70 protein-coding genes and 1 rRNA gene are annotated in these 80,946 nt (G+C 43.1%); 60 read left to right on the top strand and 11 right to left on the bottom strand.

Annotated elements, in window-relative coordinates; genetic code table 11:
- The first annotated feature begins 543 nt into the window (after positions 1-543).
- The 12 genes from metG (at position 544) to ABE547_RS10930 (ending at position 13,142) form a co-directional block, all read left to right on the top strand.
- Positions 544-2,511: a methionine--tRNA ligase gene (metG, locus tag ABE547_RS10985; protein ID WP_347378821.1), complete on the top strand. Its 1,968-nt coding sequence runs from the start codon at positions 544-546 to the stop codon at positions 2,509-2,511.
- 166 nt (positions 2,512-2,677) lie between these two features.
- Positions 2,678-3,034, top strand: a complete 357-nt coding sequence (locus tag ABE547_RS10980) for a Uma2 family endonuclease (protein ID WP_347378819.1) — start codon at positions 2,678-2,680, stop codon at positions 3,032-3,034.
- 25 nt (positions 3,035-3,059) lie between these two features.
- The gene (locus tag ABE547_RS10975) at positions 3,060-4,559 is read left to right on the top strand and encodes an NAD(P)/FAD-dependent oxidoreductase (protein ID WP_347378818.1); all 1,500 of its coding nucleotides are present in this window, start codon (positions 3,060-3,062) and stop codon (positions 4,557-4,559) included.
- The gene (locus ABE547_RS10970) at positions 4,556-5,821 is read left to right on the top strand and encodes an FAD-dependent oxidoreductase (protein ID WP_347378817.1); all 1,266 of its coding nucleotides are present in this window, start codon (positions 4,556-4,558) and stop codon (positions 5,819-5,821) included. The genes ABE547_RS10975 and ABE547_RS10970 overlap by 4 nt, the downstream gene beginning before the upstream one ends.
- Positions 5,822-5,825: 4 nt before the next feature.
- Complete coding sequence (locus ABE547_RS10965) at positions 5,826-6,191, top strand: DUF1667 domain-containing protein (RefSeq protein ID WP_347378816.1); 366 nt, start codon at positions 5,826-5,828, stop codon at positions 6,189-6,191.
- Between the two features lie 45 nt (positions 6,192-6,236).
- Positions 6,237-7,223 carry a diaminopimelate dehydrogenase gene (locus ABE547_RS10960; RefSeq protein ID WP_347378815.1) on the top strand — a complete coding sequence of 329 codons (987 nt, stop codon included), beginning with the start codon at positions 6,237-6,239 and terminating at the stop codon, positions 7,221-7,223.
- 2 nt (positions 7,224-7,225) lie between these two features.
- Positions 7,226-7,987 (top strand): TatD family hydrolase, encoded by a 762-nt coding sequence (locus ABE547_RS10955; RefSeq protein WP_347378814.1) that lies wholly within the window; start codon positions 7,226-7,228, stop codon positions 7,985-7,987.
- Positions 7,984-8,811 carry a carbon-nitrogen hydrolase family protein gene (locus tag ABE547_RS10950; RefSeq protein ID WP_347378813.1) on the top strand — a complete coding sequence of 276 codons (828 nt, stop codon included), beginning with the start codon at positions 7,984-7,986 and terminating at the stop codon, positions 8,809-8,811. The genes ABE547_RS10955 and ABE547_RS10950 overlap by 4 nt, the downstream gene beginning before the upstream one ends.
- A 152-nt stretch (positions 8,812-8,963) precedes the next feature.
- Entirely contained in the window at positions 8,964-9,836 is an 873-nt protein-coding gene (rsmA, locus tag ABE547_RS10945; protein WP_347378812.1) for a 16S rRNA (adenine(1518)-N(6)/adenine(1519)-N(6))-dimethyltransferase RsmA, read from the top strand.
- 118 nt (positions 9,837-9,954) lie between these two features.
- Complete coding sequence (locus ABE547_RS10940; protein ID WP_347378811.1) at positions 9,955-11,334, top strand: citrate/2-methylcitrate synthase; 1,380 nt, start codon at positions 9,955-9,957, stop codon at positions 11,332-11,334.
- Positions 11,334-12,266 carry an alpha/beta hydrolase gene (locus ABE547_RS10935; RefSeq protein WP_347378810.1) on the top strand — a complete coding sequence of 311 codons (933 nt, stop codon included), beginning with the start codon at positions 11,334-11,336 and terminating at the stop codon, positions 12,264-12,266. The genes ABE547_RS10940 and ABE547_RS10935 overlap by 1 nt, the downstream gene beginning before the upstream one ends.
- Positions 12,267-12,302: 36 nt before the next feature.
- Positions 12,303-13,142: an aminotransferase class IV gene (locus ABE547_RS10930; protein ID WP_347378809.1), complete on the top strand. Its 840-nt coding sequence runs from the start codon at positions 12,303-12,305 to the stop codon at positions 13,140-13,142.
- Between the two features lie 59 nt (positions 13,143-13,201).
- Here the strand turns inward: ABE547_RS10930 and ABE547_RS10925 are convergent, their stop codons facing one another.
- Positions 13,202-13,660 (bottom strand): Lrp/AsnC family transcriptional regulator, encoded by a 459-nt coding sequence (locus ABE547_RS10925; RefSeq protein ID WP_347378808.1) that lies wholly within the window; start codon positions 13,658-13,660, stop codon positions 13,202-13,204.
- 350 nt (positions 13,661-14,010) lie between these two features.
- Complete coding sequence (locus ABE547_RS10920; protein ID WP_347378807.1) at positions 14,011-14,361, bottom strand: sporulation initiation factor Spo0A C-terminal domain-containing protein; 351 nt, start codon at positions 14,359-14,361, stop codon at positions 14,011-14,013.
- A gap of 299 nt (positions 14,362-14,660) precedes the next feature.
- Between ABE547_RS10920 and ABE547_RS10915 the strand changes: the two genes are divergently transcribed.
- The 4 genes from ABE547_RS10915 to ABE547_RS10900 all read left to right on the top strand — a co-directional run bounded on the left by ABE547_RS10915 (position 14,661) and on the right by ABE547_RS10900 (position 21,713).
- On the top strand, positions 14,661-15,356 hold the full coding sequence (locus ABE547_RS10915; protein ID WP_347378806.1) for a response regulator transcription factor: 696 nt from the start codon (positions 14,661-14,663) through the stop codon (positions 15,354-15,356).
- Between the two features lie 22 nt (positions 15,357-15,378).
- Positions 15,379-18,000: a HAMP domain-containing sensor histidine kinase gene (locus tag ABE547_RS10910; RefSeq protein ID WP_347378805.1), complete on the top strand. Its 2,622-nt coding sequence runs from the start codon at positions 15,379-15,381 to the stop codon at positions 17,998-18,000.
- 119 nt (positions 18,001-18,119) lie between these two features.
- Positions 18,120-19,271 carry an SAM-dependent methyltransferase gene (locus ABE547_RS10905; protein ID WP_347378804.1) on the top strand — a complete coding sequence of 384 codons (1,152 nt, stop codon included), beginning with the start codon at positions 18,120-18,122 and terminating at the stop codon, positions 19,269-19,271.
- Positions 19,272-21,713 carry a hypothetical protein gene (locus ABE547_RS10900; RefSeq protein ID WP_347378803.1) on the top strand — a complete coding sequence of 814 codons (2,442 nt, stop codon included), beginning with the start codon at positions 19,272-19,274 and terminating at the stop codon, positions 21,711-21,713. It begins immediately after the preceding gene.
- A gap of 58 nt (positions 21,714-21,771) precedes the next feature.
- Here the strand turns inward: ABE547_RS10900 and ABE547_RS10895 are convergent, their stop codons facing one another.
- The 3 genes from ABE547_RS10895 to ABE547_RS10885 all read right to left on the bottom strand — a co-directional run bounded on the left by ABE547_RS10895 (position 21,772) and on the right by ABE547_RS10885 (position 25,779).
- Positions 21,772-22,278 carry a QueT transporter family protein gene (locus tag ABE547_RS10895; RefSeq protein ID WP_347378802.1) on the bottom strand — a complete coding sequence of 169 codons (507 nt, stop codon included), beginning with the start codon at positions 22,276-22,278 and terminating at the stop codon, positions 21,772-21,774.
- A gap of 386 nt (positions 22,279-22,664) precedes the next feature.
- Positions 22,665-24,620: an InlB B-repeat-containing protein gene (locus tag ABE547_RS10890; protein WP_347378801.1), complete on the bottom strand. Its 1,956-nt coding sequence runs from the start codon at positions 24,618-24,620 to the stop codon at positions 22,665-22,667.
- Positions 24,621-24,726: 106 nt separating this feature from the next.
- Complete coding sequence (locus tag ABE547_RS10885; RefSeq protein ID WP_347378800.1) at positions 24,727-25,779, bottom strand: substrate-binding domain-containing protein; 1,053 nt, start codon at positions 25,777-25,779, stop codon at positions 24,727-24,729.
- A 257-nt stretch (positions 25,780-26,036) separates the two neighbouring features.
- Between ABE547_RS10885 and ABE547_RS10880 the strand changes: the two genes are divergently transcribed.
- The 15 genes from ABE547_RS10880 to ABE547_RS10810 all read left to right on the top strand — a co-directional run bounded on the left by ABE547_RS10880 (position 26,037) and on the right by ABE547_RS10810 (position 44,921).
- Positions 26,037-28,064: a TIM-barrel domain-containing protein gene (locus ABE547_RS10880; protein ID WP_347378799.1), complete on the top strand. Its 2,028-nt coding sequence runs from the start codon at positions 26,037-26,039 to the stop codon at positions 28,062-28,064.
- On the top strand, positions 28,057-29,688 hold the full coding sequence (locus ABE547_RS10875; protein ID WP_347378798.1) for a sodium:solute symporter: 1,632 nt from the start codon (positions 28,057-28,059) through the stop codon (positions 29,686-29,688). The genes ABE547_RS10880 and ABE547_RS10875 overlap by 8 nt, the downstream gene beginning before the upstream one ends.
- 22 nt (positions 29,689-29,710) lie before the next feature.
- On the top strand, positions 29,711-30,268 hold the full coding sequence (locus tag ABE547_RS10870; protein ID WP_347378797.1) for a hypothetical protein: 558 nt from the start codon (positions 29,711-29,713) through the stop codon (positions 30,266-30,268).
- A 211-nt stretch (positions 30,269-30,479) separates the two neighbouring features.
- Entirely contained in the window at positions 30,480-31,370 is an 891-nt protein-coding gene (locus ABE547_RS10865) for an aldose 1-epimerase family protein (RefSeq protein ID WP_347378796.1), read from the top strand.
- A 27-nt stretch (positions 31,371-31,397) separates the two neighbouring features.
- On the top strand, positions 31,398-32,381 hold the full coding sequence (locus ABE547_RS10860) for a LacI family DNA-binding transcriptional regulator (protein ID WP_235248403.1): 984 nt from the start codon (positions 31,398-31,400) through the stop codon (positions 32,379-32,381).
- A gap of 356 nt (positions 32,382-32,737) precedes the next feature.
- The gene (locus tag ABE547_RS10855) at positions 32,738-33,973 is read left to right on the top strand and encodes a sugar ABC transporter substrate-binding protein (RefSeq protein WP_347378795.1); all 1,236 of its coding nucleotides are present in this window, start codon (positions 32,738-32,740) and stop codon (positions 33,971-33,973) included.
- An 89-nt stretch (positions 33,974-34,062) separates the two neighbouring features.
- Positions 34,063-34,947 (top strand): sugar ABC transporter permease, encoded by an 885-nt coding sequence (locus ABE547_RS10850; RefSeq protein WP_235248406.1) that lies wholly within the window; start codon positions 34,063-34,065, stop codon positions 34,945-34,947.
- 31 nt (positions 34,948-34,978) lie between these two features.
- Positions 34,979-35,809: a carbohydrate ABC transporter permease gene (locus tag ABE547_RS10845; protein ID WP_235248408.1), complete on the top strand. Its 831-nt coding sequence runs from the start codon at positions 34,979-34,981 to the stop codon at positions 35,807-35,809.
- 24 nt (positions 35,810-35,833) lie between these two features.
- Entirely contained in the window at positions 35,834-37,318 is a 1,485-nt protein-coding gene (locus ABE547_RS10840; RefSeq protein WP_235248410.1) for a glycoside hydrolase family 32 protein, read from the top strand.
- Between the two features lie 54 nt (positions 37,319-37,372).
- On the top strand, positions 37,373-38,755 hold the full coding sequence (locus ABE547_RS10835; RefSeq protein ID WP_347378794.1) for a NosD domain-containing protein: 1,383 nt from the start codon (positions 37,373-37,375) through the stop codon (positions 38,753-38,755).
- A 223-nt stretch (positions 38,756-38,978) separates the two neighbouring features.
- Positions 38,979-40,370 (top strand): asparagine--tRNA ligase, encoded by a 1,392-nt coding sequence (gene asnS, locus ABE547_RS10830; protein WP_347378793.1) that lies wholly within the window; start codon positions 38,979-38,981, stop codon positions 40,368-40,370.
- A gap of 103 nt (positions 40,371-40,473) precedes the next feature.
- Complete coding sequence (gene vanR, locus ABE547_RS10825) at positions 40,474-41,163, top strand: VanR-ABDEGLN family response regulator transcription factor (protein WP_347378792.1); 690 nt, start codon at positions 40,474-40,476, stop codon at positions 41,161-41,163.
- On the top strand, positions 41,153-42,370 hold the full coding sequence (locus tag ABE547_RS10820) for a HAMP domain-containing sensor histidine kinase (protein WP_347378791.1): 1,218 nt from the start codon (positions 41,153-41,155) through the stop codon (positions 42,368-42,370). The genes vanR and ABE547_RS10820 overlap by 11 nt, the downstream gene beginning before the upstream one ends.
- A complete protein-coding gene (locus ABE547_RS10815) occupies positions 42,303-43,358 on the top strand; it encodes a DNA repair exonuclease (protein WP_347378790.1) in 1,056 nt (351 codons plus the stop codon). The genes ABE547_RS10820 and ABE547_RS10815 overlap by 68 nt, the downstream gene beginning before the upstream one ends.
- Positions 43,359-43,361: 3 nt before the next feature.
- Positions 43,362-44,921, top strand: a complete 1,560-nt coding sequence (locus ABE547_RS10810) for an AAA family ATPase (protein WP_347378789.1) — start codon at positions 43,362-43,364, stop codon at positions 44,919-44,921.
- Here the strand turns inward: ABE547_RS10810 and ABE547_RS10805 are convergent, their stop codons facing one another.
- The 4 genes from ABE547_RS10805 to murC all read right to left on the bottom strand — a co-directional run bounded on the left by ABE547_RS10805 (position 44,922) and on the right by murC (position 49,664).
- Positions 44,922-46,106 (bottom strand): ribose-phosphate pyrophosphokinase, encoded by a 1,185-nt coding sequence (locus tag ABE547_RS10805; protein WP_347378820.1) that lies wholly within the window; start codon positions 46,104-46,106, stop codon positions 44,922-44,924.
- Complete coding sequence (locus ABE547_RS10800; protein WP_347378788.1) at positions 46,093-47,109, bottom strand: ATP-binding protein; 1,017 nt, start codon at positions 47,107-47,109, stop codon at positions 46,093-46,095. The genes ABE547_RS10805 and ABE547_RS10800 overlap by 14 nt, the downstream gene beginning before the upstream one ends.
- A 42-nt stretch (positions 47,110-47,151) precedes the next feature.
- A complete protein-coding gene (locus ABE547_RS10795) occupies positions 47,152-48,150 on the bottom strand; it encodes a DnaD domain protein (protein WP_347378787.1) in 999 nt (332 codons plus the stop codon).
- A 134-nt stretch (positions 48,151-48,284) separates the two neighbouring features.
- Positions 48,285-49,664 (bottom strand): UDP-N-acetylmuramate--L-alanine ligase, encoded by a 1,380-nt coding sequence (gene murC / locus ABE547_RS10790; RefSeq protein ID WP_347378786.1) that lies wholly within the window; start codon positions 49,662-49,664, stop codon positions 48,285-48,287.
- A 228-nt stretch (positions 49,665-49,892) separates the two neighbouring features.
- On the opposite strand from murC, the gene ABE547_RS10785 reads away from it, so the two are divergent.
- From ABE547_RS10785 to ABE547_RS10715, 15 genes are all read left to right on the top strand, one after another.
- On the top strand, positions 49,893-51,167 hold the full coding sequence (locus tag ABE547_RS10785) for a glucose-1-phosphate adenylyltransferase (protein ID WP_347378785.1): 1,275 nt from the start codon (positions 49,893-49,895) through the stop codon (positions 51,165-51,167).
- Positions 51,164-52,282, top strand: a complete 1,119-nt coding sequence (glgD, locus tag ABE547_RS10780; protein ID WP_347378784.1) for a glucose-1-phosphate adenylyltransferase subunit GlgD — start codon at positions 51,164-51,166, stop codon at positions 52,280-52,282. The genes ABE547_RS10785 and glgD overlap by 4 nt, the downstream gene beginning before the upstream one ends.
- A 48-nt stretch (positions 52,283-52,330) precedes the next feature.
- Entirely contained in the window at positions 52,331-52,606 is a 276-nt protein-coding gene (gene spoVG / locus ABE547_RS10775) for a septation regulator SpoVG (RefSeq protein WP_347378783.1), read from the top strand.
- 129 nt (positions 52,607-52,735) lie between these two features.
- Positions 52,736-53,728: a CotS family spore coat protein gene (locus ABE547_RS10770; protein WP_347378782.1), complete on the top strand. Its 993-nt coding sequence runs from the start codon at positions 52,736-52,738 to the stop codon at positions 53,726-53,728.
- Positions 53,729-53,772: 44 nt separating this feature from the next.
- Positions 53,773-55,506 (top strand): phospho-sugar mutase, encoded by a 1,734-nt coding sequence (locus tag ABE547_RS10765; protein WP_347378781.1) that lies wholly within the window; start codon positions 53,773-53,775, stop codon positions 55,504-55,506.
- Between the two features lie 186 nt (positions 55,507-55,692).
- The gene (locus ABE547_RS10760) at positions 55,693-55,968 is read left to right on the top strand and encodes an HU family DNA-binding protein (RefSeq protein ID WP_235248428.1); all 276 of its coding nucleotides are present in this window, start codon (positions 55,693-55,695) and stop codon (positions 55,966-55,968) included.
- An 89-nt stretch (positions 55,969-56,057) separates the two neighbouring features.
- Positions 56,058-56,297 carry an RNA-binding S4 domain-containing protein gene (locus ABE547_RS10755; RefSeq protein WP_235248429.1) on the top strand — a complete coding sequence of 80 codons (240 nt, stop codon included), beginning with the start codon at positions 56,058-56,060 and terminating at the stop codon, positions 56,295-56,297.
- 49 nt (positions 56,298-56,346) lie between these two features.
- Positions 56,347-56,631, top strand: a complete 285-nt coding sequence (yabP, locus tag ABE547_RS10750) for a sporulation protein YabP (RefSeq protein ID WP_347378780.1) — start codon at positions 56,347-56,349, stop codon at positions 56,629-56,631.
- Positions 56,632-56,636: 5 nt separating this feature from the next.
- Positions 56,637-56,960 carry a spore cortex biosynthesis protein YabQ gene (gene yabQ / locus ABE547_RS10745; protein ID WP_347378779.1) on the top strand — a complete coding sequence of 108 codons (324 nt, stop codon included), beginning with the start codon at positions 56,637-56,639 and terminating at the stop codon, positions 56,958-56,960.
- Between the two features lie 91 nt (positions 56,961-57,051).
- Positions 57,052-57,378 (top strand): septum formation initiator family protein, encoded by a 327-nt coding sequence (locus tag ABE547_RS10740; protein WP_347378778.1) that lies wholly within the window; start codon positions 57,052-57,054, stop codon positions 57,376-57,378.
- Between the two features lie 73 nt (positions 57,379-57,451).
- Positions 57,452-58,858, top strand: coding sequence for a SpoIIE family protein phosphatase (locus tag ABE547_RS10735; RefSeq protein WP_347378777.1), 1,407 nt, complete (start codon positions 57,452-57,454; stop codon positions 58,856-58,858).
- A gap of 156 nt (positions 58,859-59,014) precedes the next feature.
- Positions 59,015-60,379, top strand: coding sequence for a tRNA lysidine(34) synthetase TilS (tilS, locus tag ABE547_RS10730; RefSeq protein ID WP_347378776.1), 1,365 nt, complete (start codon positions 59,015-59,017; stop codon positions 60,377-60,379).
- The gene (hpt, locus tag ABE547_RS10725) at positions 60,363-60,890 is read left to right on the top strand and encodes a hypoxanthine phosphoribosyltransferase (RefSeq protein WP_347378775.1); all 528 of its coding nucleotides are present in this window, start codon (positions 60,363-60,365) and stop codon (positions 60,888-60,890) included. Before tilS ends, hpt begins: the two co-directional genes overlap by 17 nt.
- Before the next feature lie 15 nt (positions 60,891-60,905).
- Positions 60,906-62,753: an ATP-dependent zinc metalloprotease FtsH gene (gene ftsH, locus ABE547_RS10720; protein ID WP_347378774.1), complete on the top strand. Its 1,848-nt coding sequence runs from the start codon at positions 60,906-60,908 to the stop codon at positions 62,751-62,753.
- Between the two features lie 32 nt (positions 62,754-62,785).
- Positions 62,786-64,825, top strand: coding sequence for a glycoside hydrolase family 13 protein (locus ABE547_RS10715; protein ID WP_347378773.1), 2,040 nt, complete (start codon positions 62,786-62,788; stop codon positions 64,823-64,825).
- A gap of 52 nt (positions 64,826-64,877) precedes the next feature.
- Here ABE547_RS10715 and map read toward each other — a convergent pair whose 3' ends face one another.
- On the bottom strand, positions 64,878-65,687 hold the full coding sequence (map, locus tag ABE547_RS10710) for a type I methionyl aminopeptidase (protein ID WP_347378772.1): 810 nt from the start codon (positions 65,685-65,687) through the stop codon (positions 64,878-64,880).
- 223 nt (positions 65,688-65,910) lie between these two features.
- Here map and ABE547_RS10705 point away from each other — a divergent pair, with 223 nt between their 5' ends.
- From ABE547_RS10705 to ABE547_RS10655, 11 genes are all read left to right on the top strand, one after another.
- Positions 65,911-66,987 (top strand): ATP-dependent 6-phosphofructokinase, encoded by a 1,077-nt coding sequence (locus ABE547_RS10705; RefSeq protein ID WP_235248440.1) that lies wholly within the window; start codon positions 65,911-65,913, stop codon positions 66,985-66,987.
- Positions 66,988-67,019: 32 nt separating this feature from the next.
- A complete protein-coding gene (gene dnaX / locus ABE547_RS10700) occupies positions 67,020-68,588 on the top strand; it encodes a DNA polymerase III subunit gamma/tau (RefSeq protein WP_347378771.1) in 1,569 nt (522 codons plus the stop codon).
- A gap of 34 nt (positions 68,589-68,622) precedes the next feature.
- On the top strand, positions 68,623-68,976 hold the full coding sequence (locus ABE547_RS10695) for a YbaB/EbfC family nucleoid-associated protein (RefSeq protein WP_235248443.1): 354 nt from the start codon (positions 68,623-68,625) through the stop codon (positions 68,974-68,976).
- Between the two features lie 16 nt (positions 68,977-68,992).
- Positions 68,993-69,589, top strand: a complete 597-nt coding sequence (recR, locus tag ABE547_RS10690) for a recombination mediator RecR (RefSeq protein ID WP_347378770.1) — start codon at positions 68,993-68,995, stop codon at positions 69,587-69,589.
- Between the two features lie 71 nt (positions 69,590-69,660).
- Positions 69,661-70,755, top strand: coding sequence for a LacI family DNA-binding transcriptional regulator (locus ABE547_RS10685; RefSeq protein WP_347378769.1), 1,095 nt, complete (start codon positions 69,661-69,663; stop codon positions 70,753-70,755).
- A gap of 256 nt (positions 70,756-71,011) precedes the next feature.
- The gene (fsa, locus tag ABE547_RS10680; protein WP_347378768.1) at positions 71,012-71,665 is read left to right on the top strand and encodes a fructose-6-phosphate aldolase; all 654 of its coding nucleotides are present in this window, start codon (positions 71,012-71,014) and stop codon (positions 71,663-71,665) included.
- 35 nt (positions 71,666-71,700) lie between these two features.
- The gene (locus ABE547_RS10675; RefSeq protein ID WP_347378767.1) at positions 71,701-72,537 is read left to right on the top strand and encodes a transketolase; all 837 of its coding nucleotides are present in this window, start codon (positions 71,701-71,703) and stop codon (positions 72,535-72,537) included.
- Entirely contained in the window at positions 72,525-73,466 is a 942-nt protein-coding gene (locus ABE547_RS10670; protein ID WP_347378766.1) for a transketolase family protein, read from the top strand. Before ABE547_RS10675 ends, ABE547_RS10670 begins: the two co-directional genes overlap by 13 nt.
- A gap of 273 nt (positions 73,467-73,739) precedes the next feature.
- The gene (locus ABE547_RS10665) at positions 73,740-74,819 is read left to right on the top strand and encodes a LysM peptidoglycan-binding domain-containing protein (protein WP_347378765.1); all 1,080 of its coding nucleotides are present in this window, start codon (positions 73,740-73,742) and stop codon (positions 74,817-74,819) included.
- 87 nt (positions 74,820-74,906) lie between these two features.
- The gene (locus tag ABE547_RS10660; RefSeq protein ID WP_347378764.1) at positions 74,907-76,160 is read left to right on the top strand and encodes a DUF5711 family protein; all 1,254 of its coding nucleotides are present in this window, start codon (positions 74,907-74,909) and stop codon (positions 76,158-76,160) included.
- A gap of 9 nt (positions 76,161-76,169) precedes the next feature.
- The gene (locus ABE547_RS10655) at positions 76,170-77,102 is read left to right on the top strand and encodes a CvpA family protein (RefSeq protein ID WP_347378763.1); all 933 of its coding nucleotides are present in this window, start codon (positions 76,170-76,172) and stop codon (positions 77,100-77,102) included.
- Positions 77,103-77,149: 47 nt separating this feature from the next.
- Here the strand turns inward: ABE547_RS10655 and ABE547_RS10650 are convergent, their stop codons facing one another.
- On the bottom strand, positions 77,150-78,724 hold the full coding sequence (locus tag ABE547_RS10650) for a peptidoglycan DD-metalloendopeptidase family protein (protein WP_347378762.1): 1,575 nt from the start codon (positions 78,722-78,724) through the stop codon (positions 77,150-77,152).
- A gap of 157 nt (positions 78,725-78,881) precedes the next feature.
- Here ABE547_RS10650 and ABE547_RS10645 point away from each other — a divergent pair, with 157 nt between their 5' ends.
- The 3 genes from ABE547_RS10645 to ABE547_RS10635 form a co-directional block, all read left to right on the top strand.
- Positions 78,882-79,301 carry a S26 family signal peptidase gene (locus tag ABE547_RS10645; RefSeq protein WP_347378761.1) on the top strand — a complete coding sequence of 140 codons (420 nt, stop codon included), beginning with the start codon at positions 78,882-78,884 and terminating at the stop codon, positions 79,299-79,301.
- A 27-nt stretch (positions 79,302-79,328) separates the two neighbouring features.
- Complete coding sequence (locus ABE547_RS10640; RefSeq protein WP_347378760.1) at positions 79,329-80,024, top strand: hypothetical protein; 696 nt, start codon at positions 79,329-79,331, stop codon at positions 80,022-80,024.
- Between the two features lie 401 nt (positions 80,025-80,425).
- Positions 80,426-80,946 (top strand): 16S ribosomal RNA (locus ABE547_RS10635); the annotation flags it as partial.

Raw genomic sequence — 80,946 nt, 5'->3', positions numbered from 1 at the left:
CGTGAACCAGTATATCATGAAGGATAATGTCAAGGTCAGGTAGTATTCTCTTCGAGAATCTCCACCTTTCCCTTGACATTATCTTGGGGGTGAAGTGTTACCAATCATTGACACCTATACACCCGGAATAGGGAATTTTCAGAGACGTATCTTGACATGTCCCATGAGATTATGCTACGATTCTTATTACGAATGAATATGTAAACGCAGTGACGAAGAGAGTATGTGACAGGAAGTTTTACAGAGAATTCCCGGAAGGTTCAGGAATCTGAAAAGCATAGAATTTGCAGAACCATTGCTGAGAGGGATGAATGGAATGTGACAGAAGATGGCTTCCAAGCGGCGTGGATGAGCGAAGACCAGGGTGAGCGATAATGCATTTGTACTCCGGGATTTCGTTAGTTTGCGAAGGGAACCGCCCTTTACAGCGGCGGGTGTTGATGCGACACTCGATAAGGCTTTCTGCTGTGAGGCGGAAGGTGAACAGAAGTGGTAACACGGGATAACTCGTCTTCTTTGATTTTTCCAGGTTGGAATGGGAGAATCAAAGGAGACGTTTTTTTATCATTTACAACAAAGGAGAGGGAAAACATGGAGAAACCAAAGTATTATATTACAACGGCGATTGCCTATACATCAGGAAAGCCGCACATCGGTAATACGTATGAGATCGTGCTTGCAGATGCGATCGCGAGATATAAGAGAAGTCAGGGGTATGATGTATTTTTCCAGACAGGAACTGACGAGCATGGACAGAAGATCGAATTAAAAGCTGCAGATGCAGGCGTGACGCCGAAGGAATTTGTAGATGACGTTGCAGGGGAGATTAAGAGAATATGGGATCTGATGAATACTTCTTATGATAAATTTATCCGTACTACGGATGAAGATCATGAGAAACAGGTACAGAAGATCTTTAAGAAATTATACGATCAGGGAGACATATACAAAGGATCTTATGAGGGACTTTACTGTACACCTTGTGAATCTTTCTGGACAGAATCTCAGCTGGTAGACGGCAAATGTCCGGACTGCGGACGTGAAGTAAAGCCGGCAAAGGAAGAAGCATATTTCTTCAGAATGAGCAAATATGCAGATCGTCTGATCGAGCATATCAATACACATCCGGAATTTATTCAGCCGGTATCCCGTAAAAATGAGATGATGAATAACTTCCTGCTTCCGGGACTCCAGGATCTGTGTGTATCCAGAACTTCATTCAAATGGGGAATTCCGGTAGATTTTGATCCGAAGCATGTAGTTTATGTATGGCTGGATGCGCTGACCAACTACATTACCGGAATCGGATATGACTGTGACGGAGACAGCACTGAGCAGTTTAAGAAGAACTGGCCGGCAGATCTGCACCTGATCGGAAAAGACATTATCCGTTTCCATACAATTTACTGGCCGATCTTCCTGATGGCACTGGATCTTCCGCTTCCGAAGCAGGTGTTCGGACATCCGTGGCTGCTGCAGGGTGACGGCAAGATGAGTAAATCCAAGGGCAATGTACTGTATGCTGATGAGCTGGTAGATTTCTTTGGTGTGGATGCAGTGCGTTATTTCGTGCTTCACGAGATGCCGTTTGAAAATGATGGTGTGATTTCCTGGGAACTGATGGTTGAGCGTATGAACTCTGACCTTGCAAATACATTGGGAAATCTGGTAAACAGAACGATTTCCATGACCAATAAGTATTTTGGAGGCGTGGTAACAGATAAAGGTGTTGCTGATACGGAGGAAGAGAAGGCTGTAGATGCAGATCTGAAGGCTGTTACGGAAAATATGCCGAAGAAGGCAGATGCAAAAATGGAGGATCTGCGTGTGGCAGATGCGATTACCGAGATCTTCAACCTCTTCAAACGCTGCAACAAGTACATTGATGAGACGATGCCATGGGCACTTGCAAAGGACGAGGCTAAGAGAGACCGTCTGGAGACCGTACTTTACAATCTGATTGAGAGTATCAAGGCGGGAGCAAGAATTCTGGAATCCTTCATGCCGGAGACATCTGAAAAGATCCTCGCACAGCTCGGAGATGGAAAGGTTACGGATAAGCCGGAGATCCTGTTTGCAAGACTGGATATCAATGAAGTGATGAAAAAGGTAGAGGAACTTCATCCGCCGGTAGCAGAAGAAGCAACGGAAGAGGAAGAAGAAGTGATCGACATCGAGGCAAAACCGGAGATTACATTTGAGGAGTTTGGAAAAATGCAGTTCCAGGTAGGTGAGATCATTGCCTGCGAAGCTGTGAAAAAATCCAAAAAACTTCTGTGTTCTCAGGTAAAGGTTGGAAGTCAGGTAAAACAGATTGTATCTGGTATCAAAGCACACTATACACCGGAAGAGATGGTCGGCAAGAAGGTTATGGTTCTTGTGAATCTGAAACCTGCGAAGCTGGCAGGTGTGCTGTCTGAGGGAATGCTTCTGTGTGCAGAGGATGCAGAGGGCAATCTTGCACTGATGACGCCGGAAAAAGAGATGCCGTCAGGAGCTGAGATCTGCTAGAGGATTGCGGTTCAGATAAATATCATATGAGACGAAAAAGGATTGTTGTCCATTTGTGGCGGCAATCCTTTTTCTATTTTCAATGGCATTTCAGCCGTTATGATTCATGTTTGTGAAAATGAGAACAGAAAACCAGTCATTCACAGAAAAGGGAGGAGATGCTATAATGAAAGCAGAAACAGATGAGCGGTATGTAATCGGAGGTAACATGGTGATGAAGAAAGAAGAGACGGGCCATACGATCAGGGATATAGAAGCTCTGCCGGAGAATGAGAGGGCGGAACTGATTGACGGTAAGATATATTGGATGGCGACCCCGACAACGACTCACCAGAGAATCCTGAATTTTTTAAATTTTGAATTTTACAGGTATGTAAAAGAAAAGCAGGGAGATTGTGAAGTCTTTATATCCCCGTTTGCAGTATATCTGAATGAAACCAGTACTTATGTGGATCCGGCGATGAACCGGGTGCCGGTAGGAATCTATGGAGGAGAACTGGTCATCGACTTTTCAGAGCGGTGAAATGTAAAGAGCAGGAGGGATGATGATGTATGATGTGATTATTATCGGAGCCGGCGTGACGGGGGCAGCAGTGGCAAGAGAATTATCCCGTTATCAGGCAGATATCTGTGTTCTGGAACGAGCGGAGGATGTCTGCTGTGGAACTTCCAAAGCAAACAGTGGCATTGTCCATGCCGGATACGATGCGAAACCGGGAACGATGAAGGCAAAGATGAATCTTCTGGGAAATGCATTAATGGGACCTCTTGCAGAGGAACTGGATTTTCCGTTTATGCGAAAGGGATCGCTGGTCGTCTGTACGCGGGAAGAAGAGATGCCGAAGCTTCAGGAATTATATGACCGGGGAATTGTGAATGGTGTGCCGGATATGCAGATGTTGTCCGGGAAAGAGGCTCTTGCGTTGGAGCCGAATCTTTCAGAAGAAGTGTGTGGGGCGTTGTATGCACCGACAGCCGGACTCGTGTGTCCATTTTCGATGAATATTGCGCTTGCGGAAAATGCAGACAGGAATGGAGTTCAATTCTTTTTTGATACAGAGGTGACAGGAATCCGTAAGGGAACGAATGAAGGAAGTGGCGGATATACGATTCAGACAGGTGCCGGAGAATATCAGACCAGGTGTGTGGTGAATGCAGCGGGAGTCTATGCGGATGTGCTTCATAACATGGTCAGTGAAAAGAAGCTGTCGATCACACCGAGAAAGGGAGAATACTGCCTGCTGGATAAAAGTGCAGAAGGTCATGTGTCAAGAACGATATTCTCGCTTCCGGGCAGGTATGGAAAGGGAGTACTGGTTACGCCCACGATACACGGGAATCTTCTGGTAGGTCCAACATCAGTGGATGTGGATGACAAAGAAGGAGTGGATACGACGGGAGAAGGGATTGCGGATCTTTCTGAGAAGGCCGGAAGAAATGTGCGTGATCTTCCGATGCGGGAGGTGATCACTTCCTTTGCAGGGCTGCGTGCACATGAAGCAGGCGGGGATTTTATACTGGAAGAGGCTTCGGATGCCCCGGGATTTTTCGACTGTGCAGGAATTGAATCCCCGGGACTTACCAGTGCACCGGCAATCGGTGTCCATATGGCACAGCTTGTAAAAGAGAAGCTGGGATTAAAGGAGAATCCGGAATTTGATGGCAGAAGAAAGGGGATTCTGAGTCCGGGAACATTGTCGCAGAAGGAATGGAATGCGCTGATTCAGAGAGAGCCTGCATATGGAACGATTATCTGTCGCTGTGAGATGATCACGGAAGGGGAGATTCTGGATGCGATTCACAGGCCGATTGGTGCAAAGTCTCTGGATGGGATAAAGAGAAGAACCAGAGCAGGTATGGGAAGATGTCAGTCCGGTTTTTGTGTGCCAAGAGTCATGGAAATACTTGCAAGAGAGCTTCATGTAGATCAGGAAAAGCTTACGAAATCCGGAGGGACTTCCAGGGTACTTACTGGTGACACTTGGCAGTATGAGGCAGAACATAGGGAGCCGGAAGAAGCAAAAGAGGACAAGGAGGCGGGAAGATGAAAGCATATGAGGTTGTTGTGATCGGAGGCGGTCCCGCCGGACTTGCAGCTGCGGCAGCGGCCAGAAAAAGTGGGATTCGTGACGTTCTCATTCTGGAGAGGGACAGGGAGCTGGGCGGTATTCTGAACCAGTGTATTCATAATGGGTTTGGTCTGCACACATTTAAAGAAGAGCTGACAGGACCAGAGTATGCAGAACGGTTTATCCGTCAGGTGGAAGAACTGAAGATAGAGTATAAATTAAATACGATGGTCATGCATATTCAAAGAGATAAAAGGATCATTGCCATGAATCGTCAGGATGGATTGTTTGAGATCCAGGCACAAGCTGTAATCCTCGCGATGGGATGCAGAGAGCGCTCTAGAGGGGCACTGAATATTCCGGGATATCGTCCGGCAGGTATTTTTTCGGCAGGAACAGCGCAGCGGCTGGTCAATATGGAAGGCTATATGCCGGGACGGGAGGTTGTGATTCTGGGATCCGGGGATATCGGTCTGATCATGGCGAGACGAATGACGCTTGAAGGAGCAAAAGTGAAAGTGGTGGCAGAGTTGATGCCGTATTCCGGAGGATTAAAGAGAAATATTGTTCAGTGCCTGGAGGATTATGGGATTCCGCTGAAGCTGAGTCATACGGTTGTGGATATCAGGGGAAAAGAGAGGGTGGAAGGAGTAACACTTGCCCGTGTGGATGAAAAGGGAAAACCGATTCCGGGAACAGAAGAATATATTTCCTGTGATACGCTTCTTCTGTCTGTGGGATTGATTCCGGAAAATGAGCTGTCTGCAGAAAGTGGAGTGCAGCTGGACCGGGTGACAAGGGGGCCTGTGGTTGATGACAGCCTGCAGACCAGTATTCCCGGAATCTTTGCCTGTGGAAATGTGCTGCATGTACATGATTTGGTGGATTTTGTATCGGAAGAGGCAGAGCGTGCAGGAGTGTGTGCAGCGACGTATGTGAAACGGGAACACCCAGGTACAGAAGGCAGAATGATCCGGATCGTTCCGGCGGCGGGCGTCCGTTATACGGTTCCGCAGATGCTTCATCCGGATACAATGGCGGATCAGGTTATTGTACGTTTTCGTGTGGGAAAACCTTACCGGAATTGCAGAATCAGGGTTGCTATCAACGGAGACCCCATACTCTGTAAAAAACGTCCCGTTATGGCTCCGGGAGAGATGGAAAGCATCGTTCTGGAGAAAAAGATAGTGGAAGAATATCCGGGTGTACAGGAGATTACAATCCGGATAGAGGAGGCGTAAGAAGATGACAGTACAGGAACTGATCTGCATCGGCTGTCCGATGGGGTGTCAGCTGAAAATAGAGATGGAAGCAGGAGAAGTGATTCGTGTTTCCGGAAATACGTGTAACAGAGGGGATGCATATGCAAGGAAGGAGGTTACGAATCCGACCCGGATCATAACTACAACTGTGAGAGTACATCATGGAACACAGGCGGTTGTGTCTGTGAAAACAGAAAGCGGCATTCCAAAAGACCGGATATGGGATTGTATGGAGGAGATAAAAAAGGTAACAGTGGAAGCTCCGGTAAAGATTGGGGATGTAGTTGCCACAAATATTGCGGGCACCGGAATTGATATGGTTGCGACAAAAAATGTATCTGTGTTATAATCTCTTTGATAAAATAAAGCGAAAGAGCAAGGAGAGGTTATATTTATGGGAAAAATAAGAATTGGAATTGTTGGATATGGAAATATAGGACGCGGCGTGGAGAAAGCCATTGCCCGCAATGAAGATATGGAACTGGCAGCAGTATTTACCAGAAGGGATCCTGCATCTGTTGCGATCGCTACGGATGGAGTACCGGTAAAGCATTTTGATGAGATGGCAGCCATGAAAGATGAGATCGATGTCATGGTATTGTGCGGTGGATCTGCAACAGACCTTCCGGTTATGGGGCCGAAGATTGCTGCGAATTTCAATACGATTGACAGTTTTGATACACATGCGAAGATTCCGGAGTATTTTGCTGATATGGATCAGGCAGCAGGAAACGGCGGCAATGTCAGCATTATCTCTGTGGGCTGGGATCCGGGAATGTTTTCACTGAATCGTCTGTATGCAGAGTCGATCCTGGTACAGGGAAGTACTTATACATTCTGGGGCAAGGGTGTCAGTCAGGGACATTCGGATGCAATTCGCCGTGTGGATGGCGTGAAGAACGGAATTCAGTATACGGTACCGATCGAGGAAGCAGTTGATCGTGTAAGAAGCGGAAGTGAACCGACACTTACCACAAGAGAGAAGCATCTGCGTGAATGCTATGTGGTACCGGAGGAAGGTGCGGATCTTCAGGCAATTGAGGAAGCAATCAAGACGATGCCGAATTATTTCGATGAGTATGATACAACGGTAACATTTATTACAGAAGAAGAGCTGAAGGAAAAGCACAGCAAGATGCCGCACGGAGGATTCGTAATTCGAAGCGGAGAGACAGGAACGGATGGAAATAAGCATGTCATTGAGTATTCTCTGAAGCTGGATTCTAATCCGGAGTTTACGGCCAGTGTACTGATCTGCTATGCGAGAGCTGCTTACAAGCTGTCTAAAGCAGGAGAGAGCGGAGCAAGAAGTGTCTTTGATATTGCGCCGGCAATGTTGTCAATGAAGACACCGGAACAGCTGAGAAAAGAGATGTTATAAAGATGATTTTTGATACACATGCACATTATGACAGTGAACAATTTAATGAGGATCGCGAAGAGCTGCTGTGTTCGATGGAAGAACAGGGAGTGGGAACCATTGTAAATGTGTGTGCCTCCTATGCCTCCTGTGAACGGGTGACCAATATGGTACAGAAGTATCCGTTCATGTATGCAGCTGTCGGGATACATCCGGATCATGTGGGCAGTCTGAATGAAGAGACATTTGCAAAGATGAAAGAACTCTTTTCCCGTGATAAGGTGATTGCGGTGGGAGAGATTGGTCTTGATTATTATTGGGATAATGAGTCTCATGACCTGCAGAAGAAATGGTTCATCCGTCAGCTGGAGCTTGCAAGAGAGCTGGATCTCCCGGTTCTGATTCACAGCCGGGATGCCGCAGCGGATACGATGGAGATTATGAAAGCGCATGCAGAGGGACTGAATGGAGTGATCCACTGCTATTCGTATTCCAGGGAAATGGCACAGGAATATGTAAAGATGGGGTTCTACATCGGCGTTGGCGGTGTGGTGACATTTAAAAATGGCCGGAAGTTGAAAGAGACGGTTGCAGAGATTCCATTGGAATCTATCGTTCTGGAGACGGACTGTCCGTATCTTGCACCGGAACCATACCGGGGAAAGCGCAATCATTCTGCGTATATCCGGTATGTGGCAGAAACAATTGCCGAAATCAAGGGTGTCACATATGAGGAAGTGGTGGCGCAGACCGAAGAAAATGCGAGAAAGATGTATCGTCTATGAAAAAGGTGAAGATTGCAAATATTCAGATGAATGTCAGTGAAGATAAGGAAGCGAATCTGCTGCATCTGGAAGAGCTGATGAAAAGCAGAGAAGTAGAAGAAGCAGACCTTGCAGTTGTTCCGGAGATGTTCAATTGTCCGTATGTCACAACCAGTTTCCCGGTGTATGCAGAAAAAGAAGGCGGGATATCCTGGGAAAGATGTGCGTCTCTTGCGGCCAGGCACAGGATCTATCTGTCAGCAGGGAGCATGCCGGAAGTAGATGAAGAAGGACATGTCTATAATACGGCATATGTCTTTGATCGTACCGGACAGCAGATTGCAAAACATCGGAAAATGCATCTTTTTGATATCGATGTGGAAGGACAGTATTTTAAAGAATCAGATACATTGTCACCCGGAAACCAGGTGACGGTATTCGAGACAGAATTCTGTAAAATGGGTATATGCATCTGTTATGATTTCCGTTTTCCGGAACTGTCACGGCTGATGGTGGAGCAGGGGGCGAAGATCATACTGGTGCCGGGAGCATTTAATATGACAACAGGTCCGGCACACTGGGAACTGCTGTTTCGTCAGAGGGCAGTTGATAATCAGGTATACGCAGTCGGCACCGCTCCGGCACGGGATGAACGGGCAAGTTATCACTCTTGGGGACATTCGATCGTTACAGATCCATGGGGAAACGTTGTAACGCAGATGGATGAAAAAGAACACGTAGTACTCACAGAGATAGACCTGGATAAAGTAGAAAAAATCCGTGAACAGCTGCCGCTTTTGAAGCAACTGAGGCGAGATGTATATGAGTGGAAAACACTTTCGTAAAGTAAAAAAGGGACGGAGGATTTTTAAAAATTCCCCGTCCCTTTTTTAACGTTCACACTTTCTTAATTCTTATTTTATTTTTTTTGTATATCATAATATTAGGAATTATTGTATAATGTAGAGAAATATACACATAAGCAGGGAGTGGGCGTATGGGTACACCAACATTGGGAAATCCGCAGAATACAATTGCAGTTTTGCAGAAGTATAATTTTTCATTTCAGAAGAAGTTCGGGCAGAATTTTTTGATTGATACGCATGTATTGGATAAGATTATCCGTGCTGCAGGAATTACAAAGGATGATATGGTACTGGAAATCGGACCGGGAATCGGAACGATGACACAGTATCTTGCTGAGGCAGCAGGCAAGGTGACTGCTGTTGAGATTGATAAAAATCTGATTCCGATCCTTGAGGACACTCTGAGTGAATATGATAATGTAACGATTATTAATGAAGACGTACTGAAGCTGGATATTCGAAGACTCGCAGATGATGAAAATCAGGGACGCCCGATTAAAGTGGTGGCGAATCTTCCATACTATATTACAACACCGATTATCATGGGACTTTTTGAGAATCATGTACCAATGGAGAGTATCACGGTTATGGTACAGAAAGAAGTTGCCGACCGGATGCAGACAGGTCCGGGCAGTAAAGATTATGGGGCACTGTCTCTGGCTGTACAGTATTATGCCGAACCCTATATTGTGGCAAATGTACCGCCGAATTGTTTTATGCCAAGACCCCGTGTGGGCTCGGCGGTCATCCGGCTTACCTGTCATAAGCAGCCGCCGGTGGAGGTAAAAGATGAGAAACTGATGTTTGACATTATCAGGGCATCTTTTAATCAGAGAAGAAAGACTCTGGCAAATGGTCTGAAAAATTCTGATAAATTAAAATATTCCCGAGAGGAGATCGAAGAAGCGATTCAATCACTCGGAAAGGGAGCAAGTGTCCGTGGTGAGGCACTTACGCTGGAAGAATTTGCAGCTTTGAGCAACCGCTTATGCGGGCTTTCATAGCTGTGATATATCCGGGAATGATACAATATGAGGGATTGTGAATTTCCGGATCCATATAATCTGAAAGGGATGAAGAGGTCAGGAGCAATGATATGTAGATAATATAAGAACAGAAAGGATGATGACGATGGTGAAGAAAGGTGAGCAGGCATTATTTGAGGTGACACCGGAGATTGAACATTTTGCACAGCTGTGTGAAAGTAACAATGCAATTGATAAGGATCTGTATACCAGATATGATGTAAAAAGAGGTCTTAGAGATTTAAATGGAAAGGGTGTTCTTGCAGGTCTTACCAATATCTCGGATGTGTGTGCCAAAAAGATTGTAAATGGGAAAGAAGTGCCATGCGCAGGAAATCTTTACTACCGTGGATATAACATCAAAGATCTGGTAAAGGGATTTTTGAAAGATAAGCATTATGGATTTGAAGAAATTGCATATTTGCTGTTGTTTGGAGAACTTCCGAATGCAAAAGAGCTGCAGATGTTTCATGATACTCTTGTGGAGAGGAGAACGCTTCCGCCGACCTTTGTAAGGGATGTAATTATGAAGGCGCCGAGCAAAGATATGATGAACAGTCTTTCCAGATCGATTCTGAGTCTGTATACTTATGATGCAAAGGCAGATGATACTTCTATTCCGAATGTACTGCGCCAGTGCCTGAATCTGATCAGTCAGTTCCCGATGTTGATGGTATATGGATATCATGCCTATAATTATCGAATGGGAGAGGATCTCTATATCTACGCACCGTCACCGGAATTGTCTACAGCAGAAAATATTCTTATGATGTTAAGAGAGAATAAGAAATATACGAAGCTGGAAGCAAAGATTCTGGATATGGCGCTTGTGCTCCATATGGATCATGGCGGTGGAAATAATTCAACGTTTACAACACATGTGGTTACATCCTCAGGAACGGATACGTATTCAGCGATTGTCGCAGCCATGTCATCATTAAAGGGACCAAAGCATGGTGGAGCCAACATTAAAGTAACGCAGATGTTTGACGATATGATGGAAAATGTAAAAGACTGGGAGGACGATGATGAAGTCCGCCAGTATCTGTATGACCTTCTGGACAAGAAAGCATTTGACCAGAAAGGACTGATCTATGGCATGGGACATGCTATTTATTCCATATCAGATCCAAGAGCAGATATTTTCAAGGGATTTGTGAAACAGCTGGCGAAAGAAAAGAAGTGCGAAAAGGTGTATGCTCTTTATGAGAAAGTGGAACGCATGGCTCCGGAAGTGATTGCCGAAAAACGCAAGATCTATAAAGGGGTAAATGCAAACGTTGATTTCTACAGCGGACTGGTATATCGGATGCTGGATCTGCCGCCGGCATTGTATACGCCGATTTTTGCCGCTGCCCGCATTGTCGGATGGAGCGCGCACAGACTGGAAGAGCTGAAGAATGTTGATAAGATTATTCGTCCGGCTTATAAGTCACTGGCAGAACACAAAGAATATATTAGAATGGAAGACAGATAATGAAACAGGAATTTTACTATCCTTCCCGGGATGGAAAGACACAGATCCATGCGATTGAGTGGGTTCCGGAAGGTAAGATAAAGGGTGTGCTCCAGATTTGTCATGGGATGGTGGAGTATATCGACAGATACCATGAATTTGCAGAATATATGTCTGAAAACGGATACTATGTGACCGGACACGATCATCTGGGACACGGAAAATCAATTCAAAGTGAGGAAGAACTGGGATATTTTGATGAAACCAGGGGAAATCAGTACGTGATCGGCGATATACAAAAGCTGCGTGAGATGACAATGAAAAAATATCCGGATGCACCGTACTATATGTTGGGACACAGTATGGGATCCTTCCTGTTGAGAGAGTATCTGACCATGTATGGAAAGGGGCTTGACGGTGCCGTTATTATGGGAACCGGATATCAGAGCGCATTGATTCTGAATGCCGGGCAGCTCGTGTGCAGAGTGATTGCGGCTTTTAAAGGCTGGAAACACCGCAGCCGGTTTGTAGATAATCTGAGCTTTGGAAGTTATAACAAAAGATTTGAGCCGTCAGAGACTACAAAAGACTGGATTACGTCAGACCGGGAAAAAAGACAGAAGTATGTGGAAGATCCGCTGTGCTCTTACATGTTTACGCTGGGAGCTTATTATCAGATGTTCGAGGGAATGAAAGTTCTGACGAAAAAAGAAAGTCTGGAACGAATTCCAAAGGATCTGCCGATTCTGTTTGTTTCCGGTAAGGACGATCCGGTAGGCGCGTTCGGAAAGAGCGTAACAAAGGTTTATGAAAAGTATAAGTCAGCCGGAATACATAATGTGTCCATCCATCTGTATCAGGGCGACCGGCACGAGATTCTGAATGAAGTTGACCGGGAAAAGGTATATCATGATATACTCAGATGGATCGAGACAAAGGAATATGTAGAATAATTATACAGTTTTGAAAGAGTGCAATAAGGAAAGAATATGAAAACACTGGGCTATTACAATGGAAAGTACGATGAAATTGAAAATATGGTCATTCCTATGAATGACCGCTGCTGCTGGTTTGGAGACGGAGTCTATGATGCAGGACCGGCGAGAAACTATAAGATCTTTGCTGTGGATGAACACATAGACCGGTTTTTTAACAGTGCAGCGCTTCTGGATATCCAGATGCCTGTGACAAAGGAAGAGTTAAAAGATCTGCTGCAGGAGATGGTGCAAAAAATGGATACCGGAGATCTGTTTGTGTATTATCAGGTAACCAGAGGTACGGGAATGCGTAATCATGTATACACAGAAGGACCCGGAAATCTATGGATTACTTTGAAACCTTCCGGGATAGATGAAGGACTTGAACCAATCAGGCTGATCACAACAGAAGATACCCGTTTTTTTCATTGCAATATAAAAACACTGAACCTGATCCCGTCCTGTGTTGCATCTGAGAGAGCCAGAAAAGCGGGGGCTCAGGAGTCGGTATTTTACAGACCGGGTGGGCGTGTGACAGAGTGTGCACACAGCAACATACACATTATCAGAGACGGGAAATTTGTGACAGCACCTGCCGATAATCTGATCCTTCCGGGAATCGCCAGAGCACATCTGATCAAAGCCTGTAAGAAGTTGGGGATTGCAGTGAATGAAACGCCTTATACACTGGATGATCTGTTTCAGGCAGAAGAGATCATTGTGTCCAGCTCAAGTAATCCGTGCCTGCCGGTAAAAGAGATTGATGGGAAAGCGGTAGGAGGAAGAAATCCGGAGATACTGGAAAAGATACGAAAAGAAGTGGTAACAGAACTTCTGGAAGCAACGAATTAAAAAGTTAAAAAGGGACGGAGGATTTTTAAAAATTCCCCGTCCCTTTTTTTCCACATTTTTTATTCGTTATCCACATATGGCAGGGAGGAAAATGTGTTTTTCTCTGTCCGAAGCACAAAATGTGTACGTGTCACACAGACCCCGGGCTGATTTTTCACCCACCGGTGTATACTTTCCAGATGTTTGGAAGAGCGACAGGTGATTTTTATCATGTAATCATATTCCCCGGTCAGGTAATAGCAAGAGATAACATTTGGATGCTGCTGTATGTTTTCCACAAACGCATCATTATATTTTGGATGTTCCAGTGATATTTCCATTAACGCAGTGACATCGTTTCCGATTCGGGCGTCATCGGTTATGACAGTATAGGACTGTATAATACCGGAATCTTCCATTTTATGAATCCGGTCAATTACGGTAGATACTGACAGATGTATTGCTTTGCTGATCTCGGAAGCTTTCTGTCGTGCATTATTTTTTAGATATTTTAATATCTGATAATCAAGGGAATCCATATGTAAATCTCCTTTCAAGAGGGGTATGTATAATTATGAGTTTTCCTGTTATATTCTATCATAACATGGGCATGTCGTCAAAAGACTCGTAAATTAAAATCGTTATAGAATTACAGACAGCAAAAACACCTCCGACGGAGGTGTTTTCGTTGTTGTTATAGTTATCTAAAGGAATGAGAGTAAAGTGTACACCGGCTATTCCGGCGTTTTACTTTATGAGGGGGGAGATAATTGATTGTTCATCAACTATCTGTCTATTAGTATATAAGGTAAATATGTCTAAAGTATGTTAAAACTATAAAAGAAAAAGAAAAAATCTTAAGAACCACTTAAGAAGTTAATAATAATACCTAAACAACTAATTTTGAATTATCGTTTTGTTTCAGATGTGCAGTCAGTATATCAAAAAACTCGCTGGAGGTTGGTCGGATCGGCATGGGGTGAAGGGCGATTTCCTGAAGGAGCTTCCGGTTGCCCCTTTCCCAGCAGACTTTGATGACGGTGCGTATATTTCTCTCAACACTGCAGCTGGTTGTGCAGTAATATCTTGCAATTTCGGGATATAACAATTTACTGACGAAGAGCAGATAATCCTCGTCTTTCAAACAGAGACTGATTCCATAAGCCAGATACCAATAGCCACGATAGGTTGCACCGATTCCAAGTGATCTTATCAAATGTTCGATGTCTTTTTCGTTCATATATTTTCCACTTCTTTCTAAAAGATTTTCTAGTTAATTTTTAAAAATTTGATTTATCTAATTTATATAATTTACATAATAAAAAGGTGCGCAGTATTTTTCTGTCAAAAGAAATAAAATGCTTTACAGGTTTATATTATATATAAAAAAATCAAAAGGAAAGAAACGTTGACATAATACGTAATTATTCAACATTTTTCGACAGAATTCGTCGTCTTTTCATAATATCTTAAGAATTTCAGGAAGTTGCTCTTAAAAAATGTCTGCTATTCTAGTATAGTATAAGGGAGGTGATGAAAATGTCCACAATTTTAGTATGTGATGATGATAAGGAAATTGTAGAAGCAATAGAAATATATCTGACTCAGGAAGGATATCAGGTGCTGAAGGCATATGACGGTGAAGAGGCTCTTCGGGTACTGAAAACGGAGCAGGTTGATCTTCTGGTAATTGATGTGATGATGCCAAGACTGGACGGTATCCGTGCGACTTTGAAGATTCGGGAAAGAAATAATATGCCGATTATTATTCTGTCAGCAAAATCGGAGGATGCCGATAAGATTCTGGGGCTGAATGTCGGGGCGGATGATTATGTGACGAAGCCGTTTAACCCATTGGAACTCGTTGCCAGGGTAAAGTCGCAGTTAAGAAGGTATACGCAGCTTGGAAGTACTGTGAATCAGAAAGATGAGGCGGTGTATACTGTTGGAGGACTTTCCATCAATGACGATCTTAAGGAAGTGACGGTAGATGGAGAAAAAGTAAAACTGACTCCGATTGAGTATAATATCCTGTTGTTACTGGTGAAGAATCAGGGCAAGGTATTTTCAATTGATCAGATCTACGAAAGTATCTGGAACGAGGATGCCATCGGGGTAGACAATACGGTAGCGGTACATATCAGACATATCAGGGAGAAGATTGAGATTAATCCGAAGGAACCAAGGTATCTGAAAGTAGTGTGGGGAGTTGGATATAAGATAGAAAAGATATAGAAGCATTTGGAAGGGAGTATGTATGAAACGACAATGGTATAAAACTTCTTTTGTAAAGGGAATCCTGATCGTTCTGGAGCATATATTTTTGATAACGGCGACGATCAGTGTGCTGTGGCTTGTTATCTATCCCGCATTGAGAAGTGAGATATTTACAGGAAATACCCCGGATAAATATGAGGATACGAATAGTTTTAATGAGCAACTGAGGGCGAACAGTAATCAGATCATCAATGGAATCTCCATGAAAGACCGGTTTGAAACGGACGGGGTGTATAACCCGAAAAAAATCGTTGATATTCAGGAATATTATCAAAAATCTCAGATCATGGATGAGGATATCAGTGGACTGTCATATTACCTGCAGGATCTGGAAGAATGGGGAAATCAGTGGGTTCAGAATGGCGAGAAAAGTTCTTATGATACAGGAGAGATCCTACGGGATCCGGTCATTGTATGTAAAAAGCCTGATAATACTTATCAGTATTATTATTACAGTGAGCTTCGAAACCTGGTTGACGAGGGGGAACTTCGGTTTGTCATTGCAAGTGACGAAGGAGGAATCTCCGAAGAAGATATATTGGACGGACTTCAGAACGGAAGCTTTGCAAATGGAATGGAGGAGACTCCGTTCAAGGGGCTTCAGGATGCAGAAGGAAAGATTGCGTATATTGATTGCTGGAGTTATGACGGCAATTGGCTGGAAGAGGAATATCAGACGGTGGACGGGAGAAGCGTATTGGATGTTGCCAATGAAGATCCACTCTGGAACGGACGGCTGAATGAAGCGTATGATATGCTTAGATACAGTATTTATCGGATAGATGAAGAGATGAGTATCTACAGTGATCTTTCGAATTTTTATCAGGAAGGAGATACCAATTTCGTATATCTGTATGTGGATCTGGATACGCAGCAGATATGTACGAATCGGAAAGCTTATCAGGATTATGACCGGCTGGAAAAAAGTCTGGATCAGATCCGCAGTCTTGGAAAGTATGCAGTGATCAGGCCGGAACTGTCAGAGTTTGAAACCAATCTTAAAAGAATTGATGCTGAGGAATGGCGGGATGAAGTAAAATATTCGGGAAATGAAGAGAAAAACTTCATATATGCCGTCGGAGTAGACACGACATATCCGATCAAGGACCCATTTTACACAGAGTCACAGTTGTACAGCAAATACGGAGCAAGTGCAGGTGCCGTAATGATTCTGGGACCGACTTCGCTTGTATTGTTCTTTATCGTTCTGGTGTGGCTTACGGTAGCTGCAGGAAGAAATGGAAAGGATGAAGAACTGCATCTGAACTGGTTTGATCGTTGGAAGACAGAACTGGCGGCAGTGACAGTGATCGGATGCTGGATCGTACCGGTTGTTTTATGTTTCATGAATCTGAATTACTTCAATCAGCATCTCTCGAATATGACCGGCAGTAATATGGGATATGATATGTACCAGCCGGATTACGTATACAATTCTATTCCGTATATTATCGAAGTAGGAGTGCTGGCAGGATATACATGTACGATGTTCCTGATCGGTTATATGAGTCTGATCAGAAGGATCAAAGCGCATACCATGTGGGAAAACAGTATACTGAAATGGTGTGGGAATCTTATCCGGGAGATCTTTCACCATATCCACGAAGTGTGGAAGATTATCATTATCGGTGGATTTATCTGGGTATTTTCATTATATCTGATATATGAGTGGTCTTCTGCATTTGCGATGAACTTTCTGATATTCTGGGGAATTCAGGGAGTAGAGGTGGCCTGTTTTATCTATCTGATAAAACAGGCTATTGGAAGACAGCGGATTAAGACAGGAATTAATAAGATCGCCGGAGGAGAAGTAGACTACAAGATTCCACTGAATGGTCTGGAACGCGAACAGAGAATGATCGCTGAGAAGGTGAATTCCATCGGAGAAGGACTTGACATGGCGGTTGAAAAGAGTATCAGAAGTGAACGACTGAAGACGGATCTGATCACCAATGTGTCTCATGATATTAAGACGCCGCTTACCTCTATTATCAATTATGTGGAATTACTGAAGCAGGAAAACTTTGAAGATCCGAAGATTCAGAGATATATAGAAGTATTGGAACAAAAATCGCAGCGGCTGAAAACACTGACGGAGGACGTGGTGGAAGCGTCAAAAGTAAGCTCCGGAAATATTACTCTGGAATATATGAATATCAATCTGGTTGAGATGATACAGCAGACCAGCGGTGAATTTGAAGAGAAATTCACCGCCAGAGATCTGCAGGAGGTACTATCAGTGCCTGATCAAGATGTCATCATTCGTGCAGATGGACGCAGACTGTGGAGAGTATTATCCAATATTTATAACAATGCGGCAAAATACGCGATGCGAGGAACAAGAGTCTATGCGACTCTTGAGATAAGAGAAGAAAATGCGGTATTCAGCCTGAAAAATATATCCGAGCAGTCACTCAATATATCGGCGGATGAATTGACAGAACGATTTATAAGAGGAGATGTTTCCAGAAGTACAGAGGGAAGTGGACTTGGATTATCCATTGCACAGTCACTGACAGAAATGCAGGGCGGAACTTTCGAGCTGTATCTGGATGGAGATTTGTTTAAAGTAACCATCACATTTCCACTGCAGAAAAGTTAAAAAAGGGACAGGGGATTTTCAATTTGGGACGGAGGATTTTTAAAAATCCTCCGTCCCAAATTGAAAATCCCCTGTCCCTACTTGCGTTCATCCCTAAAAAACATTACAATAATAGCGTTATGAATGAATTGAGAATTTTATTACAGGACAATCTAAATATAGAATTTATATCTGCGACGCTTAGTAATCCACGGCAGAAGGAGGGAACGGTACGGGTGAAGATTCGCCCGATGTTGAAAAAGGATAAGCTGTTTTTCCAACTGGAATCTTTTCGGAATCATCAGGCATTCCATCAGAATGTCGGGCCGGAAGAGGCAATAGAGCTTATTATGGAATATATGGAAAACATGAAGCAGATGCAGATGGAAACGAAACAAGCTTCTTTCTCGGTACTGATCAGCAAAAAAGGGAAGGTAACCATAAAAAGCCGTAAGAATCAGTGCGAAAGAAAAGAGATTGATATGAGCCATAATCGGAAGAAGAGGTATGTGCTGGAAGAAGGTGTTCCGGTTCCGTTTCTTAAGGATCTTGGTGTCATGACGGAGGAAGGAAAAGTAGTACAGTCGAAGTTTGACAAATTTCGACAGATCAATCGTTTCCTGGAGTTTATTGAGGATATTCTTCCGCAGCTTGATAAAGGGAGAGAGCTGACGATTCTGGACTTTGGCTGCGGAAAGTCATATCTTACATTTGCCATGTATTATTATCTGCATGAATTGAAGAAGTATGATATCAGGATCATAGGGCTGGATCTGAAAACGGATGTGATCCGTCACTGCAATGAACTGAGTCAGAAGTACGGATATGAAAAGCTGAAGTTTCTGGAGGGCAATATTGCAGATTATACCGGCGTTGATTCGGTAGATATGGTTGTTACTCTGCATGCATGTGATACGGCGACGGATTATGCACTTGCAAAAGCTGTCGGCTGGAATGCAAAGGTCATCTTATCTGTGCCTTGTTGCCAGCATGAATTGAACAGGCAGATGGAAAATGAAGTACTTGCGCCGATATTCAGGTATGGTCTGCTAAAGGAGCGTATGGCGGCATTGGTAACAGACGGACTTCGGGCTCAGTATCTGGAGCGAGAGGGGGATGACACACAGATTCTGGAGTTTATTGACATGGAACATACACCGAAGAATATACTGATACGGGCAGTCAGAACCGGAAAAAAGGGGGAAAATGAGGCAGCAATCCGCAGATGTGAGGAGTGCCTGCATGTGTCACCGACGCTTGGGCGTCTGTTAGATCACAAAGAGGGAGAATAGATGGAGATAAAAAGACATATAAAAAACGCAGGGATCCTGGTGGTTGTATTTGTGGTTGCAGTGATTGTCTTCAGTTATTTCACCAATCGGGGAAATGATAATATGACGGCAGACATGGGAGCGGCGACATTTCCGCAGATCACCTTTTCATGCGGGGAATATACGGTTAATACACTGTCCGGTTATGCAGAGGAGATGGAGATCACGTCGGTGCGTGATGTTATAACACCCGTGACAAAGGGGCGCCTGGAGGCCAATATTCTTGCATATGACAATAAGATTAACAGCATTCGTTACAGAGTATATACGCTGGATGGAGCGGAAGAACTGAAAAATGATAAGATCACAAAACCGGAGAAGAGTGTGATTCTGAGCCTGGAAGAGGAAGGTCTTCTGGAAGAGGAGCGGATTCTGGAGATTAAGCTGAATATAGTGGATTCTCAGCCTGTTTATTTTTATACAAGAATCGTGGACGGTACCGGAAAAAATCTTTCTGAATGTCTGAATTATATAAGTGATTTTCATGAAAATGCACTTGATAAGGCAGAAGGGACAGGAATCGGTACAGCAATTGAGCCAAACGAGGATGCCGACAATGCGACACTTCAGCATGTAACGATTTATTCAGATTATGATCATGTGACATGGGGAGACTTAGAGCCTCAGGTAGAAGGCGGAGAAAGATGGAGTATCAAGGAACTGAATGGTTCTTATGCGGCTGTGCAGCTGGAATATCGTGTGCGCGGAAAAGGCGAGGAAAATGAAACGGATCTTTATCAGGTAAAGGAATTTTTCAAAGTGCGTTATGCGCAGGATGCGCAAAAGACATATCTTCTGGGTTACGACCGCACAATGGATCAGATCTTTGATGCGACAAAAACTGTAGTCAGTGAAAAAGGGCTTCTTCTTGGAATTGCCTCCAGAGACATCCCGTATCTGGTAAATAAAGACGGAACGATCGTGTCTTTTGTGGAAGCAGATGAACTTTGGAATTACAACAAAGAATCGGATGAGTTGTCGCTGGTGTTCGGATTTGCCGATGCGGAAAATACGGATGCGAGAAGTATGGTCTCTGATCATGAGATCCGTCTGCTGAAAGTGGATGAAGAAGGAAATACTGCATTTGTTGTATCCGGATATATGAATCGTGGTGAACATGAAGGAGAAGTCGGAGTTGCCGTATACTATTATGATATTGCAAAAAACTCGGTAGAAGAGAAGGCATTTATATCCAGCAGGGAATCATATGCAAGTGTAATCCGGGAGCTTGGAAGAAGTACCTATTATGATGAAGAAAGAAATGTTCTTTATTTCGTATCTGAAGGGACTCTGTATCAGTATGATGTCAAAATGGAAGAGACAGAGATACTGGCAGAAGGACTGACGGAGAAACAGTATGTGATATCAGATGACGGAAAAGTAATCGCCTACCAGGCAGATGGAGATCTGGAAAATGCGTCTGAAGTAATTGTACTGAATTTTGATACCGGAAAACAGCGTTCTGTGACCTGTGAAAAAGGCGAAACAATTCGTCCGCTGGGATTTGTAAGGACTGATTTTGTCTATGGAATTGCCAGAACTGACGATGCGGGCACGACGATCAGCGGGGAGACAACGATTCCGATGTATAAGATTGAGATTCAGAGTCAGAAGGGAGAAGTCATAAAAGAGTATCAGTCTGACGGAATCTATATTCTGGATGCCCTGTTTGGAGAAGATATGATCACGCTTGAACGTGCATCCAAAGACGGATCGATGTATGTAAAAACCGCACCGGACTATATTACGAACAACGAAGAGAAAACCAAGAGTAATATAGTGCTTGAGACATACTCTACAGACTTGAAACAGCGTCAGATCAGGCTTACTTACAATGAGGGAATCTCAGACAAAGAACCCAAGGTACTCAAGCCCAAACAGATTCTGTTCGAACAGCCAAAGCGAGTTGTACTTGAGCAAACGAAGAATACGGAAAAATATTATGTATATGGAAATGGGGAACTGCAGGGAATCTATACAACTGCAGGAGAGGCAATAAGAGCTGCAGACAGTTTCAGTGGAGTGGTCGTTGCGTCCGATCAGTCTTATATATGGGAACGCAGCAATCGGGATATCCAATACTCCATAGAAGGAAAAACGGAGATTGTTGAGGCGATACAAAATCGTCTGAAAGCAAACGAAGCATCTGCAGATATTATGAAAGATATCAATGGCGGAACATTTCTTGATCTGACCGGATGTACGACAGAGGAACTGCTGTATATCATTAATCAGGACAGACCGATCATTGCCATGCTTGATAACAGACAGGCCGTGATTCTGGTCGGATACAGTGATACAACCGTATCTTATATTGACGTGGAAAGCGGAGAAAGAAGAAGTGCATCTTATGAGCAGATGGATCAGATGACTCAGGGAAGCGGAAATACGTTTATTGGATAAAAAATGGCTGCCTTTATGGCAGCCATTTTTATCGTCAATATCTGAAAAGAATTTAAATTTAAAATGCATTTTCTCCGTTTGCTGGTTTAAATACAATGTTTCTGTATTTTTTCAGTGCATAATAAAGGATCATACCAAGTACACCACAGGATAGAACTTCACCAACACCGACCGTCAGCATCATGAATGGAATCGGCAGTGCAACTCCGTAACCGTAGCGAAGTACGAACGGAACGATGATTGTATTGGCAAGCATCGGCGGCAGCGGTGCAAGAAACTGGTTCTTGTCGCGGAGCTGATAAGTGAAAAATGCTCCGATTAAAGTTGCAATGCTTCCGAAGATGATATCCGGAAGAATTGCACCACCTAAGATATTGCCAATCAGACATCCTACAAACAGTCCTGGAATAGCGGCCGGAGTAAATACCGGAAGAATAGTGAGTGCTTCAGAGATACGAACCTGAATCTCTCCAAAAGAAAATGGTGCAAATACGTAGGTAAGCACCACGTAGATAGCAGCGATCATGGCTGCCTGGGTCATGAAAGTAATGTTTTTGTTTTTCATATTTGTCTCCTTTAGTTTTGTTTTACGAGTGGAAGGTCTCGAACACTCGGCACATTTTACGGCGGTGACCGCCGGAAAGCCCTGTAGACCTTATTTTTATGGGCTTTGCAACGATATGGAGTATACCATAGACGGAGTGGAAATGCAAGCTGTCCTCACAATTTACCCACAATGAAAATTGAAAGATAGATTTGATGGCTTTTGGAATGTTCATTCTGGCATTGCTGACATTCGTTTTTACGTTTATCAGATAATGTTTTATAATATAGAAAAACCACCCCGAACTTTGACCGAGCCCGAGGTGGCGATTCTATAAATTTCCAATTTACTTTTGAGGTCAACCACTTTTTTCCCTATACTGGCAAACCCCGCTGCATAATCAATTCTCAGTTATTTCTTCGTCTGTAAACGATCATACCCGTCAGGACAGTTCCGCTTAATAATATCAAAGCAATCCATACTTCCATCATAAAATTACTGCCTGTCTCCGGAGCTTTTTTAACAGCAGACTGGTTAGATATATTAATTTGCATATCCTTACCTGATGTCTGACTGTCACCTTTATTTTCCGGCTCAATAACCTTTTCCGTCCATTTTGCCTGTAATGTAATATCACTGGTAATAAGAGTGTTAAAATCAAACGGGTTTTCTCCCAGATACCATCCTGCAAAAACATATCCTTCTTTCGTAGGATCTGCCGGCCTATCTATGGAAGAATTATAAGGTATCATTATCTGCTCAACTGCAGTTCCTCCATCAGAATCAAAAGAAACGGTAAAATATCCCAGCAGTTCTTTAAAAGTCTGGCTGAGAAACGGTTCCATATCCGGAACTTCTGCAACCTTGGTGTAAAGATATTGCAAAGCCTCTGCTCTTGCCGCCTGTACATTTTTGGATTGCAAATTGGTAATATTTACACCCAATTGCTTAAGGATATCCATAAAATAATCTTTCTGATCCGGAGTCTTCGCTAATGCTTCAATTATTTTACCGCATGGCGTTGTCATAGCCGCCTGCACCATTTCGGAATCCGGATTGTTAATATCCGGGCTAAACTGCTCTTCCAGATTCATCAATGTATTCCTTCCATCCGAATTCATTGAAATAGCTTCGATCAATGCTCCCAAACTCTTAACGGCTGCCGCCTGCACACGTTCGGAAGGAGTTACCGGTTTCTCGCCAAGATAACTTTCAAACAATTCGCACAACTGTGATCCCATTTCCGGCTGTTTCCCTACACACAGGTAAAGATCAGCCAATGCTTCTGCTCGTGCCACCTGTACCATTTCGGAATCCGGATTGTTCATATCCGGGCTAAGTTGCTCTTCCAAATCCAACAACTTGTTCCTGGCCTCCGGATTCATTGAAATCGCTTCCATCAATGCTCCCAGACTCTTTACTGCTGCTGCCTGCACGCGTTCGGAAGGATTTACCGGTTTAGCGCCAAGAAAACCTTCAAACAACTCACACAACCAAGGTCCCATTTCCGGCTGTTTCGCTACACCCAGGTAAAGAAAAGCCAATGCTTCTGCTCGTGCCACCTGTACCATTTCAGAATCCGGATTGTTAATATCCGGGCTAAGCTGCTCTTCCAACTTCAACAACGTATCCTTTGCTTCCGGATTCATTGAAATCGCTTCCATCAATGCTCCCAGGCTCTTTACTGCCGCTGCCTGCACATGTTCGGAAGGATTTGCCGGTTTAGCGCCAAGAAAACCTTCAAACAACTCATACAACGCCGATCCCGTTTCCGGCTGTCTCGCTACACACAGGTAAAGATAAGACAATGCTTCTGCTCTTGCCTCCTGAATCATTTCGGAATCCGGATTGTTAATATCCGGGCTAAGCTGTTCTTCCAACTCCAACAACTTATTCTTTGCCTCCGGATTCATTGAAATCGCTTCCATCAATGCTCCCAGACTCTTTACTGCGGCTGCCTGCACACGTTCGGAAGGATTTGCCGGTTTACCGCCAAGATAACCTTCAAACAACTCACACAACTGAGATCCCATTTCCGGCTGTTTCGCTACACTCAGGTAAAGATCAGACAGTGCTTCTGCTCTTGCCTCCTGTACCTGCTCGCTTTCCGGATTTTGAATTGGAGGACATAAATTTTCTTTTACAGATAAAAGAGTATCTTTACTCCCCGGATGAACAGCTATATTGTAGATTAATTTTCCATAGCTTCTGGCCACGGCAGCATCCACATCATTCTGTCCCACCTCTGCATCTATTGCGGATGTCTGCAATTCCTCTGTTGCGGCTGCTTTCATTGACAAAATTCCTGATGCCAGACATATCCCGCACAAAACCGCCAAAACTCTCTTTCCTTTTTTCAACACACCTTTTTCTCCTTTCATTTCCGTTCTTTATTTCTGTAATTCATAAGTCATACCAAATGTTTTATAATCAGTCCATATTATAGCAATATTTCATGGTATATACCAATTAAAAATACTCCAGATTTTCGCTCATAATAATATCAAGTTTTGAATAATATTTTTCTTTTTTTATCGTCTTACCATAGCAGATATTTTCAAAAAGAAGTCTGCATGCCAGATATGTCTGGGCTTCCAGGTTCTGGAAAACAACAGCATCTATCGTATTATCGGCAATATAGCTGCGAATCTCCGGAAAAAGGTCAATTCCGACCAGTTTCAGATCTTCACGATGTCTGGCGCGAAGAACCTGAGATACCAGTTCCAGTTGATATGTCAGATCAAATATGCCCGACAGACCGGGTGTCTCCAATATCTTCAGAAGTGTTTCCTGAATCTGTTCTTTACCGGACAGATCACTGGCAACAGGAAGTACCTCAATATTGGAAAATGTCCGGATCTTATCAAGAAATCCCTGATACCTTGTTTTGATCGTCATAATGTTGGACGAAGATTCTTTTGCCATAAGAATCTGGAGCTTTCCACCGACCGGCATCATCTTCCCCATCACTTCACCGGCGAGCTTACCGCCTTTATATTCATCAATTCCGATAAATGCATCGCAGGGAGAATCCGGAATGTCTTTGCTGAGAAGGATCACGGTACAGTCGTTCTCTGCCAACCAGTCCAGTTCTGACTGAATCATGGTGCAGTCAGCGGAAGCAATGATAAAATGGCGGATGCCCCTGTCATAGGCTTCATGAATATCTTTATTCTGCTGCGCCGGATGATGAACCGGAGAAGTATAGTGCTGAATGGTTAATCCATGATCTCCATAGTCGCGCATAACCTGCTGGATTCCCCGCTCAACAGAAGAAGAAAAATAGGTTGCGTCCGGTGATTCAAAATCAATGAGTGCAATCCGGTATTTTTTATTCATCGCAAGATTCCTTGCGTTATTATTCGGCACATAGTTATATTTTTCAAGCGCGGTCAATACTTTTTCTCTTGTTTTTTCAGAGACCACTCCCTTATTATTGATGACTTTATATATGGTTGTACGGGATACGTTGATCTCCGCCGAAATCTCTTCTAATGTCAGTCTCGAGTAGTTTTTGGGCATAATAGATTCACACCTTTTCAGATATTTATAGTTCATTTTAGCAAATAAAAGAATTTCTGACCAGTCGTTTCGGATGATTTGCGGATGAATTCTTGAATGTGGTAATAATTGCTGAAAAACACATGCGAAAATTATGCATTTTAATGAATTAACACGTGTTAAAAAGTAATAATAATATTAATATTGACAAAAAATGGAAATGCTGTTATTTTCTATTTAACACGTGTTAAATGATGCGGAGGGAAGGGGGAAATGAAGTGTTATATGAAAAGAACGGAAAATTGTACCGGCGGTTTGACAAGGAATTGTTGTGCATTGAACCTTATGGAAAAAATGGACTTCGAATAAGGGCAACTCATAATCATGATTTTTTTGATCAGGATCTGTCTGCGCTCATTGATCCGCAGGAGAAAGCCGAAGATGACCGCATCACAATTGACGGGAAAACAGCAGCCATAGAAAACGGCAAGATAAGATGCGAGGTATTGTGCACAGGGAAAATGAAGTTTTATAATCAGGAAGGACAACTTCTTCTTGAAGAATATGATAAAAACAGATTTCGTGAAAGTGCTCCCGGTGAACCGGACAGTGCGCTGGAAATTGCGCCACGTACTTTTGTTCCATATCCTGGAACCAGTAACTTTAAACTGTCCGTAAAATTTGAAGCAAAAGAGGATGAACGGTTTTACGGAATGGGAGAATATACGCATCCTTATCTGGATCTGAAAGGCTGTTCTCTGGAACTGGCACAGCGTAATTCTCAGATTTCTGTTCCGTTTACACTTTCCAGCAGGGGATATGGCCTGTTGTGGAACAATCCTGCAATTGGAAAAGCGATCTTCGGACGTAATCTGACGGAATGGATCGCCGATTCGACTAAGCAGATGGACTACTGGATCACTGCGGGAGATACACCGGCAGAAATTATGGAAGCTTATACGAATGTGACCGGAAGAGCTCCGATGATGCCGGATTATGCGACCGGTTTCTGGCAGTGTAAGCTTCGATACCGGACACAGGAAGAATTATTGAATGTTGCCAGAGAATATAAGCGCAGAGGGCTTCCGATCTCGGTGATTGTAATTGACTTTTTCCATTGGACCGCACAGGGGGATTTCCGGTTTGATCCTGAATTCTGGCCGGATCCGGATGGGATGGTCCGGGAGTTGAAGGAAATGGGAATCGAACTTATGGTGTCGGTATGGCCAACTGTCGAGGAGGCAAGTGAAAACTATAAATACATGGAAGAAATGGGATATCTGATCCGGACGGAAGCAGGTTCCAGATTCAATATTAAGAATAAGGATACTTATATGGATGCTACCAATCCGGACGCAAGAGCATTCGTCTGGCAGAAGCTGAAAGCACACTATTACGATAAGGGTATTCACCTGTTCTGGCTGGATGAGTGTGAACCGGAGGTTACCAGATATGAGTATGAAAATTATCGTTTCTTCAAAGGTGCAGATAAGGAGGTCGGCAATCTCTATCCAAAAGATTTTGCCAGAATGGTCTATGAAGGACGTAAAGCAGAAGGAGAAGAAGAGATCTTAAGCCTGACGCGCTGCGCATGGGCAGGCTCCCAGAGATATGGATCTCTGGTATGGACAGGAGATGTCGCTTCTGATTTCCAGTCACTTCGCAACCAGGTTGCGGCCGGCATGAATATGGGCCTTTCCGGAATTCCCTGGTGGACGACTGATATTGGCGGTTTTCATGGAGGAAATGCGGACTCACCTGAATTCAGAGAATGCCTGGTGCGCTGGTTTGAATTTGGAACATTCTGTCCGGTATTCCGGTTGCATGGATTTCGAAGTCCGGTCGTGACAGATCCGGCAGACCTTGTATTTACGGGAAAAAATGCAAAGGAATGGAGATATACAAGCGGTTCTGCGAACGAAGTGTGGTCATTTGGAGATGAGGTATATGAGATCTGTAAAAAGTATATGTATCTTCGTGAAAAAATGCGGCCATATATAAAAGAACAGATGTGTATCGCACACGAAAAGGGATATCCTGTTATGCGTCCGCTGTTCTTTGATTATCCGGATGACAATAAAGCATGGGATATCGAAGATCAGTATATGTTCGGCCCGGATATTATGGTAGCACCGGTCTTATATAGTGGAGAAAGAGAGCGGAAGGTATATCTCCCAAAAGGAGAGTGGATACAGATTCACAGTAAAGAAAAAATTACCGGAGGACAAACCATAACATGTACTGCAGCAATTGATGAAATACCGGTATTTGTAAAACAAGAGAAGGAGGGAATCTTTAATGGGTAACTTTGGTGTAATTAACTGGATCGTCTTAGTGGTATATTTTGGAGCAATGCTGTTTCTTGGAACAAGAGTCGGAAAATCCAATACAAATACAGAATCTTATTTCCTTGGAAGCAGAAAGATTCCGTGGTGGGCGATTGGTCTTTCCGTAATGGCGACACAGTGTTCGGCTGTTTCCTTTATCGGAATGCCGGGATGGGGATATACAAGTGGCCTTCAGCGACTGACTTATACATTCCAGTTCCCACTGGTTATGGTAATCTTAATGACAACTTTTGTACCGTTTTTCTATAATACAAAGGTTGTCAGTATCTATGAGTATCTGGAAAAACGTTTTGGATCAAAGTCCAGGACTTTGATGGCAGCCATTTTCCTCCTCTCCAGAGGACTTCAGACAGCTGTTGTTATGTTTGGACCGGCACTCGCGTTATCCATGATCCTGGGAATAGATACGAAAATAGCAATTCTGATCATGGGAATCTTTGCAATTGCATATACCATTACAGGTGGAATTTCTGCTGTTATCTGGACGGATGTTGTGCAGATGTTCGTGATCTGGCTGGGCGTTATTCTTGCCATTCTGATCCCGATCTTTACAACAGACGGCGGACTTGGCACAATCCTGGCCAATGCAGCTTCTAATAATATGGTGCGGGGACTGGATTTCAGTCTGGGGCTGGATAATCCATACAGCTTCTGGGGAGGCCTTCTTGGTTCCGGATTCCTGTATCTGACATATCTCGGAACCGATCAGAGTCAGGTACAGCGTGTACTGACTGCAAAGTCCATTCGAGAGACAAAGCTTTCTCTTTCACTGGCAGGTTTTATCGTTCCGATTCAGACACTTGCCTTCCTGTTCGCGGGTATCTGCCTCTTTACAACATTTGGCGGAAAGACATTTGAAAATTCTGACTATGTAATGCTTACTTTTATTACACAGTATCTTCCGGTAGGAATTGCAGGACTGGTCACTGCAGGTGTTTTTGCCGCAGGTATGTCCAGTGTTGACTCTGCTTTGAATTCACTTGCGACCGTAACGATTAATGATTTCTATAAAAAATGGAAACCGGAAGCAACAGATGAACAATGTCTGAAAGTATCACGCTATATGACGTTGTTCTGGGGTGTTTTTGCAACAATATTTGCCCTGTTCCTCGGAGGCCTCGGAACTGTACTTGACATCATAAATGTGATTGGACCAATGTTCTATCCATGTATGCTCAGTGCATTTACACTCGCTGTATTCTGTAAAAAAGGAAATGAAAAGGGTTGTATTGCAGCGATCATTACTGGCCTTATTGTAGACCTTTATATGTTCCTCTGTACAGATATTGGATCTTTGTGGTGGAATTTCTTTGGTTTCCTGGTAGCGTTTGCAGTGGGTTATATTGTAAGTATTCTTACAAATCGCAGGGAAGCACAGAAAGAAGTTGTCGGAGAATTTGCATTTGAGACAGCAACCGGAGATCAGCTGACGATCAGCAATGTGATGCAGCTTGCCGTTGCAGGAAAGATTAAAGAAAAAGATGCTGATGGTTACTATGTTGTTCCTGGAAAACTGGACAAGATCGGATATGCATTGATTGCGTTCTTTGTAATTCAGTGTATTATCCTTGCATTAATCTAATCAAAATCGAGGTGAAGATCGGATGAAAATAGAATGTCTGCAGCGTGAAAATGGACGTGAGAATCGGGAGATTCTGGCTGACTTTCTTCGAACGATGATTGCGGTAACAAAATATGGAAGAACAACGATCTATGATGGAGAACTGTACTACATTCCTTACACAGCAGTCTCTTATTATGTGCGGGAAACTGCAGAAAGATATGATTTTATTGCCAGTGAAATCAGTGAAGATGTTTCTGTATATAAGAGGGACGAACAGAACTGTCTGGAACTTAGGACGCTTGATGTAGATGAGGATTATGTTCTGCAGGGAACCCGGAGTAGTGGAGCGCTTCTGGAAGAAGTGGAAAAAAAGATTCAGTTAAATAAAAAGATGAGAAAAATGTTTCAGAAATATCATTTTGAACTGACGGAACAAAAGACAATCTATCTGCCGGAGCAGACATTTTATGGCCGTGGAAAAAAAGACACACTATTTTTGGTGGATGGTTTTCTACAAAAAGTGGACTTTAAGAATTTACCATCGGTAGAAAAAAGATTTGCGGAAAATTTTATGAAGACACAGTCACTTCTGTCTTGACATATCACAGAGCAGCAAAGAACTCACACAAATTACAATGTGTGAGTTCTTTGTTGTCTGCCTGACGGTCAGAATTACTGCGACAAAAGACAAAACGGTCAGATTGCAAAATTGACTTTTTATAATTGCTATACTAAAATTATATATATGTTAAGCAGAGAAGCTTTCGGCAGATTCAGAAGCCGGCAAAGGATGGAAGGGGTAGTTTGAAATGTCAGATGTCGTATTGAAAAACGAAAATTTAAAGATTGAAGTGAATCTTCACGGTGCAGAGCTTAAGTCTTTATATAACATGGATACGGATACCGAATATTTATGGTGCGCTGATCCTGCGTACTGGAACCGGACATCACCGGTACTGTTCCCATTTGTAGGAGGAGTGAAAAATGGTGTGTACCGGCATAATGGCGAGGAATACAGGATTGGACAGCATGGATTCGCAAGAGACAGAGAATTTGTGCTGGTAAGCCGGACAGAGGATACAGTGTGGTTTTCATTGGAGGATGATGAGAGCAGCAGAATGATCTATCCGTTTGCGTTTCGCCTGGAGATTGGCTATCGGCTTCTGGAAGACGGAGTGAAGGTTATGTGGAGAGTGAAGAACCCGGCAGAAACGGATCTGTATTTTTCAATCGGAGCACATCCTGCCTTTAACTGCCCGTTGTGTAAGGGCGAGAAGCAGACGGATTATGCGATTCGGCTTCAGGACGGAGATGGCAATGATGTGAATGCCTTTGTAAATACAATCTTCGGACAGGGAGGTACAGTCACCACGGAGCATGAAACGGTTGAATTAAATCATGGATTGCTGCCGATTACAGAGCATACGTTTGACAATGATGCAAAAGTGATTGAGAACGCGCAGGTACAGAGAGTGGCATTGATAGATGCGAGTGGGGAAGAGATTCTTGCAGTAGAGTTTGATGCGCCATTGGTAGGAATCTGGTCACCTCCGAAGAAAAATGCTCCGTTTGTCTGTATTGAGCCGTGGTACGGACGCTGTGACAGCGAAGTGTTTGCAGGTGAACTGAAAGACCGGGAATGGGAGCAGGTATTAAAGCCGGGGGAAGAATTTGCCGCAGAGTATAAGATCAGAGTGTAAGAAGGGATAATGTGAGGGTGAAGAGCAGTGGCTGGAATTAAAGATGTTGCCAAGAGAGCAGGTGTCGGTGTAGGAACAGTATCCAGAATGTTGAACGACAGCGGATATGTTGCAGAAGAGACCAGAGAAAAGATTGAAGTTGCGATGCGGGAGCTTAATTATACTCCGAATGAACTGGCAAGAAATCTTTATCATAAACGGTCAGGGATCATTGCTGTGCTGGTGCCAAATGTGTCGAATCCGTTTTTTACAGAATTTGTGGATTATGCGGAAGCGGAATTGTATGAAGCGGGATATAAGATGATGATCTGTAATACCGTAAAAGAAAGGAATGCAGAACTGGAATACCTGGATATGCTGAATCGTCATATTGTAGATGGTGTGATTACGGGTGTTCATTCACTTGACGTTGAAGAGTACAAAAAGATTCATAAACCAATCGTTGCGCTGGATCGATATCTTGGAGAGCATATCCCGGTAGTTGCAGTGAATCACAAAGAAGGCGGACGTCTGGCAGCAGAAACGTTAATTCGTAATGGCTGTAAAAAAGTGCTTCATTTTATGGGATCAAGAGCTGTTGAGTCGCCGTATCATGAAAGACATTATGAGTTTGAACGTATTATGAAAGCGAATCATATCAAAACTTATACATATGAACTGGAATGGAACCGCTTTGATTCAGAATATCACAGAGAGGCCGTACGGGACGTATTCTCGAAAGGAATAGAGTTTGACGGGGTTTTTGGGGCAGATGGACTTGCGATCGAGTGCATGAATGAGTCGATTCGGAGACATCTTAAAGTGCCGCGAGATGTAAAATTTGTTGCCTATGACGGGACCTTTATTACGGAATTAGTCGAACCGCAGATGACTTCTATTGTACAGCCGATAGAGGGTCTTGCAAAGGAGTCCGTGCGCTTGCTGCGCAATCTGATAGGAGGTAAAGAGTATAATAATAAAGAAGTGGTGCTTGGTGTGCTGCTTAGAAAGGGGAACACCACGATTGTATAATGAAATATGCATAAAAATCAACGGATGAAATTGTTGAAAACAAACAAAAAACGCCTCTTGATAAAAAGTGTATTGACATATATGCCAAAAAAGATATAATGAAATCATAGAGAAGATGATTCTCTTATGTTTTATAGCAAATGTGGAACGGGTTCCACCACTGCTATAAAACAGGAATCATTGGTAAAACAATTATTTTTTTACTCAATATGGAACCCGTTCCATGTTGAGGCATAGGTGGGAGAATATGATGGACCGGAGCTCGGAATCCTGTAAGTATGTACAGGAGTAGTCTGAGAATGGGTCATTATATAAAAGTAACCTATAAGTCTAAGTCAAAAAAAGGAGGAAAAGGTATGAAAAGAAGACTTATAAGCCTGTTGCTTGTAGCGGCAATGGTAGGAACTATGTTGGTTGGATGCGGAAGCTCTAAAGAGGAAGAGAGTTCCGGAGAGGAATCCAAAGGGGACAGCATTACGGTTTTAGTTGAGAGTGGTTCTCCGGCAGAAGCATTAGCTAATGAGACGGCAGCAGCATTTGAAGAAGAGACGGGATGTAAAGTTGTTGTTGATGCAGTTGCTTATACGGGTATGTATGACAAGCTTTCAACAGAGATTAAGGCAGGGGAAGCTACACACGATGTGGGATGTCTGGATGTTGTATGGCTGGCAGCATTTAAAGATGCTATTGAGCCGGTTAATGATGCAGATACAAGTGATTTCCTTCCTACACTTCAGGAGAGCGGAACTCTTGATGGCAACCTGTTAGGATATCCAATGTGGGTAAATGCAAAAGTTCTTATTTACAGAAAAGATCTGATTCCGGAAGATAAGGTTCCGACAACATGGGAAGAATATCAGGCACTTGCAGAAGAACTTAAAACAGATGATATGTACGGAACAACCGTATTTGGAAGTGGTTCCGATGCAGTTTGCTCATTCCTTGATTTTGCCTGCCAGGCAGGAGCAGAAGGCCTTGTGTTTGATAAAGATGGAAAAGTAAATATTACAGATCAGGCATACGTAGATGCTCTGAACTTCATGGTTGAAAATGCAAATGCAGATTATACACCGGCAGATTCTCTGTCAACAGCAGCAACTGAATCTCAGGAATTATTCACAAATGGAAAAGTTGCTATGCAGCTGAACTGGAGCCATCAGTATCCGGCAGCAGTTGAAGCATTAGGCGCAGATAAAGTTGGCTGTGCTCCGATGATTGGCGGAAGTGCAGGAGTTGGTGCGACAACAGGTCCATGGTATGAGTGCGTTATGAAGAATTCTGCTAACAAAGAGATGGCTAAAAAATACGTTGAGTATATGTATGAGCATAATGGGGATTATATGGGTCTTACATTAAAGATTGCAGGAAGAACATCTGTATATGAAGAAGCAGGAAAAGAAGCAGGAAATGAACATACAACAGCAGTTCTTGAGACATTAGGAGCTGCACAGTCTCAGGCAAGACCAATGGTAACTACATGGTCTCAGATTGAGGAAGTTCTTGTGGGAGTTGTAGAATCCTGTCTTGGCGGAGCTGATATTGAGTCTACACTGGAATCAGCAGCAGCAGAGATTGAAGCAATCGGTCAATAACTGACAATGAAGTAGATAATAGAGGGCGTTTCCGAGGTGTCAGGTGTGCCGAGGGATCGCCCTCTATATTAAAAAGGTGGTTAACCAAGATGAGATTAATTTCAAGAAAAACATTATTACTATTCTTTTTACCCGGTGCGATATTTATGGGTGCGTTTCTGATATATCCCATAATCACGATGGTAATTGACAGCTTTTTTGAAATAGGAATAACCGGAGAAAAAACGTTTATAGGCTTAGATAATTACATACGGGCATTTACCGCTGGAGGATTCCTGAAACAGCTGAAAAACACGGTGGTATATATTGTTGTTGCCGTAGGTTTAGAAACGGTAATCGGACTGCTTTTTGCTTTGTTTTTTGAATTGAATTATCGTGGAAGCAAAATTATCCGCTCGCTAATGATGGCTCCGCTTATGATTGCACCGCTGGTTGCTGGTCTTACATGGAAATTGATGATGAGCTCCAGCTTTGGTATTGTAAATGAACTTCTTACAAGAGTCGGAATTTTGGCAAGCAGCAGTGATATTCTGTGGCTTGCCGATACAAAATGGTCGTTGCTTGCATGCTGTATTGCAGATATATGGTTGACAACGCCATTTATGATGTTGATGACACTTGCCGGACTTCAGGGGCTGGATTCCAGCATGCTGGAAGCTGCAAAAATCGATGGTGCGAATATGTTCCAGCAGATTATGATGATTAAACTTCCGAATATTAAACCGGTATTGCTGACTGCACTGTCTGTAAGAATTATTGATGCGGCAAGGACATTTGATATTATCTGGGCTATGACAGAAGGCGGACCAAACAGTTCATCAGAAACCATTAGTATTATTATCTATAAGACACTGGCAAGATATAATCAGGTTGGATATGCAAGTGCCATGGCTGTGATCTTCATTGCTGTATTAGTTATATTTACTTTGGTATTTATGCAGAGTTTATGGAATCCAAAGAAAAAACTGAACTAGCAGGTAAATGAAGTGTAAGGAGGATAAGAAAGTGAAGAGAAAAATTAGCATAGGAAAAAATATAGGAATTGCTTTGTCTGTGATCCTTACGGTATTCTGGCTGTTCCCATATATTTATGTAGTGTGCTGTTCTTTTAAGCCTGGCTCAGAAGTAATTGCTGTCCCTCCGAAGTTCTTTCCGAAAGTTTTTTCGGTGGAAAATTTTCTGGGACTGTTTGAACGAATGGATGCAGCACAGTATCTGGTTAATAGTTTGACGGCGGCCATTTTAAGTACGATTATTGCTCTTATATTAGGATCCCTTGCAGCATATGCGATTCAACGATCCGGAGCAAAATTGTCGGTCTTTCTTGTAGTGCTTGTACTGTGTCTGAAAATGATACCAACATCAAGTATTGTAGTTCCAATCTATGAACTGATATGTGATCTGGGACTGTATGATACAAGGATAGCATTGGTTATTGTATATGCGGCTATTAATATGCCTTTTGTCATGTGGACGATGTTAAGTTTCTATGAAGGAATACCGACAACTCTGGATGAGGCGGCATATGTTGATGGAGCCAGCAGCCTTCAGACATTCAGAAAAGTCATATTACCAATTTGTACGCCGGGACTGGCAACTGCATTTATATTTACACTGTTTCTTGCATGGAATGACTTCCTTGTTGCTCTGCTTCTTACAAGTACGGAAGCAAAGACGTTTACAGTCGGCCTTGCGGGATTCCTGTCTGCATATAATCTGGATCTTGGACCAATGTGCGCCGGAGCATTTGTATTCAGCTTCCCGGTAATGATTATATCTCTTGCAGCGCAAAAATATATTGTAAGTGGTATGACAGCGGGAGCAGTAAAAGGATAGAAAGGTAACAGAGAAAGGAGTCTTATGTCTAAAGAATTAATGCTGAAAAATATTGAAAAGGCTCAACATGAAATTGATGCAAAAAAAGATATCGTAAAAAACGGCAAAATGCGTCAGCATTATCATTTTATGGCGCAGACCGGATGGCTGAATGACCCTAATGGATTGATTTACTTCAGGGGAAAATATCACTTCTTTTTCCAGTACAATCCATATAGTGGCTTTTGGGACAGTATGCATTGGGGACATGCAGTCAGTGATGACATGGTGCACTGGGAGTATCTCCCACTGGCACTTGCACCTAGTGAAACATATGATGATCACCAGAAAGGTGGTTGCTTTTCGGGAAGCGCCATTGAACATGACGGAAAATTGTTTCTGATGTATACGGGAGTCACGAATGAAGGAAATGGTTTTGAGCCGACGCAGTGCATCGCTTACAGTGATGATGGGATTCATTTTGAAAAATATTCAGGGAATCCGGTAGTGAAGGCGCCGGAGGGGGTAACTCCGGAATTGTTCAGAGACCCCAAGATATGGAAACATGAGGATACTTTTTATATGGTGTGTGGTGCCAGTTGTAATAATAACGGGCAGGCATTGTTGTATCGGTCTAAGGATATGTTTCACTGGTCATTTTTCAATGTACTGGCAGAAAGTCGTGGAGAATGGGGCTTTATGTGGGAGTGCCCGGACTTTTTTCAACTGGGTGACAAGTATGTTCTGACATTTTCACCCATGAAATCAGGAGAGCATACTTCCGTATATCTGGTCGGAGACTTTGACTATAAAACAGGGAGATTCGACTACAGTATCTGCAATGAGATTGACTGGGGATTTGACTATTATGCACCACAGTCATTTCTTGCACCGGACGGAAGAAGAATTTTGGTCAGCTGGTCTAATGAATGGGAATGGATGCCGTTATGGAAAGACTGGGGACCGACATACAAAGAAGGTTGGTGTGGATTCTTCAACGTTCCGCGTGAAGTACGCATGATGGAAGATGGAACATTACAATTTTTACCAATCAATGAATTACAAATGATCCGAGAAAATCCAAGGCATGAAGATGTACTTGTTGTGACAGAAGAGGAAACAGAACTGACGGCAGGAGACGGAATTTCTTTTGAGATGAAATTTAAAATAGATCTCAATGAAACAGATGCAGATCAACTGGAAGTAAGTATGCGCTGTGGAGAAGGAAAAAGAACCGTGTGCCTGTTTGATTTCCAGAAAGCAGAAATGCGGGTGGACAGAGATGAAGCTGATGCATGGAGCAGGGGAATCTCAAGAAGTGTAATGAATTTGAAAGGGAAAAAAGAATTGGATGTTCATATATTTTCTGATCAGAGTTCGCTTGAGATCTTTACTGACCAGTACCGAAAGAATCAGTCCAACAATATATTTGCTTCGGATGGACAGAATCAGCTGAAGATTCGTACATACGGAGGAAAAGCAGTGATTAAAGCGTACGAGTCTTACGGAATGAAGGATTGTTTCAGATAGAAATTGAACGTATAATCAAGACATATCAGTGAAGACTTGCAGGAGGAGTTGTGAATGGCGAGTAAAAATTATTATGACGTAACGGAATGGAAAGTTGGAAACCCATATGAAGATATCGGGGAAGTAATTAATAGTATCATTGCAGACATTAAAAGCAGGCAGACGGAAAAGGACAGAAATGAGGAAGGAAAGCCGGGTGCGGTAATCTATATTCCGTCAGGCGATTATCATCTTCGCACGCAGGTGATCATAGATATCAGCTATTTGAAAATAATGGGATCCGGGCATGGGTTTACTTCTTCCAGTATTCGATTTAATACTTCGGAGAGTGACTTGTCACGTTGGCATGAAGTATGGCCGGGAGGCAGTCGGGTGCTTGTGGAACTCAAGCCGGAGGATGGCGATGATGGAGGTTCCGGAGCAGCGTTTTATGTAAAACGGAGCGGAGATCCCCGTATCAGTTCTGTAGAATTTGAAAATTTCTGTATTGACGGTCTTCATTTTGTTGATGATGGTTCTGGGAATCATGACCCGGAAAATACATATATGAATGGAAAAACGGGCATTTATATTGCAAGTGCGCAGGATTCATTCAGAATTACGGGAATGGGAATTATCTATCTGGAGCATGGAGTTGTGAGCTACAATGCAGATGCTATGTCCATTCATGACAATTTTATTGCAGAGTGTGGCAATTGTATTGAGCTTCGCGGATCAGGACAGGCATCCAAGATTACGGATAATCTGATTGGTGCGGGGTACAATGGATATTCCATTTATGCGCAGAACTTCGGGGGATTATTGATTACGTCAAACAATGTATTCCCGCGCGGTACAAGCAGTGTTCATTTTGATGGTGTGGTGCGTTCATCCGTTACCGGTAACAGATTTCATTCCTTTTATCCGGGAATGCTGGTGATGACAGGAAATTGCTCGGAAAATCTTGTTTCATCCAATCATTTCCTGCGCGATCATGAGCCATGGCCGCCGATGCAGGGATATGATAATGGGCTGGATGACCGGTATGGACTCATCCGTATCAGCGGAAATTATAATTCTGTGATAGCCAATCATATATCCGAAACAATTGATACGCAGTATATTAAGCCGACAGGAACGGTTCCGGTAATTATACATGTTGTTGCAGGAAAGGGCAACTATATTGCTAACAATCATATTGTTACGACTACAGAATCAAAGGAAACGGATTATTCTGTGGAAACGCAGACGGCAATGCTTCAGGATGAAGATGCATGTTTCTCGGCACAGGTAGGTGCACTCCTTACGATTGACAGGTTAAAAGCGCTTGATGCGGTGGCTGTGCTTGTGGAAAAAGAAGCAATGCAGAATGTAGTCCTGGACTGCGGAAGTGAAAGCCAGGTGGTGATGGACAGGACTGTGAATGTGTTCAGAGCTATTCCAGAGATTGGACTGTAAAGAAATATAGAATAGAATTAACGATACATGAACAGGACAGCCATGCGCTGTCCTGTTTGTGTTGTCCTGACTGTGGCAGCAGGTGTCTTGCTGTTGATATATGCAGATTCATATGACTAGGAAAAGGGATCATTGTTCTGCCCTTTAAAATATTTTGTAAATGTGTTATAATTACTGCAAAGTGCCTATATACATGAGGAATAAATAAAAGGAGTAAAATGGTATGGATTTGATAACGATTCGAGAATTATATAAGAATAAGGAGAAGTACATTAATCAGAAGCTTACGATCGGAGGATGGGTTCGAAGCATCAGAGATTCCAAGACATTTGGATTTATTGTAGTAAATGATGGAACATTTTTTGAGCCACTCCAGGTGGTATACCATGACAAAATGGTCAATTTTGCAGAGATATCCAAGCTGAATGTAGGTGCAGCGATCATCGTGACAGGAACACTGGTTGCAACACCTCAGGCAAAGCAGCCTTTTGAGATACAGGCAGATACCGTAGAAGTGGAAGGCGCATCCGCTCCGGACTATCCGCTTCAGAAGAAGCGTCACAGCTTTGAATTCCTGCGTACGATCTCACATCTGAGACCGAGGACCAATACGTTCCAGGCAGTATTCCGTGTGCGTTCACTGACTGCCTATGCGATTCATAAGTTCTTCCAGGAGAGAGGATTTGTCTATGTGCATACTCCGCTGATCACAGGAAGTGACTGTGAGGGTGCGGGTGAGATGTTCAGAGTGACAACACTGGATATGGAGAATGTTCCAAAGAATGAGGACGGAAGTGTGGATTACTCACAGGATTTCTTTGGAAAAGAGACAAGCCTTACGGTAAGTGGACAGCTGAATGGGGAGACCTATGCACAGGCATTCCGCAATATCTATACATTTGGCCCGACATTCCGTGCAGAGAACTCCAACACAACACGTCACGCAGCGGAATTCTGGATGATCGAGCCTGAGATGGCATTTGCTGATCTGGATGATGATATGATCCTTGCAGAGTCCATGCTGAAATATGTGATTAATTATGTGCTGGAAAATGCGCCGGAAGAGATGAATTTCTTTAACTCATTTGTAGATAAGGGACTTCTGGAAAGACTCCATAATGTAGCATCTTCTGATTTTGCAAGAATCACCTATACAGAAGCAGTGGAACTTCTGGAAAAGCATAATGATAAATTTGAATATAAGGTATCCTGGGGAACCGACCTTCAGACAGAGCATGAACGTTATCTGACAGAAGAGGTATTTAAGCGTCCGGTATTCGTAACAGACTATCCGAAGGAAATTAAAGCATTCTATATGAAATTAAATGATGATGGCAAGACAGTCGCAGCTGTGGATTGCCTTGTGCCGGGAATCGGTGAGATCATCGGCGGAAGCCAGAGAGAAGATGATTACGAGAAACTTCTGACCAGAATGAACGAACTTGGATTAAAAGAAGAAGATTACAAATTCTATCTGGATCTTCGTAAGTATGGTTCTACCAGACATTCCGGATTTGGACTTGGATTTGAAAGATGCGTTATGTATCTGACTGGAATGGGCAATATCCGCGATGTGGTACCTTTCCCAAGAACTGTGGGAAACTGCGAATTATAAATGTGGATAATGTGGATAACTTTATGAGCAAAAGGGGACAGGGCATTTTTAATTTGGGACGGAGGATTTTTAAAAATCCTCCGTCCCCATACAGGAGGGTAGTATGAATATTTTAGTAGTTGATGATGAAAAGGAAATTGCTGATGTAGTGGAACTTTACCTTCAGAATGACCAGTATAAGGTATTCAAATTTTATACCGGGCAGGATGCGCTGGACTGTATCAACAGTATGAAGATTGATCTTGCGATTCTGGATATTATGCTGCCGGATATTGACGGGTTTCAGATTCTGAAGCAGATTCGTCAGAAATATACGTTTCCGGTTATTATGCTGACGGCCAAGACAGAGTATATGGATAAGATTACCGGTCTTACACTGGGGGCCGATGACTATATTCCGAAACCGTTCAATCCACTGGAGCTGGTTGCACGCGTGAAGGCACAGCTTCGCCGGTATACGCAGTATAATGACGGCGGAAAAGAGGAAGGAGATATTATTGATTTTGGCGGACTGTTTCTGAACCGTACTTCTCATGAGTGCGTATACAATGAGATGCAGCTTACACTTACGCCGATTGAGTTTGATATCCTCTGGCTGCTCTGCGAGAACCGGGGAAAAGTGATCAGTTCGGAAGAACTGTTCGAAAAAGTATGGCATGAGAAATACTATAAAAACAGTAACAATACAGTCATGGTGCACATCCGTCATCTGCGGGAAAAGATGAGTGCGCCGACCGGAAAGTCTGATTTTATCAAGACAGTATGGGGAGTAGGTTATAAGGTTGAAGAATAACTATCGAAAGTTAAAATTCAGTATCCTGCTGCAGACGGTTCTTGTAACGGCACTTACCGTTCTGGTAGGAGGTTTTCTGCTGAATTATGTAATTGACGGAGTATATAATGACAGCTTTGCGAAGACCTTTGTGGGTCTTCTGGAAGCATTTAATGTACAGGAAGAAACGGCAAAGCAATTGTACTGGAAGCTGATAGGTGACAATAAGATCTTCTTCATGATTGTCGGCTATCTGGTACTTTTTGCTCTTTTTTTCTATATAGCACTTTCGAAGATGACCAGTTATCTGGACCAGATCGATCATGGAATTGAAAACATTATTTCGGATTCCACAGAACCAATCCATCTGATTACGGAGCTGAAGCCGATTGAAATCCGTCTGAATGAAATTAAAGCAACTTTAAAACGTCAGGAACTTGAGGCGGAAGAGAGTGAGAAGAAGAAAAATGATCTGGTGATATTTCTGGCACATGATCTGAAGACACCGCTGACTTCTATCGTTGCGTATCTCAGTATGCTGGACAGTCATCAGGAGATGCCGGAAGAGGAACGGGAAAAATATACGCATATTGCGCTTGAAAAATCACTTCGCCTGGGCGAACTGATCAATGAGTTCTTCGATATTACAAGATATAATCTGCAAAATATAGAAATTGAACCGCTGGAGATCAATCTAACCATGATGCTGGAACAGATTGCAGACGAATTGTATGGTGTACTCCAGGAAAAATGTCTGACATGTGAAGTGGATGTAGAAGAGGATCTGGTGGTATATGGAGATCCGGACAAGCTTGCCCGGGTGTTCGATAATATATTGAAAAATGCGATTGCGTATTGTTATGAAAATACAGTGATCCGAATAGAAGCATGTAAGAAAAACAGGGATGTTGAGATTGTATTTATTAATCAGGGCGATAAGATTCCGGGGGCAATGCTGCAGACGATATTTGAAAAATTCTACCGGGTAGATAATTCCCGTTCCAGCGGAACGGGAGGAGCGGGCCTGGGACTTGCGATCGCCAAACAGATCGTGGAACTGCACGGAGGCCTGATTCGGGCAAAAAGTGACGATCAAAAGACACAGTTTATCGTGACGCTTCCGGGGAAAGCTGAGGACAAGAAGGAAGAAGGGGCAACACATGAGGTTCATACACATCGCAGACTTACATTTAGGAGTAAGCCCGGACGCAGGAAGCGCATACAGTAAGAAAAGACCGGGTGAGATATGGGATACGTTCCGGAAAATAATCGGGATATGTAAAGAAGAGAAAACAGAGCTTTTACTGATTGCGGGTGACCTTTTTCACCGGCAGCCGCTGCTTCGCGAACTGAAGGAGATGAATTCTATTCTGGCATCAGCCTCTGACACGGAAGTGGTCATGATTGCAGGAAATCATGATTATATAAAAAAGAATTCCTATTACCAGACGTTCAGCTGGGCGGGAAATGTACATATGATTCTGAGCGAGGATATTTCCTGTGTGGAACTTCCAAAGCTTCATACAGCAGTCTATGGCAGCAGTTTTCATGCAAGAGAGGTTGAGGAAGCAAGATATGCTGACGCAGTGCCTGAAAAAAGACAAAAGTATGAGATCCTGCTGGCTCATGGCGGAGATGAAAAGCACATTCCGTTTCAGAGCCGGGAACTGAAACGGCTGGGATATGATTATGTGGCGCTTGGTCATATTCATAAAGCGCAGATACTTGAAGAGAATCGTGTCGCCTATGCCGGCTCGCTGGAACCGACAGACATCAATGATACGGGGGTACATGGATATATTGCCGGCGAGATTACAGACAAAGGGTGCAGGATCCGATTTGTGCCTGCGGCATCCAGAGAATACATTCACATGGATGTAGAAGTGGACAGGAATATGACGGGACATCTGCTGAAGAATGCAATCAGGAAGCAGATAGAAATGTCTGGTGTTGCTAATATGTATAAGATTATTCTGACAGGACAACGAGATCCGGATATGATATTTGATCTTACAGATATGGATCCTTTCGGAAATATTGTTGGCATTGCAGATCACACAAGACCTGCATATCATTTTGAAAAGTTAATGGAGGAAAATAAAGATAACATTCTTGGACAATTTATTCACAGCCTGCAGGGATATGATCAGGAAAGCGTAGAATATCAGGCACTTTGTGAGGGAGTGCAGGCATTGATTGAGACGAGAAGAGGATAGAGAATGAAGATATGTGAACTGATATTAAAGAGCTATGGGAAATTTTCAGGCAGACACATCGAACTGGGAGATGGGATCAATGTTCTGTATGGAGAAAATGAATCGGGGAAGTCTACCATCCATGCATTTATCCGGGGAATGTTGTTTGGAATGGAACGCGGACGTGGACGTGCAGCCGTAAACGATGCATTCAGCATCTACGAGCCATGGGAAAATCCGAACTATTATTCCGGTACTTTGCGATTTGAGAGCGGAGAAAAGATATTCCGGATTGACAGAAATTTTGACAGATATTCAAGGCGGGCAGAACTGATCTGTGAAAATGATGGAGAACAGCTGTCCATAGAAGACGGGGATCTGACGATGCTGCTCGGAGGACTTCAGGCAGAAAGCTATGATAATACGATATCTGTACGTCAGATGAAGGTGCAGACAGGACAGAGCCTTGCCGGAGAGCTGCGGAATTTTGCGATGAACTGCTATACTTCAGGTGCTTCCGGAATTGATTTGGAGGAGGCGATTCAAAGACTGCAGGAAAAACGCAGAGAGCAGGAACGTTCAGCGAAAGATTTTCTGGTGGAAAAGCAGCAGAAACGGGAAATGATAGAACAGGAAGCGTCCTATGTCTGGCGGGATGTTCATCGCCTGGAGGGAGAAAAAAACAGTCTGGAAGAGGAACTGGAACATCGGAAAGAAAAGGAAGAACATGAAAAAACTGACAGGGAAGATGTGAATAAGGGCATGATGGATGAACTGCGGCCGGACAAATGGAGAATTCATCCGTTTGAAATTATATTGTTTGCCGTGATTATTGTACTTCCGTTTGCGCTTGTTTCAAGGCCATGGAGCTATCTGATATCGATCATTCTGTTTTTGCTCAGCGTAATCTATGTATGGAACCGTATGAAGGTGGGGAAGAGGCCGGAGAAGACAGAACCGGAGAAGATGCTGGAAGAGATTACCCCGCAGGAGGAGAAGATCTCAACGGAACAGCTGGAATGGTCATGCAGGCATCTGGCGGCAGAATTAAAAGAAAAACGAATTCAATATGAAAATCTTCAGGAAAAGCTGGAAGAGCTGGATGAAGTGGGAGCAGATTACAGAGCGTATGGCAGAAAGAAGGATGCAATAGGGCTTGCGATAGAACGCCTTCAGGAGCTTTCCGCTGATATGCAGAAACGGATGCGGAAAGAACTGGATCAGAACATATCGGAGATCATGTGTGAGATTACAAATGGAAAGTATGAGAAGATACTGATCGATGATGAACTGCATGTCAGTCTGATGAGCGGAGGGCGCCGGATAGCGATGGAGCAGGTGAGCAGAGGAACTGTGGAGCAGGTTTACTTTGCACTGCGTATGGCGGCCGGAAATATGCTGCAGGAAGAAGAACTTCCGATTATTCTGGACGATACGTTTGCATTTTATGATGACGAAAGACTGAGAGCAACCCTGAGGTGGCTGGCGAAGAGCGGAAGACAGGTTATCATTTTCACCTGTCAGAACCGGGAAGAACAACTGTTAAAGAATATGCGAATTCCAATAAAAAGAGAGGAAATCTGATTAGATTTCCTCTCCTCTTTTATATTTATCCACAACATTCTGGATGCGTTCGATCGGATTCAGAATACTGCTGATAGAACCGTCATGGTTCAAAGTGTCGATCATAAGTGCAATGTATTTGCTCATGTCACAGCTGATGTAATATGGGCGTTCCAGAAGTTCCGGAGTCTGATAGATCAGGTTGGTAGTAAGGATCGCGTCAATGATGCCTTCCTCATATGCTTCGTCGAATTTGGAAAGTCCGTTTGTAAACAGACCGAAAGTTGCAGCGGCGAAGATTCGTTTTGCCTTACGCTGTTTTAACTGGCGTGCAACATCCAGCATACTGTCACCGGAAGAGATCATATCATCCAGGATGATAACATCTTTGCCTTCAACGGAAGAACCGAGGAATTCATGAGCGACAATCGGGTTGCGACCATCAACAACTCTGGAAAAATCACGGCGCTTGTAAAACATTCCCATATCAAGATTCAAAACGTTTGCAAGATAGATCGCACGTTCTGTTGCTCCCTCATCCGGACTGATTGCCATCATATGATCGCTGTCAATCTGCAGATCCTTGAAACGACGGAAGAGACCCTTGATAAACTGATAAGTCGGACGTACGGTTTCAAAACCATTTAACGGAATTGCATTCTGTACACGAGGGTCATGTGCATCAAATGTTATGATATTGTCCACGCCCATGCGGACGAGCTCCTGAAGAGCGAGCGCGCAGTCAAGTGATTCGCGGCTTCCTCTTTTGTGCTGACGGCTTTCATACAGGAATGGCATGATAACATTGATACGACGGGCCTTTCCTCCTACAGCAGCGATGATACGCTTCAGATTCTGATAATGGTCATCAGGTGACATATGGTTGATGTTGCCTGTCAGAGAGTAGGTCAGACTGTAGTTGCAGACATCTACCATCAGATACAGATCTTTTCCGCGGACAGATTCATTAATGATACCTTTGGCCTCCCCAGAGCCGAAACGCGGTACTTTTGCGTCTATCAGATACGTATCTTTTTCGTAGCCGGTAAAAGAAACGTCATTTTTGTGGATATGTCCATCCTCGCGTCTCCATTTGACAAGGTAATCATCTACCCTGCTTCCCATGTCTTTGCAGCCATCCAGAGCAATGATTCCCAGAGCTCCGACTGGTATGTTTTCCAGATTACGTTCGTTACGGCGTAACATCATTTGTACCTCCCAGGTTTTTTAATAATTTTTTTTGGATACGGATATCATCTCCGGTCAGCCTCAATATGGTGTAGTTGCTGCTGATGCGGGAGAAGATTCGTTCCGAATAAATAGATTTTATCTCTTCCAATGCAAGATTGGTAGATATTATCGTTGATTTCTGTCTCAGGATGCGTTCGTTCAGACAAACAAACAGCTGTGATGTTGTAAATGAATTGGACAGTTCTGTACCAAGGTCATCGATGATTAAAAGATCACAGTCGTAGATATGCTCGCTTGTTTCGGAAGAGGAATCATTCTTTCTTCCAAAGCGGGTGTCTGCAAACTGGTCAAAGAGCTGCGATGCCGTAAAGTAGATGACAGAATAAGAGGCATCCATCAGTTCTTTGGCGATGCAGTGGGAAAGAAATGTCTTTCCTACACCAGTATCTCCATATAACAGAATATTATGAAATTCTCCGGAAAAAGTATCTGTGAATTCATGACAGACTTTAAGTGCCGTCTGCATGGCTTCCAGAGAGGATCTTCCGGTCAACGGATCGATATGGTTGCTGGAATAATAATCAAGAGAACAAGTAGAAAAATTCTCCTTCTCCAGAATGTCCCGGAGATTAGATTGTGTATATAATAGATCTATGATTGCCCGTTTAAAGCAGTGACATTTCCGGGGTCCGATATATCCGGTGTCTTTGCAGTCAGGGCAGGAATAATGAAGCTCCAGATAATCTGATGGAAATCCATGAGATATCAGCAGAGCTTTCTTTTTTTCTGATAATGATTCAACTTCTTCCTTTAGCGTGGAGAGAGCGGTTTCGTCTCCGTCCAGAAGGAGACCGGCTTTTTGGATACTCAAAGAAGAAATGGAATGATCCACTTCTTCCAGTTCCGGGATAAGAGAATATACTTTTTCATAGCGCATCCGAAGACGATATTCATTATCCAGTTGTCGTTGTTCGTATGTGCGCATCAGTTGGTCGTACTGAGAATTGGAAAGTGCCATGTCAGAGTCATTCTCCTTATGTCTGTTGATAGGTTCGTGGAATTATTGCTGCACCAGTTTGCGTTCCAGCTCACTCATGTCATAGGAGCGTCCGTCAAAATTATTGAATTTATTGCCGGCGCTGTCCTTGGAAGATGCAGAGGCTGGTCTGGCAGCCTGTCTTTTCTGGCGTTCCTTTTCGCGCAGATGGTTTTCATCAAGAACTTCGATATCCTTCAGCGTATGTACGTTTTTATCAAACCATTTTTTCAGAATAGAGTCTGTATAATCAAAGCTTGGCTGATGAATCATGTTCATTGTACGATCGCAGGCTTCCAGAATGATCTCCTGAGAAAAGTGGTATTCATCCGTCCATTTGCGGATATATGCGATCTCGGAAGCGGCAGGACCACGTCCTTTGATGCCATAAGCGTTCAATATGGAATAGTAATTTTTATTATATAGAACAGTAGTGGATTTTGCAACATCTACGGTTTTTATATTCTGTTCATGCCAGGACAGAGCAACCTTCCTGATATAGTGCATGCTCTTGTGCCCGTTTTCCACACAATATTCAATCAGATATTCAATCAGTTCGGCTGACATGTGCAGCTCATCAAAAAAATAAGTGATCATGTCAATATCTGTTGCACAAAGTGTCTTTCCAAGATACTGTTCTGCTACAAACAAAAGCTCTTTAAACTCCTTGCGATCCTTACGGGTGCGATATTGCTGGATATTCTGGGGTTTTTCCTGAGACATGTCCACTGTCGGTTCTTTCGTCTCGAATTCAGCTTTTTTAGGAGAATCTTCACTGTAGTCTACCAGTCCCTGGGATTTCCAGTATTTTAAAGCACGCAGGATATCCTTTTCTGTGCATTCCAGAAGATCAGCCATCTCGGACACGGACAGCATTCCGGAGGACTCATCCATATGGCGCAGCAGAAGAAGGTACACCTTAACATATTCTCCGTTTGCCTTGACCATATAACGATCAATAAATTCATTTTCAAGCACGGTGGTATTCGCCTGTGCATAATTGGTAAGGGTCAGTTCTTTCATAGTCTTACGCCAGTCCTCCTCGTTTGTTCGTTTTCCGTAGAGTCATTATAGCACTTGAAGGACGGACGCAAAAGAAATTTTTGAGTCAAAATCCGGGTTTTTTGTGGATAAAAAACTGTGGAAAATGTGGATAACTAACGCTTCAGGAGATCTTCCCCAATGTTTACAACGTCTCCGGCTCCCATAGTTATCAACATATCACCTTTTTGACATCTCTGGCTGCAGAATTCTTCAATCTCACGGAAGGATGGAAAATAATAGGCATCACATCCTCTGTTTTTCAGCTCGCGGGCAATGTCTGCAGAAGAGATCCCGAGAGTGTCCGTCTCACGGGCAGCGTAGATGTCTGCAAGGATAATATGATCAGCGTGTGTCAGTGCCTCTACGAATTCCGGAAACAGAGCTTTGGTTCTGGTATAAGTGTGCGGCTGGAAGATGCACCAGATCTCTTTGTGTGGATACTGGGCAGCGGCTGTGAGGCTCGCTTTAATCTCTGTCGGATGATGTGCATAGTCATCGATAATGGTTACTCCGTTCCGTTCACCTTTATGTTCGAAACGGCGGTTGGTTCCCTGGAATTCTTTTAAGCCTTTTTTGATCGTTTCGATCGGGATATGAAGCTGGTCCGCAACTGCGATAGCGGCCAGAGCATTGGACACGTTGTGATCTCCGTTCACTGACAGGGCGATGCGGTCCACAAATTCTCCGGATCTTACAAGATCGAAAGATGCCTCTCCGAGCTGATTGTGGAGAATGTTGGACGCACAGTAGTCCAGGGAACTGTTATTGCCATAGACAAGAACTTTACAGTCAAGATCTGCAATAAAATCCTGCAGATCAGGAATCTCACTGTTAATGATCAGAGTTCCGTCAGGCGGAAGCAGTCTGGCAAACTGATGGAAAGAGTTGCGGATATCGTTCAGATCCTTGAAAAAGTCCAGGTGATCTTCATCTATATTTAATATGATACTGATCTTTGGAAAGAAATGGAGAAAGCTGTTGGTGTATTCACAGGCTTCCGTTACAAAATACCCGGAATCACCGACACGGATATTGCCGCCGATTGCCTTCAGGATACCGCCGACAGATATGGTTGGATCCAGCTCTCCTGCAAGTAAGATATGAGAAAGCATGGATGTGGTCGTAGTCTTTCCATGTGTGCCGGAAACAGCGATCGGAACTTCGTAATTGGTCATAAGTTGTCCGAGAAGTTCGGCGCGGCTTAACATAGGAAGATTCTGTCGTCTGGCTTCTGCAAATTCTTCGTTATCCTCGTGAATCGCAGCGGTATATACCACCACATCAATTCCGGAAATGATGTTGGAAGCCTTCTGTCCGTAGAATACGGTGGCACCTAACGTCTCCAGATGATCTGTCAGAGCAGATTCTTTATTATCTGAACCGGAAATGGTAAATCCTTCTTTCAGAAGAATCTCGGCAAGTCCGCTCATGCTGATGCCGCCAATTCCAATAAAGTGTACATGTACCGGTTTTTCGAAATTGATTTTATACATAAGATTTCATCCTCTTTCATAAGATATGTTTCAGGGAAAACTATTCATAAAAATAACTTTCTATTCATATTATTATATACATATATGAAAAAAAAGCCAAGCCATATCTTTTTGGTATATATTCACAAAAAGTTAACGAATAATTCAAAAAAAGTGTAAAATTTGTTCACCATATATAAAATATATGTTATAATGTGGGCAATAAGACAACTGAGAAGGGGTGAAGACATGAGAAAGAAAGAGATGATAGCAATGTTGCTGGCAGGAGGACAGGGCAGCAGACTGGGAGTCCTCACAGCGAAAGTAGCAAAGCCGGCCGTTGCATTTGGAGGGAAATATCGAATTATTGACTTCCCGCTCAGCAACTGTATTAACTCAGGAATCGATACGGTCGGTGTATTGACGCAATATCAACCATTACGTTTAAATGCTCATATCGGAATTGGTATCCCATGGGACCTGGATCGTAATTACGGAGGAGTGACGGTTCTTCCGCCATATGAGAAGAGTGAAAGCAGCGAATGGTACACAGGAACTGCGAACGCAATTTATCAGAATATGGACTACATGGAGCAGTTTAATCCGGAGTATGTTCTGATCCTGTCCGGTGACCATATTTATAAGATGGACTATGAAGTGATGCTGGACTACCATAAGGCAAATCAGGCTGATGTTACGATTGCTGCCATGCCTGTGCCTATGGAAGAGGCCAGCCGTTTCGGAATCGTAATTACCGATGAAGACGGAAGAATTACAGAATTTCAGGAGAAACCGCCGCAGCCGAAAAGTAATCTGGCATCCATGGGAATCTACATCTTTTCATGGCCGGTGTTAAAAGAAGCGCTTCAGGCACTTAAGGACGAGCCGGGATGCGATTTTGGAAAACATATTATTCCATATTGCCATGAAAAGGGTGAAAGACTTTTCGCATATGAATATAACGGGTACTGGAAAGATGTTGGAACACTTGGTTCCTATTGGGAAGCGAATATGGAACTGATCGATATTATTCCGGAATTTAATCTGTATGAAGAATTCTGGAAGATCTATACGAACAGTGAGATCCTCCCGCCACAGTATATTTCCGCACAGTCAGTGATAGACAGAAGTATCATCTGTAATGGGGCGGAGATATATGGTGAAGTACATAACAGTGTGATCGGTTCAGGCGTAATTATAGGTGAGGGCACAGTTGTCCGGGATTCCATCATTATGAAAGATGTTAAAACTGGAAGAAACTGTGTGATCGATAAGTCAATTATTGCAGAGAATTGTGTGATCGGAGATAATGTTACATTTGGAATCGGAAGTGATGTGCCGAATAAACTGAAACCGGCAATCTATTCCTTTGGCCTGGTAGCAGTCGGAGAAAAATCTGTGATACCGGATGGAGTACAGGTCGGAAAGAATACTGCTATCAGCGGTGTTACATCCAGAGAAGACTACCCGAATGGAATACTGGAAAGTGGAGAAACATTGATAAAGGCAGGTGAACGAGCATGAGAGCAGTAGGTATTATATTGGCAGGCGGAAACAGCAACAAGATGCGTGCGCTCACACAGAAAAGAGCAGCGGCGGCTATGCCGATCGCCGGAAGTTACAGAGCGATTGATTTCGCACTCAGCAACATGTCGAATTCACATATACAGAAGGTAGCGGTACTGACTCAGTATAATGCACGTTCGTTAAATGAACACCTTAATTCCTCCAAGTGGTGGGATTTTGGAAGAAAGCAGGGCGGATTGTATGTATTTACACCTACGATTACCGCTGAAAATGGATACTGGTACAGAGGAACTGCAGATGCAATCTACCAGAACCTTGATTTCCTGAAAAGATGCCATGAGCCTTATGTGATTATCACGTCGGGTGATGCCGTATATAAGATGGATTATAATAAGGTACTGGAATATCATATTGAGAAGAAAGCTGACATCACGGTAGTTTGTAAGGATCTGGATCCGGGAGAGGATGCCAGCCGTTTCGGAACGCTCAGGATGGATGAATCCATGCGTATCGAAGAATTCGAAGAGAAGCCGATGGTGGCTAATTTCAACACGATCTCAACGGGAATCTATGTGATCAGAAGAAGACTTCTGATTGATCTGGTTGAGCATTGTGCAGAAGATGACAGACATGATTTTGTAACTGATATTCTGATCAGATATAAGAATCTGAAGAAGATATACGGTTATAAGATAAAGGATTACTGGAGCAACATAACAACGGTGGACGCATATTATCGGACGAATATGGATTTCCTGAAACCGGAAGTAAGAGAATACTTTTTCAGGCAGCAGCCAAGTATTTATTCTAAGGTCAGTGACCTGCCGCCTGCAAAGTACAATCCGGGTTCGGCAGTCAAGAACAGTCTTGTAGCAAGCGGAAGTATTATCAATGGTACGGTAGAGAATTCTATCCTTTTCAAGAAAACGTTTGTAGGCAATAATTGTGTGATCAAGAATTCTATCATTCTGAATGACGTTTATCTTGGAGACAATACATATATCGAAAACTGTATTGTGGAAAGTCGTGATACTATAAGAGCAAACACACGATATGTTGGGGAAAATGGAGTGAAAGTAGTCGTGGAAAAGAACGAGAGGTATGTGCTGTAATTTGGGAAATTATAGTGCAGCGGCTTGAAAGAAAGGGGCAGAATTAGAATGCAGATCACAGATGTACGGGTACGTAAGGTTGCAAAAGAGGGCAAACTGAAAGCAGTAGTATCAATTACAATGGATGATGAATTTGTTGTACATGATATTAAAGTTATTGAAGGCGAAAAAGGGCTCTTTATTGCGATGCCAAGCAAGAAAGCGTTAGACGGAGAATACCGTGATATTGCACATCCGATTAATTCGGGAACAAGAGAGCGCATTCAGAGTATTATTCTTGAAAAATATGAAGAAGCGCTGAACGAAGAAGCTGAGGAAGAATAAGAAAAATGAATGAAAGAGGAACTGTTGCGCAGAAGTGACAGTTCCTTTTTGCATGTGGAATCTGGCATAAATGCAATCCTGATATCATACATTAGAAAGAATATTGAATGTGAAATGCAGGGGATGGTTATGCTGGAGTATGAATGGAATATCCTGGAACAGTATGAGATAGATGTTACGGATATCAGAAAAATAAGGGGAGCTTTTTTGTGTGATTCCGGACAGGGGTTTTTTTTGTTAAAAGAAGTGGAGGCGTCGGAGAAGAGAATTCCTGCGCTTTATGAGCTTTACGAATATCTGTACAATCAGGGGTACACAGGAATTGACCGGATTGTTCTGAACAGGGAGGGAAAGTGTGTCACAGAAACGGATGACGGAAGACGTTTTCTGCTGAAAGAATGGCCGGCCGGAAGAGAATGTGATGTAAGAAGACCGACCGAGCTTCTTGCTGCTTCGGGAAACCTTGCAAAACTTCATATATTGATGAAGCATCAGATGGAACATCCGGTTACTGCAGGAATGCATCTGAAGGAAGAATATCTGCGCCACAACAGAGAATTGAAAAAGGTCCGCAAGTTTGCAAGAGGGATCGCGCCAAAAGGCGAGTTTGAATTTGCGTTTCTTAAGTATTTTGACCAGATGTATCAATGGGCAGATGTGGCGATTCGCGAACTGGAGGCTTCCGGATATGAAAAACTGTATCAGGAAAGTATCGAATCCGGTTGTATGACGCATGGAGAGTATAATTACCATAACGTATTAATCCTCAGACAGGGCGGACATGTCGCAGTTACCGGTTTTGAGAAATTCAAGAGGGATGTTCAGGTAGAGGATCTGTATTATTTCCTGAGAAAAGTAATGGAAAAGAACGGATGGAAGATCAGACTCGGAGATAATATGATGAATGCATATTCGGCGATCCGGCCGCTCGAAAAAGAAGAGCTTGAGTATCTGAAAATCCGTCTGATCTACCCGGAAAAATTCTGGAAGGTTGTGAGTACTTATTATCATTCTAATAAGGCCTGGGTTCCGGTAAAAAACGTAGAAAAATTAACGATGGCAATTCGTCAGAATGAAGAGAAGAAGCGATTTTTAGAGGAGATATTTGCTTTTCATTTGTAGTCTTCTGTTGTATAATAATAGTATTAAAGACAGGAGGTACGGTTATGGAATATCGTGAAAACTATGAAGAGTGGCTGAGTAATCCATATTTCGATGAAGCTACAAAAGAAGAACTTAAGGGGATTGCTGCTGATGATAAAGAGATTAAAGAACGGTTCTACAAGGAACTTGAATTCGGTACTGCCGGTCTCAGGGGAATCATCGGTGCAGGAACCAATCGTATGAATGTTTACACAGTAAGGAAAGCTACACAGGGCCTTGCTAATTACATAGTTAAAAATGATGGTCAGGCAAAAGGTGTTGCAATCGCATATGATTCACGTCGTATGTCACCGGAATTTGCAGATGTTGCTGCACTTTGTCTTGCGGCTAACGGAATCAAGGCATATGTATTTGATTCTCTGCGTCCTACACCGGAGCTTTCTTTTGCAGTGCGTAAGCTTGGATGTATTGCGGGAATTAATATTACTGCAAGCCACAATCCGCCGGAATATAACGGATATAAAGTATATTGGGAGGATGGCGCACAGATCACACCGCCGCATGATAAGGGGATTATGGCGGAAGTGAAAGCGGTAACGGACTTTAGTTCTGTAAAAACCATGGATCTTGAGGATGCAAAAGAGGCCGGCCTGTATGAGGTGATCGGAGCAGAGGTGGATGATGCGTACATCGCAGAATTGAAAAAACAGGTGATCCATCAGGATTCTATCGATGCGGTCGGCAAAGATCTTAAGATTGTGTACAGCCCGCTTCACGGAACAGGCAATATTCCTGCACGCCGTATTTTAAAAGAGCTCGGATTTACGAATGTATACGTTGTGAAGGAGCAGGAACTTCCGGATGGAAATTTCCCGACCGTATCCTATCCGAATCCGGAAGCAGAAGAAGCATTTGAACTGGGGCTGAAGCTTGCGAAGGAAGTGGATGCAGATCTGGTACTGGCAACAGACCCGGATGCAGACCGTCTTGGTGTACGGGTAAAAGACCAGAATGGAGAGTACCATACCCTGACCGGAAATATGTCAGGATGTCTGCTTGCTGATTATGAGATCGGTCAGAGACTGGCAACACAGGGAAGTCTGCCGGAGGATGGATATCTGATCAAGACGATCGTTACTTCTAATCTGGCTGATGCGATCGCAAAGGGATACAATGCAGGGCTGATTGAAGTGCTGACCGGATTCAAATATATCGGACAGCAGATTCTTGGATTTGAAACAACCGGAAAGGGAGAATATCTTTTCGGATTTGAGGAAAGCTACGGCTGCCTGATCGGAACACACGCAAGAGATAAAGATGCGATCGTTGCAACGATGGCTTTGTGTGAGGCTGCTGCATATTATAAGACGCAGGGAAAGACTCTTTGGGATGCTATGGTGGACATGTATGACAAGTATGGATATTACAAAGATGATATTCAGTCTATCACATTAAAGGGAATTGAAGGACTTCAGAAGATTCAGGAAATCCTTGAGACTCTGCGTAAGAATCCGCCGATGGAAGTTGGAGGATATAAGGTTCTGAAAGCAAGAGATTATCAGGCTGATACGATTAAGGATATTGCAACAGGTGAAGTGACACCTACCGGTCTTCCGGCGTCCAATGTTCTGTACTATGAGCTGACAGACGATGCATGGCTGTGTGTAAGACCTTCCGGAACAGAACCAAAGGTTAAATTCTACTATGGAATCAAGGGAACATCTCTTGAAGATGCAGATGAAAAGTCTGCAAAACTGGGTGAAGAAGTCCTGGCTATGATCAACGCAATGCTTTAGAAAAAATCAGTCCTGTGAATTCTGAAAATGGAGGGTAAAACGAAGGAATTACCTTGACAATCGGCAGGAAAACAGGTATAACAGTATTTATAGGCGTATCATACAAAAAAGGTATGTTAGCTTTCTATCGCATTGGTAGAATGAAAATAAGGGATTTTTAACGCAAACAAGAGGAGGAAACTATCCATGAACAAAACAGAATTAATCGCTGCAATTGCTGACAAAGCAGAATTGTCTAAAAAGGATTCCGAAAAAGCATTAAAGGCTTTTATCGATGTTGTAACAGATGAATTAAAGAAGGAACACAAGGTACAGTTAGTTGGATTTGGTACTTTTGAAGTTAGCAAGAGAGCTGCAAGAGAAGGAAGAAATCCACAGACAGGAAAGACAATGGAAATTGCTGCTTGTAAGGCACCAAAATTCAAAGCTGGTAAAGCATTGAAGGATGCTGTAAACGAATAATTCGATACAGGGATAAGACTATAAACGATAAAGATAGAGAGCGTTGCTGCGCTCTCTATTTTCATATAAGATTTTGAACAGGAGAAGGTATGAGATTAGACAAGTTTTTAAAGGTGTCCAGATTAATCAAACGGAGAACGGTTGCAAATGAGGCCTGTGATGCGGGACGTGTTCTGGTAAACGGAAATGTAGCGAAAGCATCTGTAAAGGTAAAACAGGGTGACATAATAGAAATTCAGTTCGGGACAAAGACGGTAAAGGCAGAAGTTCTGGATATCAGGGAGACTACGAAAAAAGAAGAAGCAGGAGAGCTTTTCAGATATTTGTAATAATATGAGACGGCCTTTCATAGAATGATTAAGAAAGGTTGTGAAGTATATGGAAGAGAGAACCATACAGAAAAGCCATAAACTGGTAATCAATAACCGGAAAACGGGGCTTGTAACGGGGGTCCTGGATGTGTTGTCATTTAATCTGAATGAGATTCTGCTGGAAACAGAGCAGGGAATGCTGATGGTAAAAGGAACCGATCTGCATGTGAACAGGATAACACTGGAAAAAGGAGAGGTGGATCTGTCCGGAAATATTGACAGCATCGCTTATTCTGATATTCAGGCACATGGAAAACAAGGAGATAATCTCTTTTCCAGATTGTTCAGGTGACGCTGATGTATGAAATCAGACAGGAAGTAATGGTATTTATACTGGCACTGCTGGCAGGGGGAATCGTACGCCTGGTCTATCGGGTAATCGTGTGTGTGCGACGGATGATCAGACATACAAGGCTGGCGGTCGAGATAGAGGATCTGGTGTATTGGCTTGGAGTTGCGGTGTATCTGTTTGTGCAGATTTACCATACAAGTGATGGTAGTATTCGGTGGAATTTTGTACTAGGTGTTGTGCTCGGGACGATTTTGACATCAATTATGATTATGAAGGCAGAAAAACTGCACAAAAAAATCTACATTTGGCGCAGAAAGGATTTTTCGTAAAAGACTTGATAAAAAAAACGAAAAAAGTTAAGATATTATTATTAATAAGGTGAGTAATGTCGGCAGGGGTGCCGACGTAAGGGTGAGTATAATGACAAATGATGTAAAACAGAAAAACCGCAGAAAGCGGCAGCGCAGGAGAGCGCAGAAGCACAGGAGGAGTGTATTCGCAATCAGTGCAGTAGTACTTCTTCTTACTGTAATTGTATCCGTAGACAGTATGACTTTAAAAGCAAAGGATCAGGCATATCGTGCACAGGAAGCAGAGCTTGAAGAGAAGATCGAAGAAGAAAAGGCACGGGCGGAAGAGATTAAAAATCTTGATGAATATGTCGGAACAGATGAATATATCGAAAAAGTCGCGAAGGATAAACTTGGCCTGGTATATGAAAATGAGATTGTATTCAAGGCAAAATAACGAACATGCAGAAAAGCTTTAGGAGAATTCCTAAAGCTTTTTTCATACTATTTTTCGAAAGGGGAGCTTTGGATTGTCAGAAGTAAAAGAAAAGGAGAGGTTCGTAAATCCTTATGTGATACAGATGGACAAGTTTGCAGATTCGCTGGTACATCTATCTCATACCTTTTTAACACTTGAAAAATATAAGGGGACGTTTTCAAAAGAAGAGACAGATGAGATGTTTTTAAAGGTAACCGGAAAGGTTTGCGAGAATTGTGAACGGAAAGAAAAGTGCCTGGGAGAGAATCGGGCCCATACGTATCAGATGATGTATGAAATCATGTGTGCGGCGGAAGAATACGGGGCAGAGCTGAATGTGGAACTGAAGCGAAAGCTTCAGAAAAAGTGTCTTCTGGCGCCCCGTTTCTTCAGGGAATCGCTCGAAACTTTTGAGAATGCAAAGCAGATTCTGATGTGGAACAATCGTATGGTGCTGAATCGGGAAGGATATGCCGGTCAACTTGACTGTTTTGCAAAGATGATACAAAGCGCAACAAGGGAATTGGATGCCGGTATTTTTCGTGATGACCATATGGAAAAGAGATTGAAGGTTCAGTTGAAAAAAGCCGGGATACGTATGCTGTCATCTGTGTTTTATATGACTCCGCATGGAAAGTATGAGATCCATCTTACGGTAAAAACCGGAAAAGGCAGTCTTGTATCAACAAAAGAGATCGCAACCCTTGCAGGAAAATGTATGGGACGGACTCTGGTTCCCCGTCAGGGGGAACGGTCAATGGTAGGAAGTGATTACTGCACGATCGCATGTGTGGAAAATGCAGGATATCATACAATTCAGGGAATTGCAAGGATCGGGAAAGGATGCGAGAAGATATCAGGTGATACCTTCCTGATGACGGATCTTCCGGGTGGCAAAAAAGGGATCGCGCTGTCAGATGGAATGGGATCCGGAGAGGCGGCCTTTCGGGAAAGCACGATGGTCGTGGAGATGCTTGAGGAATTACTGGAGGCCGGATTCCCGGTGAAAACGGCTGTTCAGATGATGAATACGGCGCTGGTGATCGGAAGAGAAGAAGTCCGTTTTTCTACAATCGATGTCAGTATGTTTGATCTGTACAGCGGGACCTGTGAATTTGTGAAAGCCGGTGCGGCGGCGACCTTTATCAAGAGGGCGGATGAGATTGAAAAGATCTGTTCAGAGACTCTTCCGATTGGAGTTGTGCGGGAGATGGAGATTGATACGCAGGAGCGAAAACTTCAGTCGGGAGATTTTGTGATCATGCTTACAGATGGCGTAATGGATGCATTGCCGGCAGGAGAACAGGATATGCTTCTGGAAACATTTATACGGGATTCACATATTGTGAATCCGAAGGAACTGGCACATCATATTCTCGGGAGAGTACTGGAATGGTCAGGAGAAGTGCCGGTGGATGATATGACGGTTCTTGTCGTAGGGATCTGGAAGCTTCCATAAGCCGTATGAACCATGTACTGGTGCGATAAAAGTCCGGAGGCGTGGTTTGTTGACTTTCGGACAGAAATTATATATAGTACAATTAGTGTTCACTTATTCGAAATCATGGAGTTTCGACGGGAATGCGACAGTGTGTTCACAGAAGAGGGATAGAATATGTATCAGCGGGTAAAAGCATATATTGAAAAGTACCATATGCTGCAAAATGGTGATAAGGTGATCGTGGGTATATCGGGAGGTGCAGACTCCGTATGCCTTCTTTTCATGCTTCTGGAATTAAAAAAAGAGATGGATATATCAATTGTGGCAGTTCATGTACATCACGGGCTGAGAGAAGGATCCGCAGACGCGGATGAAGCCTATGTCAGGGAGCTTTGCGAGAGACAGCAGATCAGGCTCATCGTCTGTCATGAAGATGTGAAGGCGTATGCACAACAACAGAAGCTTACAGTGGAAGAAGCTGGAAGAAATATCAGAAGAATCCGGTTTGAAGAGACGCTTCGGGCGTGTGGCGGCAATAAAATTGCGCTGGCGCACCATCAGAATGATAATGCGGAGACCCTTTTGTGGAACCTGTGCAGGGGATGCGGCCTTCGGGGCGCAGGGGGAATTGCGCCGGCGGAGGGAGATTATATCCGTCCGCTTCTGTGTCTGGAACGAAGAGAGATTGAGGTCTATCTTGCAGACCGGGGAATATCTTATTGTATAGATGAGACGAATCTGGAAGATACTTATACGAGGAACCGGATCCGAAGTCAGGTAATCCCGTATCTGGAAGCGGAGATTAATCCCCGGGCAGTGCAGCACATGTCAGATACCATGGAACAGCTGCGGCTTCTGGGAGAGTATGTAGAGCATGAAGTGTCAGTCTATGCAAGAAAATGCATAGATTATGAGCGAAAATCAGGAAAAAGGGTGCTGGTAAAAAAGGAAGAGTTCATGAAAACACCGGAAGTGATGAGGTCTTATATGCTCCATGAGCTTTTATGCAGGATTGCAGGGAGACGTAAGGATATTGAACAGATTCATGTGAAAACGCTGGGAGAATTGTTTGATCATCAGGTAGGAAGAGAAATTTCGCTTCCTTATAGTATAACTGCGGGACGATGTTATGAAGGGATTGAGCTGTATCGAAAGGAGACGGGGTCAGAGGAGGAACCGGTCGGTATGTCAGTGCGGGTGTTCGAAAAAACGTCAGATATGCAGGCATTTCCGAAAAAAACCTACACGAAATGGTTTGATTATGATATAATAAAAAATACTGTAAAATTGAGGCATAAAGAGCCTGGAGACTGGATTGTGATTGACCGTTCCGGGAGAAAGCAGAAGTTGAAACAGTATTTTATAAATGAGAAGATACCCCGTGAGGACAGAGAAAAGATCTGGCTTGTGGCAGACGGACAGGAGATCCTGTGGATCGTGGGGTACAGACAGAGTCAGAAATATCAGGTTACAGAAAAGACCAGTAGGATTCTGGAAATAGAAATATGCGGAGGAAAAAAAGATGGCAGAGAATGTTAGAGTGTTAGTTCCTGAAAAAGAGGTTGCAGCAAGAATTGAAGAGCTTGGCAGAAAGATCAGTGAAGATTATGCCGGAAAGCAGGTACACCTGATCTGTGTGCTGAAGGGAGGCGTTTTCTTCATGTGTGAACTGGCTAAGCGAATCAGTGTGCCGGTTTCCATGGATTTCATGAGCGTCAGCAGTTATGGAGACGGGACGTCTTCAAGCGGAGTTGTCAAGATTGCAAAAGATCTGGATGAATCGCTGGAAGGAAAAGATGTCCTGATCGTAGAAGATATTATCGATTCCGGAAGAACCCTGTATTATCTGATGGAGATCCTTTCCAAGAGAAATCCGAAGAGTATGCGTCTGTGTACGCTTCTTGACAAGCCGGAAAGAAGAGTGAAAGATGTGAAGGTTGATTATGTGGGATTTAATATTCCGGATGAATTTGTTGTGGGATATGGACTGGACTATGCACAGAAATACAGAAATCTGCCATTTATCGGAGTTGTAGAAGGCGTGGAGTAGAAAGGGGCTTTTAGATTGAATACGAAGAGAGCAAGAGGACTGAACAGTGCCGCGCTGCTGATATTTGTCATATTTTTATTTGCTGCGTTGTGGTTTACGAATCAGTTTGACCAGAGAGAAAAAGAGATTTCCTGGAAAGAATTTGAACAGATCATTCAGGAAGATAATGTTAAGACTGTGGTTGTGAATCAGAATAAGAATGTTCCGACCGGACGGGTCGATATCGAGATCATCAGCGGAGCGGATGAAGAAGATCAGGTGAAATATCTGTATGTGTCTGATGTAAATGAGATTCAGGATTATCTGAAGGAACATGAAATTGATTACAGTATGCCGGACGTTCCGCAGGACAGCTGGTTTGCAACAACACTGATGCCGATGCTTCTTGTTGTGGGCGGTATGATGCTTCTGTTTGCACTGATGAACCGCCAGGGAGGCGGCGCAAATGCCAAAGCTATGAATTTCGGTAAAAGTCGTGCGAAAATGACGACTGATAGAGATCGTAAGGTTACATTTGCCCAGGTGGCAGGACTTCAGGAAGAGAAGGAAGAACTGGAGGAGATCGTAGACTTTCTGAAGTCTCCGAAAAAATATATTCAGGTAGGCGCCAGAATTCCAAAGGGAGTGCTTCTCGTAGGCCCTCCGGGAACCGGTAAGACGCTTCTTGCGAAGGCAGTTGCAGGAGAGGCCGGAGTTCCGTTCTTTACGATTTCAGGTTCTGATTTTGTGGAAATGTTCGTAGGTGTGGGTGCATCCCGTGTGCGTGATTTGTTTGAAGAAGCAAAAAAGAATGCTCCATGTATCATCTTTATCGATGAGATTGACGCAGTTGCAAGAAGACGTGGTACCGGTATGGGCGGCGGACACGATGAGAGAGAGCAGACACTGAATCAGCTGCTGGTAGAGATGGATGGTTTTGGTGTAAATGAAGGAATCATCGTTATGGCTGCTACCAACCGTGTGGATATTCTGGATCCGGCCATCCTGCGTCCGGGACGTTTTGACCGGAAGGTTATGGTTGGAAGACCGGATGTTCAGGGAAGAGAAGAGATCCTGAAGGTGCATGCGAAGGGAAAACCGCTCAGTGAAGAGATCGATCTGAAACAGATTGCACAGACCACAGCTGGATTTACGGGTGCGGATCTTGAGAATCTTCTGAATGAGGCAGCAATTCTTGCGGCAAAGGAAGATCGTGTTTTCCTGAAACAGGATGATATTAAAAAGGCATTTGTAAAAGTTGGAATCGGTGCCGAGAAGAAGAGCCGTGTAATATCAGAAAAAGAAAAACGGATCACAGCATTCCATGAGGCCGGACATGCGATTCTGTTCCATGTGCTTCCGGATGTCGGGCCGGTATACAGTGTGTCTATCATTCCGACCGGCGGAGCAGGTGGATATACGATGCCGCTTCCGGAGAAGGATGAGATGTTTAACACAAAAGGCAAGATGCTTCAGGATATTACGGTTGCACTTGGCGGACGTGTAGCGGAAGAGGAAGTGTTTGATGATATTACAACCGGTGCTTCACAGGATATCAAGCAGGCGACCAGTCTGGCAAAATCTATGGTTACCAAGTTTGGTATGTCTGAGGCGGTGGGACTGATTAATTATGATGATGATAATAATGAAGTATTTATCGGACGGGATCTCGCCCATACTGCAAGAGGCTATGGAGAGGGCGTGGCTACCGTAATTGATCAGGAGGTTAAGCGGATTATCGATGAATGTTATGACAGGGCACGCCATATCATTCGAAAATATAATGATGTTCTGCATGCATGTGCGGAATTGCTTCTGGAGAAGGAAAAGATCTCCAGAGACGAATTTGAAGCATTGTTTACCGAAGAAGTGTCAGAGGCATAGTGAAAGAACAGAATAGATTAGTGAGGTGCAGCATGAGGGAAGCAGCTTTATTTTGTGATGGGACGGCCAGTTATGTGTATCCGGCTGAGCCGGTAGAGAATGAATTGGTAACGCTGCGTTTTCGAACGGCAAAGGATGATGCAAAGAGAGTACGGCTAATGACGAAAGTCGGAGGCTATGATATGGAAAAGGAAAAGTCGGAAGGTGAATTTGACTATTATCAGATCAGCTGGAGACTGAATGAGGATCCCTTCCGGTATTGTTTTGAAATTCAAAATAACGAAGAAAAATGTTATTATAACAGGTGTGGCGTATCGAAGGAAATCGTGGAATTTTACAATTTTGTGATTGTTCCCGGTTTCTCGACGCCGGACTGGGCGAAGGGGGCGGTCATGTATCAGATATATACAGACCGCTTTTATAACGGAGATCCAACGAATGACGTGGAAACAAATGAGTATTATTATATCGGAGATTATTCCCAGAAAGTAACAGACTGGAATAAATATCCTGCGGCAATGGGGGTTCGTGAGTTCTACGGCGGCGATCTCCAGGGAGTCATCGATAAGCTGGATTATCTGCAGGATCTGGGGGTAGAGGTGCTGTATTTTAATCCATTGTTTGTATCTCCCTCCAATCATAAGTATGATATTCAGGATTATGATTATATTGATCCGCATTACGGCAGGATTGTGAATGACGGAGGCGAAGTACTGGCACAGGGAGTCACAGAGAACAGCAAAGCGACAAAATATCAGAAAAGAACGACAGACCCGGAAAATCTGGAAGCCAGCAATCAGCTGTTTATTCAGCTGGTAGAAGAACTGCATAAGCGTGGAATGAAGATCATTCTGGACGGTGTATTTAATCATTGTGGTTCTTTTAATAAATGGATGGACAGGGAAAGAGTATATGAAAAACAGGAAGGGTACGCTCCCGGAGCATATATTTCTCCGGACAGTCCCTATAAAAGTTACTTCCGTTTCTTTAAAGAAGAGTCGGAAAACTGGCCGTATAATCATAATTATGACGGCTGGTGGGGACATGATACGCTTCCAAAACTCAATTATGAAGATTCTGTAAAGCTTGAAAATTATATATTATATATCGGAAGAAAGTGGGTGTCTCCTCCGTATAACGTAGATGGATGGCGCCTTGATGTGGCGGCGGATCTTGGCCGCAGCAATGAATATAATCACCGTTTCTGGAAAAAATTCCGACGTGCAGTTAAGAATGCAAATCCGGGTGCTTTGATTCTTGCCGAACATTATGGGGATCCAAGTGACTGGCTTCAGGGAGACGAGTGGGATACGGTTATGAATTATGATGCATTTATGGAGCCTGTAACCTGGTTTCTGACCGGTATGGAAAAACACAGTGATGAAGCCAGAGAGGAACTTCTGGGTAATGCAGATAATTTCATCAGCTCTATTTCACATCATATGTCGAATATGCTGACACCTTCACTTCAGGTGGCAATGAATGAGCTTTCGAATCATGATCACTCCAGATTTCTTACACGGACCAATCATATGGTAGGACGTGTGGAAAATCTCGGACCGAAGGCGGCAAATGAATATGTCAATCTCGGAGTCATGCGGGAAGCGGTGGTCATGCAGATGACATGGATTGGAGCGCCTACAGTATATTATGGAGATGAGGCCGGCGTCTGTGGTTTCACGGATCCGGATAACAGAAGGACCTATCCGTGGGGACATGAAGATAAAGAACTGATCGCATTTCACAGAGAAATGATCCGGATTCACAAGGAACATCCGGCACTTCGAACCGGTTCTCTGAAGATTATCAAGGGTGATGAAAATATACTTGCTTATGGAAGATTTAAGGAGAATGATAAAGTAATTGTTATCATTAATAATCGCAGTGAACTAACACAGATAACCGTTCCGGTATGGGAGGCTGAAGTTCCTGTAAAATGCAGAATGAAAAAAGAGATATATTCTTATCTCGACGGATATACAACAGATTACGAAGAATATCTGGTTGAAGATGGTGAAGTAGTGGTAAATATGGGGGCACATTCCGCTTTAGTGATGTACTATGATAACTAGGGGACGGGGGATTTTTAAAAATCCCCCGTCCCCTAGTAACGTTTTTATTTCTTTATTTCGTTAAAACTTCCACACCGGTTTCTGTAATCAGAACCATATATTCGACCTGCGCAGAGAGCCCATCATCGTCTGTATATACAGTCCATCCATTATCTTCATCAATATAAAAATCAGGTCCGCCTTCGTTGATCATCGGTTCTATCGTAAATATCATTCCAGGAACCAGCACCATTTCACTGCCTTTCGGAGTCACATAGCTCACAAAAGGTTCTTCGTGAAAAGCAAGCCCGATTCCATGGCCGCCAATTTCTTCAACCACGGAATATCCATTTGCCCTTGCATGTGTGTTGATTGCATATGCGATATCTCCGAGGTGTCCCCATGGTTTTGCTGCTTTTAAGCCAAGTTCAACGCATTCTCTGGTAACACGTACGAGTTTTTCGGCCTTTGGAGATATGTTTCCGATAGTAAACATACGTGAAGCATCAGAAAAATATCCGTTCAGTATGGTAGATACATCAACGTTAACAATATCTCCCTCGACAAGAATCTCGTTTTCATCTGGAATGCCATGGCAGATTACGTTATTGATAGAAGTGCAGACACTTTTCGGGAAACCCTGATAATGTAAAGGTGCCGGAATTCCGCCGTGTTCTACAGTATAATCATATACAAGCCGATCGATTTCAGCTGTACTCATACCGGCATGAATATGTGCTGCGACATGATCAAGAACAGCAGTGTTTAGATCAGCACTTTTTTTTATTGCATCAATTTGCTCTGGTGTTTTTAGCAGAGAGCGGTCAGGAACAATGTGTCCCTTCGCTTCCAGCGTCCATAATTTTATATCCAACTTATCCACATGATTACCTACTTTCTACACAATATTATCCACATGCTATTATAGCACGTTTACTAAAAAGGGACAGGGGATTTTTAATTTGGGACGGAGGATTTTTAAAAATCCTCCGTCCCTATTGTGCGTTTTTTTAAAATACGTTATAATTTTTACTGTATTCCGGGCAATTTTATGTGGAATATGGTTTTGGTGAGACATATGTAAGTAAGAGGAAAGGAGTGGGCGTATGTTAAGAATAGGAATGTTAACAAGCGGCGGAGATTGTCAGGCTTTGAATGCCGCTATGCGAGGTGTAGTAAAAGGACTTTGCTCAAAAAGAGATGATGTTGAAATCTATGGATTTCAGGATGGATATAAGGGGCTGATTTATTCAAATTTTAAAATGCTTACTTCAAGAGATTTTTCCGGAATATTAACACAGGGCGGAACGATTCTGGGGACATCCAGACAGCCGTTTAAATTAATGCGTGTTCCGGATGAGAATGGGCTGGATAAAGTTGAAGCGATGAAGCATACTTATCATAAGCTGAATCTGAATTGTCTTGTGGTTCTGGGAGGCAATGGTACGCATAAAACTGCCAATATGCTGAGAGAAGAGGGACTGAATGTAATTACACTTCCGAAGACGATCGATAATGACTTGTGGGGAACAGATATGACATTTGGTTTCCAGAGCGCGGTTGACATTGCAACGGATACCATTGACAAGATTCATACAACGGCTACCTCTCACAGTCGTGTGTTTATTATCGAAGTAATGGGACATAAAGTGGGGTGGGTTACGCTTCATGCAGGTATTGCTGGTGGAGCGGACATTATTCTTCTGCCCGAGATTCCATATGATATCAATGTCGTAGTAGATGCAATAGAAAAACGTGATAAAGCAGGCAAGAGATTTACAATCATTGCAGTTGCAGAGGGAGCTATTTCAAAAGGGGATGCAGCGCTTAGCAAAAAGGAATTAAAAGAGAAAAAAGAAAAGAAAAAATATCCATCTGTTGCATATGAGCTGGCAGAGAGAATTCAGAAGAAATCAGACAAAGAAGTAAGAATCACTGTACCGGGACATACGCAGAGAGGTGGATCTCCATGTGCTTATGACAGAGTGTTATCAACAAGACTTGGAGCGGCTGCGGCAGAAGCAATTCTGAAAGGCGAGTATGGTTATATGCTTGGAACCAAGAATCAGGATATTGTAAAAGTGCCGCTGCAGGAAGTAGCAGGAAAGTTAAAATACGTGGATCCTAAGGCAGATATCATTAAAGAGGCAAAACTGACAGGAATCAGTTTTGGTGACGAATAAGACAGCGAATTGAAAGACGGGGAGTGTAACGAATGTCATATACGGCATTATACCGAAAGTTTCGTCCAAGTGAATTTGAGGATGTAAAAGGGCAGGATGCCATTGTAAAAACGTTAAAAAATCAGATAAAATCTGATCGCATCGGTCATGCATATCTGTTCTGCGGGACGAGGGGAACAGGAAAAACAACCGTGGCGAAAATATTTGCAAAAGCGGTGAACTGTGAGCATCCGGTTGATGGAAGTCCATGTGGCGAATGTGCAATGTGCCGGTCGATTGCGGCCGGCACATCCATGAATGTGATCGAGATTGATGCGGCTTCTAACAATGGTGTAGATAATATCCGGGAAATCCGTGAAGAAGTAACGTACAGGCCGACAGAGGGAAGATATAAAGTATATATTATAGACGAGGTTCACATGCTGTCTATTGGTGCGTTTAATGCACTTTTGAAAACACTGGAAGAACCACCGGAATACGTAATATTTATTCTGGCGACTACGGAGGCGCATAAGATTCCGATTACAATACTGAGCCGGTGTCAGCGCTATGATTTTAAACGCATTTCCATTGACACGATTTCCGACAGACTGAGAGAGCTGATCGATAAGGAACAGTGGGATGTTGAAGACAAAGCTGTGCGTTATATTGCAAGAGCAGCAGATGGATCCATGCGGGATTCCTTGAGCCTTCTTGACCAGTGTGCAGCATTTTACATGGGGGAAAGGCTGACCTATGATCATGTGCTGGAAGTACTGGGGGCGGTGGACACAGAAGTGTTCAGCAGATTACTCAGAGAACTGCTTGCAATGAATGTGCATAAAGTAATGGAAATCGTGGATGAACTGGTGATGCAGGGCAGAGAACTGTCTCAGCTTTCGACGGACTTTACATGGTATCTTCGTAATCTTCTGCTGGTGAAATGTTCAGATGATATGGAAGACGTACTGGATGTATCAACGGAAAATCTGTTGCTGTTAAAAGAAGAAGCGCAGATGATCGATAACGATACATTGATCCGTTATATCCGGATTTTTTCAGATCTTAGCGGTCAGTTAAAATATGCGACGCAGAAGAGAGTGCTTCTGGAGGTGACCTTGATCAAGCTTTGTTGTCCGGCTATGGATCAGAATCAGGATGCACTTCTTGATCGTATCCGTGCAGTTGAAAAAAGACTGGATGAGGGAGATTTTGAGACCGGCGCCAGAGAGAAAGTGATCTATGTAAATGGGACACCAGAGGAAGTAGAGCCGAAGCCAAAGCCAGAACTTCCGGCGGCCCTGAATGAAGAGGTAAAGGCAGTTGCCAAAGATTTCCGGATGATTACCAGTCAGGCATCACCGATGCTTCGTACTTATCTGAAAAAAGCACGGCTCAGTGCGGGTGAAGGCAATCGTCTGCTGATCGTATTACCGGATGAGATGAGTGCAGGGATAGTTGCGACGCCGGAACATCGGGGAGAGATAGAAGGTCTGATAGAAGAAAAGATTGGAAAGCGAATTGAAGTAGAAATTCGACATATTGAAGAGGGACGGAGATTCGAAGATAGTTTTGTGGATCTTGAAAGCATGATTCATATGGATATAACGATAGAAGATTAGATAATATAAATAAAATAACAGGAGGATTGTAATTATGGCAAAAAGAGGAGGATTTCCGGGTGGAGGAATGCCGGGAAATATGGCAAATCTGATGAAGCAGGCACAGAAAATGCAGCGTCAGATGGAAGAACAGGCAAAAGAGATGGAGACAAAAGAGTTCAGTGCGACTGCTGGAGGCGGCGCGGTTGAGGCAACTGTTTCCGGAACAAAGAAATTGCTGAAAATCAAACTGGATGAAGAAGTTGTTGATCCGGATGATGTTGAGATGTTAGAGGATCTTATTGTGGCAGCGATTAATGAAGCATTTGATAAAGTAGACGAAGAGTCTGCCTCTGCAATGTCCAAGTTTACCGGTGGCATGGGTGGAGGAATGCCGGGATTATTCTAACAGGGAGTTGCATAATATGGATTATTACAGCAGCCAGATGAGCAGGTTGATAGAAGAATTATCATGCCTTCCGGGCATAGGAGCAAAGTCAGCGTCAAGGCTGGCTTTTCACTTGATTCATATGCCATTGGAAGATGTAAAAAGACTTGCTTTAACAATGGTGGAAGCGAGAGAAAATATAAAATATTGCAAAGAGTGCTGTACTCTTACCGATCAGGAATTGTGTCCGATATGCAGTAACAGTGGAAGAGACCACAAGACAATTATGGTGGTAGAAAACACAAGAGACCTGGCGGCCTATGAAAAAACAGGAAAATATAATGGAGTATATCATGTGCTGCACGGTGCAATTTCCCCCATGCTGGGGATCGGACCGGAAGATATCAAACTAAAAGAGTTGATTGCGCGCCTTCAGGGAGATGTGGATGAAGTGATTATTGCTACTAACTCAAGCCTGGAAGGTGAAACGACGGCTATGTATATCAGTAAACTGATAAAACCGACAGGAATCAAAGTGAGCAGAATTGCAAGCGGCGTTCCTGTAGGAGGAGATCTTGAATATATTGACGAAGTAACATTACTTCGGGCACTGGAAGGCAGAACGGAGCTTTAATTTGGGACGGAGGATTTTTAAAAATCCTCCGTCCCAAATTAAAAATCCCCTGTCCCTAATGAGGTATTAAGATGAAGAAAAAGATAACATCTGTAGATATTGCCCGTGCCGCGGGGGTATCTCAATCTACGGTATCGATGATATTGAATAAGAAGTATAACATGTCTTTTTCAAAGGAAACTGTGGAAAAGGTGGAAAAGGCGGCAAAAGATTTGGGATATCTTCCGCCTAAAAGGAAGGTAAGAAAGGGAACGCGCCAGGAGAAGCTGCTGGTGGTTTTCTGCCCGAATCTCACCAATCCTTATTATGTGATGCTTCTTCAGGGGATAGAGTCCCGTGCGAAAGAGCAGGGATTTGGACTGTTTGTGTGTAATACGCAGCGTGATCTGAAAATGGAGGAAAGATATCTTAAGATGATGTGGCAGATGCGTCCGCTGGGCATTATTTATACGTTTAATCCCAGTCATTGCTTTATGGATCTGGTGGAGGAGCTTGGACAGCAGATTCCCGTAGCGGTTGTGAATAATCAGAATGAAAAAATGGATGTTGATGCGGTAGAACTGGATAATGCGAAACTGGGACGTGTCATGGCCAGGCATTTGCTGGAACTTGGACACTTTAAAGTTGCTTATATTGCACCTCCTCTTACTGCCAGGCAAAAACAGCGTTCTAAACGTGTGGAAGGTTTTCTGAAGGAATATGAAAAAATGGGGCTGAAAGATCAGGTGATCATCAAGGCTGCAAAGGAAGAAATTGATCTGGATGTTGCGCATATTGATTCAGAGTATATGATCGGATATGAACTGACGCATGAAGTGGTGATGGAGAATCCGGATGTTACGGCAATTGTCGGACTAAATGATATGATTGCATTCGGAATTATGGACGCCCTTCATGAATTTAAGATTAAAGTGCCTTCAGAAGTATCGGTTATGGGATGCGATAATACGTTGTTTGCCCGAATGCATAATGTGGATCTGACTACGATAGAACATTTTGTCATATATAAGGGAAGGGACGCCTGCGATATTATTATGAAAAAGATTGCGCTTCATCATTCAACGTATTCGGAGATGCCTCCGATCAGCACTTATCATGTTGAATATGAGCCAAGATTGATTGTCAGAGGGACAACGGGCTATGCAAAAAATCAAAGAAGAAAATAAAATTAATTCTTTTGGGGAAATTATTACTAATAAAGACGACAATAGAAAGATTTCTTTACATCATTTTCGCAGAATAATTAATTTTTTTGCGGAAAAATATGATTGATTTTTCAAAAATCAAACTAATAATATAATAATATTAATAAAGATAATTACTAATAAAAAATAGAGGCTATTGACCAATATTCATAGCATAAGTTATAATTCAGACAAGTGGTAAGTGAAACATATTAACAGCAAAAAAGGAGGAAGAAAAATGAAATTTTTCATTGACACAGCTAATGTGGAAGACATTAGAAAAGCAAATGATATGGGGGTTATCTGCGGAGTGACAACAAATCCATCTCTGATTGCCAAGGAAGGAAAAGTATTCGAAGATGTAATTGCAGAGATTGCTTCTATCGTAGACGGACCAATCAGCGGTGAGGTAAAGGCAACAACAGTTGATGCAGAAGGAATGATCAAGGAAGGAAGAGAGATCGCAAAGATCCATCCGAATATGGTTGTTAAGATCCCAATGACTGTAGAAGGTTTAAAGGCTTGTAAGCAGTTATCTTCTGAAGGCATCAAGACAAATGTTACTTTGATCTTTACTGCAAATCAGGCACTTCTTGCAGCAAGAGCAGGTGCAACTTATGTATCTCCGTTCCTTGGACGTCTGGATGATATTTCTGTAAGAGGAACAGATCTGATCTCCGAGATCGCCCAGATCTTTGAAATTGCAGGAATCGAAACAGAGATTATCGCAGCAAGTGTTCGTCACCCAATGCATGTAACAGACTGTGCACTTGCAGGAGCTGATATTGCAACTGTTCCATATAAAGTAATCGAGCAGATGACAAAGCATCCTCTGACAGATGCAGGTATTGCAAAATTCCAGGCTGATTATAAAGCAGTGTTTGGAGAATAATCTGAATCAGAAAACAGAATTTTAGGAGGATGAACATGAACAAATTAGAGTTGATGAAGACGGCAAATGAAGTCCGCAAGGGGATCATTGCAGCTGTCCACAGCGCAAAATCCGGACATCCGGGTGGCTCATTGTCTGCTGCTGATATTTACACTTATCTTTATTTTGAAGAAATGAATATTGATCCAGAGGATCCGAAAAAAGCAGATCGCGACCGTTTTGTACTTTCCAAAGGACATACAGCGCCGGGATACTATTCTGCTCTGGCGAACAGAGGATTTTTCCCGGTAGAAGATCTGACAACGCTTCGTAAAGTGGGATCCTACCTGCAGGGACATCCGGATATGAAACATATTCCGGGAGTAGATATGTCCAGTGGATCTCTGGGACAGGGAATTTCCGCTGCAGTAGGAATGGCTGTTTCTGCAAAATTATCAGGAGACGATTACAGAGTTTATACTCTGCTTGGAGATGGAGAGATTCAGGAAGGTCAGGTATGGGAAGCTGCCATGCTGGCAGGATTCCGTAAACTTGACAATCTGGTGGTGATCGTGGATAACAACAATCTCCAGATTGATGGACCAATTGATGAAGTAAACTCTCCTTATCCGATTGATAAGAAGTTTGAGGCATTTAATTTCCATGTGATCAACATCAATGGAAATGATTTTGATGAGATTGACGCTGCATTTAAAGAAGCACGTGCTACAAAGGGACAGCCAACAGCGATCATCGCGAAGACTGTAAAAGGAAAAGGAGTTTCCTTCATGGAAAATCAGGTAGCATGGCATGGAAGTGCTCCGAATGACGAGCAGTATGCAGTCGCTATGGCAGACTTAGAAAAGGTAGGTGAAGCATTATGTCAGAAGTAAAGAAAATCGCAACAAGAGAAAGCTACGGTAATGCTTTGGTTGAACTTGGAAAAGAACATGAAGATGTTGTAGTACTGGATGCCGATCTTGCAGCTGCTACAAAGACCGGAACATTTAAAAAGGCGTTTCCGGAACGTCATATTGACTGTGGAATTGCAGAATGTAATATGATGGGCGTTGCAGCGGGAATTGCAACAACCGGAAAAGTACCATTTGCAAGTTCCTTCGCAATGTTTGCAGCAGGGCGTGCTTACGAGCAGGTTCGTAACTCCATCGGATATCCGAAGTTAAATGTAAAAATCGGGGCAACACATGCGGGAATCTCAGTAGGAGAAGATGGAGCAACCCACCAGTGTAATGAAGACATTGCTTTGATGAGAACGATTCCGGGAATGGTGGTAATCAATCCTTCCGATGATGTGGAAGCGAAGGCAGCAGTAAAAGCAGCGTATGAACATGTTGGACCGGTATATCTCCGTTTCGGAAGACTGGCAGTTCCGGTAATCAATGATACACCGGAATATAAATTTGAACTTGGAAAGGCGATCACACTGCGTGAAGGCACAGATGTAACAATTATCGCATCCGGACTTCCGGTATCTGAGTCCCTGGCTGCAGCAGAAAAGCTGGCAGCAGATGGAATCAGTGCAGAAGTAATCAATATGCATACGATTAAACCATTGGATGAAGAAGCTGTGATTGCAGCAGCGGCAAAGACTGGAAAGATCGTAACGGTAGAAGAACATTCCGTAATTGGCGGCTTGGGAAGTGCTGTATGTGATGTGGTTGCAGAAAAAGCACCGGCAAAAGTAATGAAGATTGGTGTTAACGACACATTTGGCGAGTCCGGACCGGCAGTACAGCTGATTAAAAAATACGGATTAGATGCAGACAGTATTTATGAAAAAGTAAAAGCCTTTGTAAAATAGAAAAATCATAAATGCAGATAAGGAAAAATTCCAGGAGAAATCCTGGAATTTTTTTGATGAGTAAAAAAGGGACAGGGGATTTTGAATTTGGGACGGAGGATTTTTCAAAATCCTCCGTCCCAAATTCAAAATCCCCTGTCCCTAATTAACACTTCCGGTCGAAGTGTCTCGAAATATCCCGCAATTTTTTCGGGACAAGTCCCATCAATTGCTAAATTATGCGGACTTCATATGATATCATATGCAAAAATATATAAAACGAGGTGAGTATATATGGAAAAACAGTTTCCAAAAAATGTAAGGCAGATTGGTAATGTCAGTGATGAACCTAAGATATATGTGGAGGATTATGTGGATACGTATCTGAATCAGATGTGCGAAAAAGTAACAGATAATCCGGCGGGCATAGCTTTAGTGGGCGAGATTCTGACGCAGGATGGACAGGGAGTTGTATATATCTCTGGTGCTGTTAAATTAAGTGATATTGAGGTAAATGCCGAAGAACTGAAGATCACGGATGAGATGTGGAATGAAGCGGATGAAGAGCGAAAGCGGTTTTTCCCGGAATATGATATTGTGGGATGGTGTCTGCTTGAAAAAGGGCGGCCTATGAGCAGAAGCAGAGAAATCCGGAATATTCACGAAAAAACTTTTTCCAGAAGTGATACGGTTTTTGTATGGAAGGATGTGATAGAAAAAGAAGAGATGTTTTATGCATATAAGTATGGAGAACTTATGCAGATTGGCGGTCATTATATCTATTATGAAAAAAATCCGTCGATGCAGAACTACATGATCAGTACGCGTAAAAAGATTGGCGTTACACCCAGTGAAATGGTTGAGGATCGAGCTGCAAAGGATTTTCGTAGTGCCGTAAGAGAAAAACTGGAAGATAAGGAGCAAAGGCAGAATTCCAGGTTCGCATATGTCACCAGTATATTGCTGGTGGTTGTTGTATTGGCAATCGGTGTTTCAACCATGAATAATTATGATAAAATGGAAGCGGTACAGTCTTCTCTGGAGGCATTGTCTCAGTCAGTGGGAGTCGGAGAGGCAGACCAAGAACAGTTGGCGGAAGAAGCGATCGCAAATGAGCAGTCCGTGCAGACGAGTGACAATAAAGAGGAATCTCAAAGCACCGATGCGGCATCATCCGGCACTGTTCCGGAGACATCGACGATTCAGGAACAATTGAGTGAAGAAGATTATTATGTTGTGAAAAAAGGAGACACACTGGACAGTATCAGTGAGAAGATATACGGAAATGCATTGCATGTAGAAGCGATTTGCAAAATGAATGGGTTGTCAGATGGAAACCTTATCTATATTGGACAAAAATTATTACTACCTTAGGAGAGAAATATGGTATAATGTGCACAAAGCAATAACAGTGCATATATATAACTCAAAGCACTGAGAGGGAAGGCGAAAGGGTAATTCATGATGCACCGAAAGAACAAAAACCTTCATGTCGTGGATTCACAGGTGGATCCGACGGATCTGATCGTTGAACAAATTCTGGATGAACTGAAGAATGAAGATGGCATACAGACAGATGTGGAGGAAGAGATCAGGCAACATAAAAAGAAAACAAGAAGAAAAATACTGCTCTGTATTCTGGCAGTGGCAGCAGTTGCGATAGCAATCTTTTTATTCATCAATCTGCAGACTTATACGGAAGCACGTATAAGTGATACCTACACTATTAAAGGGGCCGCAAACAGCAGCTATGTGCAATATGCGAAAGGGGTGCTGAAGTATAGTCGGGATGGTATTGTCTATCTGAATAAAAAAGGAGAGGAACAATGGAATCAGTCCTATCAGATTAAAAATCCGTTTGTCGTTGTCGGAGAAAAAACGGCGGCAGTTGCAGACAAGGGCGGCAATGACATCATGGTGTTTGGCGAAGATGGATTGAAAGGTGAGATACATACTACTCTTCCAATTGAAAAGATCCATGTATCAGAGCAGGGAATTGTCGGAGCGATTCTGAAAGACGATACCTCGGCAAAAATTTTGTGCTATGATACAGCCGGAAATGTTCTGGTAGAACACAAAGCATCTTTGTCAGGGACGGGATATCCGCTGGACCTTTCGATGTCAGAAAATGGTGAAGTGATGCAGGTTCTGTATCTGTGTACGCAGCAGGGAAAGATTACCTCAAAAGTAATCTATTATAATTTTGGCGAGGCCGGAGCGGATAAGACAGACCATCAGGTGACGTATAAAGAGTATGAAGATACAATTATGGCATCTGGGTTTTATATGGATTCTTCTACATCCGTGGCGGTCGGGGATAACCGGATGGTCATTTATCAGGGGACAGATATTCCGGAAGAAAAAACAGAGATCACTATGGATAAGGAGATAAAAAGTGTTTTCCATAATGAAAGATATATTGGCCTGGTTCTGAAGAATGAAGGAAAAGAAGGTTACGAACTCAGGTTATATAATAAAAACGGCAAAGTAGCATTGTCAAAGGATTTTACCGGAGATTACAATAATGTGAAAATCTGTGGGGATCAGGTGATTATGTACGACGGTAAGAAATGCAGTATCTTTTTGAGGAGCGGAATACAAAAATATGATGGGGAGATGGATAACAATATTCTGGAGATCTTTCCAATTGAAGGCGTAAATAAATACATTGTGATGAGCGCAAGCGGCATGGAAAATGTCAGGCTTGTGAAATAAGGAGAACGTATGAATTGGATGTTAATGTCTGTTGGCGGAGTGGTTCTGATATGTATGATAGTAGGATTCTGCAGGGGAGCAATACGAATCGCAGTGTCACTGCTTACCACAATAGTTACACTTGTTCTGGTGTTTTTCGTCACCCCATATGTTGCCCATACGATTGAAAAGTATACACCGATGGATGATATGATCAGAAGTCAGGTGTCTTCGGCAATGGTAAATGCAGCTGCCACAGAGCTCGCAGAGGCTGCAGGTGAACAGGTGGAACAGGGACTGAATGCAGACAGTGTGAGAAGAGTTTTGAAAGCAGCAGGTATCAGTGAAGAGGAGCTGGCTGAATATGGAATTTCTGTGGAAGATATTGTGAATGGAAATGTAAGCAGTGAAGATCTTGCACAATATGGAATTTCCGGTAATATACTTGCGGGCCTGAATCAGGGGAAGAACGAATCACTGGCAGACGCTCTCGATCATGCCAATATACCAAAAGAGATTCAGGATAAAGCGATCGACAGTGCGGATCTACCACAGATATTCAAAAATCTGCTTGCCAGCAACAACAATGAAGAAACATACAGCAAAGTGGGAGCAGAAACATTTCCGCAGTACGTAGGTAATTATCTTTCGAAGATGATTATTAACATGGTGGCTTTTTTGTGTACATTTATTCTTGTAACGATTGTTGTACGCGCTATTGTGTTTGCACTTGATATTGTTTCAGAGCTTCCTGTACTTGGCCTGATCAACCGATTGGCCGGAGGTCTGGCCGGGATAATCGGAGCACTGTTCATTGTATGGACATGCTTTGCCCTGATCACACTTTTGTATACTACGGCAATCGGAAGGGAACTTTATGATACGATTCAGTCGGATCAGATTCTGAAAATGATCTACGATTATAATCCGGTTTTGAAACTTGCAGTAACGTTAAAAAAATAAGAGAAGATATGAAAAAGGACTGTTGTGAAATCAACAGTCCTTTTTGGCTATTCAGAAAGGTAAGGGACGGGATCAACAGCAGAGCCGTTTTCCTCGATTTGAAAATGCAGGTGAACACCCGAAGAGTTTCCGGTATTTCCGGTGAGACCGATCTGTTGCCCCTTCTCTACATGCTGCCCTTCCTCAACGTAGATTTCTTTGTGATGCATATATTTGGTAACCAGTCCATTACCATGATCGATAACAATCCAGTATCCGGCGGTGTTGTCCCATTCGGCTTTGATAACGGTACCGGCTTCGGCGGCATAAGTCGGGAGATTGTAGCCGTTGGTTCCAAGATCAATTCCCTTGTGGAAAGAATCGTCGAATGTGCGATAACCGAATCCACTGGTCAGATAAGCGCCGGGACATGGATTGGCGAAACGTCCGATCATATCGCTGAATTCTTTCAGCGTCATTTCATCCAGTCGGTAGAGATCATAATGTTTCATCTGTGCGATGAGATTCTGCCCGTATGTCAGGCTGGTTGCCCAGCGACCAGCAATCTTCATGGCAAATGTATTGGCGTCTGTAACGCCGGCAGTCAAGTCTGAATAATAGTTTTGTAAAAGTTTTGTTCGATCTTCAATACATTCTGTGTAGGTGTTGTAAATGCGGAATCCGGCTGTAATCGTATAATTTTCGCCAAATACAGTTTGTTCTCCGGTACGCATGTTAACGGTTCCGGCTGGTCCTTTTCCTTTGATGCCGAACAGGTTACAATATTGATACGCGAGATAGGACAGTCCCTGTCCATTTTCCCCGCCTTCCCCGTAATAACCGTATCCGGATTCCTGGATGATCTGTGCAATGGTAACAGAAGCCGGAAATCCGGTTTCGTCCTGACATTTCAACGCTCCGACAATCATTTCCTGTGTAATGAATGCAGGTATATTATCAATTGGAAGTGAAACATTGTATTTGATCTTTTCGCTGGCATCCGGAAATGGCCGTGAAGGAGAAAAGGATGATGCGATTCGGGTCGTGTTCATCTGATCATCACGAAGCGTACGTTCCGAAGAAGATGGAACATTTTCCTGCGGCCGGATATTTTCGGAAACAGAAGAAGAGTCTGACGAACCGGAAACTACCGGATTCGTATTCTGATCAGAAGGATTTTCGGGTGATTCTTCAGGTGATTCTTCAGGTGATTCCGATGGCAGGGAAGGGGTTTCCGAAATATCGTTATCTTCTGGCCAGGATGTTTCTTCCGAAGAATCTGCGGGTTCGGAAGCATCTTCGGAGGAATCGTCAGTACCTTCCGATGGATCGGCAGGCTGGGAAACTTCCGTATCCTGATCAACGGGGTCGGCTGGTTCGGAAGAACTGGATTCTTCATTACAGGTGATATCAGGATTCTCGGTAGTATCACTGATCATGTCTGTAGAAGCGTCCGGGATATTTTCCGGGGTCTCTGCTTCAACGGTTTCCTCACTGGATGCAACGGAACCGGAATTCTCTGTAGTAGAGTTTGCTTCACTCAAAGCAGATGTTTCGTTGATGCTGACTGTAAGCATTCCAATTGTTATGGAAGCAACAATGGAAGCACGAATAAATATATGTAGAAATCTGGAATTACGCAAGATGTGAACCTCCTTAATAGGTATGATTATTCATAGAGTATATTATAGCATGGCGGAAAAGGATTCACAAGGCATCAAAGTTCTCATTTCCAGGGGTTTCAGTTGATTACGGGGAGAAATCTGGTATAATGATGGTATGTGTGAAAAGAGGGATAATGTGGCAGAAACATATGTAGAAATGTCAGATGTGATAGAAAGATTGATAAAAAAAGAGAGAAAAAGAAAGCAGCTTGCTGGAATTCTTCGGCTGACGTTTTCGACAGTTCTGCTTTGTTATCTGTTGTTTCAGATTTTGTTTGGGATTACAATTATCAAAGGTACATCAATGGAGCCTGGAATTCCGGAGAACAGCGTGGTGGTATATTCGCGTCTGGAGAAAGCGTATAAAGCAAATGACGTCGTGATTGCAGAAGTTGATCGCCAACAGGTAATTAAGAGAATCTATTCTCTGGATGAAAAAAGTGTTTTTTTATTGAGTGATAATCTGGAGAATTCCATAGATTCCCGAACGTTTGGAGCGGTAGCCATGGAACAGTTAAAAGGAAAAGTGATATTTACATTTCACTTTTTTCAATGATCAGAATGAAGAAAAGAGGTAGAGACAATGGATAAGATGCAGGAAATTACGGAATACGTTAATACGATGAAGATAAAAAAGTCCTTTTTTGGAGGCTTTGATCGGGAAGATGTATATGTAAAGCTTGGTGTGATAACTGGAATGTTTCAGAAATATATAGAAGAGTTTCAGAAAAGTGAAGAAAAGCAAAAAGAAGAATATGAGCAAAGGCTTAAAGCTTCAGAGAAAAACATTGCACAGCTTCAGCAGAGAGTAGGTGTCCTGCTGAGTGAAAAACAGTCTGTTTTGCAGGAAAAAGAAACTGCGCTTGCGGAGAAGGCAACTGCAATAGAAGCAATGGATGCTGCACTGGAAGAAAATGAAACTGAAAAAGAGCTTTTGAAAAAGAAAAGCGATGAACAGCAGGAAAGACTGGGGGCTCAGGAAGAAGAGCTGGCAAGGCAGAAGGATACAATCGAAGAATTGAAAGAAATTCAGCAGCGCCTCGAACATGATAAAGATACATTGCGCAGAACATATAAAGAGTATTGTTCCAATGTACTTCAGCAGTATTCGGATTCACTGCGCACATTGTCAGCAGAATTTTCTCAGATTCTGGAGAATGTTTCCAATCTTCAAAAAGCCATAGTAGAAGCGGAATCAATGGAAATATTTGAAGTGGAAGAACAAGAGAAAACAGAAGAAAAAAATATGAAGGAAGTGCTTGACGAAAAAAATGAATAATGCTATGATAAAAATCCACCACGTTATATGGTGGATTTTTAAACGGCAATTATAGGATGAAAAAATAAATTGCTTAAAATTATATCAGAAAAGTGTTGACAATCAGAAACTTGGATGATATCATTTAATAGTTGTCGATGAGACAACAAAAAATAATTTGAAAAAGTTGTTGACAAACGACAGAACGTATGGTATTCTAATATGGCTGTCGCAAATGACAACAAAGAACCTTGATAATTAAATAATAGACAACAACCCTGAAGATTTCTTTAAGAGAAAAATTCAGAACGAAGACATGGAAATGTCGACCTAATAACAGTAAAAGGGATAAGAAAGCTAGTAGTTTTCTTGGACTGGAACGAACTTGATTTTGGATCTGCGTAACAGCGGATTTAAGATTTTTTTACGAGAGTTTGATCCTGGCTCAGGATGAACGCTGGCGGCGTGCTTAACACATGCAAGTCGAGCGAAGCACTTGAACCTGATTCTTCGGATGAAAGTTCATTTGACTGAGCGGCGGACGGGTGAGTAACGCGTGGGTAACCTACCTCATACAGGGGGATAACAGTTAGAAATGACTGCTAATACCGCATAAGACCACGGTACCGCATGGTACGGTGGTAAAAACTCCGGTGGTATGAGATGGACCCGCGTCTGATTAGGTAGTTGGTGAGGTAACGGCTCACCAAGCCGACGATCAGTAGCCGACCTGAGAGGGTGACCGGCCACATTGGGACTGAGACACGGCCCAGACTCCTACGGGAGGCAGCAGTGGGGAATATTGCACAATGGGCGAAAGCCTGATGCAGCGACGCCGCGTGAAGGATGAAGTATTTCGGTATGTAAACTTCTATCAGCAGGGAAGAAAATGACGGTACCTGACTAAGAAGCCCCGGCTAACTACGTGCCAGCAGCCGCGGTA

It is taken from the genome of Dorea sp. YH-dor226 (assembly GCF_039832105.1).
Classification (GTDB): Bacteria; Bacillota; Clostridia; order Lachnospirales; family Lachnospiraceae; genus Dorea_A.
This window is presented reverse-complemented; position numbering and strand designations above follow the sequence as displayed.

Bases quoted from the DNA above. Each gene is read 5' to 3' on its own strand.
- ABE547_RS10980 (WP_347378819.1), top strand. From the start codon at position 2,678: ATGAAAGCAGAAACAGATGAGCGGTATGTAATCGGAGGTAACATGGTG.
- ABE547_RS10975 (WP_347378818.1), top strand. From the start codon at position 3,060: ATGTATGATGTGATTATTATCGGAGCCGGCGTGACGGGGGCAGCAGTG.
- ABE547_RS10970 (WP_347378817.1), top strand. From the start codon at position 4,556: ATGAAAGCATATGAGGTTGTTGTGATCGGAGGCGGTCCCGCCGGACTT.
- ABE547_RS10965 (WP_347378816.1), top strand. From the start codon at position 5,826: ATGACAGTACAGGAACTGATCTGCATCGGCTGTCCGATGGGGTGTCAG.
- ABE547_RS10960 (WP_347378815.1), top strand. From the start codon at position 6,237: ATGGGAAAAATAAGAATTGGAATTGTTGGATATGGAAATATAGGACGC.
- ABE547_RS10955 (WP_347378814.1), top strand. From the start codon at position 7,226: ATGATTTTTGATACACATGCACATTATGACAGTGAACAATTTAATGAG.
- ABE547_RS10950 (WP_347378813.1), top strand. From the start codon at position 7,984: ATGAAAAAGGTGAAGATTGCAAATATTCAGATGAATGTCAGTGAAGAT.
- rsmA (WP_347378812.1), top strand. From the start codon at position 8,964: ATGGGTACACCAACATTGGGAAATCCGCAGAATACAATTGCAGTTTTG.
- ABE547_RS10940 (WP_347378811.1), top strand. From the start codon at position 9,955: ATGATGACGATGGTGAAGAAAGGTGAGCAGGCATTATTTGAGGTGACA.
- ABE547_RS10935 (WP_347378810.1), top strand. From the start codon at position 11,334: ATGAAACAGGAATTTTACTATCCTTCCCGGGATGGAAAGACACAGATC.
- ABE547_RS10930 (WP_347378809.1), top strand. From the start codon at position 12,303: ATGAAAACACTGGGCTATTACAATGGAAAGTACGATGAAATTGAAAAT.
- ABE547_RS10925 (WP_347378808.1), bottom strand. From the start codon at position 13,660: ATGGATTCCCTTGATTATCAGATATTAAAATATCTAAAAAATAATGCA.
- ABE547_RS10920 (WP_347378807.1), bottom strand. From the start codon at position 14,361: ATGAACGAAAAAGACATCGAACATTTGATAAGATCACTTGGAATCGGT.
- ABE547_RS10915 (WP_347378806.1), top strand. From the start codon at position 14,661: ATGTCCACAATTTTAGTATGTGATGATGATAAGGAAATTGTAGAAGCA.
- ABE547_RS10910 (WP_347378805.1), top strand. From the start codon at position 15,379: ATGAAACGACAATGGTATAAAACTTCTTTTGTAAAGGGAATCCTGATC.
- ABE547_RS10905 (WP_347378804.1), top strand. From the start codon at position 18,120: ATGAATGAATTGAGAATTTTATTACAGGACAATCTAAATATAGAATTT.
- ABE547_RS10900 (WP_347378803.1), top strand. From the start codon at position 19,272: ATGGAGATAAAAAGACATATAAAAAACGCAGGGATCCTGGTGGTTGTA.
- ABE547_RS10895 (WP_347378802.1), bottom strand. From the start codon at position 22,278: ATGAAAAACAAAAACATTACTTTCATGACCCAGGCAGCCATGATCGCT.
- ABE547_RS10885 (WP_347378800.1), bottom strand. From the start codon at position 25,779: ATGCCCAAAAACTACTCGAGACTGACATTAGAAGAGATTTCGGCGGAG.
- ABE547_RS10875 (WP_347378798.1), top strand. From the start codon at position 28,057: ATGGGTAACTTTGGTGTAATTAACTGGATCGTCTTAGTGGTATATTTT.
- ABE547_RS10870 (WP_347378797.1), top strand. From the start codon at position 29,711: ATGAAAATAGAATGTCTGCAGCGTGAAAATGGACGTGAGAATCGGGAG.
- ABE547_RS10865 (WP_347378796.1), top strand. From the start codon at position 30,480: ATGTCAGATGTCGTATTGAAAAACGAAAATTTAAAGATTGAAGTGAAT.
- ABE547_RS10855 (WP_347378795.1), top strand. From the start codon at position 32,738: ATGAAAAGAAGACTTATAAGCCTGTTGCTTGTAGCGGCAATGGTAGGA.
- ABE547_RS10850 (WP_235248406.1), top strand. From the start codon at position 34,063: ATGAGATTAATTTCAAGAAAAACATTATTACTATTCTTTTTACCCGGT.
- ABE547_RS10840 (WP_235248410.1), top strand. From the start codon at position 35,834: ATGTCTAAAGAATTAATGCTGAAAAATATTGAAAAGGCTCAACATGAA.
- ABE547_RS10835 (WP_347378794.1), top strand. From the start codon at position 37,373: ATGGCGAGTAAAAATTATTATGACGTAACGGAATGGAAAGTTGGAAAC.
- asnS (WP_347378793.1), top strand. From the start codon at position 38,979: ATGGATTTGATAACGATTCGAGAATTATATAAGAATAAGGAGAAGTAC.
- vanR (WP_347378792.1), top strand. From the start codon at position 40,474: ATGAATATTTTAGTAGTTGATGATGAAAAGGAAATTGCTGATGTAGTG.
- ABE547_RS10815 (WP_347378790.1), top strand. From the start codon at position 42,303: ATGAGGTTCATACACATCGCAGACTTACATTTAGGAGTAAGCCCGGAC.
- ABE547_RS10810 (WP_347378789.1), top strand. From the start codon at position 43,362: ATGAAGATATGTGAACTGATATTAAAGAGCTATGGGAAATTTTCAGGC.
- ABE547_RS10805 (WP_347378820.1), bottom strand. From the start codon at position 46,106: ATGTTACGCCGTAACGAACGTAATCTGGAAAACATACCAGTCGGAGCT.
- ABE547_RS10800 (WP_347378788.1), bottom strand. From the start codon at position 47,109: ATGGCACTTTCCAATTCTCAGTACGACCAACTGATGCGCACATACGAA.
- ABE547_RS10795 (WP_347378787.1), bottom strand. From the start codon at position 48,150: ATGAAAGAACTGACCCTTACCAATTATGCACAGGCGAATACCACCGTG.
- murC (WP_347378786.1), bottom strand. From the start codon at position 49,664: ATGTATAAAATCAATTTCGAAAAACCGGTACATGTACACTTTATTGGA.
- ABE547_RS10785 (WP_347378785.1), top strand. From the start codon at position 49,893: ATGAGAAAGAAAGAGATGATAGCAATGTTGCTGGCAGGAGGACAGGGC.
- glgD (WP_347378784.1), top strand. From the start codon at position 51,164: ATGAGAGCAGTAGGTATTATATTGGCAGGCGGAAACAGCAACAAGATG.
- spoVG (WP_347378783.1), top strand. From the start codon at position 52,331: ATGCAGATCACAGATGTACGGGTACGTAAGGTTGCAAAAGAGGGCAAA.
- ABE547_RS10770 (WP_347378782.1), top strand. From the start codon at position 52,736: ATGCTGGAGTATGAATGGAATATCCTGGAACAGTATGAGATAGATGTT.
- ABE547_RS10765 (WP_347378781.1), top strand. From the start codon at position 53,773: ATGGAATATCGTGAAAACTATGAAGAGTGGCTGAGTAATCCATATTTC.
- ABE547_RS10760 (WP_235248428.1), top strand. From the start codon at position 55,693: ATGAACAAAACAGAATTAATCGCTGCAATTGCTGACAAAGCAGAATTG.
- ABE547_RS10755 (WP_235248429.1), top strand. From the start codon at position 56,058: ATGAGATTAGACAAGTTTTTAAAGGTGTCCAGATTAATCAAACGGAGA.
- yabP (WP_347378780.1), top strand. From the start codon at position 56,347: ATGGAAGAGAGAACCATACAGAAAAGCCATAAACTGGTAATCAATAAC.
- yabQ (WP_347378779.1), top strand. From the start codon at position 56,637: ATGTATGAAATCAGACAGGAAGTAATGGTATTTATACTGGCACTGCTG.
- ABE547_RS10740 (WP_347378778.1), top strand. From the start codon at position 57,052: ATGACAAATGATGTAAAACAGAAAAACCGCAGAAAGCGGCAGCGCAGG.
- tilS (WP_347378776.1), top strand. From the start codon at position 59,015: ATGTATCAGCGGGTAAAAGCATATATTGAAAAGTACCATATGCTGCAA.
- hpt (WP_347378775.1), top strand. From the start codon at position 60,363: ATGGCAGAGAATGTTAGAGTGTTAGTTCCTGAAAAAGAGGTTGCAGCA.
- ABE547_RS10715 (WP_347378773.1), top strand. From the start codon at position 62,786: ATGAGGGAAGCAGCTTTATTTTGTGATGGGACGGCCAGTTATGTGTAT.
- ABE547_RS10705 (WP_235248440.1), top strand. From the start codon at position 65,911: ATGTTAAGAATAGGAATGTTAACAAGCGGCGGAGATTGTCAGGCTTTG.
- dnaX (WP_347378771.1), top strand. From the start codon at position 67,020: ATGTCATATACGGCATTATACCGAAAGTTTCGTCCAAGTGAATTTGAG.
- ABE547_RS10695 (WP_235248443.1), top strand. From the start codon at position 68,623: ATGGCAAAAAGAGGAGGATTTCCGGGTGGAGGAATGCCGGGAAATATG.
- recR (WP_347378770.1), top strand. From the start codon at position 68,993: ATGGATTATTACAGCAGCCAGATGAGCAGGTTGATAGAAGAATTATCA.
- ABE547_RS10685 (WP_347378769.1), top strand. From the start codon at position 69,661: ATGAAGAAAAAGATAACATCTGTAGATATTGCCCGTGCCGCGGGGGTA.
- fsa (WP_347378768.1), top strand. From the start codon at position 71,012: ATGAAATTTTTCATTGACACAGCTAATGTGGAAGACATTAGAAAAGCA.
- ABE547_RS10675 (WP_347378767.1), top strand. From the start codon at position 71,701: ATGAACAAATTAGAGTTGATGAAGACGGCAAATGAAGTCCGCAAGGGG.
- ABE547_RS10670 (WP_347378766.1), top strand. From the start codon at position 72,525: ATGTCAGAAGTAAAGAAAATCGCAACAAGAGAAAGCTACGGTAATGCT.
- ABE547_RS10665 (WP_347378765.1), top strand. From the start codon at position 73,740: ATGGAAAAACAGTTTCCAAAAAATGTAAGGCAGATTGGTAATGTCAGT.
- ABE547_RS10660 (WP_347378764.1), top strand. From the start codon at position 74,907: ATGATGCACCGAAAGAACAAAAACCTTCATGTCGTGGATTCACAGGTG.
- ABE547_RS10655 (WP_347378763.1), top strand. From the start codon at position 76,170: ATGAATTGGATGTTAATGTCTGTTGGCGGAGTGGTTCTGATATGTATG.
- ABE547_RS10640 (WP_347378760.1), top strand. From the start codon at position 79,329: ATGGATAAGATGCAGGAAATTACGGAATACGTTAATACGATGAAGATA.